Annotated in this window: 108 protein-coding genes (1 of these 108 running past the window's edge); 47 read left to right on the forward strand and 61 right to left on the reverse strand. The window is 40.1% G+C overall.

The window, feature by feature from the left end:
• Positions 1 to 499 precede the first annotated feature (499 nt).
• The 5 genes from BLV99_RS00005 to BLV99_RS00025 all read left to right on the forward strand — a co-directional run bounded on the left by BLV99_RS00005 (position 500) and on the right by BLV99_RS00025 (position 4,524).
• Positions 500 to 1,420: an MlaA family lipoprotein gene (locus BLV99_RS00005; protein ID WP_092686531.1), complete on the forward strand. Its 921-nt coding sequence runs from the start codon at positions 500 to 502 to the stop codon at positions 1,418 to 1,420.
• A 112-nt stretch (positions 1,421 to 1,532) separates the two neighbouring features.
• Positions 1,533 to 2,501: an RsbU family protein phosphatase GigA gene (gene gigA, locus BLV99_RS00010; RefSeq protein WP_004649725.1), complete on the forward strand. Its 969-nt coding sequence runs from the start codon at positions 1,533 to 1,535 to the stop codon at positions 2,499 to 2,501.
• 113 nt (positions 2,502 to 2,614) lie between these two features.
• Complete coding sequence (gigB, locus tag BLV99_RS00015; protein WP_086183717.1) at positions 2,615 to 3,133, forward strand: anti-anti-sigma factor GigB; 519 nt, start codon at positions 2,615 to 2,617, stop codon at positions 3,131 to 3,133.
• Between the two features lie 24 nt (positions 3,134 to 3,157).
• The gene (locus BLV99_RS00020) at positions 3,158 to 3,982 is read left to right on the forward strand and encodes a carbon-nitrogen hydrolase family protein (protein WP_092686532.1); all 825 of its coding nucleotides are present in this window, start codon (positions 3,158 to 3,160) and stop codon (positions 3,980 to 3,982) included.
• Positions 3,983 to 4,098: 116 nt separating this feature from the next.
• A complete protein-coding gene (locus BLV99_RS00025; RefSeq protein WP_092686533.1) occupies positions 4,099 to 4,524 on the forward strand; it encodes an organic hydroperoxide resistance protein in 426 nt (141 codons plus the stop codon).
• 199 nt (positions 4,525 to 4,723) lie between these two features.
• On the opposite strand, the gene gspE is transcribed toward BLV99_RS00025, so the two are convergent.
• The gene (gspE, locus tag BLV99_RS00030) at positions 4,724 to 6,211 is read right to left on the reverse strand and encodes a type II secretion system ATPase GspE (RefSeq protein ID WP_092686534.1); all 1,488 of its coding nucleotides are present in this window, start codon (positions 6,209 to 6,211) and stop codon (positions 4,724 to 4,726) included.
• A 100-nt stretch (positions 6,212 to 6,311) separates the two neighbouring features.
• Here gspE and BLV99_RS00035 point away from each other — a divergent pair, with 100 nt between their 5' ends.
• Both BLV99_RS00035 and BLV99_RS00040 read left to right on the forward strand, forming a co-directional pair.
• Positions 6,312 to 7,133 carry a hypothetical protein gene (locus BLV99_RS00035; protein WP_413772551.1) on the forward strand — a complete coding sequence of 274 codons (822 nt, stop codon included), beginning with the start codon at positions 6,312 to 6,314 and terminating at the stop codon, positions 7,131 to 7,133.
• An 8-nt stretch (positions 7,134 to 7,141) separates the two neighbouring features.
• Positions 7,142 to 8,068 carry a mechanosensitive ion channel family protein gene (locus BLV99_RS00040; RefSeq protein ID WP_086183723.1) on the forward strand — a complete coding sequence of 309 codons (927 nt, stop codon included), beginning with the start codon at positions 7,142 to 7,144 and terminating at the stop codon, positions 8,066 to 8,068.
• 249 nt (positions 8,069 to 8,317) lie between these two features.
• Here BLV99_RS00040 and BLV99_RS00045 read toward each other — a convergent pair whose 3' ends face one another.
• The gene (locus BLV99_RS00045) at positions 8,318 to 11,014 is read right to left on the reverse strand and encodes a DUF2339 domain-containing protein (RefSeq protein ID WP_092686535.1); all 2,697 of its coding nucleotides are present in this window, start codon (positions 11,012 to 11,014) and stop codon (positions 8,318 to 8,320) included.
• 162 nt (positions 11,015 to 11,176) lie between these two features.
• Here BLV99_RS00045 and polA point away from each other — a divergent pair, with 162 nt between their 5' ends.
• Positions 11,177 to 13,942 (forward strand): DNA polymerase I, encoded by a 2,766-nt coding sequence (gene polA, locus BLV99_RS00050; RefSeq protein ID WP_092686536.1) that lies wholly within the window; start codon positions 11,177 to 11,179, stop codon positions 13,940 to 13,942.
• 138 nt (positions 13,943 to 14,080) lie between these two features.
• Here polA and BLV99_RS00055 read toward each other — a convergent pair whose 3' ends face one another.
• The 6 genes from BLV99_RS00055 to ppx form a co-directional block, all read right to left on the reverse strand.
• Positions 14,081 to 14,527 (reverse strand): DUF2314 domain-containing protein, encoded by a 447-nt coding sequence (locus BLV99_RS00055; RefSeq protein WP_092686540.1) that lies wholly within the window; start codon positions 14,525 to 14,527, stop codon positions 14,081 to 14,083.
• Between the two features lie 79 nt (positions 14,528 to 14,606).
• Entirely contained in the window at positions 14,607 to 15,176 is a 570-nt protein-coding gene (locus tag BLV99_RS00060) for a YggT family protein (RefSeq protein ID WP_074943448.1), read from the reverse strand.
• Positions 15,177 to 15,203: 27 nt separating this feature from the next.
• The gene (gene proC, locus BLV99_RS00065; RefSeq protein WP_086164942.1) at positions 15,204 to 16,034 is read right to left on the reverse strand and encodes a pyrroline-5-carboxylate reductase; all 831 of its coding nucleotides are present in this window, start codon (positions 16,032 to 16,034) and stop codon (positions 15,204 to 15,206) included.
• A 28-nt stretch (positions 16,035 to 16,062) separates the two neighbouring features.
• Positions 16,063 to 17,412, reverse strand: a complete 1,350-nt coding sequence (gene tilS, locus BLV99_RS00070; protein WP_092686542.1) for a tRNA lysidine(34) synthetase TilS — start codon at positions 17,410 to 17,412, stop codon at positions 16,063 to 16,065.
• Positions 17,349 to 18,173: an acetyl-CoA carboxylase carboxyltransferase subunit alpha gene (locus tag BLV99_RS00075; protein WP_086183728.1), complete on the reverse strand. Its 825-nt coding sequence runs from the start codon at positions 18,171 to 18,173 to the stop codon at positions 17,349 to 17,351. The genes tilS and BLV99_RS00075 overlap by 64 nt, the downstream gene beginning before the upstream one ends.
• 50 nt (positions 18,174 to 18,223) lie before the next feature.
• A complete protein-coding gene (gene ppx, locus BLV99_RS00080) occupies positions 18,224 to 19,744 on the reverse strand; it encodes an exopolyphosphatase (protein ID WP_086164945.1) in 1,521 nt (506 codons plus the stop codon).
• Positions 19,745 to 20,006: 262 nt separating this feature from the next.
• Here ppx and trxA point away from each other — a divergent pair, with 262 nt between their 5' ends.
• From trxA to BLV99_RS00095, 3 genes are all read left to right on the forward strand, one after another.
• Positions 20,007 to 20,333 carry a thioredoxin gene (trxA, locus tag BLV99_RS00085; RefSeq protein ID WP_004649742.1) on the forward strand — a complete coding sequence of 109 codons (327 nt, stop codon included), beginning with the start codon at positions 20,007 to 20,009 and terminating at the stop codon, positions 20,331 to 20,333.
• 329 nt (positions 20,334 to 20,662) lie between these two features.
• Positions 20,663 to 21,931 carry a transcription termination factor Rho gene (gene rho, locus BLV99_RS00090; RefSeq protein WP_086164946.1) on the forward strand — a complete coding sequence of 423 codons (1,269 nt, stop codon included), beginning with the start codon at positions 20,663 to 20,665 and terminating at the stop codon, positions 21,929 to 21,931.
• A 412-nt stretch (positions 21,932 to 22,343) separates the two neighbouring features.
• A complete protein-coding gene (locus BLV99_RS00095) occupies positions 22,344 to 22,613 on the forward strand; it encodes a hypothetical protein (RefSeq protein WP_086183729.1) in 270 nt (89 codons plus the stop codon).
• Positions 22,614 to 22,857: 244 nt separating this feature from the next.
• On the opposite strand, the gene BLV99_RS00100 is transcribed toward BLV99_RS00095, so the two are convergent.
• The 3 genes from BLV99_RS00100 to pheS all read right to left on the reverse strand — a co-directional run bounded on the left by BLV99_RS00100 (position 22,858) and on the right by pheS (position 26,666).
• Entirely contained in the window at positions 22,858 to 23,154 is a 297-nt protein-coding gene (locus BLV99_RS00100) for an integration host factor subunit alpha (RefSeq protein WP_004649746.1), read from the reverse strand.
• Positions 23,151 to 25,532, reverse strand: coding sequence for a phenylalanine--tRNA ligase subunit beta (gene pheT, locus BLV99_RS00105; protein ID WP_092686544.1), 2,382 nt, complete (start codon positions 25,530 to 25,532; stop codon positions 23,151 to 23,153). The genes BLV99_RS00100 and pheT overlap by 4 nt, the downstream gene beginning before the upstream one ends.
• A 153-nt stretch (positions 25,533 to 25,685) precedes the next feature.
• The gene (pheS, locus tag BLV99_RS00110) at positions 25,686 to 26,666 is read right to left on the reverse strand and encodes a phenylalanine--tRNA ligase subunit alpha (RefSeq protein ID WP_004649748.1); all 981 of its coding nucleotides are present in this window, start codon (positions 26,664 to 26,666) and stop codon (positions 25,686 to 25,688) included.
• Positions 26,667 to 26,822: 156 nt separating this feature from the next.
• Here pheS and BLV99_RS00115 point away from each other — a divergent pair, with 156 nt between their 5' ends.
• Positions 26,823 to 27,866: a hypothetical protein gene (locus BLV99_RS00115; protein ID WP_092686550.1), complete on the forward strand. Its 1,044-nt coding sequence runs from the start codon at positions 26,823 to 26,825 to the stop codon at positions 27,864 to 27,866.
• Positions 27,867 to 28,384: 518 nt separating this feature from the next.
• On the opposite strand, the gene BLV99_RS00120 is transcribed toward BLV99_RS00115, so the two are convergent.
• Complete coding sequence (locus BLV99_RS00120) at positions 28,385 to 29,170, reverse strand: tRNA threonylcarbamoyladenosine dehydratase (RefSeq protein ID WP_092686552.1); 786 nt, start codon at positions 29,168 to 29,170, stop codon at positions 28,385 to 28,387.
• A 161-nt stretch (positions 29,171 to 29,331) separates the two neighbouring features.
• Positions 29,332 to 29,883: an oligoribonuclease gene (gene orn, locus BLV99_RS00125; RefSeq protein ID WP_004649751.1), complete on the reverse strand. Its 552-nt coding sequence runs from the start codon at positions 29,881 to 29,883 to the stop codon at positions 29,332 to 29,334.
• A 125-nt stretch (positions 29,884 to 30,008) separates the two neighbouring features.
• On the opposite strand from orn, the gene rsgA reads away from it, so the two are divergent.
• The 4 genes from rsgA to secB all read left to right on the forward strand — a co-directional run bounded on the left by rsgA (position 30,009) and on the right by secB (position 32,350).
• Entirely contained in the window at positions 30,009 to 31,076 is a 1,068-nt protein-coding gene (rsgA, locus tag BLV99_RS00130) for a small ribosomal subunit biogenesis GTPase RsgA (RefSeq protein WP_092686554.1), read from the forward strand.
• A gap of 93 nt (positions 31,077 to 31,169) precedes the next feature.
• Positions 31,170 to 31,577 carry a rhodanese-like domain-containing protein gene (locus BLV99_RS00135; protein ID WP_004649754.1) on the forward strand — a complete coding sequence of 136 codons (408 nt, stop codon included), beginning with the start codon at positions 31,170 to 31,172 and terminating at the stop codon, positions 31,575 to 31,577.
• Between the two features lie 20 nt (positions 31,578 to 31,597).
• A complete protein-coding gene (gene grxC / locus BLV99_RS00140) occupies positions 31,598 to 31,852 on the forward strand; it encodes a glutaredoxin 3 (RefSeq protein WP_004649755.1) in 255 nt (84 codons plus the stop codon).
• Between the two features lie 42 nt (positions 31,853 to 31,894).
• Positions 31,895 to 32,350 (forward strand): protein-export chaperone SecB, encoded by a 456-nt coding sequence (gene secB / locus BLV99_RS00145; protein WP_004649756.1) that lies wholly within the window; start codon positions 31,895 to 31,897, stop codon positions 32,348 to 32,350.
• A gap of 147 nt (positions 32,351 to 32,497) precedes the next feature.
• Here secB and BLV99_RS00150 read toward each other — a convergent pair whose 3' ends face one another.
• The 8 genes from BLV99_RS00150 to BLV99_RS00185 all read right to left on the reverse strand — a co-directional run bounded on the left by BLV99_RS00150 (position 32,498) and on the right by BLV99_RS00185 (position 43,814).
• On the reverse strand, positions 32,498 to 33,304 hold the full coding sequence (locus tag BLV99_RS00150) for an enoyl-ACP reductase FabI (RefSeq protein WP_086183734.1): 807 nt from the start codon (positions 33,302 to 33,304) through the stop codon (positions 32,498 to 32,500).
• A gap of 164 nt (positions 33,305 to 33,468) precedes the next feature.
• Positions 33,469 to 34,203: a Bax inhibitor-1/YccA family protein gene (locus tag BLV99_RS00155; RefSeq protein WP_092686556.1), complete on the reverse strand. Its 735-nt coding sequence runs from the start codon at positions 34,201 to 34,203 to the stop codon at positions 33,469 to 33,471.
• 205 nt (positions 34,204 to 34,408) lie between these two features.
• Positions 34,409 to 35,230 (reverse strand): TatD family hydrolase, encoded by an 822-nt coding sequence (locus BLV99_RS00160; protein WP_092686563.1) that lies wholly within the window; start codon positions 35,228 to 35,230, stop codon positions 34,409 to 34,411.
• Complete coding sequence (locus BLV99_RS00165) at positions 35,230 to 36,222, reverse strand: RsiV family protein (RefSeq protein WP_092686566.1); 993 nt, start codon at positions 36,220 to 36,222, stop codon at positions 35,230 to 35,232. Before BLV99_RS00165 ends, BLV99_RS00160 begins: the two co-directional genes overlap by 1 nt.
• 67 nt (positions 36,223 to 36,289) lie before the next feature.
• Positions 36,290 to 37,117, reverse strand: a complete 828-nt coding sequence (locus BLV99_RS00170; RefSeq protein WP_092686568.1) for a hypothetical protein — start codon at positions 37,115 to 37,117, stop codon at positions 36,290 to 36,292.
• 260 nt (positions 37,118 to 37,377) lie between these two features.
• Positions 37,378 to 38,970 (reverse strand): peptide chain release factor 3, encoded by a 1,593-nt coding sequence (locus BLV99_RS00175; protein ID WP_086183739.1) that lies wholly within the window; start codon positions 38,968 to 38,970, stop codon positions 37,378 to 37,380.
• Positions 38,971 to 39,094: 124 nt separating this feature from the next.
• On the reverse strand, positions 39,095 to 41,164 hold the full coding sequence (locus BLV99_RS00180; protein WP_092686570.1) for a putative bifunctional diguanylate cyclase/phosphodiesterase: 2,070 nt from the start codon (positions 41,162 to 41,164) through the stop codon (positions 39,095 to 39,097).
• 451 nt (positions 41,165 to 41,615) lie between these two features.
• Positions 41,616 to 43,814, reverse strand: coding sequence for a carboxy terminal-processing peptidase (locus BLV99_RS00185; RefSeq protein WP_092686572.1), 2,199 nt, complete (start codon positions 43,812 to 43,814; stop codon positions 41,616 to 41,618).
• A gap of 200 nt (positions 43,815 to 44,014) precedes the next feature.
• Between BLV99_RS00185 and nagZ the strand changes: the two genes are divergently transcribed.
• Entirely contained in the window at positions 44,015 to 45,037 is a 1,023-nt protein-coding gene (nagZ, locus tag BLV99_RS00190; protein WP_092686577.1) for a beta-N-acetylhexosaminidase, read from the forward strand.
• Positions 45,038 to 45,221: 184 nt separating this feature from the next.
• Positions 45,222 to 46,082 carry a class I SAM-dependent methyltransferase gene (locus BLV99_RS00195; protein WP_086183743.1) on the forward strand — a complete coding sequence of 287 codons (861 nt, stop codon included), beginning with the start codon at positions 45,222 to 45,224 and terminating at the stop codon, positions 46,080 to 46,082.
• A gap of 29 nt (positions 46,083 to 46,111) precedes the next feature.
• Here the strand turns inward: BLV99_RS00195 and BLV99_RS00200 are convergent, their stop codons facing one another.
• Positions 46,112 to 47,443: an alpha/beta fold hydrolase gene (locus BLV99_RS00200; RefSeq protein ID WP_092686580.1), complete on the reverse strand. Its 1,332-nt coding sequence runs from the start codon at positions 47,441 to 47,443 to the stop codon at positions 46,112 to 46,114.
• Positions 47,444 to 47,747: 304 nt separating this feature from the next.
• On the opposite strand from BLV99_RS00200, the gene BLV99_RS00205 reads away from it, so the two are divergent.
• The 4 genes from BLV99_RS00205 (at position 47,748) to pta (ending at position 53,263) form a co-directional block, all read left to right on the forward strand.
• Positions 47,748 to 49,013: a glutamate-5-semialdehyde dehydrogenase gene (locus tag BLV99_RS00205; RefSeq protein ID WP_092686583.1), complete on the forward strand. Its 1,266-nt coding sequence runs from the start codon at positions 47,748 to 47,750 to the stop codon at positions 49,011 to 49,013.
• A 122-nt stretch (positions 49,014 to 49,135) separates the two neighbouring features.
• Complete coding sequence (locus BLV99_RS00210; protein ID WP_086183746.1) at positions 49,136 to 49,549, forward strand: hypothetical protein; 414 nt, start codon at positions 49,136 to 49,138, stop codon at positions 49,547 to 49,549.
• Between the two features lie 279 nt (positions 49,550 to 49,828).
• Positions 49,829 to 51,046: an acetate/propionate family kinase gene (locus BLV99_RS00215; protein ID WP_086183747.1), complete on the forward strand. Its 1,218-nt coding sequence runs from the start codon at positions 49,829 to 49,831 to the stop codon at positions 51,044 to 51,046.
• A 57-nt stretch (positions 51,047 to 51,103) separates the two neighbouring features.
• Positions 51,104 to 53,263, forward strand: coding sequence for a phosphate acetyltransferase (gene pta / locus BLV99_RS00220; protein ID WP_092686586.1), 2,160 nt, complete (start codon positions 51,104 to 51,106; stop codon positions 53,261 to 53,263).
• Between the two features lie 853 nt (positions 53,264 to 54,116).
• Here the strand turns inward: pta and BLV99_RS00225 are convergent.
• Together BLV99_RS00225 and BLV99_RS00230 are read right to left on the reverse strand one after the other, a co-directional pair.
• Complete coding sequence (locus BLV99_RS00225) at positions 54,117 to 54,467, reverse strand: hypothetical protein (RefSeq protein WP_092686589.1); 351 nt, start codon at positions 54,465 to 54,467, stop codon at positions 54,117 to 54,119.
• 224 nt (positions 54,468 to 54,691) lie between these two features.
• Positions 54,692 to 55,306, reverse strand: a complete 615-nt coding sequence (locus BLV99_RS00230) for a class I SAM-dependent methyltransferase (RefSeq protein ID WP_092686591.1) — start codon at positions 55,304 to 55,306, stop codon at positions 54,692 to 54,694.
• Between the two features lie 563 nt (positions 55,307 to 55,869).
• On the opposite strand from BLV99_RS00230, the gene BLV99_RS00235 reads away from it, so the two are divergent.
• Both BLV99_RS00235 and BLV99_RS00240 read left to right on the forward strand, forming a co-directional pair.
• Positions 55,870 to 57,396 carry a fumarate hydratase gene (locus tag BLV99_RS00235; RefSeq protein WP_086164972.1) on the forward strand — a complete coding sequence of 509 codons (1,527 nt, stop codon included), beginning with the start codon at positions 55,870 to 55,872 and terminating at the stop codon, positions 57,394 to 57,396.
• Between the two features lie 102 nt (positions 57,397 to 57,498).
• Positions 57,499 to 58,050 (forward strand): DUF2059 domain-containing protein, encoded by a 552-nt coding sequence (locus BLV99_RS00240; RefSeq protein WP_244516267.1) that lies wholly within the window; start codon positions 57,499 to 57,501, stop codon positions 58,048 to 58,050.
• 5 nt (positions 58,051 to 58,055) lie between these two features.
• Here the strand turns inward: BLV99_RS00240 and BLV99_RS00245 are convergent, their stop codons facing one another.
• The 4 genes from BLV99_RS00245 to tig all read right to left on the reverse strand — a co-directional run bounded on the left by BLV99_RS00245 (position 58,056) and on the right by tig (position 62,417).
• A complete protein-coding gene (locus BLV99_RS00245) occupies positions 58,056 to 58,769 on the reverse strand; it encodes a DUF2846 domain-containing protein (protein ID WP_092686593.1) in 714 nt (237 codons plus the stop codon).
• A gap of 177 nt (positions 58,770 to 58,946) precedes the next feature.
• On the reverse strand, positions 58,947 to 60,257 hold the full coding sequence (gene clpX, locus BLV99_RS00250) for an ATP-dependent protease ATP-binding subunit ClpX (RefSeq protein ID WP_092686595.1): 1,311 nt from the start codon (positions 60,255 to 60,257) through the stop codon (positions 58,947 to 58,949).
• Between the two features lie 27 nt (positions 60,258 to 60,284).
• Positions 60,285 to 60,890, reverse strand: coding sequence for an ATP-dependent Clp endopeptidase proteolytic subunit ClpP (clpP, locus tag BLV99_RS00255; protein WP_004649780.1), 606 nt, complete (start codon positions 60,888 to 60,890; stop codon positions 60,285 to 60,287).
• A 192-nt stretch (positions 60,891 to 61,082) separates the two neighbouring features.
• Complete coding sequence (gene tig / locus BLV99_RS00260; protein ID WP_086183755.1) at positions 61,083 to 62,417, reverse strand: trigger factor; 1,335 nt, start codon at positions 62,415 to 62,417, stop codon at positions 61,083 to 61,085.
• A 281-nt stretch (positions 62,418 to 62,698) separates the two neighbouring features.
• Here tig and BLV99_RS00265 point away from each other — a divergent pair, with 281 nt between their 5' ends.
• The 10 genes from BLV99_RS00265 (at position 62,699) to BLV99_RS00310 (ending at position 77,272) form a co-directional block, all read left to right on the forward strand.
• Positions 62,699 to 64,900, forward strand: a complete 2,202-nt coding sequence (locus BLV99_RS00265) for a TonB-dependent receptor domain-containing protein (protein WP_092686597.1) — start codon at positions 62,699 to 62,701, stop codon at positions 64,898 to 64,900.
• A 214-nt stretch (positions 64,901 to 65,114) separates the two neighbouring features.
• A complete protein-coding gene (locus BLV99_RS00270; protein ID WP_092686599.1) occupies positions 65,115 to 67,454 on the forward strand; it encodes a TonB-dependent receptor in 2,340 nt (779 codons plus the stop codon).
• A 109-nt stretch (positions 67,455 to 67,563) separates the two neighbouring features.
• On the forward strand, positions 67,564 to 68,247 hold the full coding sequence (locus tag BLV99_RS00275) for a Fe2+-dependent dioxygenase (RefSeq protein ID WP_086164979.1): 684 nt from the start codon (positions 67,564 to 67,566) through the stop codon (positions 68,245 to 68,247).
• A 379-nt stretch (positions 68,248 to 68,626) separates the two neighbouring features.
• Positions 68,627 to 70,951: a catecholate siderophore receptor Fiu gene (locus BLV99_RS00280; RefSeq protein ID WP_092686601.1), complete on the forward strand. Its 2,325-nt coding sequence runs from the start codon at positions 68,627 to 68,629 to the stop codon at positions 70,949 to 70,951.
• 114 nt (positions 70,952 to 71,065) lie between these two features.
• A complete protein-coding gene (locus BLV99_RS00285; RefSeq protein WP_086183760.1) occupies positions 71,066 to 71,749 on the forward strand; it encodes a Fe2+-dependent dioxygenase in 684 nt (227 codons plus the stop codon).
• Entirely contained in the window at positions 71,746 to 72,849 is a 1,104-nt protein-coding gene (locus BLV99_RS00290; protein ID WP_092686603.1) for an alpha-hydroxy acid oxidase, read from the forward strand. Before BLV99_RS00285 ends, BLV99_RS00290 begins: the two co-directional genes overlap by 4 nt.
• 285 nt (positions 72,850 to 73,134) lie before the next feature.
• Positions 73,135 to 74,832, forward strand: a complete 1,698-nt coding sequence (gene leuA, locus BLV99_RS00295; RefSeq protein ID WP_092686606.1) for a 2-isopropylmalate synthase — start codon at positions 73,135 to 73,137, stop codon at positions 74,830 to 74,832.
• A 102-nt stretch (positions 74,833 to 74,934) separates the two neighbouring features.
• Complete coding sequence (gene metX, locus BLV99_RS00300; protein WP_092686608.1) at positions 74,935 to 76,095, forward strand: homoserine O-succinyltransferase MetX; 1,161 nt, start codon at positions 74,935 to 74,937, stop codon at positions 76,093 to 76,095.
• The gene (metW, locus tag BLV99_RS00305) at positions 76,095 to 76,688 is read left to right on the forward strand and encodes a methionine biosynthesis protein MetW (protein ID WP_092686610.1); all 594 of its coding nucleotides are present in this window, start codon (positions 76,095 to 76,097) and stop codon (positions 76,686 to 76,688) included. The genes metX and metW overlap by 1 nt, the downstream gene beginning before the upstream one ends.
• A complete protein-coding gene (locus BLV99_RS00310; protein WP_086164985.1) occupies positions 76,685 to 77,272 on the forward strand; it encodes a tetratricopeptide repeat protein in 588 nt (195 codons plus the stop codon). The genes metW and BLV99_RS00310 overlap by 4 nt, the downstream gene beginning before the upstream one ends.
• Before the next feature lie 13 nt (positions 77,273 to 77,285).
• Here BLV99_RS00310 and BLV99_RS00315 read toward each other — a convergent pair whose 3' ends face one another.
• On the reverse strand, positions 77,286 to 77,606 hold the full coding sequence (locus BLV99_RS00315; RefSeq protein ID WP_092686612.1) for a hypothetical protein: 321 nt from the start codon (positions 77,604 to 77,606) through the stop codon (positions 77,286 to 77,288).
• The gene (locus tag BLV99_RS00320; protein ID WP_092686614.1) at positions 77,603 to 77,878 is read right to left on the reverse strand and encodes a hypothetical protein; all 276 of its coding nucleotides are present in this window, start codon (positions 77,876 to 77,878) and stop codon (positions 77,603 to 77,605) included. The genes BLV99_RS00315 and BLV99_RS00320 overlap by 4 nt, the downstream gene beginning before the upstream one ends.
• A gap of 110 nt (positions 77,879 to 77,988) precedes the next feature.
• Between BLV99_RS00320 and rdgB the strand changes: the two genes are divergently transcribed.
• A complete protein-coding gene (gene rdgB, locus BLV99_RS00325) occupies positions 77,989 to 78,618 on the forward strand; it encodes an RdgB/HAM1 family non-canonical purine NTP pyrophosphatase (RefSeq protein WP_092686616.1) in 630 nt (209 codons plus the stop codon).
• A gap of 191 nt (positions 78,619 to 78,809) precedes the next feature.
• Here rdgB and BLV99_RS00330 read toward each other — a convergent pair whose 3' ends face one another.
• Positions 78,810 to 79,685 (reverse strand): AEC family transporter, encoded by an 876-nt coding sequence (locus BLV99_RS00330; RefSeq protein ID WP_092686618.1) that lies wholly within the window; start codon positions 79,683 to 79,685, stop codon positions 78,810 to 78,812.
• A 154-nt stretch (positions 79,686 to 79,839) separates the two neighbouring features.
• Between BLV99_RS00330 and BLV99_RS00335 the strand changes: the two genes are divergently transcribed.
• The 4 genes from BLV99_RS00335 to BLV99_RS00350 all read left to right on the forward strand — a co-directional run bounded on the left by BLV99_RS00335 (position 79,840) and on the right by BLV99_RS00350 (position 83,512).
• The gene (locus BLV99_RS00335; RefSeq protein WP_086183767.1) at positions 79,840 to 80,058 is read left to right on the forward strand and encodes a Sec-independent protein translocase subunit TatA; all 219 of its coding nucleotides are present in this window, start codon (positions 79,840 to 79,842) and stop codon (positions 80,056 to 80,058) included.
• A gap of 12 nt (positions 80,059 to 80,070) precedes the next feature.
• A complete protein-coding gene (gene tatB / locus BLV99_RS00340) occupies positions 80,071 to 80,511 on the forward strand; it encodes a Sec-independent protein translocase protein TatB (protein ID WP_086183768.1) in 441 nt (146 codons plus the stop codon).
• Positions 80,508 to 81,278, forward strand: coding sequence for a twin-arginine translocase subunit TatC (gene tatC / locus BLV99_RS00345; protein WP_086183769.1), 771 nt, complete (start codon positions 80,508 to 80,510; stop codon positions 81,276 to 81,278). The genes tatB and tatC overlap by 4 nt, the downstream gene beginning before the upstream one ends.
• 215 nt (positions 81,279 to 81,493) lie before the next feature.
• Complete coding sequence (locus BLV99_RS00350) at positions 81,494 to 83,512, forward strand: PhoX family protein (RefSeq protein WP_092686620.1); 2,019 nt, start codon at positions 81,494 to 81,496, stop codon at positions 83,510 to 83,512.
• Between the two features lie 42 nt (positions 83,513 to 83,554).
• On the opposite strand, the gene BLV99_RS00355 is transcribed toward BLV99_RS00350, so the two are convergent.
• Positions 83,555 to 84,337 (reverse strand): NRDE family protein, encoded by a 783-nt coding sequence (locus BLV99_RS00355; RefSeq protein WP_092686622.1) that lies wholly within the window; start codon positions 84,335 to 84,337, stop codon positions 83,555 to 83,557.
• A 93-nt stretch (positions 84,338 to 84,430) separates the two neighbouring features.
• Here BLV99_RS00355 and lgt point away from each other — a divergent pair, with 93 nt between their 5' ends.
• The 3 genes from lgt to BLV99_RS00370 all read left to right on the forward strand — a co-directional run bounded on the left by lgt (position 84,431) and on the right by BLV99_RS00370 (position 86,198).
• Positions 84,431 to 85,243, forward strand: coding sequence for a prolipoprotein diacylglyceryl transferase (gene lgt, locus BLV99_RS00360; protein WP_086183772.1), 813 nt, complete (start codon positions 84,431 to 84,433; stop codon positions 85,241 to 85,243).
• Positions 85,244 to 85,440: 197 nt separating this feature from the next.
• Positions 85,441 to 85,827, forward strand: a complete 387-nt coding sequence (locus tag BLV99_RS00365) for a hypothetical protein (protein WP_092686624.1) — start codon at positions 85,441 to 85,443, stop codon at positions 85,825 to 85,827.
• The gene (locus tag BLV99_RS00370) at positions 85,827 to 86,198 is read left to right on the forward strand and encodes a hypothetical protein (RefSeq protein ID WP_092686626.1); all 372 of its coding nucleotides are present in this window, start codon (positions 85,827 to 85,829) and stop codon (positions 86,196 to 86,198) included. Before BLV99_RS00365 ends, BLV99_RS00370 begins: the two co-directional genes overlap by 1 nt.
• Before the next feature lie 95 nt (positions 86,199 to 86,293).
• On the opposite strand, the gene BLV99_RS00375 is transcribed toward BLV99_RS00370, so the two are convergent.
• The 3 genes from BLV99_RS00375 to rpmI form a co-directional block, all read right to left on the reverse strand.
• On the reverse strand, positions 86,294 to 86,857 hold the full coding sequence (locus BLV99_RS00375) for an NADAR family protein (protein WP_092686628.1): 564 nt from the start codon (positions 86,855 to 86,857) through the stop codon (positions 86,294 to 86,296).
• Between the two features lie 88 nt (positions 86,858 to 86,945).
• Positions 86,946 to 87,305, reverse strand: a complete 360-nt coding sequence (gene rplT, locus BLV99_RS00380; protein WP_004649808.1) for a 50S ribosomal protein L20 — start codon at positions 87,303 to 87,305, stop codon at positions 86,946 to 86,948.
• A gap of 12 nt (positions 87,306 to 87,317) precedes the next feature.
• Complete coding sequence (gene rpmI, locus BLV99_RS00385; protein WP_067721945.1) at positions 87,318 to 87,512, reverse strand: 50S ribosomal protein L35; 195 nt, start codon at positions 87,510 to 87,512, stop codon at positions 87,318 to 87,320.
• Positions 87,513 to 87,747: 235 nt separating this feature from the next.
• On the opposite strand from rpmI, the gene BLV99_RS00390 reads away from it, so the two are divergent.
• Positions 87,748 to 89,007: an MFS transporter gene (locus BLV99_RS00390; RefSeq protein WP_092686630.1), complete on the forward strand. Its 1,260-nt coding sequence runs from the start codon at positions 87,748 to 87,750 to the stop codon at positions 89,005 to 89,007.
• Positions 89,008 to 89,110: 103 nt separating this feature from the next.
• Complete coding sequence (locus BLV99_RS00395) at positions 89,111 to 89,857, forward strand: TonB family protein (RefSeq protein ID WP_092686632.1); 747 nt, start codon at positions 89,111 to 89,113, stop codon at positions 89,855 to 89,857.
• 35 nt (positions 89,858 to 89,892) lie between these two features.
• Here BLV99_RS00395 and BLV99_RS00400 read toward each other — a convergent pair whose 3' ends face one another.
• The 3 genes from BLV99_RS00400 to BLV99_RS00410 all read right to left on the reverse strand — a co-directional run bounded on the left by BLV99_RS00400 (position 89,893) and on the right by BLV99_RS00410 (position 91,350).
• On the reverse strand, positions 89,893 to 90,318 hold the full coding sequence (locus tag BLV99_RS00400; protein WP_092686634.1) for a YqaA family protein: 426 nt from the start codon (positions 90,316 to 90,318) through the stop codon (positions 89,893 to 89,895).
• A 15-nt stretch (positions 90,319 to 90,333) separates the two neighbouring features.
• A complete protein-coding gene (locus tag BLV99_RS00405; RefSeq protein WP_319830008.1) occupies positions 90,334 to 90,621 on the reverse strand; it encodes a hypothetical protein in 288 nt (95 codons plus the stop codon).
• 105 nt (positions 90,622 to 90,726) lie between these two features.
• A complete protein-coding gene (locus BLV99_RS00410) occupies positions 90,727 to 91,350 on the reverse strand; it encodes a glutathione S-transferase N-terminal domain-containing protein (protein ID WP_092686636.1) in 624 nt (207 codons plus the stop codon).
• Positions 91,351 to 91,660: 310 nt separating this feature from the next.
• Here BLV99_RS00410 and BLV99_RS00415 point away from each other — a divergent pair, with 310 nt between their 5' ends.
• Positions 91,661 to 92,119: an Hsp20 family protein gene (locus tag BLV99_RS00415; protein WP_092686638.1), complete on the forward strand. Its 459-nt coding sequence runs from the start codon at positions 91,661 to 91,663 to the stop codon at positions 92,117 to 92,119.
• 113 nt (positions 92,120 to 92,232) lie between these two features.
• Here the strand turns inward: BLV99_RS00415 and infC are convergent, their stop codons facing one another.
• Together infC and thrS are read right to left on the reverse strand one after the other, a co-directional pair.
• Positions 92,233 to 92,784: a translation initiation factor IF-3 gene (gene infC, locus BLV99_RS00420; RefSeq protein WP_081399747.1), complete on the reverse strand. Its 552-nt coding sequence runs from the start codon at positions 92,782 to 92,784 to the stop codon at positions 92,233 to 92,235.
• Positions 92,785 to 92,789: 5 nt separating this feature from the next.
• Positions 92,790 to 94,712 (reverse strand): threonine--tRNA ligase, encoded by a 1,923-nt coding sequence (thrS, locus tag BLV99_RS00425; RefSeq protein ID WP_004649817.1) that lies wholly within the window; start codon positions 94,710 to 94,712, stop codon positions 92,790 to 92,792.
• 649 nt (positions 94,713 to 95,361) lie between these two features.
• On the opposite strand from thrS, the gene BLV99_RS00430 reads away from it, so the two are divergent.
• Positions 95,362 to 97,005 carry an acyl-CoA synthetase gene (locus tag BLV99_RS00430; protein ID WP_092686641.1) on the forward strand — a complete coding sequence of 548 codons (1,644 nt, stop codon included), beginning with the start codon at positions 95,362 to 95,364 and terminating at the stop codon, positions 97,003 to 97,005.
• A 92-nt stretch (positions 97,006 to 97,097) separates the two neighbouring features.
• Here the strand turns inward: BLV99_RS00430 and yjgA are convergent, their stop codons facing one another.
• The 9 genes from yjgA to mazG form a co-directional block, all read right to left on the reverse strand.
• Positions 97,098 to 97,634, reverse strand: a complete 537-nt coding sequence (yjgA, locus tag BLV99_RS00435; RefSeq protein ID WP_086183782.1) for a ribosome biogenesis factor YjgA — start codon at positions 97,632 to 97,634, stop codon at positions 97,098 to 97,100.
• 2 nt (positions 97,635 to 97,636) lie between these two features.
• Positions 97,637 to 97,906, reverse strand: a complete 270-nt coding sequence (locus BLV99_RS00440) for an HPr family phosphocarrier protein (RefSeq protein WP_034696949.1) — start codon at positions 97,904 to 97,906, stop codon at positions 97,637 to 97,639.
• On the reverse strand, positions 97,903 to 98,754 hold the full coding sequence (rapZ, locus tag BLV99_RS00445) for an RNase adapter RapZ (RefSeq protein ID WP_004649821.1): 852 nt from the start codon (positions 98,752 to 98,754) through the stop codon (positions 97,903 to 97,905). Before rapZ ends, BLV99_RS00440 begins: the two co-directional genes overlap by 4 nt.
• Positions 98,755 to 98,792: 38 nt before the next feature.
• Positions 98,793 to 99,638 (reverse strand): pantoate--beta-alanine ligase, encoded by an 846-nt coding sequence (gene panC, locus BLV99_RS00450; protein WP_086183783.1) that lies wholly within the window; start codon positions 99,636 to 99,638, stop codon positions 98,793 to 98,795.
• Between the two features lie 2 nt (positions 99,639 to 99,640).
• Positions 99,641 to 100,450: a 3-methyl-2-oxobutanoate hydroxymethyltransferase gene (gene panB / locus BLV99_RS00455; RefSeq protein WP_092686643.1), complete on the reverse strand. Its 810-nt coding sequence runs from the start codon at positions 100,448 to 100,450 to the stop codon at positions 99,641 to 99,643.
• Between the two features lie 39 nt (positions 100,451 to 100,489).
• The gene (gene folK / locus BLV99_RS00460) at positions 100,490 to 100,978 is read right to left on the reverse strand and encodes a 2-amino-4-hydroxy-6-hydroxymethyldihydropteridine diphosphokinase (protein WP_092686646.1); all 489 of its coding nucleotides are present in this window, start codon (positions 100,976 to 100,978) and stop codon (positions 100,490 to 100,492) included.
• Positions 100,975 to 102,432, reverse strand: coding sequence for a polynucleotide adenylyltransferase PcnB (pcnB, locus tag BLV99_RS00465; protein WP_086183784.1), 1,458 nt, complete (start codon positions 102,430 to 102,432; stop codon positions 100,975 to 100,977). Before pcnB ends, folK begins: the two co-directional genes overlap by 4 nt.
• Positions 102,433 to 102,568: 136 nt before the next feature.
• Entirely contained in the window at positions 102,569 to 102,976 is a 408-nt protein-coding gene (locus BLV99_RS00470) for a ComEA family DNA-binding protein (protein WP_092686649.1), read from the reverse strand.
• A gap of 10 nt (positions 102,977 to 102,986) precedes the next feature.
• Positions 102,987 to 103,748 (reverse strand): nucleoside triphosphate pyrophosphohydrolase, encoded by a 762-nt coding sequence (mazG, locus tag BLV99_RS00475; protein ID WP_092686652.1) that lies wholly within the window; start codon positions 103,746 to 103,748, stop codon positions 102,987 to 102,989.
• 121 nt (positions 103,749 to 103,869) lie between these two features.
• Between mazG and BLV99_RS00480 the strand changes: the two genes are divergently transcribed.
• Positions 103,870 to 104,643: an SDR family oxidoreductase gene (locus BLV99_RS00480; protein WP_092686655.1), complete on the forward strand. Its 774-nt coding sequence runs from the start codon at positions 103,870 to 103,872 to the stop codon at positions 104,641 to 104,643.
• 207 nt (positions 104,644 to 104,850) lie between these two features.
• Here the strand turns inward: BLV99_RS00480 and BLV99_RS00485 are convergent, their stop codons facing one another.
• From BLV99_RS00485 to BLV99_RS00540, 12 genes are all read right to left on the reverse strand, one after another.
• Positions 104,851 to 105,498, reverse strand: a complete 648-nt coding sequence (locus BLV99_RS00485) for a 4'-phosphopantetheinyl transferase family protein (RefSeq protein ID WP_092687124.1) — start codon at positions 105,496 to 105,498, stop codon at positions 104,851 to 104,853.
• Positions 105,499 to 105,588: 90 nt separating this feature from the next.
• Complete coding sequence (der, locus tag BLV99_RS00490) at positions 105,589 to 106,998, reverse strand: ribosome biogenesis GTPase Der (RefSeq protein ID WP_086165008.1); 1,410 nt, start codon at positions 106,996 to 106,998, stop codon at positions 105,589 to 105,591.
• Positions 106,999 to 107,167: 169 nt separating this feature from the next.
• Positions 107,168 to 108,316, reverse strand: coding sequence for an outer membrane protein assembly factor BamB (bamB, locus tag BLV99_RS00495; RefSeq protein ID WP_086183789.1), 1,149 nt, complete (start codon positions 108,314 to 108,316; stop codon positions 107,168 to 107,170).
• Positions 108,316 to 109,017 (reverse strand): YfgM family protein, encoded by a 702-nt coding sequence (locus BLV99_RS00500; RefSeq protein WP_086183790.1) that lies wholly within the window; start codon positions 109,015 to 109,017, stop codon positions 108,316 to 108,318. The genes bamB and BLV99_RS00500 overlap by 1 nt, the downstream gene beginning before the upstream one ends.
• A gap of 30 nt (positions 109,018 to 109,047) precedes the next feature.
• Positions 109,048 to 110,343, reverse strand: coding sequence for a histidine--tRNA ligase (hisS, locus tag BLV99_RS00505; protein ID WP_086183791.1), 1,296 nt, complete (start codon positions 110,341 to 110,343; stop codon positions 109,048 to 109,050).
• A 7-nt stretch (positions 110,344 to 110,350) separates the two neighbouring features.
• Entirely contained in the window at positions 110,351 to 111,466 is a 1,116-nt protein-coding gene (gene ispG, locus BLV99_RS00510; protein WP_092686658.1) for a flavodoxin-dependent (E)-4-hydroxy-3-methylbut-2-enyl-diphosphate synthase, read from the reverse strand.
• 24 nt (positions 111,467 to 111,490) lie between these two features.
• Positions 111,491 to 112,279 (reverse strand): helix-turn-helix domain-containing protein, encoded by a 789-nt coding sequence (locus BLV99_RS00515; RefSeq protein WP_086183793.1) that lies wholly within the window; start codon positions 112,277 to 112,279, stop codon positions 111,491 to 111,493.
• Positions 112,270 to 113,049, reverse strand: coding sequence for a type IV pilus biogenesis/stability protein PilW (gene pilW / locus BLV99_RS00520; protein ID WP_086183794.1), 780 nt, complete (start codon positions 113,047 to 113,049; stop codon positions 112,270 to 112,272). The genes BLV99_RS00515 and pilW overlap by 10 nt, the downstream gene beginning before the upstream one ends.
• Positions 113,050 to 113,095: 46 nt before the next feature.
• Positions 113,096 to 114,331: a dual-specificity RNA methyltransferase RlmN gene (gene rlmN, locus BLV99_RS00525; RefSeq protein WP_092686660.1), complete on the reverse strand. Its 1,236-nt coding sequence runs from the start codon at positions 114,329 to 114,331 to the stop codon at positions 113,096 to 113,098.
• Positions 114,332 to 114,453: 122 nt separating this feature from the next.
• The gene (ndk, locus tag BLV99_RS00530) at positions 114,454 to 114,885 is read right to left on the reverse strand and encodes a nucleoside-diphosphate kinase (RefSeq protein ID WP_004649839.1); all 432 of its coding nucleotides are present in this window, start codon (positions 114,883 to 114,885) and stop codon (positions 114,454 to 114,456) included.
• 118 nt (positions 114,886 to 115,003) lie between these two features.
• Positions 115,004 to 115,204 (reverse strand): Fe-S cluster assembly protein IscX, encoded by a 201-nt coding sequence (gene iscX / locus BLV99_RS00535; RefSeq protein WP_004649840.1) that lies wholly within the window; start codon positions 115,202 to 115,204, stop codon positions 115,004 to 115,006.
• An 87-nt stretch (positions 115,205 to 115,291) separates the two neighbouring features.
• Positions 115,292 to 115,343, reverse strand: the 3' portion of a protein-coding gene (locus tag BLV99_RS00540) for a phosphatase PAP2 family protein (protein WP_086183796.1). Its footprint extends 500 nt past the window's final position; only the last 52 of its 552 coding nucleotides appear in the window; its start codon lies beyond the right edge, outside the window; its stop codon occupies positions 115,292 to 115,294.

A 115,343-nucleotide genomic window follows, 5' to 3' on the forward strand; every position in this document is an offset into this window, starting at 1 on the left:
GTAATTTCTACCATCAATCAATGAAAATAATTTCGATCAATCAACCAGTAAAAATCCACACAAGTTGTTCTTCATAATCTCTTAATGATCTTCTTACTGATTCGTCATCAACAAGCTAGGTCGGCTATACTACTCTCTTTTCAGAGAAAGTCAACAGGTTTTGTTAAATTCTTTTCCGACAAACCTAAGTTTAAATCTAATCTTAAAATCTCATTCGAAATCTTAACAATCCAACCAACTCATTGATTTACCAGAGGTTTTATTTAACATCACCGCCGATGGATACGCATTATAGGTGAAAAAAATTCTCATGCAACCCCTTTTTTTAACTTTCTTTATCGGATGAGTGTTTATCACTCAAAATTAGTCTTTTTGTCTTATTTTTCTACATATTTTGATCAAATTTGTTTTAATACGCGTATTCAAAGACCTGTTAATATAGTTTATTACGTAGTTTCAGCTTTAAGCACCAGCTTACTATAGAGCTCTAGGATTTCTTATGCGTCACTTCCATTATGTTTGGGCTAGCCTTTTATCTTTTGGGTTAATTTCTCCTGTAATTGCAAATGATTCGATTCATAATTCTGAATCACCAACAACAGAAGGCTTAGAAACACCTTCAACGAAACAAATCCAAAGTGCTCAACACCCTCGTCTTGAAGCATTAAAAGAATTAAAAAATGTGAAAGCTAAAGATTTAAATGTAAATGCGAATGCAACCCAACCTGAAAGCCAAAAAGATCCGTTACAACCCTTAAATCGACAGGTATATGCTTTCAATGATGCTCTAGATCGTCATGTAGCTCGACCACTCGCTGTTCAATATAAAGAAAAAGTACCTTCTGATATGCGCGGATCATATCGTCAGTTTCGCAAAAATTTAGGTGAACCTTGGAATGCAGCAAATCAACTGATTCAGGGCCGACCACTTCGAGCTGCAGAATCATTAGGCCGTTTTTCCATTAATACTATTACGACTTTAGGTTTTGCCGATCCTGCTCGACGTTTAGGCTTATATGCTGAAGAAGAAAACTTTGGCACCACCTTAGGTTATTACGGCATTCCTTCGGGACCTTATTTGGTTTTACCTGTTTTTGGTCCAAGTACATTTCGAGATACTGTGGGTCTAGTTATGGATAGCCAAGCCCGACCACAAAAATATATCTTTGAAGATCGTGAAGGTGTTTATTGGACAGACCAAGTTTTACGCGGCATTGATGCTCGTTCTCAACTTCTAGATATAGAAGATGTTTTACAAGGTGATAAATATGCCGCCATTCGTGATATTTACTTACAACGTAAAAATTTCGCAATTGCAGAAAAAAAAGGACTAGAATCTGAGTCACTGTTTATTGATGATGATCAAGATAGCACTGAGAATGACGTGCCAGAAGATGATGTAGATACAACAAACAAATAAGTCTTTTCCATTTATTAAAAATATGATCAGTTAAGCATCTTTCTTTGCTGATCATTAGATTGTTATAGTACAACTATAGGCATCATCACTTTAAGGGTCATACAATTTCTTTATGTATTTCATTCAACCAACTCGTAATATTCCTTATTTAGATCAGGTACTCAGTACACTACCCAGTGTGCAAATGATTTGCATAGATGATATTGATTTGTATGATCCCACCATTTTAGCTATTGCTGATGTGCAAGACTACCTAACCCATCAATGGTCGCTCCCTACTATTGTGTTGGCCTTTGAAAATGAAGGTACGGCCTTAGCTCAAGCTTGGGAACTGGGTGCTTTAGCAGGTTGGATATGGAATAAACTGCCGCGTGATCCTGAAGGGGCATTACTTAAAATTGATGCACAATATAAGCGCAATCAAGATAGTCGTGATCTACCCTCAGCTGCACATCTACAAAAATGCTTACTGCCTAATCCAATTGAATTGATGAACTATAAGGTTGAAACCTTGTTTCAACCTTCTGCATATTTGTCTGGTGATTGGTACGATTATTGGAAAATTAGCGATAAAGAAATTATGTTTTATCTGGCTGATGTTTCTGGACATGGGGTCACCAGCAGTTTACTCACCTCTTGGATGGCGGCCTTTCATGGTCGATCCAAAACACCGCGTGAATTGATTAAAAAACTCAATGGCATGCTGGTTCAAGAAAATATTGAAAAGCATATTACGATGATTGCAGGCGTTTTAAATTTAGAAACCCATCAATTACGTTGGTCAAGCGCTGGACATTATCCGCCTGCAATTATCTTTGAACCCAACCAACCACCTAAAATTTTAAACACCAGTAGTTTCCCTTTAGGATTGACTGAAGATCTTGAAGTCGAAGAATTCGTATGTGTGCTGAATCGTCATGCACGGTTTATTATTTGTTCTGATGGTGCACTCGAACCTTTTGATGGTGGTCTGAATGAACAATTTGAAAAATTAGTCTTCCATTTGCAGAATCAATCGTTCCAAGCGCCCGAACATGTGGCAGATGACATTGCTATCTTAAGTTTACGTCGAATGAATTAACCATATAATCAATATGTTAACTTTCAACTAAGCAAACTACGCCCTTTGGCTACTTGAGTCTCTAGTGGCCCTATGTGATAATTTTACAATCCTTCTCTGCAAATGGCATTTATATGTCAACAGGTCATGTTGAATATGCAAGCTTGAATGGAACGCATATTTTTAAGCTTATTGGCGAAGTGCGTGCCCAATCTTGTATCAGTCTAGACAAACTCCTTAGTAAAATTGAACAGCAATCAAATGTGGTTGGGGCAATCGTAGATTTAACCCAAACCACATTTATTGACAGTACTGTTTTAGGTGTACTCGCCAAGCTTGGTCTCAAGCTCAAGCAAATCCACCACATTCAGGCCGTCATGTTATCTACCAATCCTGATATTACAACTTTGGCCAACAGTATGGGTTTGGGTCAAGTTTTTGTGATCTTAAATTATTGTGGTGACCCCAAAGTATGCACACTTGAATTAATGGAAGAACACATTAGTCATAACACCATGTTAACTACTGTTTTAGATGCGCATAAAACACTGATGGAGTTGAATGAAAACAACCTCAACATGTTTGAGCCTTTGGTTAAACAGCTGCAAAAAGAACAAGAGAATATTGAGCAAGTGTCTCAACAAAACGTATAAAAATTATTTATTAGAGCCCACCACATGACTTTACTCTCTGTTGTACAAATGAATTCCCAAGATGATATTGAAGCCAATTTCATCGTGATCGAGTCGTTAATACAACAAAGTAAAGCAGATGGTGCAGAGCTAATTGTTTTCCCTGAAAACTTTGTTTGTTTTGCAGGTGGAAAACAACGCGAGACAGCAGCGCAGTTTGAAATGATTCAACAGCGTTTAGAACATCTTGCCCAGCAATATCAAATTTGGATTGTGGCGGGGACACTTCCCTGTCCCTTCCGCCCTGATGGTTCCATCATTCCTGATGGTCGTGTGCGGACTGTAAGCCTGTGTATTAGCCCTGAACGTACTGAAGCACGTTATGACAAAATTCATTTGTTTGATGTTCAAGTCAGTGATGCTGTCGGTGGCTATCAAGAATCTAAATTTTTTGAACCTGGAACAGATGTTGTCGTTGCAAAAACGCCTTTTGGTCAGATTGGACTGATGGTCTGTTATGACCTACGTTTTCCCGAATTGGCACTCACTTTACGTGCTCAAGGTGCAAATATATTGACTGCACCTGCAGCATTTACTTACACCACAGGTCAAATGCATTGGCAGTTATTGCTGCAAGCACGAGCAATCGACAGTCAATGTCATATTTTAGGTGCGGCACAACAAGGCTGGCACGGTGAAAAGCGCCAAACATGGGGACATGCTGGAGCAACCCATAGCCGTGGTCAAATTTTAGCAATTACAGAGGCAGAGGGTGCTCAGCTGATAACTGTTCCTTTCGATTTACAAGAACAACAGGCGATACGTGCATCGATGCCTTTAATACAGCATCGTAAATTGATGACTTTATAAATCTTTTTCCTTTAAAGCAAAAAAAAATTTGATATAAAAATTACAAAATCACCGCTTATTTTTTCCTCCAAATCATCCAAGATAAAATCTTGATAAAATTTATGAGGGATCACAACATGTCTTTAGAAAAAGCGGTCTATACAGCAAAAGCCAAAGCAACAGGTGGACGTGATGGTCGAGCGACATCATCAGATGAAATTTTAGATGTAAAGTTAGCCGTACCTAAAGAAATGGGCGGTGCTGGTGGAGGCACCAATCCAGAACAACTTTTTGCAGCAGGTTATTCAGCGTGTTTTTTAGGTGCAATGAAATTCGTTGCAGGCAGAGATAAACTCAACATTTCCAAAGATGCCTATATTGAAGGCGAAGTGGGTATTGGGCCTATACCAACAGGTTTCGGCATTGAAGTAAAATTAAATATTCACCTAGAAGGTATGGATCAAGCTGAAGCACAAAAATTAGTTGATGCAGCACATATTGTTTGCCCTTACTCAAATGCAACCCGTGGCAATATTAATGTCACTTTAAATCTGATTACCTAAGCAAGCACTCAATCTATCCTAAAATAAAGTTCATCATTTTAGGATAGAATTCTGCATTGATTCAATAAGATGTAAAAATCAATAAAATACAACTCAGATCACTCGACCGCCCTATTTGATGCACAATACATAAAATAAATTGCCGAGTTTTATGAAGTTCAACAATTTATCAAATTATAAACAATCAAAAGACTTCACGTTAATCCGCAGCTTCATTGGTCACGCGTAGCACTTCTTCCAAGGTAGTTTTGCCTTGTAACACTTTACGTAAACCGTCATCACGAATAGAGCCTGATTGCTGACGTGCATAAGCCTCCAATTCATATTCCGCAGCATTACCATGAATGAAACGGCGCATTTGATCATCGACAGGGACAATTTCATAAATTGCCGTTCGCCCCATAAAACCCGTATGTGAACAATGATCACAGCCTTTCGGTTGTGGCAACTTGAATGTCGCTTCGGTATTTAAATGTCGAAAAACTTCAGTTTCAAATGCATCCGCATCGTGCCATGTTGCACAGCGTGAACATAAGGTTCGCACTAAACGCTGTGCGATCACTCCAATCAAAGAACTGGCCAGCAAGAAGGGTTCTATCCCCATATCTTTTAACCGTGTGACTGCCCCAATAGCCGTATTCGTGTGCAGCGTAGACAAGACTAAATGACCTGTGAGTGAGGCTTGAACAGCAATTTCTGCGGTTTCTAAATCACGAATCTCACCCACCATGACCACATCTGGGTCTTGACGCAACATGGCTTTTAACGCCCGAGCAAAGGTCATATCTACTTTGGTGTTGACCTGTGTTTGCCCAATGCCTTCCAATTGGTATTCGATTGGATCTTCCGCAGTCAAAATATTTTTTGAGCCATCATTTAAGTCCGATAAGGCTGCGTATAAAGTGGTGGTTTTACCCGAACCTGTTGGTCCAGTGACCAAAATAATGCCATGTGGACGATGCACTAAATGCGTCAAACGCTCATAATCAGGCTGCATCAAGCCCAAATGCGTCATATTTAACCGCCCTGCTTGCTTGTCAAGTAAACGCATCACTACACGTTCGCCATGTGACGAAGGTAAGGTCGAGACACGCACATCAACTTCACGTCCTGCCAACCTTAAAGACATACGACCATCTTGCGGCACGCGCTTTTCAGCAATATCAAGTTTTGCCATGACTTTAATACGTGATACCAACAATGGTGCAAGTTCACGACGAGGTTGGACAATTTCACGCAGTTGCCCATCAACCCGTAATCGAACGGATAATTTTTTTTCAAAAGATTCGATATGAATATCAGAGGCACCGACACGAATGGCTTCAGAGAGCAAGGCATTAATTAGACGAACAATCGGAGCATCATCTTCCTGATCCATCAAATCTTCAGCTTCAGGCACCGAGTCAGCCAAACTAAGTAAATCTGGATGATCTTCTAAACCCGCAGCCACTTGTTGTGATTCGCCCGTATCCCCCGCAAAACTTGAACTCAGCAATTGATGAAACTCTTGCTCGCTACATAATTGGTGCTGTGCAGGATAAGCTAAATAGCGACGTGCTTCTTGTATCGCAAGCAATGGCGTATTTTCACGGCGTACAATAAAGGCTTGATCACCCTCGTATCGAAGCAATACGCCATGACGCTTAGCAAAACTATAGGGTATTTGTAATTGTTTAAGTATTTGCATCAAAGTTTATAATGATGAATAAATTGATTTGAGTGTACTCTAAGCATATGGCAGCGTGAAGTCTGTTTTTTACTGATTAAGCAATATAGGAAATATGCTGTTGTCTAAAAATAATGAATTGATCGAACCTGAGCATCCCAATTTAAAATGGTGGGGCGAATACACCTTTGAATTAAATCAGCCCAAAGCATGGCAATTTGGTTCCTTATTATTTCGTCTCACCCGCGGGCTACAAGAATGGCGGATGGAATTTCATCGCCCACAAGTTCAGTATGACTATGAACAAAAGTGGCATGCCATTGAAGATCCCCATTTTGGTTTCCCTCAGCCCGCGAAAATAGAACGCTATATGTTCAAATCAACGCAAAGTAAATTGCAATTGATGCCGCGTTTAGCAGACCGTTCTGTGGTAATCAAACCAGTCGACCCAATTTATATTCCTGCTGGACAACGTGGCACACTGTATATCAGCACCCCCTTATGGATTGCTGGTTTTGTCGAAGGGCAAAAAGATCCACTGTTTGATATTCCAGTCATTCTTCCCAAAGACACTTGGTTTGGTCCGAATCATCGTATGGGCGAGATTTGTTATGCGACTGCTGTTGATGGTCGTACTGAACTACATCAGTTAAAACCACGCGCCTTTCGTGCAGTCACACCAATTGAATTTCATAATACCAGTCACCAACAATTACGTTTTGATCGAATGAATGTACCTGTTTCTGCGCTCCCGCTATTTTATAGTGAAAGTACGGGGCGGTTATGGACATCACAAATTAAAGTGCTACATGAAGGTTTGGATCGCCCGCCTCGAATTCGTATTGAAAATCGCACACCGCCACATGCAGGTGAAGTCATGTATGTCCATCCACCACGTGCGCCAGCCAGTGCTTTGTTTAATATGTTTGATTCATTTTTCTAGGGGGCAAAATGGCCGATTCAAATATTCCAAAAGAAATCACCAGTAGCCTCAAAGGTGTTTTCACCAATATTAATACCGATCGACTCACTGAAATTTTGGTTGCACTCTCCTTGGCTGTCATTGGTTTTCTGATTGCCCGATTTGTATCAAATGCCTTTATTCGTACCATTGGCTCACGTTTTAATGCACACCAACGCTTGGTGTGGCGACGCGGTATTTTTTATTTCATCTTCTTAATTTTTGTCATGGCAAGCTTAAAAGAAGCCGGCTTTAAGCTGAGTGTCTTTTTAGGTGCGGCAGGTATTTTAACCGTTGCTTTGGGTTTTGCATCTCAAACCTCCGCTTCCAACTTAATCAGTGGTTTATTTTTGATTGGTGAAGGTTCTTTTGAAATCGGTGATACCATTCAATTGACCTTAATTCGAGGGAACACCATTGAAGGTGAGGTCATTTCGATTGACTTACTTTCTGTCAAACTGTTAACCCAAGATAATGTCTATGTTCGACTCCCGAACGAGCAGCTCATTCGCGCCCCTGTGCATAACTTGTCAAAATTTCCGATACGGCGTATTCCCATTACTTTAGCCATTAACTTTCATGAAGATATTATTAAAGTTCGTGAAGTGCTGCTTGATGTTGCCAATAAATATCCATTGGTTTTGGCCGACCCGAAACCTGCTGTCACGGTCACGGCATTCCGTGAATCTTCCATTGAACTGTTATTTGCCATTTGGTGTGACCGTGAAAACTTTTTTAAAGTGCGGGATGAAATGCAAGAACGCATCCGCAATGGCTTCCTAGACAATCAAATTGAAATCCCTGTCCCTAAAATGGGTTTTGTCGATCGACCAGCGAATATGCAACCTTTAAATGATGCCGATATTGATCAATATGCCAATGCCAAAGAAGTCAAAAGAGCGCCTGATTTAAAATAATTTTTTTAATCATTTAATCCTCCCCAACCCTCCTTTAAAAAAGGAGGGAGACATCAATTAAACGATAATTCAGATTTAGTCTCTTTTTCTCCAAAGCAGGAAAGTCCCTCTTTTTCAAAGATGAGTCGTATATGGCGCAAGAGGGAGATTTTATCTATTCGCACCTATAGAAAAGAATTCCCCTTCTCCTAATAGGAGATGAGAATCCTCAATATATATATTTTGAGTCTGCAAGGGAGAGGAAAAATATCAAATCTTTTCACCTTCAGGCATTGGTGCAATATACGCAATCACCAACATCACCAAGCCTGCACCTAAAAATGAAACAACCCGAGTTAACGTGCCAATATGGGACAAATCGAACAAGACCAATTTTAAAGTTACCACCACCAAAATACTGCCGCCCAAAATCCAGACTGAACGCAGCTGTTTATGGCTGGCTAAACTCATGGTCATAAAGGCTAACCCCACCCAAAGTAAAGTCAAACTAAGTTGAACCGTGCCATCTTGCCACAAAGCCAGTTCATTCAAGGGTGTACCCAAATACACATGTAATGCGCGCAGCACAATATAACTGCTTAGCCAAAGTAAACTTAACACCATCAGCACGGCAACAATGCCTTTATCCAAACCTGATTTAACCTGTAAGGACAGCATCCACATAAACCCGATCAACATGGCGATACTGACCAAATCAAATGGATTTAAAATCGGCAACACATACGCTTGGAATGCTTGTTGGGTCAAGAGCTGCGAGCTCAGCATCCAAGTCGCCATTAAAACCAAAGTACTGCGCGCTTGCCAAAATATCTTCCAATCTGGATTATCCACTTGCCAATAACACCAAGCACAAAACAGTAAAGGTAAGATCACCACACTCATATACGGCATGCTCGGAACCAAGCTTAAACTACTCATGGCGAGGCTAAGCAAAACCCCGAAACTCACCCACTCTTTTTCCGCTCGAACGCCCAACATGGGACGCAGCCACAAGGCAGTCAAGATCAAACCAGACAATGCAAAAGCAACGCGGTCAAATGTAGAAGACCAAACAATAATGCCTTGTTTACTTTGATCAAGCACAATAATAAAGGCAAAAACAAAGACTGGAATTAACCCGAGCCATTTCGGCAATAACCATGACCATGTGGCTTTGCAATACAGCATGACTTCATTCATCAGCAAATAGCAGCCACTGACGATCAATAAGCAAATGACAAACTGATTCGCACGATCAATTTGATCAAGCAATAAAACAATCAACATCGTGGTTGCAAACAGCATTTGTAAACCATGAAAAGCGATCGTGGCATGGCTCAATTGCTTGCGAAAAGATGCACGACTATTGGCAAGCAACACCACCGCAAAATAACTCAGACACAGCCCCCAATACATTTCACGTGGAAATTGGCTCAACTCTGCCAGATAATAAAAACTAGATAAGCCTGCAACGACCAACAACCCCATGCCCAGATAACGACTAATATTCGACTCCCGATATAAGGCATAAATAAAAATCATTAAACCTTCGACCGCCCAGCCCACCACGCTCCATTGTTCAGGCAAAAGAATCGGTGGAATCAAAGCCAAGAAAATAAGCATGAGGCTTAAATAACTTTGCGAAATCAGTTGTACTGCTTGATGCCGTTTAGAAAGCAGATACAGTCCTGCATACACCACTGCAAAGTCTAAACTTGCACCGGCTTGCCAATACATTTCATCAAAATACATTAAATAAATAAAAATATAGCCCACAATAGGCGCACTAAAAATCAGTGCGACATCTAAAGCAGGTTTGAGTTTAAATTGAGCAAGATCCGCTTTGGCAAGCAGCTGGCTAAAGCGAAAACTCAGCCAAACAAAGATGGCGGTATGTGCAACAACCAGTACCGTTAAAATCCTACGCTCTTCTGCTTCACCCTGATAAAAGGCATAACTGCCACCCACGATCACCGTAATGAGGAATGCAATTTGATTTAGAATTTTCCATGGGCGTAATGTACTTAACACAGCAACCGCGAGATTAATCACCACATAATAGGCAATCAATTCAACCGCTGTCGCATTGCGAACAGGCAAAGTAAAGGGTGCGATATAGGCAATGATCATCGCCATCAGTGCCAGTTCAATTGATTGCTGCTTTAAGCTTAAATGCAGGGTGAGCAACATAATGACAGCAAAACAAAATGCGGCCACCCATAACATCGCAATCACACCATTGTAATAGGCAAAAAATAGGGTTAAGAATAATGCCGCTAAACCTAAACCTTCTAAAGCCAAAGCAAAACTGCGGTTTTTAGCCTGTAACCCATACCCCAATGCCGTGACTGCTCCACTCACACTCGCAACAATGCTCAGTTTCAACGCCAGACTCAACTGCCAATGTTCGGTGGCAAAACGTAGCAATAGCACAATGCCAATAATCAGCACCAAGATGGCAACTTTTAAAACAGGATTCCCCTGAAATATCCACTGCCTGAACTGATCAACCAAACTGATCGAATTTGATGTAAAGGGTAATTCAAGCGGCTCTGTATGGGATGTCGGTTCAACAGCAACATAAGCCGTGGGTGGAACTTGCTGTAATCGCCTTTGTACTCGATTTAACAAAGCTTCCAAACGCCTTAACCAACGCAGAAAGAAAAAAATCCAAGCTGTGACCCCTGCACCAACAACAAAACTCCAATCCATTGCCCCACCGACAAGCGCAACAATGGATGCAAGATAGAGCGGAACTTTTGAGGTTTCTTGAAATGAAATATGCTTCTCAGTCGCAATTTGAGCTGCGGGTGTTTGCAAAGCATCGACATATTGCATCACACTCATGACCAAGGCTAAGCCACACAAATAAGTAAAAATGTGTGCTTTTAAAAACCACGCACCCACACCGACAATAATCAATATCATCAGCCAAATCATGCGGATTTCGCTCTGCCCTTTGTGCATCTTATCTTTCTCTGCATCCTTATGAATTGATCATACAACAGCTCTGACTTTGATTTTTAAGCATTCATCAGATATTCGGTAACATGCATCTTTCATGATGTGCCTGTGATCAGTAGTAAAATCACGTACAATAAGCGGGTTATTTGAATTAGGAATCTTTCAATGCCACCATTTGTTTTGGTCGATGGCTCATATTTTTTATTTCGTGCGTACCATGCACTGCCACCACTAACCACTTCTACGGGTTTACAGACCAACGCAATTCGTGGTGCGATTTCTGCGATTCAAAAATTGATGCGTCGTATTCAACCGACGCATATGGCCGTGATTTTTGATACACCAGAGCCAACTTTCCGTCATCTCCTTTCACCGATTTATAAAGGTGATCGCCCAAGTATGCCAGAGGAACTTTCTCAACAGATTCCTTATCTTCACAATCTGATTCGCGCTTTAGGCATTCCATTGTATACCCTACCGGGTGCTGAAGCCGATGACGTGATTGGAACACTGGCTAAGCGTGCAGAGAAAGCAGGTCATCAAGTGCTCATTTCTACAGGTGACAAAGACATGGCACAACTGGTCACCGACAAAGTGACTTTAGAAGACAGCTTTAAAGATAAGCCAATGGATGTGAATGGGGTCTTTGAAAAATTCGGGGTTTGGCCGAATCAAATTATCGACTACTTAACCCTAATGGGTGATGCTTCTGATGGGATTCGTGGCGTGCCGGGGGTTGGTGCGAAAACAGCAGCTAAACTTTTAACCGAATATGGTTCAATCGGTGGCATTTTAGAAAATGTCGATCAAATCAAAGGTAAAGTCGGTCAAAACATTAAAGATAATGTTGAAGGGATTGCTCTCGACCATCAACTTGCCAGTATTGTGATTGACCTAGATTTAAACCTCACTTATGACGATTTAAAGCTGGCTGATCCGAATGTCGAAGCCTTACGTCAACTTTATACTGAACTTGAATTTCGTAACCAATTACAGTCTTTAGACCATCCAAATAATCCTAATAGTTCGGTCTACAAACAAACCTCAAAAGTGATTGAGAAATCTGCACACACAGAAGAAGTGATTAAAACTGAAGATCAAGCCGACATGAGCAGTGTCGATGATCAACTGGGACAAGCCACTTACCATACCGTTTTAAGCAAAGCAGACTGGGATAAATTCTTCCAACGCTTTAGCACTGAAAAATGTTTTGCCTTTGACACTGAAACCACCAGTCTAGATTACCGTATTGCAGAAATGGTCGGTTTTTCAGTGGCATTTAATGCCGATGATGCCTATTACATTCCGCTTGCGCATGACTATGAAGGTGCACCTGAACAGCTCAACCGTGAAACGGTTCTCACACAAATTAAACCAATTTTAGAAGATGCTTCGGTTAAAAAAATTGGTCATCATTTAAAATATGATGCACATATTTTGCAGAATCACGGGATTGAATTACAAGGCTGGTATTTCGATACCATGCTGGCTTCTTACGTGCTTAATTCTGTGGCAACGCGTCACGGTATGGATGATGTTGCACGTTTATATTTAAGCCATTTGAGCACCACCTTTGAACAAGTAGCGGGCAAAGGAGTGAAACAAAAAACCTTTAATCAAATTGAGATTGAAATCGCTGCGCATTATGCTGCTGAAGATGCGCATGTGACTTATCGCTTATATGAAGTGTTGTCGAAAAAATTAAAAGCCGTACCTGAACTCGACCATATTTTGCATAATATTGAAATGCCTGTGGCTCGTGTTCTGACCATAATGGAAGAAAACGGCATTGAGCTTGATCTCAAATTCCTTGATCAATTAGGGGTAGATTTTTCAAATGCCATTCAAAATTTAGAAAATCAAATTACCGAATTAGCAGGACAAAGCTTTAATGTCAGCTCGCCAAAACAAGTCGGTGAGATCCTGTTTGATAAGTTGGGATTAAAAGGTGGCAAGAAAACCGCCACTGGACAATACAGTACCAGTGAAAGTATTTTAGAAAAAATTGATCACCCGATTACCGCGTTAATTTTGGAATACCGCGGTCTTTCAAAACTCAAAAGCACTTATACAGATGGTCTACAAAAACAGGCCAACAATGACAGTGGTCGTGTCCATACCAGTTATCATCAGGCACTCACGACAACTGGTCGTTTATCATCGACCGATCCAAACTTGCAAAATATTCCTGTCCGTGAAGAAATTGGTCGTCAAATTCGTAAAGCGTTTGTTGCACCTAAAGGTCGCGTGCTGCTTGCAGCCGATTACTCGCAAATCGAACTTCGTTTAATGGCACATTTTTCTCAAGATGATGCCCTAGTACATGCCTTTAATCATGGACAAGATGTGCATCGTCGTACCGCTGCTGAAGTTTTAGGCATTGCCCTAGAAGATGTAACGCATGACCAACGCCGTCAAGCCAAAGCCGTCAATTTTGGTCTATTGTATGGCATGTCTGAATTTGGTTTGATTCGTCAGTTAGGCTTTACCCGTCAAGAATCTCAAGACTATATCAAACAGTATTTCCACCGTTATCCGGGCATTTATGAGTATATGCAACGCACTCGTCAAGTGGCTTTGGAACAAGGCTTTGTCGAAACAATTTTAGGTCGTCGTTTATATACCCCTGATATTGATGCACGCAATATGATGGTGCGTAAAGGCGCTGAACGTGCAGCAATCAATGCTCCGCTACAAGGAAGTGCTGCTGATATTATTAAAATGGCGATGATTGAAGTCGATAAAATATTACCGAAAGATCAAGCCAAAATGCTGTTACAAGTACACGATGAATTGGTGTTTGAGGTCGATGCCGATATTGCTGATGAACTGGCGCCTAAATTGGCTGAAGTGATGCAATCGGTGGTGAAACTTTCAGTTCCGCTAATTGTTGAAGTCGGTAAAGGCATGAATTGGGATGAGGCACATTAAAATATTAAAGCATTCTCTCCTTTAAATGACGGTTTGAGAGAAACTCTTTAAGTAATTTTAGAGTTTCTTCATTCCTTCAATACTTAAAAGCGATAATTTTTGTCTGACTCCACACAATACTCCACTTAAAGAGCTCCTTTACAGATCAACAAACCGAGTAACCCCAACACGTTGATCAAACGCTACTTGCTGTACGGGAGAGAGTTTAGATCGCTGATAACGTAATGAATAACCACCAAACATCTCACCCGTAGATTTTAGGATATACCAATCTAAAATTTCAGATTCACTCAACTTTAACCACTGCCCAACTTGAATCCATTTAAATATTTCAGGCACTTCAAACAGTTGTGCGAAACAAAAGTTATCTTCAAAAAATGGAGTCATTAGCCAAATATTCGCACCCTCTTCGGAATCTTGGCTTTCTGGAATATAAAATTTAACACATGCAAAATCCCCCTCAGATATTTTTGCTAAGTTTTCTTTAAAAATGTCCAATGATTCTCTTGCGATTTTTATCGTTGCCAAATATGCGTCAGCTTCATGATCAACAAGCATAAATTGAGGTTCAAGTTCGCTATTCATTCACCAATATCCTGATTTTAAAATATTTTATTTATCAATAAAAAAGGACTCAATGGAGTCCTTTTTTATTGCTTAAAGTTTAAAGCCCTGTCAGAAGTGCAATCGCCACTTCATTCATAATAATTTCAGCAATATACAAAGCTAAAAATGCCACAATTGGAGATAAATCAATCATGCCCATATTCGGCAAAATACGACGGAATGGTGCCAACAATGGTTCTGCAAGCTCCTGAATTACTTCAATATAAGGCGAGCGAGATTGCGTAAACATCACCACCCAACTTAAAATAATGGTCGCAAAAATCAAATAACGGCAGAAACGAATCAAGTCTTGAATCATGGTGACAAAAGTTAAAATCAGCAAATGCACCGGACTATTCGGCATAGCACCTGACAAATACATGACACCAAAAATTTTGAGTAAATATAAAACCAACAATAAAGCCAAAGCCGCTAAATTAACGCGACCTTTTGCCACAGTTGGAAAAATACGACCAAAAACATCCACTATTTTCGTTGCTTTAACCGTAGACATCACCACTGGATTATAAGCATTTACCCCTGCCAACTGCATGAGAAAACGAAAAAATACGAGCAAAATCGCTACGTTAATGATAATGCCAAAAATCAGCGCAGAGTTTGCACCCATACTGGAACTTTCCTAAATAAAAACGAGTTATTTGCTACTTTCACTTAGCTCTTGAGCAAGTTCTTGGCTGCGCTTTTGTGCAGCAGCCAAAGCAGCCTGAATATTTTGAGAAATTTGTGCACGATCAAAAACTTCAAGTGCAGCTTGAGTCGTACCATTTGGTGAGGTTACATTTTTACGTAATTCCGCAGGTGTATTTGCACTGGTGATTGCCATTTGTGCAGCACCTAACGCCGTTTGCAAAGTCAGCGCAGTAGCCACTTTCTCATCTAGGCCCAAGTTTTTACCTGCACGAATCATGCTTTCCATCATATAGAAGAAATATGCAGGACCAGAACCCGATACTGCCGTGACCGCATCAATCTGCGCTTCTGAATTTACCCACAGGGTTAAACCTGTTGCAGCTAAAACTTGGCTTGCAAGCTCACGATCTTTGGTATCAACTGCTTCAGTCGCATACAGGCCATGTGCACCTGTTTGCACCAAAGCGGGAGTATTCGGCATCACACGAACAATTCGGTCTGTGGCTAAAAGCGTTGCAATGGTTGCAATTTCAGCACCAGCAACAATCGACATGACCAATTTGCCTTCAAACAAACCTTTAAGAGGCTTTAATACACTGGCCAATACCTGTGGTTTTACCGCAAAAAGGACGATATCGGCATCACGAATGGCAGCAATATTATCATCGGTCACGCAAACATCTTTTTCAGCTAATAAAAGACGTACTTTTTCGACCGGATCAGAAACTGTAATACGTGTTGGAGGCAAACCGCGTGAAATTAACCCACCAATTAAGGCTTGAGCCATATTACCGCCACCAATAAAACAAATATTACAATTTAAAGCTGCACTCATGAATCATACTCGACGTAGAATTTTTTAACTAAGAGATCAAATTTGGTTGCCAACCACCGACTTCACAATATTCAGATTGAGCTAACCAAAACCCTTTTGGTGTAAAAACACCAAGCATAACATTATCTATGCTTAATATTTGAATTGTATGACGCTGCCAAGGAAAAATTTGCGCGTCTTGAATAGCTTTTTTTAATGGCCAACGACCGACTCGCCCATGTAAATGAATTTTTTCTCCGCCTTGGCGCAGTACTAAATTTAACGCTTTACCCAATAAGGATGCTGATAATCCGATTTGTGCAGGCTCAGCGTAATATTGCCCTGAAAGAACATTAATACTTTGATTAAACTGTACTTGAATCGTGGTAATTAAAGTATCTAATTGATTTTTATCAGTAAGATATTCATCCAAGCTTAAACGGAAAATTTTTTGCTGATAACGCACATAATAATATTGCTTCCAATGCAAGGCCGCTTGTGCATCAGACTTAGACTCAATCACTTCATGCAACAAACGCTCAACCATCTCAAAACTAGGTCGATAGCGATCCTGTCCTTTCATCCATGCCGATAAAAGCTGTCTTTGACGCGCAGTGGATAATTGCGCTAATTTTTTTAAATCAAGTTCAACTGCTGTGCCACAAAACACCAAATCTTGCTGCAAAACATCGTGCAGAATTTCATCCGCATCGTGCATCAAAAAACTGGTGCGACTTAAGGCTTGTTGCATTTTCGGATAACGATTTTGTAACATTGGCCACAGTTCATGACGACACCATGCCCGATCATAATCAGTATTCAAATTACTTGGATCTTCAATATTGTGCACATCCAGTTGTGCTGCCCATTGGCAAATCTGCTCACGTGAGATATCGAGTAGTGGTCGCCAAAGGGTAAATTGCTCACGAACATCGACCTGTTTCATGGCAGATAGCCCCTGCACGCCAGCACCTGAAAGCAGACGCAAGATTAACGTTTCCGCTTGATCTTGCTGATGATGGGCCAAAACTAAAATTTCATTGGGTTTTAAATGCTTTAAATAAGCTTGATAACGTGCTTCGCGGGCTTGTTGTTCCACATTACCTGCTTGTACCTTGACCGCTTCAACAATACAAGGAATATTCAGTGCAGCACATTGATCAGAGACAAATGTTCCCCAACTGGCGCTGAGCGATTGCAATTGATGGTCAATATAGATGGCACGAATTTTTTCAGGGTATAAATAAGACATCAGATGCAGCAGCAACATGGAATCCATGCCGCCACTACATCCAATTAAAAAGCAGGTATTTTCAGGAAACTGTTGTTCCTGTTTTAAGACATTAGACCTAAATTGTCGCTGCCAAACTTCATTAAACGCTGGTAACGTGCTTCGCATCGTTCATTCGCTTCCATTGGTTGCAATTCTTCTAAAGCTTGTTGTAACACATCTTTAAGCGCTTGCATGACTTGCTCAGGTTGCAAATGTGCACCTTCACCTTCATCAACAACATATTCCACAATACCCATTTTTTTGAGTTTTTCAGCGGTCAATGCTAATGCTTCACTGGCTTGTTCAGCTTTCTCGGCTGTTTTCCATAAAATGGTTGCACAGCCTTCAGGTGAAATCACAGAATAAATACTATGAGACAGCATAATAACGCGATCCGCCACACCAATACCGAGTGCGCCACCTGAACCACCTTCACCCAGTACGGTTGCAATCACAGGTACTTTTAAACTTGAAAGCTGTGCAAGACTGGTCGCAATCGCTTCTGCTTGACCACGTTCTTCCGCGCCCACACCTGGATATGCACCCATAGTGTCAATAAAGGTAAACACAGGAAGATTAAATCGTTCTGCCATATCCAGTAAACGTTGCGATTTACGGTAGCCTTCTGGATTACTCATCCCAAAGTTATGTTGCAATTTTTCACGAGTACTACGACCACGATGTTGTCCAACAATCATGACTGGCTGACCATTAAAACGTGCCAAGCCACCGATCATTGCACCATCATCACCAAACACCCGATCTCCATGTAAAGCATCGAATTCAGTGAAGATTTCACCAACATAATCCAAAAATTGCGGACGTTCTGGATGACGTGCAATTTGAACCGTTGTCCATGCTTTAGATTGAGCAGCTTTATTTTTCATAGGTCGACCATTATCCCTAAATTAACAATCACTTGTTAACCAATCACTTGTTAATAGATAAATTGTTCCGACTGAATATTCAATTCAATATCCCAATGCTTGAACTGCACTTGCTCATCATGCAAGTCGGCCACAAGCAAAGGCCATTGTTTGGCATCGCCAGAAACGCTGAGTTGCCATTGTTGCTCATTGCCAACACTTAATTCAATGGCAGGAAGCATCTCATCGCTACGACTATGATTAAGTAAAACTGCAAGACGAAGCAATAGACAAAGATAAACTAATTTGCTACCCCCCACCTTAATTACATCCACCCGACTGTCACTGCGTAACTTACGACGATGATGTGCGACTAAATGTGAAAGATGGTTTTGATCAATTTGCGAGAAACCAGCAATATCCGAATGTTGCAATAAATAAGCACCATGACGATGATAACCCCCATGACTAATGGCCAAACCAATTTCATGCAAATATGCAGCGCGGCGCAGCAAATCACTATCTTCAGTGTTTAAATTCAATATCTTAGCAACACCATCAAATAAATCTTGGGCGGTTTTTACCACACGTTCAGCTTGTTTAGGGTCGGCATTATAACGCCCCATTAAAGCTTGAACACTTCGATCTCGGATATCTTCATGTTGGAAACGACCCAACAGGTCATACATTACACCTTCACGCAATGCACCATCGGAATAGACTAATTTATCAAGTTCAAGCACATCAAACACAGCATATAAAATGGCAACCCCAGCTGGCAAAACTGCTCGACGGTCTTCTTTTAAGCCATCAAAATCAACTTCAGAAATATCTTTAAATTTAAGTAACTTTTCTTTGAGCTTTTCTAAGCCTTCACGGGTTAAATTTTCTTGCTCATCGCTCCAGCCCATATTAATGGTAATTTGACGACACGCTTTAATCGTGCCGCTTGAGCCGACAACTGTATCCCAACCGGCTGTTTTATAGGTATTGGCAATACCTGAAAGCTCTTTACGCGCAGCAACAACCGCTTTATCAAAATTTTTCTGATTAATTTCGCCATCACTAAAATAGGCTTTGGTAAAAGCAACACAGCCCATTTGTAAAGATTCAGTATGAATCGGTTCAAACTCTTCGCCAATAATCAGCTCGGTAGAGCCACCACCAATGTCGATCACCAAACGACGACCACTATTCGCCATGGTGTGCGACACACCCAAATAAATCAGACGCGCCTCTTCACGACCGGCAATAATTTCAATCGGTTTAGGTAAAATTTCTGCCGCTTTTTGAATAAATTCATGCCCATTTTTGGCCTGACGTAAAGCATTGGTCGCCACAATTCGCATACGATTGGCTTGTACTGAACTTAAACGCCCGACAAAACGCGCAAGACAGGCTAAGCCACGCTGCTGAGCGGCTTCAGTTAGGTTTTTATTTTCATCCAGACCAGCTGCCAATTGTACTTTTTCTGACATTGAAGCCACTTTTTTAACTTCGCCATGATCTACACGTGCAATCGCAAGGTGAAAACTGTTCGACCCCATATCGATGGCAGCAAGTAACTCTTCATCAATCAAAAAATCAGACATTATTCAAACGAACCTATAAGAATTACGCTTAGAGTAATTCACATACATGCAATTTAAAAGCCATTTATCAAGACAAATAGAGGAGTTTTTAAATTTTTAATCAAAAGTATAATTGTAGGACACGATGATCAATATCGTGAGCATCAATTAGACAAACTCACTATAATGTTTGAAAATTTACATATCGCACTACATAGTTAAACAAGGCTATGTAATACTTATCGTTATAAAACTCTCTTAAAATTTTATTTGGAGCATATCCATGTCTGGCAATATCGTAAACACAACTGATGCGAACTTCGAAGCTGACGTTTTACAATCTGACGTTCCTGTACTTGTTGATTTTTGGGCAGGCTGGTGTGCACCATGTAAAGCGATTGCTCCTGTATTAGAAGTACTTTCTACAGAATTCGAAGGCAAAGTAAAAATTGTTAAAGTTGACGTAACAGCTTGTGAAGCGACGGCAGTAAACTACAATATCCGTAACATTCCTGCACTCTTGATGTTTAAAAATGGTGAAGTTGTGGCACAACAAGTCGGTGCTGCACCAAAATCTAAATTAACTGCATTTATTGAAGAAAATATCTAATTCAAAACAATGTCATTTAATGCAATACGCTATCTTAGGGTAGCGTATTTTTTTCGTCTATAAATTGACAAAAAGCTTATTTACTCTTATATTACATGTTCAAGGAATAAAGGATTTTCCAATCCAGCGTTTTCTTACAAGACACAACACATAAGATCGCCGCTCGGCAACATATATTGTTTTTACACTTTTTTCTTCGAAACAATGAATCAGACCTCTGAATTGTTATTGTGCAAATACAATTACGTTATTTTTATTGCGTGCAAGCGGCTGAATGTTGCTCCCTTTTCCCATCTGTATTCCAGAATTTTGATTCTATCTGACCACCTATGAATTTAACTGAACTCAAGAAAAAACCGATTGGCGAACTCATCAAGATTGCTGAGTTTATGGGCCTAGAAGGAATGGCGCGTAACCGTAAACAAGACATCATTTTTGCCATTTTAAAGCGCCATGCAATGAATGGCGAAGAAATCTTTGGTGATGGTGTTCTCGAAATTCTATCTGATGGTTTTGGTTTCCTACGCTCTGCAGCAGGCTCTTATCTTGCTGGTCCTGACGATATTTATGTCAGCCCATCTCAAATTCGTCGCTTTAACTTACGTACTGGCGATACTATTACAGGAACAATTCGCCCACCGAAAGAAGGCGAACGTTATTTTGCTTTATTAAAAGTGAATCAAATTAACTACGACACACCAGAAAATTCACGTAACAAAATTTTATTCGAAAACTTAACGCCATTGTTCCCGACTGAACAATTGATTATGGAATTGGGTAACGGTACAACTGAAGATTTAACCGCACGTGTAGTTGACTTGGTTGCACCGATTGGTAAAGGCCAACGTTCAATTATTGTTGCTCCGCCAAAAGCGGGTAAAACCATGTTGTTACAAAACATCGCTCAATCGATTGTTCGTAACAACCCTGAAGTATTCCTGATTGTACTTTTAATTGACGAACGTCCTGAAGAAGTAACCGAAATGGAACGTACTGTTCGTGGTGAAGTGGTTGCATCAACATTTGATGAAGCACCTGCACGTCACGTCCAAGTGGCTGAAATGGTGATTGAAAAAGCAAAACGCTTGGTTGAACATCGTAAAGATGTCGTGATTTTACTGGACTCTATTACCCGTCTAGCACGTGCTTATAACACCGTTATTCCTTCTTCTGGTAAGGTTCTGACTGGTGGTTTAGATGCACATGCACTTGAACGTCCAAAACGCTTCTTTGGTGCGGCACGTAATATTGAAGAAGGTGGTTCACTGACCATTATCTCAACTGCTTTAATTGAAACGGGCAGTAAGATGGATGATGTGATTTACGAAGAATTCAAAGGTACGGGTAACCAAGAAATCACACTTGATCGCCGTATTTCTGAAAAACGCGTCTTCCCAGCGATGAATATCAAAAAGTCAGGTACTCGTCGTGAAGAACGCCTCATGAGTGAAGACAATCTACGTAAAGTATGGATTCTTCGTAAGCTTTTACATCCAATGGATGAATTGGCAGCAATGGAATTCTTATTGGATCGTATGAAAGAAACCAAAACCAATGATGATTTCTTTGATCAAATGAAACGTAAAGCAACCAGTTAATATGCAGTTATTTTGATAAAAAGGCTATCTCTAACGATAGCCTTTTTATTTGGTTGACTTTACTTACATAAAGATACAATTGACTTTTTTCTTTGTAAATTTTTATGCAAGTTTTTGATTATTAAAATAATCAGATAAAAAAAATGATATTTTTTAGCAGGTTATTGAGTGTTTATCCAATACAAACCCTGCAATTGATTGTTATTTTCTGTTAAAAAATTGCTCAATTTTCAGCTTTTTTTGCATTTTTTAGCTATCGCCTAGTAGTAATTAAAAATGCGCAGTGATAGCATATTTGCAGACCAGTTAGACTGCCTCTGCATTGTTACTACCTAAAAAATATTAGGAAGAATAAAAGCACTTAACAGGCTAACAAAGGTTATTTTTAATCTCATATTTAGAGAGTGATGCCATGTTATTCAAAAAAATCGCTATTGCTGCTGCAGTTGCTACTACTTTAGCTTTCGTTGGTTGTGCTAAAAAAACTGAAGAAGCTCCTGCTGCTGAAGCTGCTGCTTCTGAAGCTGTAGCTGCTGCTTCTGAAGCTGAAGCTGCTGCTTCTGCTGCTTCTGTTGCTGCTCCTGCTGCTGAAGCTGCTGCTTCTGTTGCTGCTGATGCTGCTTCTGTAGCTGTTGACGCTGCTGCTGATGCTGCTTCTACAGCTGCTTCTGCTGCTCACTAATCTTTAAGATTAGACAGTAAAAAAAGAGAGCCATTGGCTCTCTTTTTTTATCACGCTAAAAATATAATCTGAATAAAAACATCATTAGCATTTATGCTGCGTTCAAAACACTTTTGCAGCGATTCAACATCGCACTTCATAATGATCATTATTCAAAATAATTTTTTCATATTACTCATGTCACTACCGCTGTATTTTCTAGAAAAGTAACTGATCAATTAAAATTTAAGTATAAAAAAGCAGATCAATCGATCTGCTCATTTCCAACACGCTGTCTAAATTTCTGACCAGCACGGAAGGTTACCACACGGCGTGCAGAAATCGGAATTTCTTCACCCGTCTTCGGGTTTCGTCCTGGGCGTTGACGTTTATCACGCAACTCAAAGTTACCGAAACCTGAAAGTTTAACTTGCTCACCCGAGATTAGCGCTTGGCTAATTTCATCAAAGAATAGCTCGACCATTTGTTTTGCTTCACGACGGTTTAAACTCGTGAGCTCACTTAAATGATCAGCCATTTCTGCTTTTGTTAATGCTGTCATGAAGCCCTCAATGTCGCTTGGTAAGTGTTTTCCAACACTTGTAGGATATTGTCCATACCGGATTTGATTTCAGCATCTTCAAGTGTACGGGTTGGATGCTGCCAAAGAATTGCAAATGCTAATGAGCGTTTACCTGCTTCAACACCTTGTCCAGTGTACACATCGAACAACCAAGTTGAGTCTAAAAGCTCTCCACCCGTTTTTTCGATAAGTTGCTGAATTTCACTAACATTAATCTTATCACTAATTAAAAGCGCAATATCACGTCTAACCGATGGAAATCGTGATAATTCTGTAAAATTAGATACATAAGTTTGCAAAACAGCCTGTTGATCGATTTCTGCCACCCAAGTGACACCCAAATCTAGCTCATCTTCTAAAGATGGGTGTAAACGACCAAGGTAACCAACAGATTGCCCATTCACTAGAATTTCCGCAGATTGACCAGGATGTAACCATTCACGCTCTGAACGCACATATTCAACTTCGACGCGACCCGCTGCTAAAATTTCTTCAATCTCACCTTTGAGGTCAAAGAAATCCATCGGCTGTGCTTTACCATGCCAAGATTCAGCCGTTTTAGCACCAACAGCAATCAGTGCTAAAGTTGGGATTTGTTTTAAGTCATGGATGCTGGTTGCATCTTGATAATCGAAACGTAAACCCAGCTCAAAGAAACGCACACGGCTTTGCTGACGATTGATATTGTACTGTACACATGGAATCAGGCTAGACAACAAAGTCGAACGCATCGCAGCCAATTCACTTGAAATTGGGTTTGCCAACATCAATGGCTTCACATTCGGATTGAGTTGCTTTTCAAGCTTAGCATCGGCGAAGCTAAAACTGATTGCTTCTTGATAACCTAAAGTCACCAATGTTTGACGAAGCTGAGGCAGTTCAAACTGATCTTGATGTTTGGCTAATTTCACATCAATTACAGGTAGACTAATTTGAATGTTGTCATAACCGTGAATACGGGCAACTTCTTCAATCAGGTCTTGATAAATTGCCATATCATAGCGGTGTGATGGCGGAAGAACACTCCACTCACCTTGTGCTTGGAGCGTCACAATACAACCTAAACGTTGTAGTGCATCCGTAATAAAATCGCTCTCAACGGCATAACCCAACAATTGATCGACTTGTACTTGTTTAAGTTCAATCGCTTCACGGGTAGGTAAAAGTTCTGGTTTTTCTGCAAGCGTAATCGGACCGAATTCTCCACCCGCTAATGCTGCAATCAATTGTGATGCACGATTCATCGCAATGATTGGCAATTCAAAGTCGACACCACGTTCATAACGCTGTGATGCATCGGTATGCAGACCATAGCGACGAGCGCGACCTGCAATTGCAAGCGGTGCAAAGAATGCTGATTCTAGGAAAATTTCGGTGGTTTCATCCGTTACAGATGAAGACAAGCCCCCCATAATTCCCGCCATAGCCAAGGCTTTTTCGTCATCGGCAATGACCATCACATTTTCAGTCAATTCAACTTCTTGTTCATTGAGCAAAACAAGTTTTTCAGCAGCAGTTGCTTGACGAACATGGACAGCACCCTGAACTTTAGCAGCATCAAATGCATGTAAGGGTTGACCTAACTCAATCAGCACGTAATTGGTAATATCGACTAAAATACTGTGCTGACGCATACCTGAGCGAGCTAAGGCTTGTTCCATCCAAGCTGGCGTTGCTGCTTTGGTATTTACATTTTTAATCACACGCCCTAAATAGCGTGGGCAACCATCAGTATCAACGACAACTTTTTTCTCATCGCTAATTGTTGCAGCAACCGCTGTAATTGCAGGTTCGGTTACAGCCAACTGATTAATCACCGCAATTTCACGCGCAATACCACGAATACTGAAACAGTCGCCACGGTTTGGTGTGATGCTAATGTCAATCACGTGATCATCAAGATTGAGATATTCACGGATGTTAATACCCACAGGTGCATCGTTTGGTAGCTCTAACAGACCATCAATTTTATCTTCAAGGTCTATTTCAGATGCACCACACAGCATGCCTTGTGATTCAATACCACGAAGTTTGCCTTTTTTGATTTTGAAATCACCCGGTAAAACTGCACCGATGGTTGCAACAGGGGCTTTCATGCCAACACGCACGTTTGGCGCACCACAGACAATTTGTAAGGTTTCAGCTGTACCAATATTCACAGTCGTAACACGTAAACGGTCTGCATCTGGATGCTGTTCTACCGTTAAAACTTCACCCACCACCACACCTGTAAAAGGTTTCGCGGCTGGAATCATCTCATCAACTTCTAAACCAAGCATCGTGAGCTGGTCAGATAGCGTTTCGCTATCAACGGCAGGATTGACCCACGTGCGCAACCAATTTTCGCTAATTTTCATAAATTCAATTTCCTTAATCTCCCCCTAACCCCTCTTTATAAAAGAGGGGAAAACCACGTACTCTATTTTTGACTGTGGAAGTCCCCCTTTCTTAAAGGGGGATTTAGGGGGATTTCTATAAACCTTTAAATTGTTAAATTTGTATTTAAACCATTAAGCAAATTGGCGTAAGAAACGCACATCATTTTGGAAGAACATACGCAAATCATTCACACCGTAGCGAAGCATCGCAAAACGTTCCACCCCTAGACCAAAAGCAAAACCTTTGTATTTTTCAGGATCGATGCCTGCTGCTTGAAGTACATTCGGATGCACCATACCGCAACCTAAAACTTCTAACCAACGACCACGTTCATCCATAATATCCACTTCAGCGCTTGGCTCAGTAAATGGGAAATAAGATGGACGGAAACGTACCGTTAAATCTTTTTCAAAAAATTCATTTAACAGATTAATCAACAAGCCTTTAAGTTCTGCAAAGCTGGTGTTTTCAGCGATGTATAAACCTTCAATTTGATGAAACATTGGAGAATGGGTTTGGTCTGAGTCACAGCGGTATACACGGCCCGGACAGACAATACGAATAGGCGGTTGTTGCGTTTCCATAGTACGAATCTGCACACCCGAAGTATGGGTACGCAATAAATGATTCACATCAAAATAGAAGGTGTCATGCATCGCACGCGCAGGGTGATGCCCCGGAATATTCAATGCTTCAAAGTTGTGATAATCATCTTCAACTTCTGGACCAGTCGCAACAGTAAAACCCGCTTTGGTAAAGAATTGACAAATACGTTCCTGCACTTGCGTCACAGGATGGATACTTCCCACACTTTGACCACGACCCGGCAAGGTAATGTCAATTACTTCGCTAGCAAGTTTTTGTTCTAGTGCAGCTTTTTGTAGTTCCGCTTGGCGTGTCGTTAATGCACCCGTAATGGCTTCACGTACCGCGTGAATTTTCGCCCCAAAAACTTTACGTTCTTCAGGATCCATTTTACCCAGTGCCTTCGATTGTTCCGCGAGCTGGCTTTTCTTCCCTGTAAATTGCACTCGGGCTTGATCGAGTGTAGCAAGGTCTTGAGCTGCTGCAATCGCAGCGAGCGCTTCAGTGGTCAGGGCTTCCAGTGACATAGTAACTCTCAAAGCAACAATTTAAAAATATAATAAAACCCCATATTCTAACAGTTTTTGAACGTATTGATGAAGTTCCCAGTAGAGGAAAATTAGATTAGCATCCGGATTTATAAAAAGGATAAGATAAAGCCAATATTCATGAGATCAATAACAATGGCTCTCGATCAAATTTGGAAACAACAATTGACTTTAGTGACCTATGGTAATGAGTATCTGAAGCAAAATTTAAGCTTTAATCATTGGGTACAGCATGCCATTTTTAACCAGCATAACTTGCGTTTCCGTGATCTTTTGTCACAACACCTACTTGCGCAACATTTTCAAGTTTGGCTAGAAGCACTTAAAAAACTAGGCACACAGCGTATTAGCTTACACAGCTCAAGTCTTTTAAATGATGAAAAAAACCCAAATGCCAATGTAGAACTATTACAGATACCGCATATTATTATCAGTCATGAACAGCATAAAAAAACCGCATGGATTTTTGGCAAAGAATTAGCAGAATGGTATAACGCTGACCATGACTATGAAGTGCCTAAACCACAACAAGAACAATGCCGTCAGGAAATATTTTGGCGTTTTGAACTGAATCCAAAACTGGCAAAACGTGTAGATGCTGATTTACAGCAGCCGAATTGGGATGATATTCAGCTTTATACCGACAATGAATTATTTGACAATAAATTTGCTCAAGGCTTTACGGAACCAGCAAATCGAGATTTTCCTTATTACGGCATCAGTCCATCTGACCTAGAGCGTGTCGATAGCTTACCTGTCGCAGAAAGTAAATATCTCCCGTTACTGCCTACCGAGTATCAAGCGGATTATGCACATACAACCCTACATCGTTTAGAGGCATTATCAAGCTATATTCAGCACAAACTACAACCCCCCAATCATGCCGATGGCAGTGAGCTTAGCCCTGAAGAACAGCTCAATCTGCGCCATTTTTCCCAAAAATTAGATGATTTAACGACAAAGTTTATTGTTAAAGTGGCCAATCATTATCAGTCTGCAAAACTAACCCCAGTCGAAGTTGCCAATCCTTTAGATGGCGCTCATGCAGCACCCCACACAGCACAAAATTTAAAAACACATCCAGTGCATGCTTCGCAAAAAGTCGGTGCATCGGGGGTGATTAAACTGATTTTATTAACCATTGTCATTTGTATCTGTGCTTATTATTTTGGACTTTGATTTTTGATCAAGATTCTAAAATTGATGCTAGGTGTTTGGAAAACGCAAACTCAGCATACGCGCTGTAAGATGCTTTAAATTAAGATGCTTTAAATCAATCGCTAGACATCCACAAAAAAGCACTGCTTATTTGCAGTAATGCCAGTCAGTTAAGAAATTGACTGGCATTTTATTTTTTAAATTCATGATGTTATTTAATACGCGGAAACGTCATCCGCAACTGTTCGAGGCAAGATTACTTTGGAAAAGTACAGTTTCTGCGACTTATTAATCAATAAAAGGTATTTGGCGAGTTTTGCGGCATGACAAATGCCTTTGATTACTTTGGGCTTATCCAAAGTAATAGGTGAGCTCCAAGTATTTGATTTAAAAATATAAGACTCCGTCATGAATAACTAAGAACTTTATTTCTCAAATCCTTAACTGAATGGCATTACTGCTTATTTGCAGTGCTTTTTATGATGAGGACTGTGGTGTTGTGGTTTCTACATGCAAATCTCAACAGCCCTTAGGTTTTCTCACGACTTTGCCGATTTCATTTTAGCTTTTTTCGCGGCCAGTTTTTTTAACACTTCAGAGACTGCCACCATGGCAAAACTTGAAGTTACCACTACCGCTGAGCCGTAGCCGCCACAACGCAAGCCTGCACTTGGACAAACCTCTGCGCTTGAAAATGGATTATCAATCGAATACACGCAGGTAATGCCAAATTTTTCTTTAGTTTTTTTACAAATGCCTTTGGCGCGCAACTGACTGCGTAATTTTGCCAACATGGGATCTTGTTCGGTTTTAGACAAATCTGCCACCCGAATTTTCAGTGGATCAAGCTTGCCACCCGCGCCACCTGAAACAATCAAAGGAATTTTATTAAAGCGACAATGCAACATTAGCGCGAGTTTCGCTTTAACATCATCAATGCAATCGAGAACCACATCTGGCGTATTGGCTAAAAGTTCTTTAATATTTTCAGACGTTAAATAATCATCAACCACATTAATTTTAATACGTGGATTAATCGAATAGCAACGCTCAGCCATCACCTCAATTTTTTCACGCCCTAATGTTGAACTCATGGCGGGCAATTGGCGGTTAATATTGGATGCTGCAATCACATCCATATCAATCAGGGTCAGCTCAGCAATGCCTGTTCGCGCTAAGGCTTCAACCGCCCAAGAACCCACACCGCCAATTCCAATCACCATCACATGGCTCTGTTCATACTGACGAAAAGCATCATCTCCATAAATTTTTTCCACACCCGCAAAGCGGCGCTCATATTCATCATCTTGGGGAAGATCAGTCATTCGTCATCTATCTAACAGCTAAAAATACCAGCGCATTTTATCAAATTCTATGTTGTTCCGATAATGTATCTGTTCAAGAGAATAAATAGGATGTGATTCAAATAAAAATGGGCTGATCTTTCGCCCATAAAAAAAGAGGCTTAAGCCTCTTTCTATATCTATTAATTCATAATAAAAAAATATTCACGGTAATACTTTAATTCTGCAATCGAATCACGAATGTCATCCATGGCTAAATGTGAGGCATTCTTTTTTAAACCGCTCATAATTTCAGGACGCCAGCGTTTTGCCAACTCTTTTACTGATGATACGTCAAGATTACGGTAATGGAAAAACTGTTCCAATTCAGGCATTAAACGGTGCATAAAGCGGCGGTCTTGGCAAATTGAGTTGCCACACATTGGTGATACTTTAGGATTGATCCATTTTTTTAAGAATTCGATGGTCTGCTGTTCTGCATCTTGTGCAGTCAATTTACTACGACGCACACGTTCAATTAATCCAGACTGACCATGTTGACGCGTATTCCATTCATCCATCGCATTGAGGATCAAGGGTGACTGATGGATCGCCAGCACAGGGCCTTCCGCCAAAATATTGAGCTTGTCATCAGTCACAATGGTCGCAATCTCAATAATTTTATCGTTATCGGTATCTAGACCTGTCATTTCAAGGTCAATCCAAATGAGGCGGGTATCAGGAGTGCTGCTCATAAATGTGCAATCTTATTAGGCTTAAAAACGGCTATAGTAGCAAATTTATTGCAACTTGGCTGTAACTCATACCCCGCTTCATGCTATTTTTGCCTTCCTTAGTGCATGGTTTTTTTAGGATATGAATGGCTTTAATTCGTAAACGTCGTTTAACTGAACAGCAACAACGTCGCATTCAGAAACAACATAAAACACGTCAAGAAGAACTCGATACTTCAAATGACCTCGAAGGCTTAGTGGTACAGCACTATGGCCGTCAACTTGAAGTTCAAGCCCTATCAATGCCTGATGAGCATCCGATTAAACCTGAAGTCAAATCAGGTGAACCAGAGCCTTTTTGGAAGCCGATTGAAATCGGCAGTGTCTGGCGCTGTCATACACGTACCAATTTAGAAGCCTTGGTGACAGGTGACCGTGTTAAATGGCAAGCAGACCCCAATACTGGTTTGGGTATTATTACTGCCATTCACCCACGTCAATCACTCCTGACACGCCCAGACCGCTACCACAAAGTCAAACCTGTGGCAGCCAATGTCAGCTTAATTGTGGTTGTGTTTGCCTCCTTTCCAGAAGTTGCACCCAGTCTGATTGACCGCTATATCGTGGCCTGTGCCGATGCCCAAATCCCTGCACTTTTAGTGTTAAATAAAGCTGATTTAATTCAAGAAAATGATCCGATTTTAAAGCTGATGCAAGAGTATCAAGCCTTAGGTTATGAAGTCATGCAATGCCAGTCGACCGGTGATGCCTCTGCGGTCTCCACGTTAGCAAATCGCTTAGCTGGTGAAACTGTGGCCTTTGTCGGACAGTCTGGTGTTGGAAAAAGCTCCCTGATTAATGCCATCGTTCCCGATGCTGCACAAAAAACCAATATCATTTCGGAAAACTCAGCACTGGGTCAACACACCACAACCTCGACGCGTTTGATTGCTTTTGGTGAAGGTTCAGCACTGATTGACTCCCCCGGAATTCGTGAATTTGGTTTATGGCATTTAAACCCAGACAAAGTTCAACATGGTTTTCCTGAAATTGAAAACCTGCTGGGATATTGCCAATTTCGCAATTGTACCCATAAGCATGAAAAGCAATGTGCCTTGCGTCAAGCAGCGCAATCAGGTGAAATTTTGCAACGTCGTTTAGACAGTTATTTACGTTTAACTGATGAAATTGCCGAAGCACAGCAAAAAAATTAATTTTTCTTAACCCTTAGCCCTTGAAGCGGTGATTTTGATCGCCATATTTATGAGCTATACTCTACGCAATTTTAAATTGTAATTAGGTGACTTGTGGAACGTTGGTTGGCATTTATGGGGAATCACCCCTTCTTGTTTGGAACACTTGGGGTCTTGATTGTTTTGTTCTTCGTTTTAGAAGGACAACGCAATGGTCGTAAAATTTCAGCACAATCTTTGGGTATTTTAGTCAAAGCTAAAAATGCCATGCTGATTGATTTACGCGATGCGAAAGACTTCCGTGAAGGTCATATCAGTGGTAGCCGTAACATTCCGTATAGCCAAATTACAAGCCATATTGAAGAGTTAAAATCTGCGGATCGCCCACTCGTGTTTATTTGCAACCTAGGTCAAATCGCGGGGACAGCATTACAACAAGTCGGTCATGCCGATAGCTATCGTTTAGATGGCGGTATAAACAATTGGAAAGCCCAAGGCTTACCGCTTATTAAAAGCAAATAATTCACTTAAGGAGAATTTAAATGGCTGAAGTAATAATTTACTCCACCACAGTTTGCCCGTATTGTGTGCGTGCAAAACAACTTCTTGAGCGTAAAGGCGTGGCTTATAAAGAAATTAATTTGTCTAATGAAGCGCCTGAAGTCCGTATGGAATTGATGCAACGCACCAATCATCGTACTGTTCCACAAATTTTTATTAACGATCAGTTCATTGGCGGATTTGACCAACTTTATGCTTTAGAGCGTGAAGGCAAACTCAACGAACTATTGGTTTAAAACTTTAAATTAAATCACCTCTTCATAATTAAGGATTAAAGAATGAGTGAAGAACAACAAGCTCAACCGCAATTGGCATTAGAACGTATTTACACGAAAGATATTTCTTTTGAAGTCCCTGGGGCGCAAGTATTTACCAAAGAATGGCAGCCTGAATTGAATATCAATTTGTCTTCTTCAGCAGAAAAAATTGATGCAACGCATTATGAAGTGGCTTTACAGGTGGTTGTTCAAGCGAACAACGCGGGTGAAACTGCATTCATCGTCGATGTAACTCAATCGGGTATCTTCTTGGTCGATAGCGTTGAAGAAGAACGTCTTCCTTATATTCTTGGCGCATATTGCCCAAATATTTTGTTCCCATTCTTACGCGAAGCTGTAAATGATATGGTCACTAAAGGAAGCTTCCCACAATTGTTGCTTACCCCGATCAACTTCGATGCTGAATTCGAAGCAAATATGCAACGTGCTCAAGTTGCTGCTGAAGGTCAAGCGTAATTTAGCTTTGCTTTTGCATAAAAAAGACCGCATTTGCGGTCTTTTTTATTGGTTTTTAAGCCCCCCTCTTTATCAAAGAGGGGTTGGGGGAGATTACAGAATCCCTCCCAACCTCCCTTTAAAAAAGGGAGGAGCTTTTAGATGAATTTATTCACCATCCATCATCAAATCTGCGCTCATACCTACCGTATTAAAGCCAGCATCTACATACATAATTTCACCCGTAATACCACTTGCCCAAGGTGAGCAAAGGAATAATGCAGCATTGCCGACATCTTCAATGGTGACATTACGTTTAAGTGGTGCAACTTTTTCATTAAGATCTAACATTTTACGGAAAGATTTAATCCCTGAAGCTGCTAATGTACGAATTGGACCCGCTGAAATCGCGTTAACACGAATGCCTTCACTACCCAAGCTAGAAGCTAAATAGCGCACACCCGCTTCCAATGATGCTTTTGCCATACCCATCACGTTGTAATTTGGCATCACACGTTCAGAGCCTTGGTAAGTCAACGTCAGTAAGCAACCTTGGCGAACGGTTAATAATGGTTTTGCAGCACGTGCCATCGCAATAAAACTATATGCGCTAATATCATGCGCAACTTTAAAGCCTTCACGATCTGTAACATCAGTAAAGTCACCATCTAAAGTGTTTGCTGGAGCAAAACCAATAGAGTGAACCACGCCATCCAAACCATCCCAATGTTTTGCCAATTCAACAAAAGCTTGCTCAATCTCTGCATCAACAGCAACATCACAAGGGAAAACTAAAGTTGAACCAAATTGTGCAGCAAAATCATCCACACGTTTTTTTAATTTGTCATTTGGATACGTAAATGCGAGTTCTGCACCTTCACGGTGTAAAGCTTGAGCAATACCAAATGCAATGGATAATTTACTTGCAATACCCGCGATTAAAAAACGCTTACCCGCCAATAGTCCTTGTGCCATGTGAATCTCGCTTAAAATAATTTACAAGCATAATGCCAAGTCTGAAGCATTTGCGAAATTGCATAATGCGCCTTTTTTTAATATGTTCTGTAAAAATCATAAAAAATGCCCCTCGATTAAATCGAGGGGCATTAAGCTGACAATCAATTTAATTTTTAGCCTGATTAATCATCACCTTGCAATAAACCAAGTAAACGAAGGAAGGAATAATACATCCAAACCAAGGTCGCTAATAATGCAATACCACACAACCATTCCATCGCTTTCGGTGCATACTGTGCAGCGGATGATTCAATCAGGTCAAAATCTAGAATTAAACTTAAAGAAGCAATCACGGCAACAAATGCAGCAAAACCAATTCCGAGCCAATTACTTTCAAAAATGTAAGGAATGCTTGAACTAAAAGCTAGGCGCATCACCATTTGCACCACAAAAACAATGGCAATCGCAATAGATGCTGATAGCACGACCGCCTTAAATTTTTCTGTAGCACGAATAATTTGAAAGCGATACAAGGTAAACATGACTAAAGTGGTAATAAAAGTGGCGAGTAAAGCTTGCAATGGTACACCAGGAAATTTGACTTGGAAGACCACTGAAATCCCCCCTAAAAACGCTCCTTCAAACAAGGCATATGGGATGGCCAACACAGGGGCAGTATTCGGCTTAAATGTCGTGATCAAGGCCAATATCAAGCCACCAATTGCACCAACCATTGCCGCAGCATAGGCCAGTGATAAATTTAAAGTCATGAAGCTATAAAAAAATAGGGATAATCCGACGACAGCGGCAATCACGGTTAATAAAATCGATTTTTGCACCGCGCCTTGCACGGTCATGGTGTCGTTAAAATCACTGTAGGTTTCTACCCGCGTTAAAATGGGGTTATTACTTTGCATAATGGACTCATTCTTTTCATTTAAAGAAAATTTTAAATATATAAGTAGGGTTTGTTCTTTTTTATACTACTGCTCTATCGTGTAAAAGCCAAATCAGAACACTAAATCAAGACAAAATATGACCAAGTCAAATACCATATATTCATAGCAGACTCTAATATTAAATACGAATCTTTATGGATAAAAGGCTATTAAACAATATGTTTTAAAACTCAAGTTGTAAAACCTGAAGTGAGTTCCGCCATAACTGCGGTGCTAAGACATCGGGATCAAGATGCAATGTTTCAGCCAATCCAGTTAAAACATGCGGTAAATTGACTGGCGTATTTCGGGTACGATGTTCAGTGGAGCTTTGACAGCATAACGGCGTCATGTCGGGACAGTCCGTTTCGAGCACCAAATGTTCAGCACCAATCGCCCGCACCACGGCATGTAATTTTTTCGCATTCGGATTGGTAATTTGTCCCGTCACACCAATTTTAAAACCCAATTTAATAAAAGCTTTGGCTTCTTCTATTCCACCACTAAAAGCATGTGCTATTCCACCTAATTTAAATTGATGCTGTTTTAAAATCGCCAATGTTTCAGCATGTGATTTACGAATATGCAAAAGCACGGGCTTCTGAAACTGCTCAGCCAATTCAATTTGTGCCGAAAAAAAATCTTTTTGTTTTTGAAAAATAGTCGGCTGTTTGTGCTGTTTTAAAAAGGAGTCTAAACCGATTTCCCCAATCGCCACACATTGTTCTGTTTTTAAAATAGCTTCCAAATCGGCAAGATGGGACAGTTGATGCTGTTCAATATAAAAAGGATGTAAACCCGGAGCTAAATAACTTTTCGGTGCATGATCTAATCGATTTAAATCATGTTGGCTTTGTAGCAATGCTTGAAACCGTGATTGGACAAAACCAATCAAAATTAAGCGTTCGACCCCAACCGCTTTTGCTGCGCATGCCAATTGCTCCCGATCAGAATCAAAATCGGCAACATCAAAATGGGTATGGGTATCAAACAATGAATAAAGCATTAAGGTTTGGCTTTATTTACAGTGGCAGCACTGGCAGCCACGGTCTGATCTTTGACTTCAACCTGCGGCAAATATTCTTTTTTTAGAATCGTTTGCAACTGGTCATAAGGAATCATCAACCGTGGTAACCCTACAACATAGGGACCAATTTCATATTCACCATATTGCAAAATTAAGCCTTGTTTAGATAAATAAAAATTATCTGATAGGGTAAATTTCCACGCCTGTTCATATTCTTCAACGCTGTTGGCTAATTTGGATTCCAGCACCCACGTTTTAAAAACCTCATGGGCTTTTTTTTCTAACTGGGCTTTTTGATTGGGCGCTAAAATAGCATTAAGCTCAACGTGTTTTTTATTTTTTAAATCAAAATTATAATAGCGCTGTGCCGAAGAACCATGTGCCCCACCCAAATAACTACTGGAATTTAAAACCACAGTCGCCAAAGGTAAGTTGGCATTTAAAATTTTCGGTTTAATCATCAAACTAATTTGATGATTGGCACTTAAAGCCTTTAATTCCTTATCTAAAGCCAAAAATGTCACTAAATAAGGTGCAACTTGTTTTTCCAGCTTTTGCTTAGGGGTTTCAACGGTTGCCAATGTTTTTTGCGCAGTCGCTTGATCACTGACTTTGTTATGCTCGGGATCAGCAATACTTGTCGCCAGTTGATCGGCTTTAAGTAACTTCGGTGAAATATCTATCATTTGATTTAATTGTTTTAAGATTTGTTGATCTATAAATTCATCAATAAAAGCTTGGTTACTGGACAGACGTTCAATCGAAATTTCTGGGCAATTGTTACCATCACATTCTGGCAAAACCAAAGCTAACTTTTCAGAATCCCCTGCCAATTTTAAAATTTCAGGTTCTACAATCGCGGGTTTCTGTACTGGATCGTCTTTTGGCTCAGTTTGTTTCGGTTGGCAGGCACTCAATGCCATCATGGACGCAAGAATACTGATCGTAAATAGTGTTTTATTTTTTAACATGATTTTGACCTATAATTTTTATCTGATAAATTGACTGTCATGAGATGTCAGTATTGACTACGGATGACTAGAACATATTCTGATAAGCATCAACTTTCAATATCTGTTGCGTTTGTTGTTTATTGAAATAAATATCCAGTTGCGCACCATCTTTAGCAATTTCATGCGTCCGATAATGTAAACCAATACCTTCTTGATCAAAGAACCAATCTGCTTGCCCCCAGTAGAGTTTTTGAGGCGCGTGTTGTTTCACTTCGGTGCTTTGTGCTTTTAACCATTTTTGATACGCTTGCTGCACAATATTATTCATGTAAGCTTGTTGTTTGGGCTGAATTAAATCCAATAAAGCTACAGTTTGCTGCTTTTTACGATCTGCCACAAAGAAGTAATAACGCTCTTTAACATTAACCCCCTCTTGCTTGGTATCTACCCCTAACTGCATCAGTACATACTGATTCCGTTGATAAGCAATTCGGGTATACATCGACAATTCGTAGGCTTTATTCTTAGAAAATTCCGCTTGCCATGCATCCGATTTTTTCACATAAGCATTGATGGCTTGCTGCAAAGTCATATTTTGTTTCAGACCAATTTGATCTTGAATCACCTTGGCTTGGCTTTTGGCAATCCAATCATTAAGCCAAGCATCAGCGGTATGCACCGTTTGAATACTGAGATCAATACAATTCTTGGTTTCACAAAAAGGTAAGGCAATTTTTGCCTCTTGTTCTTGGATATTTAAATACGGTAGCACCTCTGCTTGCTCGGTTTTAAATATAGCAGCGGGTGACTTTTCCTGTGCCGATTCTTCTGTGGATTCTTTTTTTGAAGCATCACAGGCACTGAGTATCAGACCAATGGCAATCATGGATGCAGCCACTATTTTCCCGTTCATGCTCACAACTCTTTTTCTAAAATAATAATCTATATAAATGATGCTAAGGAGGCTGTTGACACTTCATCTATGTTTGCAACGACACATATTTTTTAGCTGACATAAGACATGAAGTAGGAAATTTAAAAATAGTCTCGCTATTCTTTGCATTTCATACCTTATCTGCTCAATTTTAGCCTACAGTGCAAACTATTTATGAAATGTCATCAGCCCCCTAATAAAACAGCCTCATAAAGAAGCTGTTTTATTTTTTATTCTATTTAGTGTTCGCGTGTCGCCCGGAATTGGATATCAGGGTAACGCTCTTGCATCAACTGTAAATTCACACGGCTTGGCGCAAGGTAGGTCAAATGACCGCCACCATCAAGGGACAATTGATCGTGGGCTTTTTTCTTAAACTCATTGAATTTCTTTTCATCATCACATGAAACCCAACGTACGGTATTGATGTTGACTGGCTCATACACACAATCTACTTTGTATTCTTCTTTCAATCGATAGGCAACCACATCAAACTGAAGAACACCGACTGCACCCACAATCAAATCATTGCTGATTTGCGGCATAAATACCTGTGTTGCACCTTCTTCTGAAAGCTCTTTCAAACCTTTTTGCAACTGTTTCGATTTTAACGGATCTTTTAAACGAACACGGCGGAACATTTCCGGTGCAAAGTGCGGAATACCAGTAAAGTGTAGATTTTCACCCGAGGTGAATGTATCACCAATTTGAATGGTTCCGTGGTTATGTAAACCAATAATGTCACCCGGCCACGCTTCTTCAAGCTGTTCGCGCTCACCTGCGAGGAATGTTAAGGCATCACTAATTCGTACATCTTTACCTAAACGTACATGATTCATTTTCAGACCTTTTTCATACTTACCTGAGCAGATACGCATGAAAGCAATACGGTCACGATGTTTCGGGTCCATATTGGCTTGAATTTTAAACACAAAACCAGAGAAGCCTTCTTCCGTTGCTTCAACGACACGTTCATGTGTTGGATGAGCTTTAGGTTCAGGTGCCCACTGAATAAATGTATTCAGCACGTGATCCACCGCAAAGTTACCCAAAGCCGTACCAAATAATACAGGTGTTTGTTTACCTTCTAGGAACAAGTCACGATCTAATGGCTCATTGGCCATTTGTACCAGCTCTAACGACTCTTCAAATGCGGCAAAAGCAAGTTCACCCACTTTTTCACGCAAGTCAGGATGGTCATAGCTATCACGAACTTCAATATCGGTAATGGTTGAACCAAAACCAGCCTTATACACATAAAATTTTTCTTCGAGTAGGTTGTATACCCCAGCGAAGTCACGTCCTGTACCCAGTGGCCATGTAATTGGCACACACTGAATTTTAAGAACATTTTCAATTTCATCCAAAAGCTCTAAAGGCTCACGGATTTCACGGTCCATTTTATTGACGAAAGAAATAATCGGTGTATCGCGCATACGACACACTTCCATTAATTTAATGGTTCGATCTTCAACACCTTTTGCACCGTCAATCACCATTAATGCAGAGTCAACCGCAGTTAATGTACGATAAGTATCTTCAGAAAAGTCTTCATGCCCTGGGGTATCTAATAAATTAATGACATGTTTTTTATAAGGAAACTGCATTACAGAGGTGGTGATGGAAATCCCACGCTCTTTTTCCATTTCCATCCAGTCAGACGTTGCAGCACGGTCTGACTTACGGCTTTTGACCATTCCTGCAACCTGAATTGCCTTACCCCATAACAACAGTTTTTCTGTCATGGTGGTTTTACCAGCATCGGGGTGGGAAATAATCGCGAACGTCCGTCGCTGAGCGACCTGTGCCGCTAATTCATCTTTAAAACTCATGAAAGATACCTACTGCAGAATGGCAGTGTAAAAGATCAGAACTGATCAATATAAAAATTTGCCGATATTGTAGCAGATCATCAAACTTTTGAAATGAGCTAAACTTGTTCAAAGAACATCTATCTTAACTTGAAAATGTATATTTAATCTCTTCCAAGTGATCAACCTTCACGGGCATTCCCAACAAATACCCTTGCAATTGCTGGCATCCTAAACGGGTTAAGATCTCCGCCTGCAATGGCGTTTCCACCCCTTCTGCTGTGACCACCAAGCCTAATTTAATTGCCAATTGAATAATACTCGCTAAAATCATTTCATCTTTTGAACCTATAGCAAGATCTTTAATAAATTCTCGATCTATTTTTAACTCATCAACAGGTAAATTTTTTAAATACAAAAAACTAGAATGTCCTGTACCAAAGTCATCAATGGCAAGTTTAATCCCCATCTGACGCAAACGGTTAAAACAACGAATACTGGCATCAATATGATGCATCGCGGTAGATTCAGTGATTTCAATTGCCAAATGATGCGGTTTAATTTGATACTTTTGAAATAAGCCTTCAAGCGTTGAAAACAGATGTTTGTGTTCAAATTGTACCGCAGACAAATTTACAGCCACAGGGAAATAATTTGAACCATTGCGCTCCCAAATTTGGATTTGTTTACAAGCTTGCTCGAGTGCCCAATACCCCATTGGAATAATCAGTCCGGTTTTTTCAGCACCAGGAATAAACATATTGGGTGGTAAAAGCCCTAAATTTGGATGATTCCAACGAATAAGTGCTTCTACGCCACAAATTTCACGATTTTTGGTGGTAAATTTAGGCTGATAAAACAGAACAAATTGTTGTTCTTCTACTGCTTTATATAAATCATTAATAAGTTTAGTTTGGCTTTTCGCTTCTTGTTGATCGGCCGTGAAATTAAAGAATGAATAGGTATTTCTGCCCTGATTTTTTGATGTCAACATTGCAGCATCAGCATTAATCAATAAATCTTGTAAATTATTGGCGTGATCTGGATACATCGCGATGCCGATACTACTCGAAATATTAATTTCTTTACCCGCAATTAAGAAACTGTCCTGTATCCATCCCAATACCTCTTCTGCGGTTTCACTAGCCGTGTCAATGGTTGCTCTTTCTAGCACCATCAGAAACTCATCACCACCGATACGCAGCAACTTTTCATTTGCCTTGAGTTTACTGTGAATCCGCGTAGCAAGCAGTACCAACAGTTGATCACCCACATGATGACCAAAAACATCATTTACTGCCTTAAAGCGATCTAAATCAATATAAAGAAAGGCAATTTTATCATCGCGATAACGATGCTCAGTAAATAAAAAATGTGAATATTCGGCTAAGAATAAACGGTTAGGCAACTTGGTTAAATTATCTTCCACTGCTCGATTGGCTAACTCACGATTGACTTTAGACAACTGTTTATTACGTGCTTCTAAGCGTTGTTCTAATACAGCCACACAAAATGTAGCAATTAAAATTAAGCTACTAATAAACACGATTGTAAATAAAATTAATCCTTGTCCCGTTTGATAATTCGAAACCAGCTGATCGGTATGGATAGAATCAAAAGACATTGCAGCCATACCGGTATAGTGCATAGCAACAATGGTAAAAGCCATCATCAATACAAGGTAGAGTTTAATATGAATCAGTTTATAGACCGCATTTTTATATTTAAAAGTCAGCCATAAAGTTAAGCCAGATCCACTAATGGCAATTAAAACAGAAAAAAGCGTTAATAATGGATCGTAGTGTATTTTATGCTGACCCAACACTAAGCCCATCATTCCGACATAGTGCATTCCAGAAATACCGAGCCCCATCAAAAGTGCACCCAAAATAAGGCGCATAAACGGTAATGTTTCTTTGGTGATTAACCACACAGCAAAGGTAGATGCAATAAATGCAATAATATAAGAAACAAAAACAAACCTGTAATCAGAAGAGTAAGTTGCTGGTAAATGGCTGGCCAGTATACCAACCAAATGCGTACACCATATTGCAGCACCTAAAACAAAGCCACTGATCACAAGAAGAATTTTTTTATACTTTTGAAACAGCTCACGAAATAATAATTGTTCAATCGATATTGCTAAATAGCAAACTAAAATAGCAACAATAATAGAACCTACAATGAGGCTAAAATCATAATGTATATGAATCATATTCAGCTTCCGTATTGGTTATATTTTTGTTTTAATCCGCATTATTAATATCAATTACCCTTTCACGAAAGTTTTTCGCCTCTAAAAAGTACTTATATAAAAAATCGATCAAAATAAGAATCTTATACTATTTCATTTTGGTCAAGTGGTAATTAGGCTATCCACTTTTATTTCTAATTTAGACATTTCATTAAGCAAACATAGATCAAACTTTTTTCAATTAACCCCACTCCGTTCATGTTTTTAATACTTAAAGTCACCACCTGTTAAGCTCAAGAATTGAACAACAAGTCTAATCTATTTAAAAAAAATCGCTATATCTTTTTACTGGCTGGTACAGATTAAACCGGCCTTATGCAATCCACAAAGACTAATATAGCGCCAAATAAAACCAGTCAGCTGAACTGACTGGTTTTTTAACATTTAAATAAACAATGCTGAATCAACCCTTCTATTGAGCAGAAACTTGGGTCGATTGTAATTTAGCATAATCCAATAAAACTTGAGCAGACTCAGTTACAAATACTTCTTCCTCAGCTAAAGCAGGTCGTTTTGCCGCTTTCATTTTGGCACGCGACTCAATCAAAGCATCTATTGAAGCTTGATAACTTTCCCAGTTGGCATACGGTTTTTGTCCTGTCACAATTCGACGTTGATTCTCGGACTCTAAGGTTTGCTGCTCTAACGCATTCAACTCTGTTTTACGCTGATCAATATCTAGTACCACACGTTTTTGCTCATCGGTTTTTTTAGCAATGGCTTTACGCTGTTCTAAATATTTAAATTGCGGATCATTCACCACCCGTTGTTGTGATAACTGGGCTAAGTTTTGTACATAAGGTTGTACAGAACCTTCGCGCTTAAAGGGTGCAGTTGGAATAGTGTCCCACTTCAAGGCATTTTTTGCCTTACGCTCACCAAACTCTTCATTGTAAATATCAACGAGTTTAATGTCTGGTACAACGCCTTTATTTTGAGTACTGCCGCCAGTAACGCGATAGAACTTGCGCTGCGTCAAAGTCGCTTGACCATAAGCCAAGGTGTCCAATTGCACTTGTGCTGTACCCTTGCCCGTAGTTGTGCTGCCAATCACAATACCGCGCTCATAATCCTGAATTGCAGCTGAATAAATTTCACTCGCAGATGCTGAAGCCAAATTGACCATTACCGCAAGAGGGCCTGCATAGGTTTGTGTGCCACCATCATTATCTTCAAATACGCTGACATTACCACTGCCATCACGTATTTGTACTACTGGACCGGTCTTAATCACTTGACCCAACATACGTGCAACTTCTTCAAGTGAGCCACCTGGGTTATTACGTAAATCAATAATAATCCCTTCAACATTCTTTGCAGCCAAAGATTTTAGTGCGTTGTTGGTGTCTTCAGACACCGAACGATATTCTGTGCCTGCACGACGCGCACGATAGTTCAAATAGAAAGATGGAATTTCAATCACACCAAAAGTATAATTTTTGCCATCACGCTTAATGTCAACTGTACGTGAACGTACGCCCGCATCTTCTTCTTGAATCACATCACGCACCAAACTCACGGTACGCGCTTGACCCATTGATGCACCAGCACCCAATAAACGTAAGGTGACTTTTGTGCCACGCTTACCACGGATTAAACCAACCACCTCACCACTTGACCAGCCCACGACATCGACCATTTTGTCGCCATCTTGCGCAACACCAATAATGCGATCACCCGATTTAATTTGACCTGACTTACTGGCAGGGCCACCTTCAACAATCGTTTCAATCTTGGTGTAGTCTTCGTTGCCACGTTCAGGACGAATTGAAACCCCAATCCCTTCTAATTGCAAAGTGGTTTGGCGGTTCAGCTCCATCGCATCTACAGGGGGAAAATAGTTGCTATGCGGATCATAGGTCAACATCATCGCATTTAAGGTTTTGTCCAAGACATCATCACTTTTCACACGACTGACACGCTCAAGTTGGCGCGTATAACGCTTGGTTAATGTTTGGACAGGCGTTAAATCCTCTGGACTGGTTAAATCTTGCCCATTGGCTAAAGTAGGATCATCTTTTAATGCTTTTTGTTTGGCAGCCTCTTCTTCTTTGCTAATGTTTAAGTTAATCAGCTGCGACACCAACATTTTTTGCCAATGTTTATGTTGCTCTTCTACAGAATTAAAATAAGGTGCTTTTTCACGATCGGTTTCAATATAAACATTACTTTGCTTTAAGTTTTGTGGTTTTTTCAATTCAGCCAACATGAATTGATAGAACTGTTTTAAACGCTCACGATATTGGGCATGAACTAAATAAGGACCCGATAAATCCCCTGCTTTTAATGCAGCGCCAAAAGTTGAACCATAATTTTTCTTATACTGTTCAACTTCAGAAGCTAAAAATAATGAATGATCTGCATCCAAACTATCTAAATAGAAATCAAGAATTCGATTAGAAGTATTGGCATCTAAGCGCATATTTAAGTAATGTTGACGGTCAACCAATGTTGCCAATTGGCGTGATACCAGTGCTTGTTCTTGTGTCGATTGAATGGTTTGAGGCGCTGCAACGGTATTATTGGCTGCAATTGCCTCGTTCATTACATGGGAAAAGAAAAATCCACCTGTCGCAATTGCAACGGCACAAGCTAATGTTTGAAGTTTCATAAATAATTCGTACTTCCTTGGTCTTTGACCAATATTACAACGTTGTTTTTCAGCATGAATTGAGTATATTCAAATTCTTAAACAACTTAATATGTGTATGTCGTGTAGTTTTATCATATTCTGTACTGTCAAAATGTAGCAAATCATTGCAGAATTCAGGTATTGTTTTTGCTTTATAAAATACCCACACGGACACCGATATGATTGGCGCATTGATGCTAGACATCGCTGGCACAGAACTTACTCAAGAAGATATTGAACTATTACAAGCACCGCAAGTAGGCGGCATGATTTTATTTTCTCGAAATATAGAATCACCAGAACAAGTTCGTGCTTTAACAGATCATATGCGTCGTGTAAGACCCGATATTTTAATTGCCGTTGATCAAGAAGGTGGTCGCGTGCAACGCTTAAAACAAGGTTTTACCTTGCTGCCTGCAATGGGTCGTTTAGGTGAACGCTATCTTAGTGACCCTGAACAAGCCCTTGCTTTAGCTGAACAATGTGGTTGGCTGATGGCAACCGAAGTCCTTGCTGTGGGGATCGACTTTAGCTTTGCACCTGTATTGGACTTAAATGATGTCAGCGATGTGATTGGTGACCGTGCATTTGCCCAAAATATTCAAGATATTGTGCCACTTGCCCGTGCATTTTTAGCAGGCATGAAACGTGCGGGTATGGCAAATACAGGAAAACATTTCCCCGGTCATGGTTCAGTCAAGGCCGATTCTCACGTTGCAGCACCTGTAGATTCACGTTGTTATGATGAAATCTATCACAAAGATATGCAGACTTTTATTCAACTCATGCCGCAACTTGATGCACTCATGCCAGCGCATGTGATTTACGATCAAGTCGACCCAAATCCAGCGGGTTTCTCACCTTATTGGATTCAAAAAGTCTTACGTCAAGAATTGAACTTTGAGGGTGTACTTTTTTCAGATGACTTAACCATGCAAGCTGCCTGTGTGGTCGGTGGTGCAGATGCGCGTATCCAAGCTGCACTCAAAGCAGGTTGTGATATGGGCTTAGTCTGTAATGACCGTTCAGCAGCGTGTACCGCTTTAGCAGGTATGCAGCAACTCCCCCTCCCTAATCAACAACGCTTGGAACGTATGCGTGGAAAAATCCCACCAATCACTGTGGGTCAAACCCTTGAATTAGGTGCTGAATGGAAAAAAGTGAAAGACAATATCGAAAACTTTAAAAAATCATTTAATTAATGCGACAAAAGGAACACGACAAAGTGTTCCTTTTTCTTTATGATAATTAAAAATAAAGTCAAAGACTTTTTAAATTGCTTAGCTCATTTTATCTTGCAAAAGAAATTTAAAAAAGCCGTGATGAAGGTAAAAAATCGAAGCAACTTACATTTAAAACTACAAAAACAGATAAGGTCAGGATGACATGACACAACAGCTTTCAGAACATCGACATATTTCATTTACTGCGCATTATACGGGCTATATTTGGTACAGCATGGGGATTTCCCACCCTGTTTTTGCGACATCTAAGGGTAAAATGCTGGCAAAATTGGTTCATCCTTTAGAAAGTTGGGCGGAAAAATTTGTCGGTGGCAGTATGCGTACTACACTCAAACAACGCCACAGTATGATTGACCAACATCTTATTCAACTAATTGAGCAGCACCCCGACTTACAAGTGCTGGAAATCGCCAGTGGTCTTTCACCGCGAGGATGGAATTTTCGCCAAAAATTTCCCAATATTGATTATCGTGAACTTGATTTACCCGATATGGCGAAAGTTAAAACCCGAGCTCTCCAAAAAATTGATTGCACTAGCCCCGAAGTTTTATCAGTCGATTTATTCACTGCGGACTTCGAACAAGCATTTCAAGTCTTTGATCCTACTCGCCCATTGGTGATAATTAGCGAAGGTTTAATTAACTACTTCAATAAAAACATGTTATTACAATTACTTCATGCCATTTCAAATTACGGCAAAAATTTCAAAGAATTGCATTACCTCACAGATATCTACCCTGAGCCAGTCAAAAATAAATTAGCCAATTTTATTTGGGGTTGCAGTAAATTACTGAAATTGATGTCGCGTAGCGCTTTTAGTTTTCACTTCGTTCATCCCCAACAGGCACAAAGTTTTTTCCAGCAAGCAGGCTTTGAACAGGTCAATATTACTCAACCGCAACTATATTTTGACCATCAAGCATCCTCTTTATCCTCTAACGAGGAACATCTAGGAGACTTGGTTTGGATGATTCATGCCCACATAAAAAACAGCGTTGATTAACGCTGTTTTTTATGCCGTATTAAAGAAAATTAACTCACCGCTTCTAATACGACAACAGCTTCTTTTTGTCGTTGTATATAGCGCATTAATCGCTCTGCCACCTCAAAACTGCCATGCTTAAATAAAGCCCGAATTTGTGTTGAACCTACGTCAAAAATTAAACATTCAATTTTAAATTGACCTTCTTCATCTTCCAAATGCAAAGCCAAATCACGTGGATATTGTTCCGCTTGTGCCGTTAAACCTTCAGTAAATTCAAGTAAAATGCCAAAGTAGTTTAAATCTACAATCTGGGTAGGTAGTTGCAAATCTGAATGACGATGGGTCAATAACGTCATTGGCTGTTGTACCGTAATGCGTTCTTCCCCACGACGCTCCAAGGTGAGCAATTGCGCCCGTGTCATGGGAATAATGCCTTCCACATTGTGAATGGACAGACCTTGTAAGAAGGTCGCAAATAAACTCATGGTTTCTTTACGACGTTGTAATTGTGGCACATGATCGGCATTGGCAATCATGGCAAATTCCATCTCTGGGCATTGCAGGGCAAAATTGGCATTTTCATGCGGCAAAGTAAAACTATCATATTGTCCACATGCCACCAGCACTTTACACTGTGGAATAGGCACATCGGTTAAACGCAGCAACCGATTACAGTTAATTTCATAGCGCTCTTGCTCGGTTGCCGTAAACTCCGCCATTTGCCTAAAAAACAAACGCTTTGCCGTAGGGGACATTCGCGTTTTATCCATTTTGGCATGATTAACCAAATATAAAATCACCGCCTGACCAAACTCGTCCATGCGTTGTTCTTTCATCAAATGCAAGGATTCTTCAAGCAACATCCGCCAACTTTTACGGGTTTTTTGCATCACTCCCATCAGAATCATGCGATCTACCAATTCTGGACGTTGCACAGCAAAACTTGAAGCCACCACCGACCCCAGCGACATTCCCATCACAGAAACTTTGGAAAGATTCTCGATATCCAACCATTGCCCTAACATACTGGCTAAATCGGGTAGCTCTAAAGTTCCGGCCGAAATACCCGTATCGCGGTTGCTGATTTGTTGATTTGCCCCCATTGAAGGCAAATCAATTAAAATGATTGGACCTGCGCTCAGCAACTGCTCAACACAGTATTTATAAGAATTAAAATTTTGAAATGCCCCGCCCACGATCACAATTGGCGTATTGTGCATCGTTTCAGGCTGAGCAATCGCCATATATTCAATTTTCCAGCCATCAATCCATGTAGTACGTGCAGGCGCTTTAAAACTGTTTCGATGATAAAGATCAAAAAAACTAACGTTCATATTTGATTGTTGTACTTCCGCGTCCATTTGGATCATGGAATTCATATCCCTTCCTCCATCCTTGCCTTATTGTTATTTTGCAAGAAAATATATATAGAATTTCTGCGCTGTACTGCATCCATTCTTGGCTTTAATTATCAGACGTCTATGTCCCTATATTTTCATTCTATACAGAGGATGATTTCACGTGCAACTTATTCCATCACCACTCATCTAAATTTACAAACAAAAAGAATTTCAAAATATTAACACCTGAAAAGTTTCAAAGATTTTTTTCAAGCGAGATGCTTCATTGTCGTGTTCCAGACTGTTACTATCAAAGGTGTAATTTCTAAGTGATCAAACCGCTATGCAAGATTCAATTGAACAATATATGCAAACGGTAGGACAACAAGCACGCCAAGCTTCTCGCGTGTTGGCAAGCGCTTCTACCCAAACTAAAAACCATGCTTTATCTGCAATTTACACTGCTTTACAAGACAGTGAAGCTGCAATTTTAGCTGCGAACCAAATGGATATGACCAAAGGTCGTAACAACCATTTGGACAGTGCATTACTTGATCGCTTAGAGCTTACTCCCACACGCTTTAAAGACATGTTACATGGCTTAAAAGATGTCATGAATTTGCTCGACCCAATTGGTGAAATCACCGATTTAGCCTATCGCCCTTCAGGTATTCAGTTGGGCAAAATGCGCGTACCTTTAGGTGTTGTGGGGATGATTTACGAATCACGTCCCAACGTCACTTTAGAAGCTGCATCACTGGCATTAAAGTCAGGCAATGCCATTATTTTGCGTGGTGGTTCTGAAGCATTAGAATCCAATAAAGCCATTGCCCAAGCCATTCAACATGGTTTAAAAGCATCTGGACTACCTGAAACTTCGGTACAAGTGGTGAATACCGCGGATCGTGCAGCAGTCGGACATCTGATTACCATGTCTGAATATGTCGATGTCATTGTGCCGCGCGGTGGTAAAAGCCTGATTGAACGAATTAGCAATGAGGCGCGTATTCCAGTGATTAAGCATCTGGATGGCAATTGTCATGTTTTTGTTGAAGCACAAGCCGATTTGCAAAAGGCCTTACCGATTGCTCTGAATGCCAAAACGCATCGTTACGGTGTGTGTAATGCTATGGAAAGCTTGCTGGTCGATGAGAAAGTGGCTGAAGAATTTTTGCCACGCATTGCTGAATTATATGCAGAAAAACAGGTTGAACTTCGTGGCTGCCGCGAAACACAGCGCATTCTCGGTTCAACGGTAAAACCTGCCAGCGAAGAAGATTGGTACACCGAATATTTAGGTCCAATTTTAGCCGTTAAAGTGGTGAGTGGCATTGATGAAGCCATTGAGCATATTAATAAATATGGATCACATCACACCGATGCCATTATTACTGAAAACTATAGCCTTGCCCGCCAATTCTTAGCACGTGTCGACTCAAGTTCGGTGATGATCAATGCCTCTACCCGTTTTGCCGATGGTTTTGAATATGGTTTAGGTGCCGAAATTGGTATTTCAACCGATAAAATTCATGCCCGTGGCCCTGTTGGACTCGAAGGTCTCACTTCACAAAAATGGGTGGTTTTCGGTGATGGTCAAATTCGCCAATAAACCCCTTTAATTCATTAAAGTATCCGTGTTCAGTTTCAAGCATGAAGCTGAACACAGTCACTACAATATCCCTGCGCTAAATTTCGTAACATCATAAAAACAACGATAAAAGGAAAAAGATGATGTTCTATTATTTAATGATCTGTACATTTTCATTGGCATTATTGGTTTCTTTTGGTGTCATGAAAATTTTTTCACATTCGATTAACCAAATTTTAGCGCGTATTATCAACGACCCCATTCACAGTGCTTGGGCTAAATACACCAAATTTGCGGGCATGGTGGTCGGCACGTCATCAGGGATTCGTATTTATGATATGGAAAAATACATCACACCACTGACCTATACCGATAGTGACAAAAAAATTGTCATTGAATTAACCCAAGAACGCTGGGTACTGGAAATTTACCGCACGATTATTGAAACCTTACAGGGCTTAGCTTGGATGATGCTGGTATTTTTTATGGTGGCATTAATTGCTTATGTAATCGTGCGTTGGTCAGAAATCAAATACCAATCCAAGCCTTCAGACTGAAACCAATCCAATGGTTCCAGATACATTATGCTACTGTTATACAAGCAACAATGTATTTGGCGAACAAAACATGACTATAAATAAAAACAATCACCTGATAAATTTTAAGTATTAATCGTTTTCAGGTCGATAGTGCTTAAGTCTAATCACCTAAAGTCTATCTTGGACAGAAAAAAAACACATGTTAAAACATCTTTAAAGATCCAGATTGCATTAAATCGTACTGCATGAAGATCACTACGGACAACTTAATTTCAATTAGAATTCGGGTATAAAAACGTGTCTACATCAGTATTAGTAATTAACTGCGGATCTTCATCAATTAAATATGCACTTGTTTCTGAACGTCGTGAAGATCGTATTTTTGGTTTGGCAGAAAATTTAGGTTCTGCTGAAGCACGCATCAAAGGCATTACCGCAGGTGGTGCTGCACTTGAACTTTCAATTCCACATGCCGACCATGAAAAGGCTTTGGAAACCATTTTAGAACGCTTATCGCATTATAATCCGCAAGCCATTGGTCATCGTGTAGTACATGGCGGCACACTGACCAAAGCAGAATTACTGACACCTGAAATTGTTGACCGTATTCGTGCAGCAACACCGCTTGCACCGCTTCATAACCCTGCACATTTGGTGGGTATTGACGCAACCATGCGCTTATTCCCTGAATTACCGCAAGTCGCTGTATTTGATACTGCATTCCATCAAACCATGCCTGCACATGCATACCGTTATGCATTACCTAAATTCTTGTATACAGAACATAATGTCCGTCGCTACGGTTTCCACGGTACTAGTCATGCCTATGTTTCAGAACGTGGTTCTTTACTTGCAGGCAGTTATAAACAAGGCGGCTGGCTTACCGCGCACTTGGGTAACGGTAGCTCGACATGTGCCATCTGGAATGGTGAAAGTGTCGATACTTCTATGGGCTTAACCCCATTAGAAGGTGTGGTGATGGGAACCCGTAGTGGTGATGTCGACCCAAGTCTCCATAGCTTCTTGGCAAGCAACTTAGGTTGGGATATTTATAAAATTGACAAAATGCTCAATAGCCAAAGTGGTTTATTAGGCTTGTCTGATTTATCCAATGACATGCGTACGCTGATTGAAGCATCAGAACAAGGCAATGAAGATGCAAGCATTGCAATTGAAGTGTTCTGCTATCGCCTCGCTAAATCACTGGCCGCTTTAAGCTGCGGCTTACCACGCCTTGATGGTTTATTCTTTACGGGTGGTATTGGTGAAAACTCTGCCTATATTCGTGAAAAAACACTGGCATACCTCCCTCACTTTGGCTTCAACTTAAGTAAAGAGCAAAACGATAACTTAAAGCGTGGCACTGAAGGTCGTATCGATGCGGGAACAGGCCCTCAAATTTGGGTTGTTCCGACCGATGAAGAAGGTCGTATCGCTAAAGAGACTGAGTATGTGGTGAGCCAAGAGGTGAATCAAGCAGCTGCAAAAAAGTCTAAAGATATTGCGATTGCTTAAGTGCTCGCAAACCTTATGCTCGGATTAAACCAATCTTTTATTATTTAGAATAAATTTATGAAAACAATTTTGCTGGTACCCACTGGAGAAGGTGTAGGTTTATCTTCAGCCTGCTTAGGACTTATTTACGCTTTGGAATGCCAAGGTGTAAAAGCAGGTTTTCTTAAACCTTTTTCACAAGAAGCGCATCAAGAATCAGACCGTTCAACGGCATTGTATCGCCATTTATCAAACAGCGAAACGGTTGAACCGATTCCTTATCTCAAGCTCATCCAACAACTCAACTTAGGTGAGAATGATGAGTTACTTGAAGATGCAGTACGATTACATCGCCAAATTGCTAAACATCATGATTTGATTATTGTCGAAGGTCTGGTGCCAAACAGTCGTGACGCATTTGCATCTACACTCAATGCCGCTTTGGCTCAGGCGCTGGATGCAAAAGTGATTATCGTCAGTAATGCCGATATTAACAAACCTGAAGTGACAGCTGAAAAAGTCGAAAATCAATTACGCTATTTGGGTGGAGCATCGTCTACCCGTATGGCTGGCGTATTGTTCATGCGTACTAAAGGCTTACCAGAAGACTCTGCTAAAATTCCTGTAACGATTGATCCAAATTTACGCTTGATTAGCGATACCAATAAATTTACCGCCAATATTCAAAAAACTCATGCACATATTGGGTCCGAAAAACTTCCAGTGATTGGTTTAGTCCCTTTTAGCAATACGCTGAGTGTGCCACGAATCTCTGATTTGGCCGCCCATATTTCAGCAGAATGGATTAACCAAGGTGAAGCTAAGCAACGTCGGGTATTACACAGCAGTTTAATTGCTTCAAATATTGAACATGAACTCAATAAATTTGTCGCGGGTGAACTGATTATTAGTGCCTCTGACCGCATTGATGTTTTATTGGCCAGTAGCTTAGCCACCAGCAATGGTGTTCCATTGGCAGGCTTAGTGCTGACTGAACATCACGAACCGAATGCTTCCGTTTTAGAGTTCTGTCAAGCTGCAATTAAAAATGGTTTACCGATTCTGCATACATCTTTAAGCACATTTGAAACAGCACAAAATCTTGCAAACTTAAGCAATGAAATTCCAATTGATGACACTGAACGTGCAGAACAAGTGACACGTTTCGTTTCTAGCCACATCAATGCCGATTGGATTGCACTGCTTTTAAATGGCTCATACAAACCGCGCTTATCCCCTTCAGCTTTCCGTCATGAATTGGTACAAAAATCAATTGCAGCGAAAAAACGTATTGTATTACCAGAAGGTGACGAGCCGCGTACCATTCAAGCAGCAGCAATCTGCCAATCACGTGGTATCGCACATTGTATCTTATTGGCAAAACCTGAAATTGTAGTTGAAGTCGCTAAAGCACGTAATATTGAATTACCGCATGATCTTGAAATTATTGATCCTGACCTGATTCGTGAAAACTATGTACCGAAAATGGTTGAACTACGCAAAGGTAAAATCAACGAACTACAAGCGCGTGAACAACTTCAAGATACTGTTGTTTTAGGGACGATGATGCTTGCTCTAGATCAAGTGGATGGCTTGGTCTCTGGTGCTGTACATACCACGGCCAATACTGTTCGCCCTGCATTCCAACTGATTAAAACTGCACCTGAATATTCATTGGTATCCTCTGTGTTCTTCATGTTGTTACCTGATGAAGTCTACGTTTATGGTGACTGTGCGATTAATCCAGATCCTGATGCTGAACAATTGGCTGAAATTGCCATTCAGTCTGCCGACTCTGCTAAAGCCTTTGGTATTGACCCACGTATTGCCATGATCTCTTATTCAACAGGAACATCGGGTGCTGGTGCAGAAGTTGAAAAAGTGGCGAAAGCGACTGAAATTGCCAAACAACGTCGTCCTGATCTACTTATTGATGGCCCACTACAATACGATGCGGCTTCGGTTGAAAGTGTTGGACGTTCAAAAGCCCCTGATTCACAAGTTGCTGGTCGTGCCAATGTGTTTATTTTCCCTGATTTGAACACAGGCAACACCACATATAAAGCCGTTCAACGCTCGGCAAATGTGGTGAGTGTAGGGCCAATGTTGCAAGGTTTAAATAAACCTGTAAATGACTTGTCTCGTGGTGCATTGGTCGATGATATTGTGTTCACCATTGCTTTGACGGCAATTCAGGCTGAACAACAAATTGAAGCCAAGGCCAGCAAAGCCTCTTAATTTCATTTAATTGTTTTCAAAGACCACTCTTTCGAGAGTGGTTTTTTTCATGTGAATTTTATATAACGACCATTATGTTAAATCCGATATAGAAAGCCAATAAACCTCCATTGTGTAATGGAATAAAATATATAATATTTTTCAAAACTAGGATTTATATCAGGAAAAGTAGAAGGGAAAGAATGACAAATTAGTTTTTGTTGCAAAATCCCAAGCAGAAAATCAGGAATAGACATTTTGAATACTTCCCAATTTAATGACCGAGCCTCATTTATAATGATGTTCCATTCTGCTAGAGACCCTGATACTTGCCAAAAAGTAGATCTCCATTATCAGTCATACTAAATGGAAAAATACTATTTTCTAAAGGGAAGAAATCATAGGGAATTTTCCCTCCATATTCCTTTAAATCATTATAAATTTTTGTTTGAATATATAGTTGGTCAACTAAATTAATATTAGTATTTTCTGAGAATGGATTAAAGATTGTTAAAAAATTGATCCAGAACCATAAGTTTATATAAACTCCTTATAATCATTAGGTATTATTAATTCTAAATTATCCTCTATAGCGCTCTATGAATGATTATTAAAAACATTAGCAATCTCTGATGGTTCTCTTGGTGGAGGCATATTTTTAATAATATCATCAAGAATCATTTTAAATATAAATAAAATTTATCACAAAAATTTAAAAAAATTACTCATATATAGTAAGAATTCAAAGCGCAACTTAGGCAAATATTATAAGGTAGGTTACTACTATCTAATTATTCATTTAATCTAAAATCAACATAATATACCTTATGCGAAATGCCCAAAGCATCGGCATTTCTAGCGATTATTTTAGTGGCTATTCAGAATTAAATAGCTCATGTAACCCTATCTCAGAAGGATCATTTAGCATGAATGTATTTTCTTGTGTTTTATAAGCTAATTCAAACTGTCCCTTTTCTTTGTCAATAATTCTAACACCATCAAAGACTGCAAAAACACCAAATAAGACATCATGAGCTATTAACTCCATTATGGTATTCACGTTATTAGTATTTTCTTCTGATAAGCTATTATACCATTCAGATAAATTTTTCATCTTAGGTGAAATACTTCTACCATGTGGACTTTTTAACCTAGAAATAACACCCTTGACTCCATCATCTTGAACATAGAGCCTAAGTGCATCAACAAACTCAGCGTTATCCATTATTATTTCCTCATTCTGATGGATGCTGCCACATCATTTTATTTACTTTTTCTAAAATTAACATAATACAGCTTATACGAAATACGCTTGTTAGAACCCATTTAAAAATCATTTACTTAATTCACATCAAAAAGCTCAACTTATGCTAATTAGGCTTTTTACATAACTAGTCGCGTTCCACGCTCATTATTTAATCATTATTCCACATTTTTATTTAGCATAATTTAATAAAGTTTTTGCGCTAACCACACCGTATGTCCTGTACATTCAACATCTTCAACGACCATTTTTATGACCTGAAAACCATGATCATTCAATAACGCTGTATATTCTTCAGGGGCAAGACTTGCATGATACAAAGCATCGCCAAACAAATCGCCTATCGCTTCACCATGGCTTGGCCCACTGCTAAACATCAGCGCCGTCCCTTGCTGTGCAAATCGTGTAAATTGACTAAACATCTGCCGTTGATCATTCGGTGTTAAATGAAAAAAACTATCCCACGCCAAAATAGCATTAAATTTTTGATCTAATTCAACGGTTCGCATGTCTGCTTGAAGCCAACGCTGTTCAGGAAAATTTTGCCTAGCCATTTCAATCATCACATCTGAACTATCGACAGCTATTATTTTATGATCATGCTGAATCAGATAATCTGCTATGGGTTTTCCCGAACCACAACCTAAATCTAATATTTCAGAATGTTGGGGAATGAATGATAAAAAATGATCTAACCATGTTTTTTCATACAGAAAATTGCCGCGTAATTCAGTCCATGCACGCGCATGTTTTTTATAAATTTCAATAATATTTTGCGCAGACTCGAACTGATTTTTCATGATTCAAAATTTCTTATGTTTTAAACAGTATACGTAAATTTAGATCATGATTTGAAGATTTGAAGATTTGAAGATTTGAAGATTTGAAGATTTGAATTTTTTTAAACAAAAAAAAGAAGATAAAGCTTAAGCCTGATCTTCTTGTTGACCGTAGAACCACGTTGCTGCGATAAACAATGAAAAACCAACCACTGAAACAACTGCTGTAATCATGTGTTTTTTACTCTAAATTTAATGAAATAATTATGTAAAAGTTTTATGACAATATTATGACAACACTGTCATATTCCACATAATCAGAAATAATATTTTAACTTTCAAAAAGATATAGATAAAAATACATTTAACACATCTTAATTTGAGCTTTAAATACCATCCTCATACTGAAATATGACCACTTTTCATTCTATCTATGACAAAAAATACCATAAAAATGGTATCAATCTTCAGTTGAAATTGCCTATTAAACTTTCGCCCAAAAAGCAGTCAAAATACCCACAAAACTTGCTTTTTATCTTATAATTTAGCCCGCTAGCTAACAGCCCGCTCAAGAGATATTTGATATGACAACTATTATCAAGCAAGATGACTTGATCACATCAGTAAAAGATGCGCTTCAGTTCATTTCTTACTATCATCCACAAGACTTTATCCAAGCGATGAGCCGTGCTTATGATCGTGAAGAGAACAAAGCCGCAAAAGATGCTATTGCACAAATCTTAATTAACTCTCGTATGTGTGCAGAAGGTCATCGCCCGATCTGCCAAGATACAGGGATTGTTAACGTATTTCTTGAAGTGGGTTTAGACGTTAAATTTGATTTAACCATGAGCCTAGATGACGCAATTAACGAAGGTGTACGTCAGGGTTACCTAGAAAACTCGAACATTCTTCGTGCATCTGTTTTAGCCGATCCTGCTTTTGGTCGTAAAAATACCAAAGACAACACCCCTGCCGTGATTCACTACAAACTCGTACCGGGTAACAAAGTCGATATTACTGTGGCTGCCAAAGGTGGCGGTTCAGAAAATAAATCTAAATTGGCGATGTTGAATCCATCTGACTCTATCGTGGATTGGGTACTTAAAACTGTTCCAACCATGGGTGCAGGCTGGTGTCCACCGGGTATGTTGGGTATTGGTATTGGTGGTACTGCTGAAAAAGCCATGATGCTTGCTAAAGAAGCATTGATGGAAGAAATCAACATGGACGAATTGCTTCGTCGTGGTCCACAAAGCAAAATGGAAGAACTCCGTATTGAGATCTTCGAAAAAGTAAATGCTTTGGGTATTGGTGCACAAGGTCTTGGCGGTTTAACCACTGTTCTGGATATTAAAATCAAAGATTATCCATGTCATGCTGCGGGCAAACCCGTTGGTATGATTCCGAACTGTGCTGCAACACGTCATGCACATTTCCAGTTAGATGGTTCAGGTATTGCGCATATTCAAGCACCTAAATTGTCTGACTACCCTGCTGTAACTTGGGATTCTTCAACCTCTAAACGTGTTGATCTAGACAACATCACTCAAGAAGAAATGAATTCTTGGCAGCCGGGCGATACTTTATTGCTTAACGGTACAATCTATACTGGTCGTGACGCTGCACATAAACGTATGTGTGAAATGTTAGATAACGGTGAAGAGCTTCCTGTTGATCTTAAAGGTAAATTCATTTACTACGTAGGTCCAGTCGATCCGATTGGCGATGAAGTGGTTGGTCCTGCTGGTCCAACAACTGCAACACGTATGGACAAATTTACCCGTCAAGTTTTAGAAGCAACGGGCTTGTACGGCATGATTGGTAAAGCAGACCGTGGTCCAACGGCTATTGAAGCGATTAAAGACAACAAAGCAACTTACCTAATGGCTGTAGGTGGTGCTGCGTACTTAGTTTCTAAAGCGGTACGTCAAGCTGAAGTTGTTGCTTTTGCTGACTTGGGTATGGAAGCAATCTACAAATTTGTGGTTGAAGATATGCCTGTATCTGTTGCGGTTGACGTGAATGGTACGTCTATCCATGCCACTGCACCAAAAATCTGGCAAGCAAAAATTGGTAAAATCCCTGTGGTAGATGCTGCTGCAGGCTAAGCAATAAGTTTTACTTTTTTTCAGCACCCTTAACATGCTAAAGTTATGTTAAGGGTGTTTTTTTGCCTAATTTTTACACTTTCCAATCAATAGAACTAAAATATGATGAAAAAATTCAATCAGCTACTTTGTAGCATCGCATTATGCAGTCTAAGTTTCAGCACCTTTGCTCAACCTGCCACAGAAGCATCAGTAGAAAAAGCCCTTAAACTGAGCGACATTAGCGGAACATTGGCACAATCACAACAAGACATGCGTCCAATCTATGACCAGCAAGCCGAAGAAGTGATTAGAAACATTTTTAAAATACAGCAGTTAAATCCAGAACAACAAAAAGCAGCCAAACAAATTGCAGATGTTACGGCTTCCTTTAGTCAAAAACTCATTTCCGATCCCAAATTTTTACAAATGCTTAAAAATGTATATATGCAAACCTTCACAGAAGAAGAAGTTTTGGCCAATATCCAGTTTTTAGAAACACCAATTGGACAATCGATTAACAAAAAAAGCAGCAAAATGATGGCTGAAATCATGCGTAACAGTATCGAAATGTCTACAGCAATGATGCAAGACCCTACAACGCAAAAAGAAATGAATCAACGCGTTGAAAAAATTCTAAAGCCTTTGTTTAAACAAAATGAGCAATCAAAATAACCCCATCACCATGTTGTGGGGTTCCAAATTTTAAAAGGTTGTGTCAGCTGAACATCGGAATTCGGATCATATTTTGCCGGTTTAAGTTTTTGCGCTTTTTTGCGCACTTTTCCGGTATTTTGATCATTTGCGACAAAATTAAAACTTTCAGATTTCCACTGGGTAAATGCAATTTCATTTAAGCCTGTTTTTTCAGGCACAATCATTAAAGGGCCTGAAACTTCACGACGCGTACTGAGGTTTTCCTCATCGTATTTAATAAAATAAGTTTGTCCCGCATCTACAGTAAAATCTAAATATTTCGGCTTTTGAAAATGTTGCACTCCCAGCGGACGGCTGGTCGATAGACGATAAGTCCCCGCAGGTAACTCAACCCAGTAATAATGATTATTTAACAAACTGGGAATGCGTTCACTATTCATAAAAAGACTGGAGGCGACTATTTCTTGACGGTTCCATTTGCTATCAGGACGGTACATATACACGATTGCAGCCTGATCATTTTGTGCATGTACAGGATGGAAGCGCTGTCCGGGTGTTTGATTAACCCAACCACCGATGGTAAACATACCAAAACGGTATTGCTCTAACATACCCGGTTCATGTTCAGTATTCACAGGTTTTAAGGTTGATGTTACTTGAGTATGTTCAATAGCAGATTTACCATGACATCCCAGTAAAACAAAACTTGCACAAATGGCAACACAGACTTCACGCATGATTTTCCCTCACCGCGTATTTTTTATTTTTGTACGAATTAAGCAATTAATTTTTCGATAAATTGATTGTCTTTAGGCATCCACGCCTAGCAGTTGAGATTAACACTCGATATTATTTTTGGAAATAAAAAACGTGCGAAAACTCAAGTTTTCCGCACGTTTCAGACGAATAGCGAATTAAGCAGATTTAGAGTTAATCACCTTTAAATCTACTTTAGGCGCAGCTTCGGTTTCTGTTTTTGGCTGACGTTCTGGTTTTAATTCTGGTTTCTCTCCAGCATTAATCACCGCATCATTCACCACCACAGTACCTACATCGGTACGGCTTGGTAAATCATACATGGTTTCAAGTAAAGAATTTTCCAGAATTGAACGCAGACCGCGTGCACCTGTATTACGCTCTAATGCTTTTTTCGCAACAGCACGTAATGCCGAATCTTCAAATACCAAATCAACATTTTCCATACCGAATAAATATTGGTATTGGCGTGTTAAGGCATTTTTAGGCTCAGTTAGAATCTGCATTAGTGCTTCTTCATCTAACTCTTCCAATGTTGCAATCACAGGTAAACGACCAATGAATTCTGGAATTAAACCAAATTTCACCAAGTCATTGGCTTCCACTTGACGGAATAAATCAGACAATTTTTTAGTTTCGTCTTTTTTCTTCACATCTGCTGTGAAACCAATACCGCCTTTTTCCTGACGTTGCTGCACAATTTTCTCAAGACCCGAAAATGCACCACCACAAATAAACAGGATATTTGAAGTATCAATTTGAATGAACTCTTGTTGCGGATGCTTACGACCACCTTGAGGAGGAATTGAAGCCACCGTACCTTCGATCATTTTCAATAATGCTTGTTGAACACCTTCACCCGATACATCACGAGTAATAGATGGGTTCTCAGACTTACGGGTAATCTTGTCGATTTCATCGATATAGATAATGCCCTTTTGCGCTTTTTCTACATCATAATCGGCTTTTTGTAGAAGCTTTTGTACAATGTTTTCAACGTCTTCACCGACATAACCTGCTTCGGTTAATGTTGTCGCATCAGCCATCGCAAAAGGAACATCTAAAAGACGCGCTAAAGTTTGTGCCAATAAAGTCTTACCTGAACCTGTTGGGCCTACAAGTAAAATATTACTTTTCGCAAGTTCTACAGCATCGTCAGATTTATGACCTGAATTAGTGACTTTTAAACGCTTGTAATGGTTATACACCGCAACTGACAATGTTTTTTTCGCAACATCTTGCCCAATCACATATTGATCGAGCGCAGCACGAATTTCGTGTGGTTTAGGCAAAGGCTTAGTTGCCCAATCACTCGATTCAACTTGTTGACTGGTTTGAACTAAATCTAAGCATACGTCCACACACTCATTACAGATGTACGCGTCCTCACCTGCAATCAGTTTCCCGACTTCAGACTGCGTTTTACCGCAAAATGAACAATGCTTTTGTCCTTGAGGATGTTCGGACATATTCACTCCAATATTAAAATCTGAAAATTATGGACGTTTGCTTAACACTTCATCCACGAGACCGTATTCTTTCGCAGCCTGAGCTGTCATAAAGTTATCACGATCGGTATCTTGCGCTAAACGTTCATAGTCTTGACCACTATGTTCAGCCATTAAACGATTTAAACGTTCTTTAATGAATAGAATTTCACGTGCATGAATTTCAATATCTGATGCTTGACCACGGAAGCCACCAAGTGGTTGGTGAATCATCACACGTGCATTTTCTAAGCAATAACGTTTACCTTTGGCGCCTGCATTGAGCAAGAAGGCACCCATTGATGCTGCTTGTCCCATACAGTACGTCACCACATCAGGTTTAATAAACTGCATGGTGTCATAAATCGCCATACCTGCAGTTACAGACCCACCTGGTGAATTAATGTAAAGGTGTATATCTTTATCTGGGTTCTCTGCTTCTAAAAACAACATCTGAGCAACAATTAAATTTGCCATGTTGTCTTCGACTTCACCAGTCAAAAAGATGACACGTTCACGTAAAAGACGTGAGAAAATATCAAAAGAACGCTCACCACGAGAAGATTGTTCTACGACCATTGGTACTAAAGCGTTATCAATTGTTGGAACATACATACGTTATTTATTCCTAAATTTTTGTTACTCAACTCATAATCACAATATGAGGGATAATTGCCGAAATTGCAAAATATTCCCAATTAAATAACAGATATTTTTTATATAAACATTGTGAATTCAGGCCATGTTTAATATAAACCGATACATAAAAAAAGGCGCATGATGCGCCTTTTTTTAGATTAACTAAGCTTAGCCTTGTTGGCGAGCTTGTTGTTCTTTCAACAATTCTTCGTAGCTAACATCTGTATTAGTCACTTTAGCAGCAGCTAAAATGTGATCAACGATTTGATCTTCTAATACCACAGCTTCGATTTGAGCACGTTGTTGTTTGTCATTTTTGAAGTATTCAATCACTTCAGTTGGATCTTCATAAGAAGAAGCCATGTCATTGATATACGCTTCAACACGCGCTGGATCAACTTCAATTTTAGCATCAGCTAAAACTTTGCTGACCAATACGCCAAGTTTAACAGCTTTCTCAGCTTGTTCTTTGAACAAGTCATCTGGAAGCATGCTGCTGTCAAATGCTTGCGCACCTTGAGCACCAAACTGTTGCGTGAATTGTTGGATCATTTGTTGACGTTGACGGTCAATTTCTTGAGACAACATAGCAGCAGGAACTTCAACTTCGTTCGCAGCTACAAGTGCATCAAATGTTGCAGCTTTAACTTGGTTACGAAGACCGTTCATTACTTCACGTTCCATGTTTTTGCGAACGTCAGCTTTTAATTTTTCAACGCCTTCTTCTTCAGTTAAACCAAAGATTTTTAAGAATTCAGCATCAATTTCTGGAAGTTTTTGTTTTTCAACAAGTTTAACAGTAATTTTAAACTGTGCAGCTTTACCTGCAAGGTTTTCAGCTTGGTAGTCTTCAGGGAAAGTAACGTCAATTACTTTCTCTTCGCCTTTCTTCATACCAACGATACCGTCTTCGAAGCCCGGAATCATACGACCTGAACCTAAAACAAGTTTAAAGTCTTCAGCAGTACCGCCTTCAAACTTTTCACCGTCAACAGTGCCTTCGAAATCAAAAGTCACTTGCATGTCTTTTTTAGCCATGCCTTTTGTTTCAGCCCAAGCTGCACGTTGCTTTTGAAGGTTTTCAATCATTTGGTCAACGTCTTTGTCGTTAACTTCAGATTTTTTACGTTCAATTTCCAAAGCGTCAAATGCGTTTACTTCAACTTCTGGATAAACTTCTACAGTTGCTTGATAAACAAGAGCGTCGTCTTTGTTTTCAACTTTATCAATGTTTGGCATACCAACAGCATTGATTTTTTCTTGCTGAATTGCTTCGAAAACTGTGTCACGAATTACATCGTTCACAACTTCTTGATAAATACCTGCGCCATATTCACGACGTACAACATTTAAAGGCACTTTACCTGGACGGAAGCCGTTGATCTTCGCAGTTTTGGCAGTGCGTTTTAAACGAGCTTCAAATTGCTCGTTCACACGGCTCGTCGGTACAGATACATTTAAACGACGGGCAACGCCCGAAACCGCTTCAGAAGTTACTTGCATGGCTTCCTCGATATAGAAATAGTAATTGCAATTTTGAAAGTGCCACATTATATGACAACATTGCAAGATATACAAAGCAGGATAATTTAACCACTATTTTTACGCTTTCCCTCAATAAAATCTACGTTTTATGTAAACAAAACTCCCTTCTTTATCCATGAGTGGCACTTTTGTATATTTTTTATTGCAAATGATAAACTTTATCATTACTATTAAGTTGTTTGTTTTTTATTTTATTTGTTTTCAATTATTTATCTCGTCCATCTTTGGAATTCTATTTTATGAGTAAGTTCAACCTTCGTCCGCTTAGCATCGCTATTCTAGGAATGACCTCCGCTTCTGTTTTTGCCAATACTGAAATAGAGCCTTCTTCTAAACATCAGCTTTCGACCATTGTGGTGTCCGCGGCAGGTTATGAACAAAAAATTAAAGATGCTCCTGCTTCTATCACGGTGATTACAGCAGAAGATTTAAAAAATAAACGAATTAATTCGATTGCCGATGCTTTAGTGGATGTAGAAGGCGTTGATATTAGCCCTACGGCTGGAAAAACAGGTGGTTTAAACATTCGTATTCGGGGAATGGATTCAGAATATACCTTAGTTTTAGTCGATGGACGTAGACAGAATAGTACTGGCGATATTTCACCCAATGGATTTGGAGAATCCAATAATAGTTTTATTCCACCCATATCAGCAATTGAACGAATTGAAGTGATTCGTGGCCCTGCATCTACGCTTTATGGTTCAGATGCAATGGGTGGCGTAGTCAATATTATTACTAAAAAAGTTTCACCAGTATGGACGGGTGCTGTCACCTTAGAAGGCACAGTACTTCCGAATAGTTCTGATTTCGGCAATCAACGCGCTGTAGATGCTTTCGTATCTGGCCCTCTTGTTAAAGATTTACTCGGTATTCAACTTCGTGCACGAAAGGCTGAACGTGACCAATCAAATGTTGGATATTTGGATGAAAATGATCAAGATGTAGAATTAAATATGGGACAAAATCCAACTAAATCGGATTTAGAAACCATTGGTGTGCGCTTAACCCTAACACCTACAGATGATCATGATTTATCTGTTGAATATGAACAAACAGAGCAATGGTACGATAACAGTAAGGGACAATTAGGAACCTTAGGTGCGAATGGTGGATATGATGAAGCAAAAGAATTTAACCGAGATAAAGTTATTTTAGCGCATACATGGCGCAACAAAGTTGGAACACTTGAGTCAAGTATCAGCAACACTCAGACAGAAACGATTGGACGTTTAATTCCTTCTCGTGCACAAGGCGGTTCAATGGTTGTATCACCTCGCCTGTTGGAAAGTGAAGATACAACCATTGATAGTAAATTTACGACCCAAGCCATCCAAGGTCACAATATGACTTTTGGTGGACAATGGTGGGAAGCAAGTATTAAAGATGGTTTACGTGCAAACAAAGAAGTCTCTTTTGAACAAATTGGTTTATTTGCTGAAGATACATGGGCATTGACAGATCAATTGGCTTTAACACTGGGTTTACGTTATGACAACCATGATACTTTTGGTGATTTCTGGACACCACGAGCTTATTTAGTGTGGAATGCCAATGATAATTGGACATTGAAAGGCGGTTATAGCGAAGGCTATAAAGCACCACGCTTAGAACGCTTAACCGATGGTATTTATAACGTTGGTGGTCAAGGTCGAATTCCTCTTTTTGGCAGTTCTAATTTAAAGCCAGAAACCAGTAAAAATTTAGAGTTCGGAACTTATTTTAATAATACTTCTAACTTTGATGCCAATATTACTGCGTTCTATAGTCAGGTTGAAGATAAAATCTTGACAGGTTCAGCTGAGATGACCTGTGATGCAGCAATACCAGCAAGTAAAACTGAGTGTGAAAAGCTTATGGCGAGCGTTGGTACGCCTTGGCAAATGCAACCTGGTGATACAAATCAAAATGGTGCTAATCGAGGCTGGAGCGTCAGCCGTCCAATCAATGCTGAAAAAGCTGACATCTATGGTATTGAAACGGGGTTCAATTGGGAATTCGCTCCTAGTTGGAAACTAGGGATGAATTACACTTGGACAGAAACTGAAATCAAAGATGCGGCTCTAGGAAATCCATCCCTAACTGATACGCCTGAACACATATTGAATGCCTCACTCAAATGGCAAGCCGATGACAATATTCAACTCTGGGCGCGTGGTGAATATCGTAGTGAAAGAACACGTTATTTAAAATCATATGAAAATATGACAGCTACAGAAAAGAGCGTTTACAATACTTTAGGTGACTTTAAATCCTATGGTTTATTTCATATTGGATCTAATTTTAATGTAAATGACAATTGGGATGTAGGTGTAGCTTTATATAATGTCTTTGACAAAGACTTTAATGACTATGAAAAAGTAGGAACTGGCTACTACAATCGTTATAGCAACACCCAAGAAGGTCGTCGCGTTCAGTTAAGCACCACCTTCAAATTTTAATATTTAAAATCCCCATAAAAAACCCTGCTTATGCAGGGTTTTCCTATATAACAACACAATCAAACACTTAATTACAATTTGTTACATTGTTTCATCTAATATTCCGTTTTATTTTATGTTGAGAATCGTCAATTCCAATCTCTATCAATAGTGATAAAAAATAAGAATCATTATTATTCTCATACATTTTCACAGTACACATTTTGAGTTAGAAATGGCCTTCATTAAAACACGCAAAAAATTCGTATCTTCTGCGATTGTGTCATCACTTTCAGTTATCGCTGGTAATGCAATTGCACAAGATCAAGTTGCTCAACTTGATACTATTCACACTCAGGCAAAAACAGAACAAAGTCTAAAAGTAGATCAATCTGCGAATTCTAAATTTGTAGCTCCCCTTCTTAATACTCCTAAATCAGTTTCTGTCATTTCTAAACAGTTGATTGAAGATACTCAAGTAACGACTTTAAGCGATGCGTTACGTACAGTACCGGGTATTACTCTAGGCGCAGGTGAAGGTGGTAACCCAAATGGTGACCGTCCATTTATTCGTGGTTATAACTCTGAAAGCTCAATGTATGTAGACGGCGTACGTAACTCGGCGTCTCAAAACCGTGAAATGTTTGCTATTGAGCAAGTTGAAATTACCAAAGGTTCTGCATCTGCTATAGGCGGTGCGGGAACAACTGGCGGTAGTATCAACATGATTTCTAAAGTGGCTAAAAAAGGTGACTTTTTAGAAGGTTCAGTTGGTGCAGGAACAGATGATTACCAACGTATCACTTTAGATGGCAACAAAGATTTTGGTAATGGCATTGCGGCACGTGTTGCTGTAATGGGACACCACAACGACAAAGCCGGTCAAGCGGATGGTGCTGAATATGCACGTGCAGGTATTGCCCCAAGCATCACTTTTGGTTTAGATAGTGATACGCGTGCAACTTTAAGTTACTATTACTTAAAAGCTGATGATACACCTGATTCTGGCATTCCATATAACAACCCATTTGCAACTACTAATGCAAAAGCAGGTTTAAATGGTAATGGTAAACCGATTGATGTTAAACAAGGTATGTATTACGGCTGGAAAGATCGTGATTTCCAAAAACAAGAAAATCAATCAGGAACCATCAAGCTTGAGCATGATCTTACTGATGATTTAACCATTACCAATACCGCTGTTTATAATAAATCTAAAAATGACTACCTTTGGACAAACCCTGATGATTCAAAAGGTAACTTTTATGATGCTACAGGGGCTTTAACAGGAAATGTTTGGGCGCGTACGAACTCACGTGTAGCCGATACAGATACCTTTACAGACCAACTGGCTTTAACTGGTAAATTTAATACAGGTCGCTTAAAGCACAGCTTTAACTTAGGTGCTGAGTACTCAGACCAAGAAACCGATCGTACACAATATATTATTGATGGTCTGACCTCTACAGGTACTGCCAATAGCGCATGTAATGCAGCTGCTATTGCTTCAGGCTGGTGTACTTCGGTCCAAAATCCTAATCGTGGTCAATGGACAGGCCGCATCAGTACCGAAGGTGCCGATCGTTATAACATTGAAAATGAAAACAAATCCGTTTATTTTCTAGACAGTATTGAATTTAGCCCACAATGGATTTTAGACTTAGGCCTTCGTTGGGATGACTACTCTGCTCAACAAACCATGACTTATGGCGCTCGTAATAGTGCTGTATTAGGCAACCCAACAGCAACCCCACCTGTACTACCAACCGCTAAAGCTGGCGATCAAGTAACGATTAAAAATGACTCTGATTTTGTCAACTACCAAGTCGGCTTAGTCTATAAACCAGTCGAAAATGGCTCAATCTATGCAAGTTATGCAACATCATCAAATCCAGTCGGTGTCGATGGTGGTGACGGTTCGGAAGGTATTACGGCTGCTATTCAGAACTTAAAACCTGAAGAAGTTAAAACTTATGAAATTGGCACTAAATGGGATGTGCTGAATGAGAAGTTGAATTTAACCGCTGCAATCTTCCGTACCGAAAAAACCAATACACGTGCAACAACTGATGAAGGCACGACCAAAAATATCGGTGAGACACGTGTTGATGGTATCGAACTTGGCGTGAACGGTAACATCACTGAAAAATGGGCTGTATCTGCGGGTTATACTTATTTAGACAGTGAATTGGTTGATGCAGGATTTGTAAATACTGCTGCTACAGGTCAACCTGCGATATATGCTTCTAATCCAGTTAATGGTAATCAAGTTCAAAATGTTGCTAAGAACAGCGCAACACTTTGGACAACTTACCAAGTATTACCGCAATTAACTTTAGGTGCGGGTGCTATTGCTATGGATAAAGTCTATGGTGATGCTGCAAATACCAAATACGTGCCGGGTTACGTACGTTACGACGCAATGGCGCGTTATAACGTGAACAAAAATGTTGATTTACAATTAAATGTAAACAACTTATCTGATGAACGTTACTTCACTAAAGCTTATGCATCTCACTATGCAACAGAAGCTGAAGGTCGTAGTGCTGTATTATCGTTGAACTTTAAATACTAAAATCTAATCAAATAATCCCATAAATACTTTATGGGATTTGATTTAAAATAGCCTCATCATGAGGCTATTTTTATAGCCAAAGAATTCATTTTTCTAAAGGTGTATTACCGTGATTCATCATATTCCAAACGTACTCAGTAAAGAACAAGTGCAATATTTTCGTGATGAAATGGCAAAAATTGAATGGGTCAATGGCAAAGTCACTGCTGGAACACTTTCTGCCACGGTGAAACAAAATCAACAACTACCCGAAGATCTTCCACTGACCCACCACTTAAGTACGATTATTTTAGAATCTTTAGGTCAACATCCACTTTTTTTATCTGCGGCTATTCCTTTAGACATTATTCCCCCACTGTTTAATCGTTATGAAAATAATGAGGCTTTTGGTTTTCATGTCGATAATTCAATTCGTCGTATTCGAGGAACCAACGAGCGTCTACGTACAGACTTATCCTGTACCGTTTTTTTAACTGAACCAGAAGAATATGAAGGTGGTGACTTAGTGGTTGAAGACACTTATGGCTACCATGAGGTTAAGCTTCCTGCGGGCGATATGATTCTTTACCCATCGACCAGTTTGCACGAAGTAACCCCTGTGACCTCAGGTTGCCGTATTGCTTCATTTTTTTGGGTACAAAGCATGATTCGTGATGATGCTGAGCGCCATATGCTGTTTAATTTAGACCAATCTATTCAAAGCCTGCGGATGCAACTGGGTGATCAACACGAGGAAGTGGTTAAACTCACCAATCTGTATCACAACTTGATGCGAAAATGGGCAGAACTTTAAGAAAAATTTATTTAATAAATCCAATTCTGGAGATTATTTTCATTAACTCCAGAATATTTAATTTCTTTTCATTAACTTACTAAGATATTGGTTTTTATATATTTTACCATTCGATTTATTTCTATATAAAATTTAGTTCACCTTTCACCTATCACGATTGTTTTCTTAAATCGCCAAGTCTCATTTAAACATTATTTCCATCATCAAATCGTTCTATTTCAAAGAAATAACATTGTTAATGATAACTATTATCACTAGAATTCGCATCAATTGTTACTCGCTATAACAATACCTCCATATTTACTGCTATTTTGCAGCAGCTCAAAAGTTGCAAGCAGTAAGGAAATTCTGTCATATACGATATTAGGGATTACCCACAATGACACAGATTAAAAGCCGTAAACACAATAGAACAGCTCCATTGGTTGCTTTAGCTGCATCTCTCCCCCTCATGACCCATGCGGCAACACCTATTAAAGATGAGACAACGGTTCTACCAAAAATTACAGTTCAATCTGAAGTCGAAAATAAATATAAAGCAAATGCCGTCAGTTCACCGAAATATACTCAACCACTGGTCGATACACCGCAAACAATCTCAGTCATCAAAAAAGAATTATTAAAAGAACAAGGGGCAACCTCTTTAACAGAAGCATTGCGTAATACACCGGGGATTACTTTGCAACTGGGTGAAAACGGCAATACCAGCGCGGGAGATTCTTTCCAGATGCGTGGTTTCGATACTAAAAACTCGATTTATCTAGATGGTATCCGTGATATTGGTGCAATCAGTCGTGATATCTATAATCTAGAACAAATTGAAGTGGTTAAAGGCCCTTCTGGTGCAGAAGCTGGTCGTGGTGGTGCGGGTGGATATATCAATTTAGTCAGTAAGCTTCCTCATTTAGAAAATAGTCAGGAAGTCTCTGCAACGTATAATACTGCTAAACATTCACGCCTCACTGCAGATATTAACCAAGCACTTTCTACAGGAACAGCGATTCGTTTAAACGTAATGGGTCAGGAAGGTGGTATAGATGGCCGTGATTATGTCGAAAATAACAGCTATGCCATTGCCCCTTCGATTGCATTCGGTTTAGACAGCGATACACGTTTTTACTTATATTCGCAGCATGTTCGCCAACGTAATATTCCTGATGGTGGTATTCCAACCATCGGCATGAAAGGCTTTTATTACAATAATACCGATGCAAAACTAACGCAGGCACAGCGTGACATCATTAATGCCGCAGTCAATGCTGCGGAACCTGTAGATCGTGAAACTTTTTACGGTAATATTAATGATCATGAAGATGTTGATGCTGACATGTTCACAGCAAAAATTGAAAGTGATCTGAACGAAAATATCAAACTCACCAACATTTCTAGATTTGGCAAAACTGAAATGGATCGCGTATTAACAGGTGTTAATGGTTTGGTGATCAGCAATCTTGCGACCCCTAAAGATCCAAATTCATGGTCTGTAGTGCGCACGCGTCAAGGGGTTGATCAAGAAAATAAAATTCTCACCAACCAAACTACGCTCAACATCAAGGCTAAAACTGGTTTTGTTGAACACGATCTTGTCGCTGGTTTAGAGCTGTTACGAGAGGAGCAGTTTAATAATACCTTAAATGTACAAACTCCCGGACAGGCAGCGCCAACAATTCCATCAGCAAATTTGTACTCTCCCGATCCTTATCAAATCTTGCCAGACCTCGTTTATACTGGAGCTTATGCGAATGGCAAAACAGATACTGTAGCAGCCTATTTATTTGACACACTTAAGTTTGGCGAGCGTTTTCAACTGAATGGCGGCGTGCGCGTTGACTATTATGATACTGAAGCAGATGCATTAACCGTTGTAACCGATGCTACAACTTTAGCCGTGACTAAAACGCCAAGCAATTTAAGCACGCATGGCACGTTAGTCAGCTGGAAACTCGGTGGTGTATTTAAACCAACAACAGCAAGTAGTGTTTATGCGTCTTATGCAAAATCACTAACACCGCCAGGAACTGGGTTCGTATTAAACAGTGCTTCAAACTCTACAACCAACGTAACCAATAATCCATCAACCAAACCGCAAGAAACCCATCATTACGAAATTGGCACGAAATGGACATTCAATGAAGATAAACTTATCTTAACTGCGGCGGCCTATCATACTGAAAATGAAAATCAAATTACGCAAGATCCGATTACCTTACAATATATTCCAGAAGGGAAAACCACAGTTAAAGGTTTAGAACTTGGTGCAGTAGGACAAATTACCCGTGCATGGAATGTATCAGCAGGTGTTGCTCTTATGGATAGCGAACAAGAAAATCAGCAGACTTATAATGCAACCACTAAAGTTTGGACCGAAAACAATGCAGTACGCTGGTCTCCAGACTGGACCGCAACGCTATGGACGACTTATAGTGTTGCTGGATTTAGAGCGGGCCTAGGTGCACGTTATGTTGATGAACAAAAACGCTCAATTACTCCTGGTTCAACTGCAACAACAACCATGCCTGCCATTCCAAGCTATATGGTCTTTGATGCATTGTTAGGCTATACCTTAAATGATAAAGCATCATTAAACCTCAACATCTATAACCTTGCAGATAAAGAATACATTAGTACGCTAAATAATAGTGGCGCACGTTTAGTGATGGGCCAACCACGTTCAGCAGCACTGACGTTTAATTATAAGTTTTAAGCCACTTAAGCTTAATTAAGCTGACAAAATTGAGTATAAATGTAGTGTGTTATGCATAATGCACTACATTTTTATTTTTGAATTCAACCCATTTAAGGAAGGTTGATAAGCCTAATGATGTTACATATTCCTGAAGTTTTGACCAAACAACAAGTGACTGAATTACGTCAGCAATTAGATACCAGTCAGGCATGGATTCATGGACAACACAGTGCTGGTATTCAAGCGCAAAAAATTAAACAGAATCTACAAATTGATGTGAATAGCATCATCTATCAATCTCTTTCCCCCAAAATATTGCACGCCATACAACAAAATTCGCTGGTCAAATCTGCTGGATTACCGAAACATATTCTTGCACCCTTATTTAATTGTTATCAACATGACGGCAGTTATGGCAACCATGTTGATAGTGCAGTGCAATATTCAACAGCAACTGGACAGCCGATTCGAACTGATGTCTCCATCACCCTATTTTTATCTGAACCCGATGAATATGAAGGCGGTGAACTGGTGGTTGAAGATCATTATGGCAGCCATGAAGTTAAATTGGATGCAGGTGATGCCATTCTCTACCCTGCGACCAGTTTACATCGGGTTGAAGCAGTTACTGCGGGCAAACGGGTTGCTGCATTTACATGGTTACAAAGCATGGTGAAAGATGACTGGCAGCGTAGCATGTTGTTTGACCTTGATATGACCATTATGAAACTACGCCAACAGGTCGGTGATTCAGAAGAGATCATCCATTTGACCAGTCATTATCATAATTTATTACGCCAATGGGGTGACCTATGAACGCTTTTACGCCCCTCGCCCCTTTAAAACAAATTCCGGCTTATTTACAAACCATTGCAGACTACGAAAAACAAGCACAGCAACACCTTCCAACTATGGTCTGGCACTACTTACAAGGCGGATCGATGGATGAATTGAGTGTGCAAGACAATCTTGATCAATTTAAAACAATACAACTCATTCCAAGGCATTTAAATGACCTAACCCAAGGTCATACAGCCTGTGAAATTTTGGGGCAAAAGTTCCCTCATCCTATTTTTTTAGCCCCGATTGGACATCAGCAACAATTTCATCCTGAAGCAGAACTTGCTACGGCTTTGGCTGCTGAAGTACTTGAAAGCAATCTTATTTTAAGTAATTTTAGCAATACCGATATGCGTAGTCTAAAGATAGACAATCCATACAAATGGTTTCAGTTATATTGGCAAGGTGATCGTGAAAAATCACTGGCATTGGTCAAACTGGCAGAACAACAAAACTTTAAAGCCCTCGTCATTACCGTTGATTCACCGCATACAGGCATTCGGGATCGTGAACGCCGGGTATTTTTTCAACTGCCTGAAGGCATGCAGCATCCACATACACCCACACATATTCCATTGCCTGAAATAGGTGAAAATCAACACCCTGTATTTAATGGCTTAATGCAGATTGCACCAAAATGGAAAGATATTGAATGGATCATTGCACACACCTCCTTACCCGTGATTTTAAAAGGCATTGTCCATCCTCAAGATGCCAAACTTGCGCTGCAATACGGTGTGCAAGGACTGATTATTTCTAATCATGGCGGCCGAGTCTTAGATACGTGTATTTCCCCGCTCACTGCTTTGAAACTGATCAAGAAAGTCGTCCCTACAGACTTCCCTTTAATTTTAGATGGTGGTATTCGTCGTGGTTCGGATGTGTTTAAAGCGATTGCTTTGGGTGCGACAGCCGTGTGCATTGGTCGTCCTTATATTTATGGATTGGCAACCGCAGGCGCTTTAGGCGTGGCGCATGTGCTTAAAATTTTAAAGGAAGAATTTGAGATTACCATGGCTTTAATGGGAACAGCCACCGTCAATAACATTAATCAAGAACATATTTTGCATAAATAAAACATTTAAAGGAATTTTTTTTCTTAATCTAATCATACACTGCAAAATAAGGAAATTATTTCCAAGCGCGCTATTTTAGAATTAGGGTCAAGTTAATCCATTTACAAGATAAGCGTATTTAAGCTTATAAGGTGTTTAATCCACCGCATAAGACTTATGCTACTTTAGGTGAAAATTCTCCGAAAATTACTTGTAAATCGATACAATAGACACCATCTATATAAGTAGTAAGCAGTTGCCTTTACCCAAGATACGAGCAACCTATGCTGCACAAGGAGTTACCTCATGATGTTAGCTGATCCAAGTAAAAAATATCGTCGCATGTATCAACGTGTAGACTTGCCAGATCGTCAATGGCCGAATAAAGAAATTAATCAAGCGCCTATTTGGATGAGCACAGACCTTCGTGACGGTAACCAAGCAATTTTTGAACCGATGGATATGGAACAAAAATTCAAAATGTTCCAAATGTTGGTAAAAATTGGCTTTAAACATATTGAAATTGGTTTCCCCTCTGCATCACAAATTGACTTTGACTTCACCCGTAAATTGATTGAAGAAGATCATATTCCAGATGACGTTTATATTGAAGTTTTGGTTCAGGCACGTGATCATTTAATTGAGCGTACTTTTGAATCTTTAGTTGGTGCAAAACGTGCCATCGTACATATTTACAATTCAAACTCACCGACGTTCCGTGAAAAAGTCTTGAATGTTGATGTTGCTGGCGCTAAAAAATTAGCCATGAATGCGGCGACAAAAGTCAAAGAATATGCAGCGCAATATCCAAATACGGACTGGATTTTCCAATACAGCCCTGAATGTTTTACTGCAACTGAATTAGACGTCGCGAAAGATGTCTGTGATGCGGTCACTGAAATTTGGGAAGCATCTCCAGAGAATAAAGTCATCTTAAACTTGCCTGCAACGGTTGAAGTTTCAGGCCCGCACGTCTATGCCGACCAAATTGAATGGATGCACCGCAACATTCAACGTCGTGATGGTGTGATCATTTCTGTGCATTGTCATAACGACCGTGGTTGTGGGATTGCCGCTTCTGAATTGGCCATTATGGCAGGTGCAGACCGCGTTGAAGGTTGTGTATTTGGTAATGGTGAACGTACGGGTAATGTCGACGTTGCCGCAATTGCTTTAAATATGTATACCCAAGGTGTTGCACCTAACTTAGATTTCTCCAACATTAATGAAATCATTGCCACCATTGAAGAATGTACTGGCTTACCTGTGCATCCACGTCATCCATATGCTGGCGACTTGGTGTTCACTGCATTCTCTGGTTCACATCAAGATGCCATCAAAAAAGGCTTTGAATTCCAAAAGAACCAAGACATGTGGGATATGCCTTACTTGCCAATCGACCCTAAAGATTTAGGTCGTGACTATGACGCGGTGATTCGTGTCAATTCACAGTCAGGTAAAGGTGGAATCGCTTACTTGTTAGAATCTAGTTACAACGTGGTGTTGCCACGTCGTTTACAAATTGAATTCTCGCAAGCGGTGCAACAAGTCACTGATGAACAAGCCAAAGAAGTCACCGCACAAGATATTTGGGCATTGTTCAAAGAAAATTATGTTGCTGCCAAAGATGCACATTATTCAGTAAAAAACTATCGCTTGTCAGATGAAAATGGCTGTCAAGTGATTGAACTTGATGTTGATGTGAATGGTGAAACGCAACAATTGCGCGGTGAAGGCAATGGTCCAATTTCTGCAATTTTGAATGCACTTCAATTGCCGATTGATGTTTTAAGTTATGAAGAACGTAGCATCAGTTCTGGCGCACATGCCAAAGCTTTGGCCTTGATCGAACTTCAAATCAAAGGGACAGGTAAATCTGCATTTGGTGCTGGGGTGCATGACAACATCGTGACCTCTTCAATCGAAGCGATTATTGCCTGTACCAACCGCTTGATTGAGCAAGGTGTACTTAACACCGAGCAAGTGATTGCAGCTGCGGTATAAATATTAGCAATAATATTTAGCACTAAAATGACTTTAGAAGGATACCACTCAAGTGGTATCCTTTTATTTATACATTCTAAAGATTTAAGGCGAATTATTCCTGTGTCTTTTCCAGCTGACTCAGTGGGCATCGTTCTCCCACAAAAGCTCCAATTCGAAGAGCCTTTAGAGCTTGAATGTGGTCGTGTTTTGCCACGTTTCGAAATCATGGTTGAAACCTACGGTACGCTCAATGCAGACAAATCCAATGCCATTCTGATTTGCCATGCGTTGTCTGGGCATCATCATGCAGCAGGCTATCATCATGATGATGATAAAAAAGCAGGCTGGTGGGATGCCTGTATTGGTCCGGGCAAAGCGATTGATACGTCTAAATTCTTTGTGGTGGCACTGAATAATATTGGCGGTTGCAGTGGCTCAACGGGGCCAATATCGCCCAACCCTGAAAATGATAATCGTCCTTATGGTCCAGATTTTCCATTGGTGACGGTACGTGACTGGGTTAAAACACAAGTCTTATTATCCGATCGTTTAGGGATTGAGGTTTGGTATTCCATTATTGGTGGTTCACTGGGCGGTATGCAGGCTTTGCAATGGTCGGTAGATTATCCTGATCGGTTAAAAAACTGTGTCATTATTGCCAGTGCACCGAAACTCTCTGCACAAAATATTGCCTTTAATGAAGTTGCGCGGCAGTCCATTTTATCTGATCCAGACTTCTATAACGGGCGCTATCTAGAAAATGACAGCTATCCTAAACGCGGCTTAATTTTGGCGCGCATGGTCGGTCATATTACCTACTTATCTGAAGAAGCCATGAAACAAAAATTTGGCCGCGACTTAAAGTCGGGTAAATTTATGTATGGTTTTGACGTTGAATTCCAAGTCGAAAGTTATTTGCGCTATCAAGGTGAACAGTTCAGCCGTAACTTTGATGCCAACACCTACCTCATTATGACCAAAGCATTGGACTATTTTGATCCAGCACGTGAATATGAGCTGTCTTTAACCAAAGCGATGGCGAACACCAAATGCCGTTTCTTGGTGGTTTCCTTCACCACAGATTGGCGTTTCACCCCACAGCGTTCACAAGAAATTGTCGATGCACTGATTAGCAATCATAAACCCGTCAGCTATGTCGATATTGATGCAGAACAAGGTCATGATTCCTTTTTATTCCCTATTCCGCTTTACGTGAAATCATTACGTGCATTTTTAGGTGGCGTAGAACACCTTAAAGCAACACCTAAGGAGACTGTGTAATGCGTATCGACCATCAACTTGCTGAAAAATGGATTAAACCTGACTCTAGCGTGCTCGATCTCGGTTGCGGTGATGGCGAACTGCTGGCACATATGGGAAAAAAGCACAATATTCGTGCATATGGATTAGAAATTGATCAAGAAAAGATTGCAATTGCGGTCAGTCGAGGGTTAAATATTATTCAACAAGACTTAAATCTTGGTTTAAGTCGTTTTGCAGACCAGTCATTTGATTATGTGGTTATGGCACAGGCTTTGCAAGCTGTAGATGCACCAGACGTATTATTGCGTGATATGGTGCGTGTAGGGAAACAAGCCATTATCACCTTTCCTAATTTTGCCCACTGGAAGACACGTTCTTTTTTGGCTTTAAAGGGAATGATGCCTGTTTCAAATGCTTTACCTTACATGTGGTATAATACACCCAATATCCACTTATGTACTTTCCGTGATTTTGAAGCACTTTGTGCTGAAAATAATATCCGGATTATTAATCGACTCGCCGTGAATGGGAACCAACAAGGTAGTTTACTCAGTAAACATGTTCCGAATCTGTTTGGTGAAGTCGCTATTTATCGAGTGAGCGCACTATGAAAAAAATATTACTCAGCACACTATTGGTTGGATTTTTTAGCATTCAAGCCCATGCGGATTATGTTGCCTCGACACCCTCTGTTTCAAGTCAGGCTGCACAATATTCTGTTATGGATATTAATAGCCTGATTAAAGCCGCTAAATCTGGCCAAGCGGGCGCACAATTCTATCTAGCGACCAAATACCAACACGGCAAAGACATTCAACAAGATGAAAACCAAGCCTTTACTTGGTATAAAGCTGCTGCGGATCAGGGTCTTTCTGCGGCGCAATTAAATGTCGGTCGTATGCTGGCTGATGGTGTTGGCACCAAAAGAGATGAAACTTTAGCCCGTAAATATTTTGAAAAAGCAGCAAGCCACGGTGACAACCGTGCCAGCTTTAACCTCGCAATGATGGAAGAGCAAAAGAAAAACTACGTGGGTGCATACCAATGGTATGAGCTTTCAACCCGTGATGGCATGCTCGACAACAAAGTGATTTCTCTGTCTGAAGGTAAGAAAACTGCTTTGGCTGCAAACTTAAGCCAAGACCAAATTCGTATGGCGCGTGACCGTGCAGACAAATGGATTCAAGCGCAATAAGATTACACTGATTCTAGACAGCACCTTCGGGTGCTTTTTTATGATTTAATCTTAATGAAATTTCATCATCCCCTTGCCACTTCTGCATCGATCGATAAAGATTTTTTAAACAAAATGACTCTAATTCACACCAATTTAAGTGCTGATGAGCTAACTGTGCCGCATCAAATATCATTTTTGTGAATTGTTTATCTAAAACGATTTTTTGATCTTGCTCCACGATAAAAATAAAACTAGCACCTGAAAACTGTGTGGCATTTAAGTGAATAGCTGAAAAAATTTCGCTCGTGTCCAAACTAAAACAGGTTACATATTTTACATATTGCTCATTCATTGGCTGCAAAATCTGAATTTCATTTGCTTTGATTTTTGCTCTGAAAATAATAGAGAATATTCTCTATTTTTAGACATTTTATAATAATGAGTAATTCTGTTATTCGGTTGCCAAGTCGCGTCACATAAAAATAAATAAAATTTATATTCTGCCGAAAAGTGATGAACTAAATAATCGGCTAAGGCCTGACTTAAAGCATCGACATCATACATGGCATTTTTAGCAATAATGTATTGATAAAATTCATCCTGTTCGATTGTTATGGTGACCATGCCAGCACTAATATTTATTTCTCACTTCAATTATAAGCCAACTTCACATGCTCTTTTATAAAATCAGTTAAAATATAGACCTTCATTTTCAATTCATGAGCACAAATACAATGTCTGCAAATGCATGGTTATCTCAAGGGACTTTAGTCCTTGCCAGCAATAACAAAGGAAAAATTGCTGAATTTGAAAAATTATTTGCTGGGCTTAATCTTCCTGTTGAAGTAATTGCTCAAGGTAAGTTAAACATTGATGATGCCATCGAAGACGGATTAAGCTTTGTTGAAAATGCCATTATTAAAGCCCGTCATGCCTCGCGTATTTCAGGTAAACCTGCCATTGCCGATGACTCTGGTATTTGTGTTCCCGTACTTGGCGGTGCACCGGGCATCTACTCTGCACGCTATGCAGGTGAACATGGCGATGATGCGGCCAATAATGAAAAGCTGTTAGCCGACCTTAAAGCACTGCGTAAAAATGGCGAAGCAATTGAAGGCATGTTCGTCTGTGTATTGGCTTTGGTTCAACATGCTGAAGATCCCCTGCCACAAATTTTCCAAGGCATTTGGGCCGGCGAAGTTTTAGAACATGCGCGTGGTGAAAATGGTTTTGGTTATGACCCTTTGTTCTGGTTACCTGAACTGGGAATTTCAAGTGCAGAAATGTCGAAAGAAGATAAAAACAAAATCAGCCATCGTGGGCAAGCGATGCAGTTGTTTAAAGCGAGTTTAGGAAATCATTAAGTATTTTTAAATCCTCCCCAACCCTCCTTTTTCAAAGGAGGGAGTTTTAAGAATATGAAATTATTTTAAATTCTCGATAGCTCCCCCTCTTTTTTCAAAGATGAGAAGCATTGCTTCGCAAGAGGGGAGATTTTTTAAATGAGTAATCATTGAATTACCCTTAAGTGAATAGCATTACGAAAGATTGCACTTTAAAAGAAATGCAATACCCCAGCGTATAGCATCACCACGACACAGCTCACCATCGTACCCGATGCAATATCCTTTGCTGAAGTCCCCGTTCCTTGATAGTGGGTTTCTAGCGCCACAATATTGGCCGCTGGCGGTAAACAAAACAATAAGAACATGACCCCAATATAGTGTTCAATATTCGGGATCGGAATTAACCAATACGTCAGTCCACACAGCACCACCCCACAACTCAGTTTTAATATAGCCACACGGCTACTGCGCAATAAATCTTTTTTATACACTTTGGTTTGCTGCAACCACATCCCTAACACACACATGCCAGAAAAACTCATGCCAATTTTGGCTAGGCTATAGATGAGATCTATCCATTGATGTTGTTCAAAATGCTGCACGCCCAATATTCGACAGATCAGTGCCAAAATTAATGCCATTATGGGAGGTGATTGCATGACTTTTTTTGCAATATCAGAGATGGCTTGTTTGTCTGAACTAACAGAGGTGACTGCCCAAATATTGCCAAAAATAGATCCTCCGACATATAAAGCCACCATCGGTGCACTAATTTCAGGGCCAAATAAAGCAATCGCAAAAGGAAAGCCCAGCCATGCCATATTCACATAGCTAAAACATAAAGCCCGTAATTGATCTTTAGACAGCGCAAGGAAAAAGTAGAACAGCAGCACCGCGACCACAAAGCTAAAGAGCATCAAACTCAAACTGCCAGCTTGATAAAACACCATGTTGTAAATAATCACGACGGGAATAAAAAACCGCGCCAATAGGCTCGCAAACAATGATTTTAAACGTGTTGAAAATTGGCTTGAAGCAAGTCCCCAGCCACATAAAAAGCCAAAAAGTGGTAACAGCAAAGCCACAACATCATCCTAAATATTCCACCTAAATATGCTAGCACTGAATTAAGCACAACAGCAGGTTTAATCTCGCTTGTCTTTAAACTGCAATTTTTCAGTCACATTGCTGTCATGGCAAAATGTTCAGATGGTACTCAATAAAAAATGAGTAAAGAACATGGCAGGATTATCGATTTGGCACGTTGTGATTTTCGCAATTGTGGTGATTTTATTATTTGGCACATCAAAATTAAAAAATCTAGGTAAAGATGTCGGTGGCGCCGTCAAAGATTTTAAAAAGTCGATTAAGGAAGATGAAGCTGAACAAGCTAGGCTTAAAGAGCCACTCACCATTGATGCTCAAGTGAAAAATGCTGAAAACTCTATAAAAAGCTAAGAGCACTCCCTTATGCTGAACATCGGAATAACCGAACTTCTTTGCTTTGCCATCATTGCATTGTTAATTCTTGGGCCAGATAAACTTCCCGAAGGTGCGCGTTTTGCTGCAAAGTGGTATGGCAAAATTAAAAAATTCATTGGTAATATTCAAAATGAAATTGACCGAGAATTACGCCTTTCTGAATTTCGCGAAGAAATACAAAAAGAAATTGATAAAATCAGCGAACTTGAACGTCGGATGCAGCAACAACTCGATGCAATTCGAAACACCGATGACAGCAATACCGCTAAAGATCAACAGACCCAAAAACACCAGATTAACAGTTATCAATGGCTAGAAAGAAGTGACTTCACTCCATTTTCTAAAGGTTATATTCAGCGTCACTGGACAAAATTACTGATTCCTTTAGAAATCCAAACAGCACCTACTCAATTGAAGATTGCCGTATGAGTCAAAGCCAACTCCCTATAGCTTCCGTGAAATCTGGAGCTGAAAATTTAGAACAAATGCCCGTTATGCAACATTTAGTGGTATTACGGCGCTATCTTTTTAAGATTGTCGGTGTAATCCTTTTTTTGTTTTTTTGTTTATTACCCTTTCGAAATTATACCTATCAATTACTCTCAGATCCTTTAAGACAGCAACTTCCAGCAACATCTACAATGATTGCAACGGATGTCACAGCGACCTTTATGGCGCCATTTAAGCTCAATTTATTTGTCGCACTGATGTTGGCCATGCCTTTTATTATTTATCAACTGTGGTCTTTTGTACGCCCTGCACTTTATGAAAAAGAGCGTTTTCTTGCAGTCCCATTATTGTTCGGTAGCATCTTATTATTTTATTTAGGTATCGCCTTTGCCTATTTTATTACGCTACCCAGTATTCTTCATTTCTTTATTAGTGTCTCGCCCGAAACAGTTGCTCCAATGACGGATATCAACAGTTATTTAAGTTTCTGTTTAAAACTCTTTTTAGTGTTCGGTCTGACTTTTGAAATCCCAATCATTACTCTGATTTTAATTTTAATTGGTGCTGTCAGTACCCAAAGTCTGGTTGAAAAACGCCGTTTCATTGTCGTTGGTTGCTTCTTCATTGCCATGTTTGTAACACCACCTGATGCCATTTCAATGATTATGTTGGCTGTACCAATGTGGATGTTATTTGAAGTTGGGTTACTGCTAGGAAAACTATTAGAAAAGCGAAAAGCCACCTAAATAACAACATATACTTTTCATACAATAACATGTGCTTTTAAAAATACATGTTATTGTTTTTATTTATAAATATAAAAAAATAACACTGCTTTCCACTAAAGTAAAATCTGTCTTTAAACTGACTTCAAAATGTAAAAGAACTGTCACTAACTATTTATACAATCATTCACGATAACGAACTAAATAATACTTTTATTACTTTATACGGATTTATTATGACAGCCACTTCTAATCAGCCAAGTCGCCGTGATCTACTTAAATGGTTTGCAGGAATTCCATTTTTACCTTTGGGGGCAATGAGTACAGCCGCAGCACTCAGCGGATGTAACGACAGTGACAATACTACTGCTGTGATTACACCACCAACAAAAGTAGCCAATTTTAAAAATGCTAAATTCACTCCAATGGCTGCACCAGATCTAAGCAATGCCACAGCGATGGCGACAACAACGGTTGCATCTAAGTTAACGATTGAATGGGATGACAATAGCCAAACTGAATATACACTTGGTTATAAATCTTTCTTTAACACGGGTGTAGAGGTCGACAACTTAGCAGGTGGAAAAATTTTAGCAGGTGGTTATTACAATATTAATAATCAGCCAATTTTAGATACTTCCCTTGCAGGAACATCACGTCAATTTTTCTCCGACTGCCCTGATGGCTCTTCCCTGATTCACATTGAAGGTGCCAATGTTTCTGGCGTCAATAAGCCTGTTTTTCATGTTGTTCAATTTGAATATGCATCTAAAAATCTTGCTAAACAGGATATGTATGGCAAATTGCCCTCTCCAATCGCAGTCCTCACTTTAGATCAAGATCAGACCACAGGTCATTTAGAACTTAAAAAATACTTTAATGTCGATATGTCAAAAGTTCATGGTTTGTGGATTACTTGTGGTGCAAGCCTTTCACCATGGAATACCCATCTTTCTAGTGAAGAATATGAACCTGATGCATTCAATCAAATTGGTACAAAACTCAGCACATTAAAAGCATATAGCTCATATTTGTACGGTAATGAAACTCAAGCCAATCCTTACAACTACGGGCATATGCCTGAAATTATTTTAGATGGTAAAGGCGGTGCAACGGCGAAGAAACATTATTGCTTAGGCCGTATTTCACATGAATTGATTCAAGTCATGCCAGATAATCGTACTGCCATTATGGGTGACGACTATACCAATGGCGGTTTCTTCATGTTCGTTGCAGACAAAGAAAAAGACTTATCTGCTGGCTCACTTTATGTTGCTAAATACAAAAATGAGCTAAATGAAACGTCAACTGCTGGCATTGAATGGATCAAACTAGGTCATTCAGACAGCAAAACCATTGAAGATTTAGTCAATGTTCGTGGTATTAAAGCTGAAAATATCATGGAAAGTTTAGCCACTGCTCCAGCAGATACAACGGGCTATAGCGAAATTGTTTTAGATGGTAAAACCCTTTGGATAAAACTTAAAGAAGCCAACAATGGCTTTAGCAAAGCTGAAATTGAACTGGCAGCAGCATTCCTTGAAACCCACCGTTATGCAGCGTTAAAAGGCGGCAGTATGGCGTTTACAAAAATGGAAGGCACAACGGTCAACATTAAAGATAAAGTTGCTTACTCTGCTTTGGCGAATATTCAAGGCTCTATGGTGCAAGGTCAAACTGGCTGGGTAGCTTCACATAACGTCAAATTCAGCAAAGTTGTTAAAGCTGGCGGCATTATGGCGCATGACTTAAAAGGCAGTCTGGTCGATACTGGAAATAGCCTCATTGACAGTGCTTGGGTTCCATATCAAAGCCATATGCTACGCATGGGCGAAGATATTCCTGCTGACAGCCTAGGCAATACTGCCAATCCAAATAATATTGCCAGCCCAGATAATTTAAAATTCTCTGAAACCCTGCGCACATTATTTATTGGTGAAGACAGCGGTAACCATGTGAATAACTTCCTTTGGGCCTACAATGTTGATACGAAATCACTTGATCGTATTCTTTCTACACCCGCAGGTGCAGAAGCAACAGGCTTACATGCGGTCGACTCCATTAATGGTTGGACGTATATTATGAGCAACTTCCAGCACGCAGGTGATTGGGGCGGTATTCATAATGTTGTCAAAACTGCACTCACCCCCTTAATTAATGCAAATTATAATGATGGTTATGCAGCATCAGTTGGCTACATCACAGCGGACCCAATGCCATCCATCGTTAAAAAAATTGCAAATCCTAAGAAATAACTAAACAATTTTAAAAAAATGCCGACTTCACGTCGGTATTTTTTATTGACTCAAGGGAAAATTCAGCTTAATAATTTTCCCTTGAGTCTCGCCTTGTTGGGATTTTTCTTGCCATAACCATGTCTGGTTTTTCATTCTTAAAAAATTTGAACAGCGTGTGCCATAAATTGGACTTTGAATAAAAGTAGAAGACAATAGTGCTTCCATTTCTAAACTAATGCCAGTTTGTGGCAGTAATTCAGCAATAATTTTACGTTCATCTTCTAAAATATCCCACACTGCAAATTCCAAGTCTGCTTCTGCTGTCGTGCTCTGTTGCAACATGGGTAAAAACTCTTGGGTAAAGCGCTTGCGGAGATGCTTGGTCTTTTCCCAGTGTTCGGTCATTAAACCATTAGAAACCACATACACCCCTTGAGCCAAGACTTGTGGTGCTTCACCGCGATTACTCATATAAACCGCTTGATGCTGATCACCGATAAATAAATTAAAACCCGCATAATCAAGTTGTTGCTTTTCTAAGGCTTGAGCAAAGCGAATTGGTGTTAAATCTGATTGTAAAAAATGTTGAATCAATTGTCCGCGTGAAGTCTGATATTTTTTTTGATCGGTGCCATCTCGAAAGTTGGTCACTACAGCCCATCGGCCCGATTCAGTCACCCCCATCCACGTTCCACCTGACTGCAAATCTTGTCCAGCAATAATTGGGCTATTTTGCCAAGTTTTTAAACCACTGGTCGGACGCTGATAAAACTCATCACGATTTGAAATTAAGCATAACGGTGTATCACCCAACACCTGCCAAGCTAAAGCTACAATACACATAATCCGTGCTCATTATCTTTACACATTGAATGTACAACATTTTTCATCACATTCAGCTAAAATCTGTGCAAAACATAATGACAAGGAACAGGAATGCTGACCTATCCAAATATTGACCCAATTGCCGTATCACTGGGACCCTTACAAGTACATTGGTATGGACTAATGTATTTATTGGCATTTTTATTTGCTTGGGGGCTTGCCACCTATAGAACTAAACAGCGTGATGGTTGGACACCCGATATGGTCTCTGACCTGATTTTCTATGGTGCTTTAGGTGTCGTTGTCGGTGGTCGTATAGGCTACGTGTTCTTTTATGGTTTTGAACAATTTCTTGCCAATCCACTGTGGTTATTCCAAGTCTGGACAGGTGGTATGAGCTTCCATGGCGGCTTCTTGGGCGTGATGATTGCTATGCTGTTCTGGTGTAAAAAATACCAGATGACGTGGTTTCAAACCCTCGATTTTATTGCACCTTGCGTACCTACAGGCTTAATGTTTGGTCGTATTGGTAACTTTATTGGCGGTGAACTGTATGGTCGTCAGGTCTCCGATCCAAATTTTGCGCTTGGGATGATTTTCCCGACCGATCCGCTACAATTGGTTCGTCATCCATCACAACTTTATCAAGCCTTAGCAGAAGGTCTCATTCTGTTTATTGTGCTCTGGTGGTTTAGTTCCAAACCACGCCCACGTATGGCGGTTTCAGCCCTGTTCTTGATTGGCTACGGTATTGCACGCTTTGTGGTGGAGTTTTTCCGCGAACCCGACCATGGACAACTGTTTATTGGCTGGATGAGTAAAGGGCAATTCCTTACTGTACCCATGATTTTGATTGGTCTATGGATGATGTGGTATGCCTACCAAAAGAAAACTTATGATTGGGGTCCATTAAAAAATAGCTAACTTACAAAATGCTCTGATCTAAAGCGATAAGCCATATATTCCACACTGAATGAAGGAGACCATAGCGTCTCCTTTTTCTTGATCACACTTAGTCCTCTCCGCTTCATTTAAGATGAGCTACCCATAAGCTGAAGCCGTGCTTCACTTTAGTTCATATGCTAAAGTACTCGCAGTTCTCATCTCGTTACCCAAAGCCTATGCTCGAATTTTGGTTTAATCCTCAAGTTTCAATTTCCCGTAAACTCATGATTTTTATTGTCATCACGATTGCCACAGGTGTGCTTTATTGGATGGAACCACTCAAACTTGATGCAATACTCATGTTCTTAGGTACAGGTATCATTTTTCTGATTTGTCGTTATTGTAAAATTCATTTTGCTGTTCAAAATCCAACGGGTTTGTTATATCGACTACTCACATGGATTCCCATTGCACTCTTAATGTCACTCATTTTTATGCATATGCAGGAGGGGGAAATTTTAATTCCTGGCGCACAAGGGATTGGCTTTATGGCTTTAGCCATTTGTTTATTCTCGCCATTATCGCTACTCAATCAAAATAATCTTACGGATGAGCAGAAATAATGTTGCAGTTTTGGTATTCGGACAGATGTACGCGTCAAATTAAACTGCTGGTATGTATTGCCACCTGTGTCATGATTTATCTCTGTTCCACCGTGCAACAACTCTCCGCTATGTTTACCGGAATCAGCCTGATGATTGGTATGGGTATACATCTACTCAGAGCTTTAAGCTTAAAAATCGCAGCAGATAACCCTTATAAAAATGGCTTTACTCTTCTATTTAGGCTGATGCCATTCACGGCATTGATGACTTTAATTGCAGCATTGCCTACCGAACATAAAGTTATACTGATCCTACAAAGCATTGGATTTATAGCCATTGGTTTATTTATCTTATCGACCTTTCCGAATCGAAGATTTGATCCAAGCTAACCACAGATCACTCCAGTTTTTGTCTTTTCCTCTCCAATCTATCAATTCATTTTTCATCAAATGTTCGAACTCAATAGTGTCTAGCCCTAAAAAGCTCAGTTAGACTGAGCCAAAAGCTGAGCTCGAACTTGCATGAGTGCAAAGCCGAGCAGATTTAATCCTTTCCACTTCTCTGGATTTTGAATATCTAGATGATCTTGCGCCAGACCAACACCCCAAATCGCATCAACTGGCGATGCTTCAACCAAAATGCGATCATGCGTGTCAATTAAGAAATCTCTTAATTCAAGATGTTGAGAAAATTTAGCAAAGTTTGCTTGCAACACAATGTTAAATCGTTTTTCTTTCCATGTCTGTTCATCATAATTTTGTACTTTTCGACCCAACTGCTTTGCTTCATTCGGATGTGTGACTTTTAAGATTTGATCAAATGTCTCATCATCATGAAATAACTGTGCTTTTTGCGCCATCATATAATGCTCAGCGGTGAGATATGTAATCCCATCCAATTCAAATTGCGCTGAAAACCACTGACTAAAACAACTTTTATCAACAATATTAGCTTGCTTTGGAGTATGCCCCCAAAAATATAAATATTTGAACTGACCACCTTGCTGTGTTTGTTGTATTAAATCATTTAAAAAATTTTCATTATTCATAATTTATCTCTAATTATTATCTACTTAAAAATAATCTAAAATAAAAAAGACCGCTAAAAGCGGTCTTTTTTTGAATCATCTATGATGATTAAGCAGCTAATGCGCTTTTCGCTTTTTCAGCGATAGCAGCAAATGCAACTGCATCATGCATAGCAATGTCAGCAAGTACGCGACGGTCGATGATTACTTGAGCTTTTTTCAAGCCAGCAATCATACGGCTGTACGACAAACCGTTTAGACGCGCACCAGCATTGATACGAGCAATCCACAAAGCGCGGAATTGACGTTTCTTCTGACGACGGTCACGGTAAGCATATTGACCAGCTTTGATTACTGCTTGGAACGCTACGCGATATACGCGTGAACGAGCGCCGTAGTAACCTTTAGCACGAGCAAGAATTCTTTTATGACGGCGATGAGCCTGGACACCACGTTTTACACGAGCCATTTATAAATCTCCTTAAAGGTATGGGCACATACGGCGAACTGAAGCAACGTCACTTACGTGAACCATTACACAGCCGCGCAATTGACGAATACGCTTAGCAGATTTTTTGGTCAAAATGTGGCGTTTGAACGCTTGTTTACGCTTGATACCGTTAGCTGTCGCTTTAAAGCGTTTAGCAGCACCACGGCGAGTTTTCATCTTAGGCATAACAACCTCTTTTGAACACCTGTTCGGAGCGTCTGCACCATTGCAAAAACGACCTGCAGGTAAGGGAGCCAGTATTCTAAAGCATCTTTGCTTAAAACAAAAGCAAATATCCTTAAATATACCGATTGATTATCTGCTGGACTGAGTCTTGTTTTGAATATAAAAGTGCTATATTTTTATTAAAAACCCACTATTCGGCCTTATAATTATCACAACATAAGAATGCTGGACCCATATGAACCCTGCACTGGATGCTTTTGCAGCCCTACGTTATCGCGATTTTTCTATCGTCACGATGAATCAGTTCTGTTTGACGATTGCTATTTTAATTCAAGAAATTATTGTCGCCTATTCACTTTATCAAATTACCAAAGATCCTTTGACCTTAGGCTTGATTGGTTTAGCCGAAGCGATTCCATTTATCGCTTTGTCTTTATGGGGTGGTTATTTTGCCGACCGCTTTAACAAACAGAGCATCATGAAAATCTGTTTATTCTTTGCAATCCCCTTACCTATGGTTTTATGGTGGCTGTTTCATCACTATGGATTAGGTCAAATCACAGTCAACACACTGTCTTGGGGAATTTATGCGGTCATTTTTGGCTTAGGCACCATTCGTGGTTTTTATAATCCATCTGCAACCTCGCTTAAGCCGTTCCTAATCCCACGCGAGCTATATGCCAATGGTGCAACTTGGACCACCATTGGTTGGCAAAGTGGCGTGATTATTGGCCCGATGTTGGGTGGCTTCATGCTGGCATTTTTAGGTCGTGAAAGCAGTTTACTTACTGTGGCGGTATTACTCGCCATTTGCTTTATATTAATTAATCTACTGCAAAAACGCAGCTTTCCTAAAATCGAAACAAATAATTTAATTGAAAGTTTAGGTGATGGTTTCCGTTTTATCTGGAGAACCAAAATTGTCCTGTGGGCGATTTCTCTTGATTTGGTTTCGGTACTGTTTGGTGGTGTGATCGCACTGCTGCCTATTTTTGCTGAAGATATCTTAAAAGTTGGCCCTGAAGGTTTAGGTTATTTACGTGCAGCCCCTTCTATTGGCGCACTCATGACCATGATTGCCTTAACCAAGTTCCCCCCTACACAAAATGCTTGGCGCAATATGCTGCTTGCAGTTGCAGGTTTTGGCTTATTCACACTGTTGTTTGCCTTTTCAAATAACATGTGGTTATCCCTGTTTGCTTTAGCCATGACAGGAGCTTGTGACAGTATTTCAGTGGTCGTGCGACAAACCATTCTACAAATTTATCCGCCTGAAAATATGCGTGGGCGCGTAGCCGCAGTAAATGGCATGTTTGTTTCAAGCAGCAATGAACTAGGGGCTTTTGAATCTGGCTTAGCGGCAAAATACATGGGAACCATCATGGCAACGGTATTGGGCGGCTGTATGACGATGGCTGTCGTCACCATAAGCTGGATCAAAACCAAAGATTTATTTGGTGTAGATATTAGTCAAGGCAATGATCAGAGGCATTAATTTATTTTTTAGACTTGCGAGTATTTTCAATTCAGGAAATACTGCGCACTTACAATGCTCCGCTACCGCTGCCTTCTCTGATTTGATTAAAGAAATAATATTTATGAAACAAATCCTGTGTTTTTCTCTACTCATCAGCTTACCGTTAAGCGCTGCTTATAGTGCTGAACCTAAAGCCACACAACAACTTTCCGTTCAGAAAAGCGCAGCCCTTCCCGCGCACTTGACTACACGCATTCAGTGGAACAAATTTCCACGCCCACAGTATAAAAATGAAGATTTAAAAGACCAAAATAGAAGTGCCATTATTCGGATCTATGCCGATGAAACAGGCAATATTGCCGAAGCTCGCGTACAAGAAAGTACCGGTTTAACGCATTTAGATAATCTTTTAGTGCAAGCGGTTCGTGAAGCACATGTCAAACCGCATGTTGAAAAGGATACCGCAACGCCAGTGATTGGCTACCAAACCTTCAGCTTAAAATTAAGCTCCGATGAAGATAGAGAAGTTTGTCAGTATCAATTTGACTCTAAAAATTGGCAAGCTCAACAACAAAAGAAAAAAACCGCTTTTTCCTATCGTAGCCAACCGACTTTAGAGCTCGATTCGGAGCAGTTAAATGAACATAATCGTGCGGTAAAATTCAGCTTTAAAGTGAATAAACACGGTGATGTGAAAAAAGTTAAAGTGACAAAAGGTTCTGGCATTTATGCGGTAGACCAAGCTGTTGTTCAGGCAGTTTCACAGAGCCAAATTTCTGTAAAACGCACGGCCAGCACATTATGGCTATATAAAAAATCAACCCTGAAAGATGAAATCAAATTTGATCTCAATCAATGTCCAGAATAAAAAAGCATAAAAAGAGATGCAGCAGCATCTCTTTTTTAAAACATGGAAAAAGCCCAATAAATAAAAACATAACGTCCTATTTTTGCAAGACTCACCATCAATAAGAACCGTACAAAGTTTTCTTTAAGTAAACCTGCAATTAGAGTAATCGGATCGCCAATAATCGGCACCCAACTGAGCAGCAATGACCAGTAACCATATTTTTGATACAGAGTCTGTGCTTTCAACATTTTAGCTTTAGAAACAGGGAACCACTTTTGATCTTTATAGTGTTCAATTTTAAAACCGAGCCACCAATTCACACAAGAACCCAAAATATTTCCTAAGCTGGCAACAAACAGTAGCGCAATGACCGAATGACTGCCTTCAGCGAACAACGCCAATAAAACGGCTTCTGACTGCAATGGCAATAAGGTTGCTGCGCCAAAAGCCGAAATAAACAATAAAACATAAGACCACATGCGCTAAATATGCGGTTAAAGCCCAAGTTTTTTCTTGGTTGTCTTGTATTCATAGACAGACCAAGCAATAAATAACACCATCACCAATCCACGGGCTAAATTATAACGTCGTGCAATCACACCAAAAACTTCACCCGATGCCGATGGCGCACTCGCTTTTAGCATTTCCGCCAAGGATTGCATATGAATTATTTCAGCAATATAAAGCAATAAACAACATGCAATACCAAAGATAATCGCCCAATAAATTTTCGCATTGCTTTCAATAATACGCGTTAAATTTAAGAAAAAATCTTTCATCATCATGTCATCCAATAAAAAACCACCGCAATGGGTGGTTTATTTCTGCGAAATTTAAGCGGTGTAATCACCAGATCTTAGCACAAAAACATACGCTATTTTTTGCAATCAAGTCACCACTTTAAGCGCTAATGCACGTTGCACGGCTGGGCGTGCGGTTAAGCGTTCAATATATTCTTTTACGTAAGGATAATCTTCTAACTGAATTTGCTGCCATTCATAACGTAATATCCACGGCAGAATTGCCATATCAGCAATTGAATATTCACCTGCCACATACTTTTGACCAATTAACTGTTGATTTAACACACCATAAAGCCGTTTGGTTTCATTGACATAACGCTCTATCGCATACGGAATTTTTTCAGGTGCAAATTTATTAAAATGATGATTTTGCCCCAGCATCGGACCTAAACCGCCCATTTGCCACATCAACCACTGCTCTACCTCAACGCGCTGCTGTTCATCCGTGGGATAATACAAGCCTGTTTTACGCCCCAAATATTGTAAAATTGCACCAGATTCAAACACGGAAATCGCTTCGCCACGAGGCCCATCTTGATCCACAATGGCTGGAATTTTATTGTTGGGAGAAATACGTAAAAAGTCAGGTTGAAACTGATCATTTTCCAAAATATTAATGGGGAAAATTTGATAATCCAACGCCATTTCTTCTAATGCTATTGTAATTTTATGACCATTGGGTGTACCCCAATAATATAGATCAATCATGCTCTCTACCTTCCACTTTTCTCATTTTTTTACATCACATTATTGAGATTTACACTTAGTTATAGCATGTTTTATGGCAACAAACAGTACAACTTCATGTAGCAAATAGCATGATTGAACACAAAATTTTGCAAGCAATTATCAAATGAAGATTTTTTTACTTTTTTTAAATTTTATTGTTGAAATCTACAAAAGCAATCCTATATTTAAAATACAGCAATATGCCTTTAAGGCTATTGCTGAAGATGCTGCGAATGCAGCAATCAAAATCTTGTTTATAAAACTTTGCTAATTTCAGGAGGTTCTATCAATGAGCAACTTCAGTCTTAGTCCATTATTCCGTCGTAGCATTGGTTTTGACCGACTCAATGACTTATTCGATTATGCAATGCAAAGCGATACACCCAATTATCCGCTCTATAATATTGAAAAAACTGGTGAGCATAACTACCGCATAGTCGTTGCAACCTCTGGATTTAATCCAGAGCAACTAGAGATTAAGCTGGAAAACCAAGTCCTCACCATCACAGGGAAATCGGTTGAAGAAAAGTCGGATACAAGCGTTGAATTTCTGCATAAAGGCATTGCCGATCGTTCATTTAAACTGTCTTTACGCTTAGATGAACATATTGAGGTACAACGAGCTGACTATGAACATGGTTTATTGAAAATAGACTTACAGCGTATTATTCCTGAAGAAAAATTACCACGACACATTCCAATTGGTCGAAAAGGTAATGAACTTTTAGATTCGCCTAAAACTGAATAAAGCACAAAAAAGACCAGTCGATGACTGGTCTTTTTAACTTGTAAGATCAATCCTATCAAAACACAAACGTAAAAAAGCACTGCATATGCAGTGCTTTTTTGATCAATGAGTGCTTACTTTTTACGTTTCGGTCCAAGTAGCATACCCATTTGACGACCTTCCATTTTTGGTGCTTGTTCGACTGTACCGTATTCAATTACATCTGCTTCAACTTTTTGTAATTGAGCAAGACCTAATTGTTGGTGAGCCATTTCACGACCACGGAAGCGCAAGGTGATTTTTACCTTGTTGCCTTCTTCAAGGAACTTGATAATTGCACGTAATTTTACGTTGTAATCACCAACATCAGTCGCAGGGCGGAGCTTGATTTCTTTCACCTGGACTTGATGCTGTTTTTTCTTCGCTTCTTTTTGCTTTTGCTTAAGGTCAAACAAATGCTTATTGAAGTCCATAATTTTACAAACTGGTGGCTCTGCATTTGCAACAATCTCAACCAAGTCAAGATCAACGCTTTCAGCAGCACGTAAGGCATCAGCCAAGCTTACGATGCCTTTTTGTTCGCCATTTTCGTCTACAAGACGGACTTCTTTTGCACGAATTTCATCATTCAAAGCAGGACGGTTTGATTTATTACCGCCCTGTTGATTACGGTCAGGCTGTTTAATCGCTGTTACTCCACAATGTACCGGCCGCGTTCGGCTACGGCTGCTTTCACTAAGTCAACGAAAGCATCGATTGACATAGTACCTAAATTTGTTCCTGAGCGGGTACGTACGTTGACTGTACCTTCCTCTACTTCTCGGTCTCCAAGAACCAATAAATAAGGAATACGCTCTAAAGTGCGTTCACGAATCTTAAAGCCGATTTTTTCATTTCTCAAGTCTGAAATCGCACGGATACCGCTTTCTTTAAGTTTTGCGACGACTGACTCACATGCCTCAGCTTGTGAATCTGTAATATTCATTACACACGCTTGTACTGGCGCTAACCAAGGTGGCATGAAGCCAGCGTAGTGTTCAATTAGTATACCAATAAATCGTTCAAAACTGCCAAGAATTGCACGATGCAACATAACAGGTTGATCACGATCATTGTCTTCAGTCACATAAGATGCGTCTAAACGCTCTGGTAAATTGAAGTCACACTGAATAGTACCACATTGCCATACACGACCTAAGCAGTCTTTCAATGAGAATTCAATTTTTGGACCGTAGAATGCACCTTCACCCGGTTGTAAATCCCAAGCCAGACCTGCTGCATCTAAAGCATCTGCCAAAGATTTTTCAGCCATATCCCAAAGTTTGTCATCGCCAACACGTTTTTCTGGACGTGTTGATAATTTCATTTGCACTTCTTCAAAGCCAAAATCTTTATACACATCTAAAGTGAGCTTAATGAAATCAGCAACTTCTTTACCAATCTGTTCAGTCGTACAGAAAATATGTGCATCATCTTGGGTAAAGCCACGCACACGCATAATGCCGTGTAATGAACCCGATGGTTCGTTACGGTGGCATGAACCAAATTCAGCCAAACGAATAGGCAAATCACGGTAAGATTTTAAACCTTGGTTAAACACTTGCACATGACATGGGCAGTTCATCGGTTTTACCGCATAGTTACGGTTTTCCGAATGCGTGGTAAACATGTTGTCTGCATAGTTTGCAGCATGTCCTGATTTTTCCCAAAGGGTGAAATCAACCACTTGTGGTGTACGAATTTCTTGATAACCATTGTCTTGTTGAACTTTACGCATGTATTGTTCAAGTACTTGGTAAATGGTCCAACCATTCGGATGCCAGAACACCATACCCGGTGCTTCTTCTTGCATATGGAATAAGTCTAAAGCTTTACCAATTTTACGGTGATCGCGTTTTTCTGCTTCTTCAATACGTTTGATATACGCTGCAAGTTGTTTCTTGTCTGACCAAGCTGTACCGTAAATACGCTGTAATTGTTCATTCTTCGCATCACCGCGCCAGTAAGCGCCAGAGATTTTAGTCAACTTGAATGATTTTAAAAATTTAGTGTTTGGTACATGCGGACCACGGCACATATCCAAATAATCTTGATGGTAGTACAAGCCCATTTGCGTTTCTTCAGGCATGTCCGCGATCAAGCGTAATTTATATTCTTCGCCACGTGCTGTAAATTCTGCAATCACTTCATCACGTGGTGTCATTTTTTTCACGACATCATAATCTTGATCGATGAGCTTTTTCATGCGCTCTTCAATCGCTGCCATGTCATCTAAAGTGAATGGACGTGGCATCCAGATGTCATAGTAGAAACCTTCTTCAATGACTGGACCAATGACCATTTTTGCTTCTGGGAACAATTGTTTAACAGCGTGACCAACCAAGTGCGCGCAAGAGTGACGAATAATCTCTACACCTTCTTCGTCTTTCGGTGTAATGATTTGTATGGTTGCATCTTCAGTAATCAAGTCTGATGCATCAACTAGACGATCGTTTACACGACCTGCTACTGTATTTTTCGCAAGACCAGGACCAATGCTTAACGCAACGTCCATCACAGATACGGCTTGATCAAATTGTTTTTGATCACCATTTGGCAAAGTGATAATTGGCATATAAAAAATCCTTAAGGAGTGATGCCCCGTACCATGGGGCATATCACCGCGAGATTATGATCGAGGAGAACCTCAAAAGATAAAAACGGTGGATAAATAAAAATCGATTAGAATTTTACACGTCTTAACCCTTCGATTAAACCTTTTCGCGGGAAAAAACTCGATCTGCGATAGATTTGTCATTTTTTGCCTAGTCCCCACTGCCTAAAACCACGACAATCACGCTTAAAACTGATTTTTATTTGGGGCTTACAACTGCACCAAACAAATGACCTGCCCCACGGGACGAATTTATATAGGTGATTACACTATTTTTTATCATTCAAATACATGTCTAGATTGGAAAATTTAAGGCGAAATTTTTTTAAGGTCTCGATCAATGGCTCCATATTTTATTCACCCATTGTATTTTCATTATTATTCCTCGGCTAATCTTACTTTTAATTTCCCGATTAGAGTAAAATAACTAAAAAAGCAAAGATGGGAACCCATGCGTTCAAAAAGGCCAAGTACAATAAAATAATTTTATTAATATTCAACATGTTATAAGTTTAAAAAAAACACTCGACTAAAGCCTAAATGCAAGACCCTTTAGAAGTGCATATCTTTTCGGCAGGGTTTTAAAATAAATATAGAATGGAGTTTTAAAATGGTTAGCGCATACGATGAATTACCGCGTACTCCCGCAAATTTTGTAGCGTTGTCACCGCTACGCTATCTTGATCGTGCGGCATATATCTATCCAAATCAACATGCGATTATTTATGGTCAGCGTCGTATTACTTGGCGTGAAACATACAATCGTTGCCGTCAGTTTGCTAGCCAACTCCAAAAACTCGGCATCGGTAAAAATGATACCGTTTCTGCACTGCTTCCCAACATTCCTGCCATGATTGAAGCGCACTTTGCTGTTCCTATGGCGGGTGCTGTACTCAATACATTAAATACCCGTCTAGATGCCAAAACTTTAGCTTTCATGCTGGAACATGCGGAAACTAAAGTGTTATTGGTCGATCCTGAATTTGCAGCAGTTGCCACAGAAGCACTGGCACTGGTTTCGCAAGACATCTATGTGATTGATGTCGATGATGCTGAATATGAGTATGGATTTTCGACCCCGATTGGTCAAATTGAATATGAAGACTGGCTGCTTGACGGTGATGAAAATTTTGAATGGCATTTACCTCAAGATGAATGGGATGCAATCAGTTTAAGTTACACTTCTGGAACCACAGGCAATCCTAAAGGCGTGGTTTACCATCACCGTGGTGCTTATATCAATGCAGCCAGTAATATCATTGCTTGTGGCATGACACCTCGTGCAACCTATTTATGGACCCTTCCCCTATTCCACTGTAATGGCTGGTGCTTTGCATGGACTATGGCCGCCAACGGTGGCACTAACGTCTGTTTACGTAAAGTCGATGCGGAGCTGATTTTCAAATTAATTGCTGAACATAAAGTCAATTATTTCTGCGGTGCGCCTATTGTTTTATCGATGCTAATTAATACCCCAGAAGATAAAAAAACGGCCTTTGACCACCGTGTCGAGGTCATGGTTGCAGGAGCCGCGCCACCTGCGACAACCATTGAAGGCATGCGTAATATTGGGATTAATGTGACTCACGTGTATGGCTTAACGGAAACCTATGGCCCTTCTGCACTTTGTGCCTCACAGGCAGGCTGGAGTGATTTGTCCATTCAAGAACAAGCACAACTCCATTCACGTCAAGGCGTACCTTATCCGCTGCAAGACAGCATGAAAGTACTTGATCCTGAAACCATGCAAGAAGTGCCTCATGATGGACAAAGCATGGGCGAGATTATGTTCCGTGGCAACATTGTCATGAAAGGCTACTTAAAGAACCCCGAAGCAACCGCTGAAGCCTTTGCTGGTGGATGGTTCCATACTGGTGATCTTGCTGTTTGCCAACCCGATGGTTATGCCAAAATTACCGATCGCTCAAAAGACGTGATTATTTCAGGAGGTGAAAATATTTCGTCACTTGAAGTCGAAGAAATCTTATATAAACATCCTGCCGTACTCACTGTGGCCGTGGTTGCCAAACCTGATCCACGTTGGCAAGAAGTTCCATGTGCCTTTGTGGAGCTTAAAAATGGTAAAACAGCAACAGCTGAAGAACTGGTTGAGTTTTGCAAGCAGCATTTAGCACGTTTTAAAGTGCCAAAAGATATTATCATTACCGAAATTCCCAAGACATCGACAGGGAAACTACAAAAATTCATCTTACGTGATTGGGCAAAAGAACGTGCTGTCAGTGAATTTAATTAGTTCTCTTTAACCTTCTGCACATGAAGAAGGTTTTGAGCAATAAAAAAAGCGACTCACAAGAGCCGCTTTTTTTTACTTTAAAGGTAAACAAATTAATTGTCTGAAATTAAAGCCACTTGTTGGATGTAATTAAACAATTTGAGCTTTGAAGCGGCCAATTCATCTTCAGTCAATTGTTTTGCAATATCACGATGAATACGCAAAATATGCTGACGAATTGGATGATGCTCTGCCGCATTATGCGCTTTCATAAATTCCTTAATCACAGGATCACCTTGAGCAATCATACGATCTACCCAACGGTTCAATTGTGCTGTTTTTTTCGCACCTTGCTGTGGCGTTAAATAAGATAAAATTACGGTTTCATCTTCATTACGCAACAATTTACCAATACGTAAAAATTGGCGACGACGTGCTTCATGTGAAGTAATACTACGCACATCTAACAAAGCATCAATTAAACGCTCTTCCACTGGAAGTTTCTGAATTTGTTTCAGGCTCAATTCAGCCAATTGTTCACCTAAAGCAGCCATACGTTGCACTGCTTTTTTTTGTTCGGTTTTACTTGCACGCCCTTCTAAAGTGTCAAAGTCATCTTCAGTAAAACGCTGTTGCGGTCGACGTGCCACGATTAATCTGCCTCGTAAAATTTTGCTGCAAATAGTGCCTGAATTTCAGATAAAGCTTGTTCTTCATCTGCACCATCAAGCACTAAACGTAAAGTTGTGCCCTTGCCTGCACCAAGCATGAGCAAGGACATAATATTTTTTGCATCAACTAATTTATCACCTTTACCAATTTGAATCGATGAACGAAATTTGGTGGTGACTTCGATTAGCTTTCCAGACGCACGCGCATGTAAACCTAGTTTATTAATTACGTCAACAGTTGTGTCAATCATGACCAGTGCTTCATTTCCCTGTGTAAGACCTGAATAGACCATTTTTCCTCAAGGGCTTTTTTAAGTCTATCCACGATATATACTGAACGGTGCTGCCCTCCCGTACACCCAATGGACACTGTCATATAGTGACGGTGACCTTCGGCAAAGGCAGGCAACCACTTATCTAAAAAATGGTAAATATCTTGGAACATCTCATTGGTTTGTTCACTTTGTAGCAAAAACTGTTGCACAGGTAAATCTAACCCTGAATATTTTCGCAACTCCAAATCCCAATGTGGATTAGGCAAATGACGTACGTCAAACACATAATCGGCATCAAGTGGAATACCGTGTTTATAACCAAAAGATTGTAAAATTAAAATTAAGTTATCCGATTGCCCAAGTTTGGACAATAAAGTGTGCTTTAAATCATGCACACTTTTATCGGTGGTATCAATATGTACTGTTGAGCGTAATTGTATCGGAAGTAATAATGTTTTTTCTTCCTGAATACATTCAGTCAAACTTTTAAAACGACTGGCTAAAGGATGTGGGCGACGTGATGCACTAAAACGAGAAATCAATTCTTGGTCTTGCGTGGTCAAATAAATAATATCAACCGAACCATGTTTCTGTAATTGTTCAAAAACATGGTCAAATTCTTGCAAATCTGCGCGAGTACTACGGACATCCACCCCTAAAGCCAATTGCTCTAGATTATTTTCACGATCCAGCTTCGCCACAATTTCAGGCAGCAAGGCCAAAGGTAAATTATCAATACAGTAGTAACCTAGATCCTCAAGCACCTGCAAGGCAGATGATTTTCCTGATCCAGATTGTCCTGTAACGATTAAAATACGCTTCATGGCAAGGCTATCCTTTAGCTTATGCTGTTTGCTTAAAACTATACCGTTTGTTTAACTTGTAAGTTATCAATCAGTCGAGTAGTTCCTAATTTAGCCGCAATAAATAGAATAACATTCTGATTAAATTCTTCAATTTTTTGCAATTCAGGTGTACGTGCTTCCACATAATCCACAATAAAACCAACTTGTGTCAACGTATGCTTAATATTTTCTAACACTTCTACAAGACTAACACCATTGTGTAGCTCTTGTTCAGCCGCTTTTAAACTTTGGAAAATGGTCGGTGCTATTTTACGCTGTTCTTCAGTTAAATAGCCATTACGCGAACTAAGTGCCAAACCATCTTCTGCACGCGTAATTGGTACACCTATCACTTCTAACGGAATATTCAAATCACGTACAAACTGACGAATCACCGCCAGTTGCTGATAATCTTTTTGTCCAAAGAAAGCAAAATTCGGCTGTACAATGTTAAACAATTTTGTGACAACCACTGCCACGCCATCAAAGTGACCTGGACGCTGTAAACCACATAAATCATTGGTGATATCAGACACGCTAATATTGGTGAAGCGTGGTTTGTTACCATACATTTGTTCAACGGTAGGCGCAAAAACAATGTCACAACCCACATCGGCTAACAAACGACTATCCTGCTCCAAAGTACGCGGATAATTTTCAAAATCTTCATTTGGACCAAATTGAATGGGATTGACAAAAATACTGACCACCACGACATCACATAATTTACGTGCTTCACGCACCAAGTTTAAATGACCTTCGTGTAAATTTCCCATGGTCGGAACAAAACCAATAATTTTTCGCGCTGATCGAGCTGGACTGAGTGACGCTGATAATCCTTGAATCGTGGTTTCTGTTTTCATGTTTACAGCTCGACTTGAAAAGTGTGTTCTTTAGCAGGGAAAGAGCCCTCTAGTACCGCAGCATGGTAGGCTTTAAAAGCATCCAAAATTGCAGTTTCTCCCGCTTGTTCTTTCATAAAGTTACGCACAAATTTAGCCACGCGACCAAAGGTCAAGCCCAGCATATCTTGAACAACCAGTACTTGACCGTCAGTATCGACACCCGCCCCAATACCAATCACAGGCACATCAGGAAACAATTCACTAATTTCTTTGCCTAATTGTGCAGGCACACATTCTAATAATAATAAAGATGCACCCGCTTCAACCACTGCTTTACAATCAGCAATTAAGCGATCCGCAGCTTCACGTGTACGTGCTTGTAGTTTATAGCCACCAAAGACATGCACCGATTGTGGGGTTAAACCTAAATGTACACAGACTGGAATACCATTTCGGGTCAAAACAGTGACGATTTCACTTAACCATGCACCGCCTTCCATTTTGACCATTTGCGCACCCGCTTGCATCACAGTTTTTGAACTGCTTAAAGCATCATTTAAAGTGGCGTAACTCATAAACGGCAAATCGGTCATAATAAAGGCATGCTGATTACCACGGCGTACTGCTGCTGTATGGTAAGCCATATCTTCTACAGTAACGGGCAACGTTGAATCACGTCCCTGAATCGCCATCCCCAAAGAATCGCCAATTAAAATACTGTCGACTTGTGCAAGTTCCATTGCTTTCGCCATACTGGCGTCGTAACAAGTCAAACAAGAAAATTTGCGGCCATTGGTTTTAAATTGTCTTAAGTCACTGAGACTAATCATCAAGATGTTCCTCTAACACGTTCCAAGAACATGTCTAAATTAAATATTTGACCAAGAGTCATCATCCAAAACAGCAACTGTCGGATGTTGTACCACGGGTAAATCTTTTAATCGTTGTGCTTTGATTTCTATATTTACATCTAAGTCTAACAAAGGGATCACCACAAAATCTCGCTCAAACAGCCCAACATGTGGCACCGTTAAACGAGCATTGTGTATGTGTTGCTGACCATAGACCAGTAAGTCTAAATCTAAAGTCCGTTCACCCCAATGGCGTAAACGTACTCGACCAGACTCTTGCTCAAAACATTGCAATTGGTCTAATAAAGCCAAAGGGGCTAAATCGGTTTGCAACTGTACCACCGCATTTAAATAATTCGGTTGGTCTTGTGGTCCCATGGGCGGACTTTGATATAACTTCGATGTTTTCACTGTTCCAAGCGTTGCCAGCTTTTGCACAGCTTCGATCAGAATTTGCCGTGAGTCACCCAAGTTACTGCCTAAACCAATATAAGTTACAGTGGTCATTGTGTCGGCCCAAAGACCACTTGGTTTAAATCGCGTTTGACCCGTTTACGTTTTAAAATTGGGTGATCTGCTCGAATTTCCGAACCCCCTGAAGTCACCATTTGAACAGGTCTTTCAGGTTTGCTTCTGTCCCTGCTGCGCTCACGACGACTGCGTGGTGCAGTCTCTTGAACCAAAGGCTCAATCTCAACAGACACCGATTTAGGCTCAACCACATCCCCAGTTTGAGCTTTACGACGGCTTTTTGCACGTTGGCGGTTGTATTGACTAATGGCACGTTCTTTTTCATCGGTGCTCATCAACTGATACGAATCCCACCACGTTCCCATGCCTTGTGTGCTTTGATCACCTGACTTCTCTCGAAGTAACAGGAAGTCAAATCCTGCACGGAAACGTGCATGGGTAGACAAGGCTTGAATTTGCTGTGGTTTAGGGCTAAGCAAACGGGTTTGCATTTCCCAAACTTCACGAATAAAGGTTTCTGCAAAACGTGGAATAATGGTTCGCGTGGCTTGACGTTTTAAAACATCTAAACCCGCTTGTGCTCGCGCTTCAGCAGCAACCATGCCTTTATTTGCATAAAACTCACAACGCTCTAAAAAAGGTTTCCATAACAAAACCGCATAGAAAAATGCAGGATTGATGGTTTTACCTATTTGAATACGTTGATCAGTATTGATGGCAGCACGTTCAATAAAGGTTGAGATCTCTGGATCGATGTCTGCAAAGAGCTGACGCCAAATATCAAAATCGATCAGCATCGGGAGCACACGATTCAAATGCCCCATAGTGAATAATTTCTGCGATTCATCATATAAACGATGCGGAGAAATATCACGTAGCAACTGGGTCATTTCAGGGGTAAAAACCTCTAAAATGTCAGGTGCAATACTAAAATTCAATTTTGCTGCAAAGCGTAAAGTACGCAGCATACGGACAGGATCTTCTTCAAAACGTAAAGTTGGATCGCCCAGTAAGCGTAAAGTTTTATTTTTTATGTCATCAATGGCATGACAAAAATCGAGTACGATGCCTTTACGTGGTTGATAATACATCGCATTAATCGAAAAATCACGGCGAGCAAAATCTTGCTCAATCGTGCCCCAATTATTATCTCGTAAAATCATGCCCGAAGCAGAAGTGACCGCTTTTTTCGGTGGCGCACGGAAAGTCGCAACTTCGACCAGTTCTCGACCGGAATAAACATGAGCAAGCTCAAAACGTCGTCCAATAATACGACAACGTCGTCCGAAAACTTCTTTCACTTGAGCAGGTGTAGCATTGGTGACGGCATCAAAATCTTTAGGATTTAGACCCAACATTAAGTCACGAACACCACCACCAACGATATACGCTTCAAAGCCTGCCTTGGTTAAGGCATCGATAACATCTAAGATGTAAGAAGGTAATTGAGCGGTTGATAAACCACATTTTGACGCGTGCAAAGTTTGCAAAAGACGCTGTCTCCTACGTCTGAACGTAAAATATCTAAGATGACGCTAATCATATATCTAACACAATCAAAGGGCAATTTGATTATCTCAATGCTCGATATATTGTTCGCCCCTTCGTACTCACCTAAAGCATAAATTACAGACCTAATCGGTCTTTATTCTTGGCAAATAAAGCAGGCCCAATGCCCTTCACCTGCTGCAATTCCTCAATGTTTTTAAATTTTCCATTTTTTTGACGATAGGCAATAATCGCTTCTGCTTTTTTTAATCCAATACCCGATAATTCTTGTAATTGCGCTAAATTGGCTTGATTCAAACTTATTTTAGCAGCACTGGATGCTTGTAAAGCCGGCTTTGCCAAATAATGATTTTGGGTTGTGGAGACACGTGGAATTTTTAAACGTGCATCTTGGGCTTCTTGTTCCGCCTTCCACTTTAAATATTGTTGGTCAAATTGTTGCGCATAAAGAGTCGACCCGCCCAACAAGGAGATAAATACTCCTAAATAAAAAATACGCTGAAGTAACTGTGTTATTTTTTTCATTGCACACCTATTATTTTAATTGTTGTTTCGCCTGCTCCCACAATTGATCCATTTCTGCTAAAGAAAGCGCTTCAATTTTTTGCTGTTTTTGTCCAGCCTGATCTTCAATGAAAGCAAAGCGTGTTCTAAATTTATGAATGGTGCTTAAAAGTGCCATTTCACTCGACACGCCAAGTTTACGTCCAACATTGATCAGTGAAAATAAGCAATCCCCAAATTCGTCGAATATTTCGTCGGAATTTTGATTGTCTATCGCTTGCTGCAATTCAGCTAATTCTTCATTTAATTTTCCATAAGCACCTGCAATATCAGCAAAATCAAAACCGATATGTGCTGCATTTTTTTGGATTGCATCTGCCTGTTGAAGGGCAGGTCCATGTTTAATCTCATCTAAACGAGATTGAGCTTTGCCCTGTTTTTCTTGCTGCTTAATTTGCTTCCACAGCACCGCAACATCCGCAGAACTTAATGGTGAAAATTGTTCTGCCTGAAATACATGTGGATGACGACGAATTAATTTTTCAGTGATCGCCTGCACGACATCGTCAAAATTAAAAGCTCCCTGCTCGCTAAACATTTGCGCTTGAAAAACCACTTGCAGCAGCAGATCACCCAGTTCATCTCGAATTTCATCGGTGTTACCGTCTCGAATCGCGGCTTCCACTTCATAAGCCTCTTCTATGGCATATTTGGTTAAACTTTCTGGTGTTTGTTGTTGATCCCATGGACATTTTTCACGTAACTCACGCATCACTGCCAATAACTCATCCACGTTTTTATCACTCCAATCACGTTATATAAACTTAGATTTTCACTGTTAATATTTGTTATGCTCAAGTCAAATAAATGCAAAACCGAAGCGCGACAAAAACAAAATAAACAGGGAAAATGACATGCACAGTATATTTATTAGTGGGGCAGCACAAGGCATTGGCGCTGCAATTGCAACGCTGTTTTATCAACATGGCTACAAAGTGGGCATTTATGATATTAACGCTGTTCAAGCGCAAAAACTGGCCCAACAATGGGGACCACAGGCCAAAGCAGGGTTACTAGATGTGTCCAACTATAGTCAATGGCAACAGGCGCTAAGCGAATTTCAGGCTTGGGCAGGTGAAATTAATGTGTTGGTCAATAATGCAGGGATTTTATATTCAGGTGCTTTTGAACAGACCGATATTGCCGCACATCATCGTACCATCGACATTAATGTCAAAGGGGTTTTAAATGGTTGCCATGCAGCTTTGCCCTTTTTAAAACAAGCCTCGTTTGCTCGAATCATTAACTTATCTTCGGCTTCAGCTATTTATGGACAGGCTGATTTGGTGTCTTATTCTGCCAGTAAGTTTGCCGTGCGCGGCATTACCGAAGGATTAGACATTGAATGGCAAAAATATGGCATACGGGTTTTAGATGTGATGCCACTGTTTGTACAAACCACTATGGTTAAAGATATGGATGCTGGCAGCATTCAAAATATGGGGGTACATTTAAGCGCCCATGATGTCGCAGAACAGATTTATCAATTGGTGCAACGCCAAGATACGATCTTTACACCAACACACCAGCCTGTGGGCTTGAAAAGCAAACTGCTCTTTACCCTGTCGGGCATGAGTCCACAGTTTGTCAATCGAATCGGCAATCGCATACTGGCCAAAAGAAAATAAGTTCCATCAAAAAAAGCCTGTCTTTCGATAGGCTTTTATATTCCATAAAGCTTTACTCAACCAAATACCCTATGCAATAAACTTCATATTTAGCCACACACAACCAACATCACATTTAATATTGCGATCATTTCCTTCTGCACCGTTTCTATCTCTTTTCGATCAGACATTTTTAGCAACCATCCCATTTAAAAATTTCTTAACAAACTATAACGCAGAAATAATTTGAATTTTGGGAAAAGCAAAACCATTACAAGAAGCTTCGGAACGCCATGCAACCGTAAGCATCACCTGCGCCAAATGAAAATTTTGATAGGCAAATGTCCCAATTAAGGGGTGATAACATAATCCACCATCATGAATTGGATGCACCCGCGTTTCTAATTCATTTAAGTTCAAACGCACCCCCAACCCTGCGGCTTTTAAAACTGCTTCTTTGGTGGTCCAAACCTTAAACCAATAATGCCGATCTTGTGCTAAGGCATGCCAATGCTGTAATTCATTGGGATGAAATGCATGTGCTGCTAATGCATCAAAGCGTACCTTGCGGTCTAAGTCTTCAACATCCACACCCAAATCGTGCATCTGCCGACTACTTGCTAAGGCATAATGTTTGTGGCTATGGCTATGATTGAAATAGAATTTAGGAAAATTGATTAAATAGGGTTTGCCGTACTCGGTCTGAGCAAAATCCTGTTGTTGTAACTCAATCTGTAATTGCTCGGACAACAATTGATTGCGATAACCATAGACCGCCTGCTTTTGCAGCTGAATTTTAGCCTTACGATCCAATGTTGGAGATAATGGTACAATATGCTCCAGTGTATCCACATCTACACGTATCAGTCTGGTCACATCAATCACCTGATCAAAAAATATCATCACATCTTAAAAGAAAAAAGCCCAAAGTAAACTTCGGGCTTTCTGCTATCTAAACCAAATCAATTAGCTTTTATATTTCTTAGCAGCCTTTTTAAATTTCTGCACATAACGACGTTTACGTGCTAACACACGCTCATTCACTTGAGACTTACGACCTTCAAATGGATTTTCAGACGTTTTAAACTCAATTCGAACCGGTGTACCTTCAAGCTTATAAACTTTACGAAATACATTCTCAAGATAACGGCGATAATCTGCTGGGGTTTTATCCACCTTATTACCATGAACTACAATCGTTGGTGGATTTTGTCCACCCATATGCGCATAACGCATTTTAATACGACGACCACTAATCATCGGCGGTTGATGTGCTTCAGTCGCATCATTCAAAATCTGCGTAATTTTCGCAGGTGAAACTTTTAAATGCGAAGAATCATAAGCACGATGGATTGAAGGATATAACTCACCTACCCCTGTACCATGTAATGCAGAAATGAGATGCACTTTTGCCCATGGAATAAAGTCAAAACGACGGTCAACATCAAGCTTACATTGCTTGCGGTCGTAGTCCGTCATGTTGTCCCATTTATTGATGGCAATCACCATGGCACGACCTGCTTCTAAAGCATAGCCAATTAAATGGAGGTCTTGCTCTACTACACCCTCACGGGCATCTAGAACAACCACAATGACATGGGCATCTTTGATCGCTTGTAAAGTTTTAACAATTGAGAATTTCTCAATCATTTCATCTACTTTACCTTTACGGCGCACACCTGCGGTATCAATTAAGGTGTATTGACGACCATCACGCTCAAAAGGAATATAAATCGAATCACGTGTTGTACCCGGTTCGTCAAATGCGACTACACGCTCTTCACCCAACAAACGGTTAACCAAGGTCGACTTACCGACGTTTGGACGACCAATAATCGCTAAACGCAGACCTGTTGCTTTATCGTGTGCAGCACCATCTTCATCTTCAGGAACGTCTTCAAGCACTTCCTCAAGCATTTGTGCCACACCACGACCATGACTGGCCGCAACGTGTAATGGCTCACCAAAGCCCAGTTGATAAAACTCAACCACAGCAGCTTCAGCATGAACGCCATCGACTTTATTCGCCACGAGGTAAACTTTTTTACCCAAAGTACGAATTTCACGGGCAATCTGTTCATCAGATGCAAGTAGTCCTGCGCGTGCATCGACTACAAAAACAATAATATCTGCTTCATTGATGGCGGTTTTAGACTGTTCTGCCATATAGGCATCAATACCACCTTCACTTTCGCCAATACCGCCAGTATCGACCACAATAAATGATTTATTTTGGAAAACAGCATCGCCATATTTACGGTCACGCGTAAGACCAGCAAAGTCAGCAACGAGTGCATCACGGCTCTTGGTAATCTGATTAAATAATGTTGATTTTCCGACGTTCGGACGACCAATGAGCGCAATTACGGGTTTCATAGATTAACCTTTATTCAAAATCAGCCAGTGAGACTGGTCTGAACATCAGAAACAATGGAAGAAAATAAAATATAAATAACTAAATAAAACACGGGGCATTGAAAATTTTCAAATACCCCGTGTTCAAAAAATACGGATTTCGCCTAGTTTAACATAAGCTAGAACAAAATTAACGATTCTGCCAAACGCTTAACGCACCCTTTCGAGTGGAAACATACAGCTGATTATCAATTACACGTAATGAACGTACTTCACCACTGGTTTTTGAACGACCAATCAGTTGCCCAGAAGTTGGATCAATTAAGTGTAATACACCATCAAGATCACCCACTACAAGGTCTTGACCAAGAACAACAGGATTGCTTAATTGACGATTCAGCAAACTGTCGTTTTGCCACAGTTGTTCACCTGTTGTCAGTGCATAAGCCGTAATTTTACCATCAGCTTGAGCAACATAAACGGTGTTATTAAATACTTCTGGACGTAAAATACTGCTTGCATCTTCACTCCACACCACTTGTTGTGAAGCTAAATCAGTCACAGTGACCTGTCCTTGAAAACTGGTCGTCACCAAAAATTGTCCTGCAACGACAGGATCACCATCAATATCATTTAGACGTTGAATATCTGAACGACCTTCACTGACTGCAACACGGCGCTGCATACGCGGTATACCACTTAACACATCAAGCGCATAGACATAAGCATTGGATGAAGCAATTAAAACTGTACGCGAATCAAGTGCAACAGGGGATGCCATGCCACGTAAGCTAAATTGTACATTCGGCAAATTGTATGTCCAAACTTGCTGACCTGTCGCCAGATCATGGGCATAAACAGTACCGTCGTTGCTGACGCTAATCACGCGACCAGATTGAATCAATGAAGCCGACAATAAAGCACCTGATAACTGTGCTGTCCACTTTTGTTCACCTGTGGCTTGATCAAGGGCAAACAGTTGACCCTTTTTATTCCCAACAACAACAGTCCCTTCACTGGCTTCTACACCAGAGCTTAAGCCCTGTTTAGAAACTTGTTTTTCCCATAGACGTTGCTTTCCTTGGTAAGCACTTACTTCACCTTTAGGATCAAGGGCGAAAACCACCCCATTGTCCACATCTAAACGCAGACGTAATGGATCTTCTTCACTGGTTGAAGAAACGCTATGAGAAAATACAGGAACAAGACTTTTTGCTTGGACGAGTTTCGGCAATGGATTGGGTTTAACCTTCTCCACTTTAATTTTATTTGTTGAACAGCCAACAAGTGCAAAGGTTAAAATTGTTAGCGCAAAAGGTATTTTGTATTTTCTATCCATCATGACTCATCCACTTGTGTTTCTAAAATTGGGCGTTCAACTTCAGGATCATCAACTAAAACGCCGACACTTTCGAGTTTAATTTGTAAAATTTGACGTTCTTGTTGGCGTTCAACCAGTGCATCCCATGCACTTTGATAGGATTTTTTCGCATTTTCGATATCATTTTTAGCAACATACACATCACCGCGTGCTTCATCAGCTGTCGCTTTAAAAGCAGGATCCGTCACCAAAGATAAGGTTTTAATTGCTTCATCATATTTATTTTGAGCAAGCTGAGCATAAGCCAAACGCAGTTTAACCACTTGAACCAAGCCAGTATCATCTAGCTTAGAATTTTCAACTTTTTTCAATGCGCGTTCTGCATGTGCATAATCCGCTTTGTCATAAGCCAATTTTGCCATGAGCAATTGCGTTTGAATGGCTTGTGCAGAATCGGGTGCGTCTTTGACAATTTTGTCCGCAATTGCAGATAAAGCATTAAATGCATTGGGATTGCCTTGTGCATTCTTCGCATCATCCATCAACTGTTGAACTTTGGCTGTTTCCATTTGTGATTCAGCCAAATTTTTCTTCTGCCAATATTCCCAACCGAAAAAGGCAATCAACGCAATTAGAATCCCACTAATCATGGCAGAACCATATTTTTTAGTGAAAGATTTTAAGCTATCAAGTTGTTCATCATCACTCAATGCGTTCATGTGATTACCTTTTCCTTATGTTTTTTAAGCTTATTTTGAAGAAAATTTTTGAATGAAGAATGGTACAACATTTGCCACGGCAACTTCAGTTTGCTCGGCAGTCGCCAATTCTTTCACGGTTAATTGCTGCGCTTCCCACTCACGCTCACCGACAATCACAGCAAAAATAGCGCCGGACTGATCTGCTTTTTTCATTTGGCTCTTCATCGAACCTTGTGAACCGACTTTCAGACGAATATTACTATTTTCTGCTTCCAGTTGGTTACGAATTTGTTCTGCCAGAAGCAATGCTTTACCTTGCAATGCAGCATCTGATAATAAGAACACTTCGCAATCACGTACTGGTGTCTGGTCTTCAACTTGCTCAAGTAGAAGCAGTAAACGCTCCATTCCCATAGCAAAACCAACAGCAGGTACAGATTGATCGGCCTTGCCTTTCAATTGACCCACCAGACCGTCGTAACGACCACCTGCACAAATGGTGCCTTGTGAACCTAAATGTGTCGTTGTCCATTCAAAGACAGTTTTGTTGTAGTAGTCGAGACCACGTACCAATTTTTGGTTAATCACAAATTCTACGCCTGCATCAGTTAAATACTGTTGCAAGGTCGCAAAGTGATTCATGCTGTCTTCACCCATGAAATCATGCAGTTTTGGTGCATTTTCAAGGATTTGTTGTGTACGCGCATCTTTAGAATCCAAAATACGCAATGGATTGGTGGTTAAACGGCGCTGCGAATCTTCATCTAATTCAGCTTTATGCTGGTTCAAAAATTCAACCAATGCCGCACGGTATTCTGCACGTTCGTCCGACTCACCCAAAGTATTCAGTTCAAGCTGAACTTTATCGGCAACACCCATGCGTTTCCACAAACGTGCGGTCATTAGAATCAATTCAGCATCTTGGTCAGGTGTAGCAACACCAAATGTTTCCACACCAAATTGATGAAACTGACGGTAGCGACCTTTTTGTGGTTTTTCATAACGGAACATTGGACCGATATACCACACACGAGGGGTCGCACCACGAAGCAAATTATGCTCAAGCATGGCACGAACACAACCAGCTGTTCCTTCTGGACGTAAAGTCAAAGACTCTGGTGGATTACCTTTGTCCAGAAATGTATACATTTCTTTTTCGACAATATCCGTCGCGTCACCAATTGAGCGTTTGAACAAATTGGTTTGTTCAACGATAGGCAAACGAATCTGCTGATAACCATACGCATCCATAAGTGATGCTAAATGTTGCTCAAGACGTCTCCACGCAGCAGTTTGCGTTGGCAGAACGTCATTAAAACCTTTGATTGCGACAATTGAACTCATGACCTACTCAAAAACTTGTGCGAATAATTTCTTTAGATTTAGCTTCTTCAAGCTCGACTACACGTTGACGAACCATCGTTTCGATTTCATCAACCAACTGATTAGTATCAATTAAATGGCTTTTTTCACCATTACGATATACCAGTGAACGCGGTGCAGCACCCACAACGCCAATATCGGCTTCTTTGGCTTCGCCTGGGCCATTCACCTTACATCCAATGACAGATACATCCATTGGCGTACGAATATCTTCCAAACGTTCTTCTAAAGCTTGCATCACAGCAATCACGTTAAATTCTTGACGTGAACAACTTGGACAAGCAATAAAGTTAATGCCATTGGAACGTAAGCTCAGTGATTTTAAAATATCAAAACCAATTTTCACTTCTTCTTCAGGTTCAGCCGCCAATGAAATACGCATCGTATCACCGATACCTTCCATCAATAGACCACCTAACGCAATCGCAGATTTCACTGAACCAGTACGATAAATCCCTGCTTCGGTCACACCCAAATGCAACGGATTATCAATCTGTTGAGACAACAGACGGTAGGCATCCATGGTTAAAAACACATTGGATGCTTTCACTGAAATTTTAAATTCTTGGTAATTTAAACGGTCTAAAATATCAATGTGGCGCATGGCTGACTCAAGCAATGCCTGACCCGTTGGCTCACCATATTTTTTCTGAATATCTTTTTCTAACGAACCAGCATTCACCCCGATACGCATCGAAATATCATGATATTTTGCGGCAGCAACCACTTCACGAATTTTTGCTTCAGAACCAATATTACCCGGATTGATACGTAAACAATCCGCACCGGCATCTGCTACGGCCAAAGCAATTTTATAGTCAAAATGAATATCAGCAACCAAAGGTACACTGACTTGCTTACGAATTTCACCAAAAGCGGCTGCGGCTTCCATTGAAGGCACAGAAACACGCATGATGTCCGCACCCGCTTCGGCACAACGTTGAATTTGCGCAACCGTTGCAGCGACATCACAGGTTTCAGTATTGGTCATACTCTGGATGCTAATTGGTGCATCGCCACCCACGTAGACTGAACCAACACGAATTTTACGAGTGGGACGACGCTTAATTGGATTTACAATCATGAATATCGCTCTTCTCTTGACCCATTAACGTGACAAACGGAAGTCTGCTTTGCCATTCACTGTATAAGGTGACAAAGCAATTTTTTCATTATTCAAGGTTAAGGTTACAACCGATGCATCATCAAGGCGAATTTGGAACGGGGTTTCACCATTCAATTTCACTGTCGCGGCTTGACGACCTGTTGCGAGCACCTTCCCAGTCGAATCAACAATATGAACAGAAGTCGGTTGACTAAACTCTAGCTCCAATTGATCACCAGATACAGCTGTTGAATTATCTAAATTCAATACTTCTACATCTGATTCCGCTGGAGCAACATCACGACTATCACTTTTGCTTGCTGACCAATTTTGTATCGCCATAGCTGCAATAGCCAAAATCACTAGGATCACGCCAGCAATAACCATGCGCTTTAACCACTTTTTATTACGATCACTATTAGAACCTGAGAGTTTACCCATAATTTTAATCGGTGAATTGTTTAAAGCATGGTTGGGCAACAAGCCTGTATCATTTTGATAAATTTCATCAAAACGCTGAATAATACTGCTTGCATCTGCCTTTAAGTATTTTGCATAGGTACGATAGTAACCTTTAATAAAGGTTGCTTCAGGTAAAGCCTTATAGTCATCTTGCTCTAAAGCTGTCAAAGTTTTCAAAGGGATATTCAAATCTTTGGCAGCGTCATTTAATTCACGCTTTTGTGCAATTCGAATTTGACGTAAGTACTCACCTGGACGCTGAATATTTCCTAATGCATTGGGTACTACGCTTGAACCATTCGATTGCTGTGAATTAGGATTTACTTCCATACGGCCTCAGTACTGTACTTTAATTGCAGATAACGTTGGTATTCTGGACTTTCTGGGAACAGAGCTCGTAATTGATTCACAAGCTCCTGCATTCCCATCGTGTCACTATTTGCTCGTGCAATCCGGATACCAATCCAAAGCGCACGTGCACCTTGATTTTTCTGACCAACCCCACGCACAAATTGTTCATACAATTGTGTCGCAGCAGCGGTCTGTTGTTTCAAATAAAAAATTTCTGACAACTCTAACATTGAAATAGAGGAATCACGATTCACTTGCAGGGCTTGTTTGAATGATTTTTCAGCATTCGCAACATCGCCTAGTTTTAAATAAATTCGTCCTACATTTTCCAAAGCTTTATAACGTTGATCATAGCCCAGTGTCGTTCCTGCCACATTAAGCTGTTCAATGGCATCATTATAACGCTCAACTTGATACAAATAAGTACCATAGTTGTTACGGGCTTGTGCATTTTTAGGATCAGCAGAAATTGCACGCTTAAAATAGGCTTCTGCTTTATCCATACTGGTTTTACTGCCCTCTTGTTGCAGTAAAATTCCCATCATCATATTGGCTGCTGAATCACGAGAGTCGATATCCAGTGCCTGATCTAAAGCACGTTTTGCCGAATCTAGCTCTCCAGATTTAATATATTCGGCTGCCAATTGAGTCCGAACTTTAACAGCCTTTTCAGGGTCTTTCTTACCCATTGTTGTTGTCGGTGTTTGACAAGCAGTCATAAAAATAGCAGACAAACCTATTGCTGTCATAAATGCTAATTTATATGTGGGCTTTCTCAATTGGCATCCCCCTTTATTATCCTTGCGAGCGCATAATCTCATTCTGCTGCGCTACTTTCTTTTTCCACTGTTCCGCACGACGTGTACGATCAGCCACTTGACCCACCAACTGTCCACATGCAGCATCAATATCATCACCGCGTGTCTGACGAATCGTACACACAAAACCAGCATCAGACAAAGTTTTTTGGAAAGAAAGAATACGGTTACGACTTGAGCGACCATATGGGGCATGCGGGAATGGATTAAATGGAATTAAATTAATTTTACTCGGTAAGTTCTTTAACAACTTAATCATTTGCTGTGCATGCTCAGGATGATCATTCACCCCATCCAACATGACATATTCAATGGTCACGTGTTTACGTGAACTTTCATTACCGTCTTTTGCAATATAACGCTGACACGCAGCAATCAATTGCGCTAACGGATATTTTTTATTAATAGGCACCAATTCATTACGCAATTCATCATTTGGCGCATGCAATGAAATCGCCAAAGCAACATCAATATCTTTGACCAACTGATCAATTTTCGGCACCACACCTGAAGTTGACAAAGTCACACGGCGTTTAGACATGCCATAAGCAAAGTCGTCGAGCATAATGCGCATTGAGCTGAGGACTGCATCATAATTGAGTAGAGGCTCACCCATACCCATCATCACCACATTGGTCACCGAGCGCTCACGGTCAGCAACAGGTACATCTTCCATATAGGAATAGTTTGCTACCCATAATTGGCCAATAATTTCATCAGGGGTTAAATCACGCTGAAAACCTTGTTTACCGGTTGAACAAAATGAACAATCGAGTGCGCAACCGACTTGTGAAGAAATACATAACGTGCGACGTAAACCACTGCGATGTTCGGCAGGAATCAGAACGGTTTCAACCAATGAGCCGTCACCTTCTCCAACACGAAAGACCCACTTACGCGTACCATCTTTAGAATAATTTTTATGCACGACTTCTGGTGCTTTAATTTCACAAAGTTTTTCGAGTTTTTCACGTAACTTGCCTGAGATATTGGTCATCTCGGCAAAATCAGTGACAAAAAATTGGTGAATCCATTTCATCACCTGACCCGCACGGAATTTCTTTTCCCCGATATCTTCGAAGAATTGTTCCAATTGCGGACGTGACATGCCAAGTAAGTTCACTTTCGTAACAGTATTTTGCTGCGTCGGAGCGGATGGAGATTGTGGCTGTTCAGCAGAAATTGCTGCTGTAGCGACTACTTCAGTACTCATGTGTATTACCTAAACCATGTCTAAAGATGAAAGGAGAAGCTCAATATGTGAGCAAAGCTTTATTCAGAGAATAAAAAAACCAGATAAGTATAATAACACTTATCTGGTTTGAATACTTCGAATTAACGAGTACGTGGGCAGATCTCAGTTTGAGCGAAGAAGTAGTTAACTTCACGATCAGCAGATGCAACTGAGTCAGAACCATGCGCAGCGTTTTCGTCGATGCTTACTGCGAAGTCTGCACGAATTGTACCAGGAGCAGCTTCTTTAGGATTAGTTGCGCCAAGGATTTCACGGTGTGCAAGAATAGCGTTTTCGCCTTCAAGAACAGATACTACAACAGGACCAGAAGTCATGAATGCAACAAGGTCAGCAAAGAAACCACGTTCTTTATGCTCAGCATAGAAGCCTTCAGCTTCAGCTTGAGTCAAATGTTTCATTTTAGTTGCAACAATTTTAAGACCCGCTTTTTCAAAACGAGCAAAAATTTCGCCAACATTGTTTTTAGCAACAGCATCAGGTTTTACGATAGATAAAGCGCGTTCAATAGCCATGATTGGCTCCTTAGGTCAATTTGACGTTAAAATTTTGCGCATTATACCGAATAATGGGCAATTTTCTGCTTTTGATATGTAAAAAAAATGCTTTTTTCGACATGCAGAAAGCTGAGGATTAGTTTGCTTCATCAATCCATGCCATTTGAATCCCTTCCAACAGACCTTCTGTCGATTTGGTCGGATCATCACTAAAATCTGGCAAGGCACAGACCCACGCATGTAAGTCAGTAAAGCGAATCCATTGCGGATCTACATCTGGATGTGCTTCTGAAAGTTCAATGGCAAGATCAATGGTGTCAGTCCAACGTAAACCCATGGGTATTCCTTAGCGCTAAATGAATCGTGCTACTTTAACAAATTCCTAAAATTGAAAAATAGTTTTTCGGTTTTTAAAAGCACATTTTTATAAGATGATATTTAAAAAGGGTGCAGCGCAAATAATTCCACTGGCGATG

It is taken from the genome of Acinetobacter kyonggiensis, from assembly GCF_900107285.1.
Taxonomy (GTDB): Bacteria; Pseudomonadota; Gammaproteobacteria; order Pseudomonadales; family Moraxellaceae; genus Acinetobacter; species Acinetobacter kyonggiensis.

Coding starts and splice junctions, on each gene's coding strand:
- BLV99_RS00020 (WP_092686532.1), top strand. CDS start 3,158: ATGACTTTACTCTCTGTTGTACAAATGAATTCCCAAGATGATATTGAA.
- BLV99_RS00355 (WP_092686622.1), bottom strand. CDS start 84,337: ATGTGTATTGTAGCTTTAGCTTGGCAGGTGTTGGGTGATACACCGTTA.
- BLV99_RS00350 (WP_092686620.1), top strand. CDS start 81,494: ATGACAGCCACTTCTAATCAGCCAAGTCGCCGTGATCTACTTAAATGG.
- BLV99_RS00240 (WP_244516267.1), top strand. CDS start 57,499: ATGATGAAAAAATTCAATCAGCTACTTTGTAGCATCGCATTATGCAGT.
- iscX (WP_004649840.1), bottom strand. CDS start 115,204: ATGGGTTTACGTTGGACTGACACCATTGATCTTGCCATTGAACTTTCA.
- BLV99_RS00060 (WP_074943448.1), bottom strand. CDS start 15,176: ATGGGTGCAAACTCTGCGCTGATTTTTGGCATTATCATTAACGTAGCG.
- BLV99_RS00055 (WP_092686540.1), bottom strand. CDS start 14,527: ATGAATAGCGAACTTGAACCTCAATTTATGCTTGTTGATCATGAAGCT.
- BLV99_RS00285 (WP_086183760.1), top strand. CDS start 71,066: ATGATGTTACATATTCCTGAAGTTTTGACCAAACAACAAGTGACTGAA.
- tig (WP_086183755.1), bottom strand. CDS start 62,417: ATGCAAGTAACTTCTGAAGCGGTTTCGGGCGTTGCCCGTCGTTTAAAT.
- panC (WP_086183783.1), bottom strand. CDS start 99,638: ATGAAAACAGAAACCACGATTCAAGGATTATCAGCGTCACTCAGTCCA.
- BLV99_RS00155 (WP_092686556.1), bottom strand. CDS start 34,203: ATGCAAAGTAATAACCCCATTTTAACGCGGGTAGAAACCTACAGTGAT.
- BLV99_RS00280 (WP_092686601.1), top strand. CDS start 68,627: ATGACACAGATTAAAAGCCGTAAACACAATAGAACAGCTCCATTGGTT.
- BLV99_RS00335 (WP_086183767.1), top strand. CDS start 79,840: ATGGCAGGATTATCGATTTGGCACGTTGTGATTTTCGCAATTGTGGTG.
- BLV99_RS00315 (WP_092686612.1), bottom strand. CDS start 77,606: ATGAATGAGCAATATGTAAAATATGTAACCTGTTTTAGTTTGGACACG.
- BLV99_RS00500 (WP_086183790.1), bottom strand. CDS start 109,017: ATGAACGCATTGAGTGATGATGAACAACTTGATAGCTTAAAATCTTTC.
- BLV99_RS00100 (WP_004649746.1), bottom strand. CDS start 23,154: ATGACAGCATTAACAAAAGCAGAAATGGCTGATCATTTAAGTGAGCTC.
- trxA (WP_004649742.1), top strand. CDS start 20,007: ATGTCTGGCAATATCGTAAACACAACTGATGCGAACTTCGAAGCTGAC.
- rpmI (WP_067721945.1), bottom strand. CDS start 87,512: ATGCCTAAGATGAAAACTCGCCGTGGTGCTGCTAAACGCTTTAAAGCG.
- panB (WP_092686643.1), bottom strand. CDS start 100,450: ATGATTAGTCTCAGTGACTTAAGACAATTTAAAACCAATGGCCGCAAA.
- orn (WP_004649751.1), bottom strand. CDS start 29,883: ATGAGCAGCACTCCTGATACCCGCCTCATTTGGATTGACCTTGAAATG.
- clpP (WP_004649780.1), bottom strand. CDS start 60,890: ATGTATGTTCCAACAATTGATAACGCTTTAGTACCAATGGTCGTAGAA.
- tatB (WP_086183768.1), top strand. CDS start 80,071: ATGCTGAACATCGGAATAACCGAACTTCTTTGCTTTGCCATCATTGCA.
- rdgB (WP_092686616.1), top strand. CDS start 77,989: ATGTCTGCAAATGCATGGTTATCTCAAGGGACTTTAGTCCTTGCCAGC.
- BLV99_RS00040 (WP_086183723.1), top strand. CDS start 7,142: ATGGCCGATTCAAATATTCCAAAAGAAATCACCAGTAGCCTCAAAGGT.
- BLV99_RS00160 (WP_092686563.1), bottom strand. CDS start 35,230: ATGCTTTATTCATTGTTTGATACCCATACCCATTTTGATGTTGCCGAT.
- folK (WP_092686646.1), bottom strand. CDS start 100,978: ATGACCACTGTAACTTATATTGGTTTAGGCAGTAACTTGGGTGACTCA.
- BLV99_RS00480 (WP_092686655.1), top strand. CDS start 103,870: ATGCACAGTATATTTATTAGTGGGGCAGCACAAGGCATTGGCGCTGCA.
- polA (WP_092686536.1), top strand. CDS start 11,177: ATGCCACCATTTGTTTTGGTCGATGGCTCATATTTTTTATTTCGTGCG.
- BLV99_RS00375 (WP_092686628.1), bottom strand. CDS start 86,857: ATGAATAATGAAAATTTTTTAAATGATTTAATACAACAAACACAGCAA.
- gigB (WP_086183717.1), top strand. CDS start 2,615: ATGTCAACAGGTCATGTTGAATATGCAAGCTTGAATGGAACGCATATT.
- BLV99_RS00005 (WP_092686531.1), top strand. CDS start 500: ATGCGTCACTTCCATTATGTTTGGGCTAGCCTTTTATCTTTTGGGTTA.
- BLV99_RS00150 (WP_086183734.1), bottom strand. CDS start 33,304: ATGGCACAAGGACTATTGGCGGGTAAGCGTTTTTTAATCGCGGGTATT.
- BLV99_RS00115 (WP_092686550.1), top strand. CDS start 26,823: ATGGCTCTCGATCAAATTTGGAAACAACAATTGACTTTAGTGACCTAT.
- BLV99_RS00405 (WP_319830008.1), bottom strand. CDS start 90,621: ATGATGAAAGATTTTTTCTTAAATTTAACGCGTATTATTGAAAGCAAT.
- hisS (WP_086183791.1), bottom strand. CDS start 110,343: ATGAGTTCAATTGTCGCAATCAAAGGTTTTAATGACGTTCTGCCAACG.
- gigA (WP_004649725.1), top strand. CDS start 1,533: ATGTATTTCATTCAACCAACTCGTAATATTCCTTATTTAGATCAGGTA.
- BLV99_RS00180 (WP_092686570.1), bottom strand. CDS start 41,164: ATGATTCATATACATTATGATTTTAGCCTCATTGTAGGTTCTATTATT.
- BLV99_RS00165 (WP_092686566.1), bottom strand. CDS start 36,222: ATGTTAAAAAATAAAACACTATTTACGATCAGTATTCTTGCGTCCATG.
- rho (WP_086164946.1), top strand. CDS start 20,663: ATGAATTTAACTGAACTCAAGAAAAAACCGATTGGCGAACTCATCAAG.
- BLV99_RS00370 (WP_092686626.1), top strand. CDS start 85,827: ATGTTGCAGTTTTGGTATTCGGACAGATGTACGCGTCAAATTAAACTG.
- tilS (WP_092686542.1), bottom strand. CDS start 17,412: ATGCGAAGCACGTTACCAGCGTTTAATGAAGTTTGGCAGCGACAATTT.
- BLV99_RS00390 (WP_092686630.1), top strand. CDS start 87,748: ATGAACCCTGCACTGGATGCTTTTGCAGCCCTACGTTATCGCGATTTT.
- BLV99_RS00095 (WP_086183729.1), top strand. CDS start 22,344: ATGTTATTCAAAAAAATCGCTATTGCTGCTGCAGTTGCTACTACTTTA.
- ispG (WP_092686658.1), bottom strand. CDS start 111,466: ATGATTGTAAATCCAATTAAGCGTCGTCCCACTCGTAAAATTCGTGTT.
- BLV99_RS00515 (WP_086183793.1), bottom strand. CDS start 112,279: ATGGAAGTAAATCCTAATTCACAGCAATCGAATGGTTCAAGCGTAGTA.
- lgt (WP_086183772.1), top strand. CDS start 84,431: ATGCTGACCTATCCAAATATTGACCCAATTGCCGTATCACTGGGACCC.
- BLV99_RS00270 (WP_092686599.1), top strand. CDS start 65,115: ATGGCCTTCATTAAAACACGCAAAAAATTCGTATCTTCTGCGATTGTG.
- BLV99_RS00230 (WP_092686591.1), bottom strand. CDS start 55,306: ATGAAAAATCAGTTCGAGTCTGCGCAAAATATTATTGAAATTTATAAA.
- BLV99_RS00175 (WP_086183739.1), bottom strand. CDS start 38,970: ATGAGTTTTAAAGATGAATTAGCGGCACAGGTCGCTCAGCGACGGACG.
- bamB (WP_086183789.1), bottom strand. CDS start 108,316: ATGGATAGAAAATACAAAATACCTTTTGCGCTAACAATTTTAACCTTT.
- clpX (WP_092686595.1), bottom strand. CDS start 60,257: ATGTCCGAACATCCTCAAGGACAAAAGCATTGTTCATTTTGCGGTAAA.
- BLV99_RS00320 (WP_092686614.1), bottom strand. CDS start 77,878: ATGGTCACCATAACAATCGAACAGGATGAATTTTATCAATACATTATT.
- BLV99_RS00195 (WP_086183743.1), top strand. CDS start 45,222: ATGACACAACAGCTTTCAGAACATCGACATATTTCATTTACTGCGCAT.
- rlmN (WP_092686660.1), bottom strand. CDS start 114,331: ATGAGTACTGAAGTAGTCGCTACAGCAGCAATTTCTGCTGAACAGCCA.
- BLV99_RS00400 (WP_092686634.1), bottom strand. CDS start 90,318: ATGTGGTCTTATGTTTTATTGTTTATTTCGGCTTTTGGCGCAGCAACC.
- BLV99_RS00225 (WP_092686589.1), bottom strand. CDS start 54,467: ATGGATAACGCTGAGTTTGTTGATGCACTTAGGCTCTATGTTCAAGAT.
- BLV99_RS00470 (WP_092686649.1), bottom strand. CDS start 102,976: ATGAAAAAAATAACACAGTTACTTCAGCGTATTTTTTATTTAGGAGTA.
- BLV99_RS00185 (WP_092686572.1), bottom strand. CDS start 43,814: ATGAAACTTCAAACATTAGCTTGTGCCGTTGCAATTGCGACAGGTGGA.
- BLV99_RS00045 (WP_092686535.1), bottom strand. CDS start 11,014: ATGCACAAAGGGCAGAGCGAAATCCGCATGATTTGGCTGATGATATTG.
- BLV99_RS00415 (WP_092686638.1), top strand. CDS start 91,661: ATGAGCAACTTCAGTCTTAGTCCATTATTCCGTCGTAGCATTGGTTTT.
- BLV99_RS00025 (WP_092686533.1), top strand. CDS start 4,099: ATGTCTTTAGAAAAAGCGGTCTATACAGCAAAAGCCAAAGCAACAGGT.
- BLV99_RS00235 (WP_086164972.1), top strand. CDS start 55,870: ATGACAACTATTATCAAGCAAGATGACTTGATCACATCAGTAAAAGAT.
- BLV99_RS00200 (WP_092686580.1), bottom strand. CDS start 47,443: ATGAATTCCATGATCCAAATGGACGCGGAAGTACAACAATCAAATATG.
- BLV99_RS00290 (WP_092686603.1), top strand. CDS start 71,746: ATGAACGCTTTTACGCCCCTCGCCCCTTTAAAACAAATTCCGGCTTAT.
- secB (WP_004649756.1), top strand. CDS start 31,895: ATGAGTGAAGAACAACAAGCTCAACCGCAATTGGCATTAGAACGTATT.
- leuA (WP_092686606.1), top strand. CDS start 73,135: ATGATGTTAGCTGATCCAAGTAAAAAATATCGTCGCATGTATCAACGT.
- BLV99_RS00245 (WP_092686593.1), bottom strand. CDS start 58,769: ATGCGTGAAGTCTGTGTTGCCATTTGTGCAAGTTTTGTTTTACTGGGA.
- ndk (WP_004649839.1), bottom strand. CDS start 114,885: ATGGCTATTGAACGCGCTTTATCTATCGTAAAACCTGATGCTGTTGCT.
- BLV99_RS00310 (WP_086164985.1), top strand. CDS start 76,685: ATGAAAAAAATATTACTCAGCACACTATTGGTTGGATTTTTTAGCATT.
- BLV99_RS00210 (WP_086183746.1), top strand. CDS start 49,136: ATGTTCTATTATTTAATGATCTGTACATTTTCATTGGCATTATTGGTT.
- BLV99_RS00120 (WP_092686552.1), bottom strand. CDS start 29,170: ATGACTGATCTTCCCCAAGATGATGAATATGAGCGCCGCTTTGCGGGT.
- ppx (WP_086164945.1), bottom strand. CDS start 19,744: ATGTCTGATTTTTTGATTGATGAAGAGTTACTTGCTGCCATCGATATG.
- BLV99_RS00365 (WP_092686624.1), top strand. CDS start 85,441: ATGCTCGAATTTTGGTTTAATCCTCAAGTTTCAATTTCCCGTAAACTC.
- nagZ (WP_092686577.1), top strand. CDS start 44,015: ATGATTGGCGCATTGATGCTAGACATCGCTGGCACAGAACTTACTCAA.
- BLV99_RS00430 (WP_092686641.1), top strand. CDS start 95,362: ATGGTTAGCGCATACGATGAATTACCGCGTACTCCCGCAAATTTTGTA.
- BLV99_RS00265 (WP_092686597.1), top strand. CDS start 62,699: ATGAGTAAGTTCAACCTTCGTCCGCTTAGCATCGCTATTCTAGGAATG.
- rplT (WP_004649808.1), bottom strand. CDS start 87,305: ATGGCTCGTGTAAAACGTGGTGTCCAGGCTCATCGCCGTCATAAAAGA.
- proC (WP_086164942.1), bottom strand. CDS start 16,034: ATGAGTGCAGCTTTAAATTGTAATATTTGTTTTATTGGTGGCGGTAAT.
- tatC (WP_086183769.1), top strand. CDS start 80,508: ATGAGTCAAAGCCAACTCCCTATAGCTTCCGTGAAATCTGGAGCTGAA.
- gspE (WP_092686534.1), bottom strand. CDS start 6,211: ATGCAAATACTTAAACAATTACAAATACCCTATAGTTTTGCTAAGCGT.
- thrS (WP_004649817.1), bottom strand. CDS start 94,712: ATGCCAATTATCACTTTGCCAAATGGTGATCAAAAACAATTTGATCAA.
- grxC (WP_004649755.1), top strand. CDS start 31,598: ATGGCTGAAGTAATAATTTACTCCACCACAGTTTGCCCGTATTGTGTG.
- BLV99_RS00205 (WP_092686583.1), top strand. CDS start 47,748: ATGCAAGATTCAATTGAACAATATATGCAAACGGTAGGACAACAAGCA.
- pheT (WP_092686544.1), bottom strand. CDS start 25,532: ATGAAAATTAGCGAAAATTGGTTGCGCACGTGGGTCAATCCTGCCGTT.
- der (WP_086165008.1), bottom strand. CDS start 106,998: ATGAAACCCGTAATTGCGCTCATTGGTCGTCCGAACGTCGGAAAATCA.
- BLV99_RS00395 (WP_092686632.1), top strand. CDS start 89,111: ATGAAACAAATCCTGTGTTTTTCTCTACTCATCAGCTTACCGTTAAGC.
- pta (WP_092686586.1), top strand. CDS start 51,104: ATGAAAACAATTTTGCTGGTACCCACTGGAGAAGGTGTAGGTTTATCT.
- BLV99_RS00440 (WP_034696949.1), bottom strand. CDS start 97,906: ATGATTGACACAACTGTTGACGTAATTAATAAACTAGGTTTACATGCG.
- rapZ (WP_004649821.1), bottom strand. CDS start 98,754: ATGAAGCGTATTTTAATCGTTACAGGACAATCTGGATCAGGAAAATCA.
- rsgA (WP_092686554.1), top strand. CDS start 30,009: ATGGCTTTAATTCGTAAACGTCGTTTAACTGAACAGCAACAACGTCGC.
- BLV99_RS00170 (WP_092686568.1), bottom strand. CDS start 37,117: ATGAACGGGAAAATAGTGGCTGCATCCATGATTGCCATTGGTCTGATA.
- BLV99_RS00075 (WP_086183728.1), bottom strand. CDS start 18,173: ATGAAAAATAAAGCTGCTCAATCTAAAGCATGGACAACGGTTCAAATT.
- pilW (WP_086183794.1), bottom strand. CDS start 113,049: ATGACAGCAATAGGTTTGTCTGCTATTTTTATGACTGCTTGTCAAACA.
- metW (WP_092686610.1), top strand. CDS start 76,095: ATGCGTATCGACCATCAACTTGCTGAAAAATGGATTAAACCTGACTCT.
- BLV99_RS00410 (WP_092686636.1), bottom strand. CDS start 91,350: ATGATTGATCTATATTATTGGGGTACACCCAATGGTCATAAAATTACA.
- pheS (WP_004649748.1), bottom strand. CDS start 26,666: ATGTCACTGGAAGCCCTGACCACTGAAGCGCTCGCTGCGATTGCAGCA.